Genomic DNA, 91,915 nt, shown 5'->3' with positions numbered 1-91,915 from the left:
GATCGCAGCCTCGTTGCACTCGTCAGCTCCTACATTTGCAACGCATTCCCTGTAGGAGCTGACGAGTGCAACGAGGCTGCGATCTTTTGATCTTAAAGTTCGAATCGAAGCTCGGGCCAGATCGGCGACGTACCGCGTTTCTGCGATTCGAGAATCGCCCGGCACAGCGAGCACAGGCGCTGATCCTGGAACACCCGCCGATCAACATTCGACCAGCGCGGTTGCGCCGGCAGCAGAGTGCCGCAGAGCGTGCGATCGGCCGAGCCACCGAGTTCCAGCTGCCGCGTCACCAGATGCACCCGCACTTCCTGGCAGGCGAACAGATCCAGCTGCTCGTCAGGCTCGATCAGTTGGTAGGCAAACAGGGACCAGGCAGGACGCGGCATCGGGGGCTCCAAATTAGGGGGCGCCACATTAGCCGAAAGCCTGCCTCTAGAAAAGCCTCATAACAGCGGTTTTAGCGTCGGCCAGACATTTTCCAGCAACTTGCTCTGAGCACCGGCCGCCGGGTGCAGACCGTCGGCCTGCATCAGCTCCGGATGACCACCGACACCTTCGAGAAAAAACGGCACCAACGGGATGTTTTTCTCTTCGGCGAGCTTGCCGTAAACCTCGGCGAACGAATCGGTGTAGCGCTTGCCATAATTGGGTGGCAACTGCATGCCGAGCAGCAGCACTTTCGCGCCGCTCTGCCGCGAGCTGTCGATCATCGAGGAAAGATTTCGTTGCAATTGCGCTGGCGGCATCCCGCGCAGGCCGTCGTTGCCACCCAACTCGAGGATTACCAGCTCAGGCTTATGCTCTGCAAGCAGCGCCGGCAGCCGCGCCTGGCCTCCGGCACTGGTGTCGCCACTGATCGAGGCGTTGACCACTTTATCGTCGAAACCCTCCTGTTTGAGCCGCTGCTCGAGCAGCGACACCCACCCCAGACGGGTATCCAGGCCGAAACCGGCGCTGATACTATCGCCAACGATCAGGACAGTACCCGCCGCTGCGTTCTGGGCCATGCACATCAAGGCCAGGCCAGCACTCAAAAACCATACACGCATCGGATTCTCCATGGGCGCAAGCATTCTCACCGCGAAGAACCTCAACAAAGTGGTCCCTAGCGCGGAAGGTGAACTGACTATCCTGCACGAACTCAGCCTGGAACTGAACAAGGGCGACAGCCTGGCCATCGTCGGCGCGTCCGGTTCCGGCAAATCCACCCTCCTCGGCCTGCTCGCCGGCCTCGACCTGCCGAGCAGCGGCGAAGTCACCCTCGCCGGCCAGGGCCTGAGCAATCTCGATGAAGACCAGCGCGCACGAATCCGCGCCGAGCACGTCGGGTTCGTCTTCCAGTCGTTCCAGTTGCTCGACAGCCTCAATGCGCTGGAAAACGTCATGCTGCCGCTCGAACTCGATGGCCGCAAAGATGCCCGCGAGCGCGCCACGCAATTGCTCCAGCGCGTCGGCCTCGGCCAGCGCCTGACCCACTCGCCGCGCCAGCTCTCCGGTGGTGAACAGCAGCGCGTGGCCATCGCCCGCGCCTTCGCTGCCGAACCGGACGTGCTGTTCGCCGACGAGCCGACCGGCAACCTCGACAGCCACACCGGCGAGCGCATCAGCGACTTGCTGTTCGAATTGAACAAGGAACGCGGCACCACCCTGGTGCTGGTGACCCACGACGAACGCCTGGCCCATCGCTGCCGGCGCCTGATCCGTCTTGAAGCCGGGCTGCTGGTCGCCCCTCTGGAGCCTTGATGGCACGTCTGCCGCTGTTGCGTCTGTTCAGCCTTGCCCTGCGCCAGCTCATGCGCGATGCCCGCGCCGGTGAGTTGCGCGTGTTGTTCTTTGCGCTGGTGGTGGCCGTCGCGGCGAGCACCGCGATCGGCTACTTCGGCGCCCGCCTCAACGGCGCGATGATGCTGCGCGCTACCGAGTTTCTCGGTGCCGATCTGGTCCTTGAAGGCAGCTCGCCGGCCCGCGAGGAGCAAATCCGCAGCGGCACCGAACTGCGCCTCAATCATGCGCAAGTGGTGGAGTTCTCCAGCGTCATTGCCACCGACAACGGCATTCAGTTATCCAGCATCAAAGCCGTCGACCGTGCCTATCCATTGCGTGGCGAGCTGAAGAGCGCGCCCGCACCCTTTGCCCAAGAAGAAGTCGGCGGCGAACCGCAACCCGGTGAAGCCTGGGTCGAGGCGCGTCTGCTGACCGCGCTGGATCTGAAGATCGGCGACAACATCGACGTCGGCATGAAGACCTTGAAGCTGACCCGCGTGCTGACCTACGAGCCGGATCGCGCTGGCAACTTCTACAGCCTGACGCCACGGGTGCTGATCAATCTTGACGACCTCGCCGCCACCGGCGTGGTGCAACCGGGCAGCCGGGTAAGCTATCGAGAACTGTGGCGCGGTGAACCGCAGACGCTGGAAACCTATCGTGAATTGATCAAACCAGGCCTCGCTGCCAATCAGCGAATCCAGGATGCCCGTGATGGCAACCGACAGATTGGCGGCGCGCTGGGCAAGGCCGAGCGCTACCTGAACATGGCCAGTCTGGTTGCGGTATTGCTGGCTGGCGTAGCCGTGGCGTTGTCGGCGAACCGTTTCGCCAGTCGGCGTTTCGATGCGAGTGCCTTGCTGCGCTGCCTCGGCTTGTCGCGCCGGGAAACCATGGTGCTGTTCAGTCTGCAACTGACTGTGCTCGGCCTGATTGCCGCCATCAGTGGCGCCCTGCTCGGCTGGCTGGCGCAACTGGGGCTGTTCGCGTTGCTGCATGATTTGCTGCCAAGTGACGTACCGCCGGGCGGGCTGTTTCCGGCGATGGCCGGGATTGGCACCGGGCTGGTGGCGCTGGCGGGTTTTGCCTTGCCGCCTTTGGCTGCACTGGGTCGCGTGCCGCCGCTGCGGGTATTGCGCCGCGACATGCTGCCGATCCCCTCAAGTACGTGGATGGTCTACGGCGCGGCGCTGGGTGCGCTGGGCCTGATCATGTGGCGTCTGAGCCTCGACCTGCTGCTGACCTTCGCCCTGCTCGGCGGTGGCGTGGTCGCCGCGCTGGTGCTGGGCGGCCTGCTGTTGTTGCTGCTGCAAAGCCTGCGCCGCATGCTGGCCCGCGCCTCGTTGCCATGGCGTCTGGGCCTTGGCCAGTTGTTGCGGCATCCATTGGCGGCGGCCGGGCAGTCGCTGGCGTTCGGTCTGATCCTGTTGTCGATGGCGCTGATCGCACTGCTGCGCGGCGAACTGCTCGACACCTGGCAGAACCAGCTACCGAAAAATGCGCCGAACTACTTCGCGCTGAATATCCTCCCGGCGGACAAACAGGCTTTCGCCGATCACCTGATCAAGGTGTCGGCGCAAGCGGCGCCGTTGTATCCGGTGGTGCCGGGTCGGTTGATCAGCATCAATGGCGAGGCGGTGCAGCAAATCGTCAGCAAGGAGTCCGCCGGTGACCGCGCCATTCAGCGTGACCTGAGCCTGACCTGGGCGGCGGATCTGCCGGCCGGCAACAAGCTCACCGCCGGCTCGTGGTGGAGCGGCCAGCCGTCCGACGACGTGCCGGGGGTTTCGGTGGAAGGCAAGGTTGCCGAAAGCCTGAAACTCAAACTCGGCGATCACATGGTGTTCAGCGTCGGCGGGGTCAATCGCGAAGCGAAGGTCACCAGCCTGCGCGAGATCAACTGGGACAATTTCCAGCCGAACTTCTTCATGATCTTTCAGCCCGGCACCCTGAAGGATCTGCCGGCGACCTACCTGACCAGTTTCTACCTGGCGCCAGGGCATGATCAGCAGATCGTCGAGCTGTCGCGGACCTTCCCGGCGGTGACCATCCTGCAGGTCGAAGCGTTGCTCGAACAGCTGCGCAGCATCCTCGCTCAGGTCACCCTGGCGGTGGAATATGTGTTGTTGTTTGTTCTGGCTGCGGGGATGGCGGTGCTGTTCTCCGGTCTGCAAGCGACGCTGGATGAGCGCATTCGCCAAGGGGCGCTGTTGCGCGCGCTGGGTGCCGAGCGGCAGTTGCTGATCAAGGCGCGGCGTATCGAATTCGGTTTGTTGGGTGCGGTCAGCGGTCTGCTCGCGGCGATCGGTTCGGAGGTGGTCAGTCTGGTGCTGTACCGCTTCGCCTTCGATCTGCCATGGCATCCGCATCCATGGCTGCTGGTGCTGCCGTTGATTGGCGCCGTGCTGATTGGTGGCGCCGGTGTGTTCGGCACTCGCCGGGCGCTGAACGCCAGCCCGCTGACAGTGTTGCGCGAGGGTTGATAGACTCAAGCGGTCTTAATCACAAGAAGTCGCCATGAGCCGTTATCGCCCTCCCCGCACCGCCGGCACCGCGCTGATCACCCCCGAGGGTGAAGCGCGGATGCGCGCCGAATTCCATGAGTTGTGGCATGTGCGTCGCCCGCAGGTCACCCAGGCGGTGAGTGAAGCGGCGGCGCAGGGTGATCGTTCGGAAAACGCCGAATACACTTACGGCAAGAAGATGCTGCGGGAAATCGACAGCCGCGTGCGCTTTCTCACCAAACGCCTGGAGGCGCTCAAGGTAGTCAGCGAAAAACCCAGCGACCCGAACAAGGTCTATTTCGGCGCCTGGGTAACCATCGAAGACGAAGACGGCAAGCAATCGCGCTACCGCATCGTCGGCCCCGATGAACTGGACCTCAAACTCGGCTTGATCAGTATCGACTCGCCGCTGGCCCGCGCGCTGATCGGTAAGGCACTCGACGCAGAAGTGCGGGTGCAGACGCCGACCGGCGAGCAGTTCGTGTATATCGTGGCGATTGAATATCCGTAAGACCAATCAGCGCCGAGTGATCAGGCCCTGCCGCGCTACGCGGGTCAGTTGCTTGATCATCTCCGGCGCATCTTCTGCGCTCGGCGCCTGAATCACTGCCAGATCGAAGCTGTCCGTAGCGAAACGCGCCAGCGACTCGCCGTCATCGACAAACTGGATCAGGAACGCGGCAGGACCGCCGCTGCGACGTGGCCAGCCATCGAGATAACGCAACAGCGTCGGCTGGTGTTTGCCGCCAAGAAGGATTTTCGGGTTGTGCTGGGTGACATGTGCCGTGATCGGCGCGGGACGTGCTGGAGGGCGTAGTGCGTTCATCGTGTCGTGTCTCTGCCTCAAAAGTCTGCATGGCAGGTGAGAGGCAACACCGAACCAGCGCTTTAGCGGTATTTCGAAGCCCTGTTCCGGCTTCTGACGGTAACTGTAGAAGTCACCTGGCGCCCCGCAAGTAGCTGTTTAAATCGGCGCATGGGCAACATCCTAGAGAACGTGACCGACCAGTGTCAAGAATCCCCCGCAACAAAAAAAGGCCCGCACAATGCGGGCCTTTGCCTTGAGCCAGAGCCTTCAACCGGCGATGGCGCGATCCGCCGAGAGCTTGCCGGCACCTTCGATCAGTACCGCGATGCTGCCGGCCAGCAGAGCCAGAGCAAACTCATAACCGTTGTTGGCCATGAACAGACCGTTGCCGATGTGCACCGAGAAGATCGCCACCAGCGAGAGGAACGCCAGACCGAGTGCCGCCGGGCGTGCCAGCAGGCCGATGATCAGCGCCAGACCGGCGAAGAACTCGGTACCGCCGGCCAGCGAGGCCATCAGATAGCCCGGGGTCAGGCCGATGCTTTCCATCCATTGCGCGGTGCCGGCCAGGCCGTAACCACCGAACAGACCAAAGAGTTTCTGCGAACCGTGGGCGGCGAAGATCACGCCGACAGCAATGCGCAGGACAGTCAGGCCGTAACCGGCGCGGGTGAACAGAACCTTGTTGATCAGAGAGCTCATGGTGCATTCCTTGTTGTGCAGAAGTGTTTGTGTGTTTGGGTTGGTCGCTATATTAATCAGTTTATTTCATGTTTAAAGCGCAAAAATTTCGCCATAACAATCGAATTGTTAGATTATTTCCGTGTGACCACTTTCTGCTGCCGGGGCTCGAGCGACTCACGCTCCCGGTCGAATGCCAGGTAATACTTGTTCACGCTATTAACATAGCTGACGGCGCCCATCCCCACCTGCTCCATGGCGATGCGCTCGACCTGGAAGAACCACTGGTTGGGATTGAGGCCACGGCGGCGGGCTTCCGCGCGCATACCCTGCACGCGCTCGGGGCCGATGTTGTACGCGGCGAGGGTGAAGGCCATGCGCTCACGCTCGTTGAGTTTCGGGCTGCTGAAGAACTTGCGGCGGATCATCGCCAGGTACTTGGCGCCGGCCTGCACATTCGCATCGAGATTCTGGATATTGCTCACGCCGACCCGCTGCGCGGCGGACGGGGTGATCTGCATCAGCCCGGTCGGACCGCTGCCGCTGCGAGCGTTGGGCTGCAGACGCGATTCCTTGAACGCCAGCGCCGCCAGATTGAGCCAGTCCATGTTTTGTGCGTCGGCATGCTTCTGCAGGGTCGGACGGAGTTTTTCCAGACGCTGGCGATCGGCTTTGGCCAGCGGATTGTGCACCTGATAAAGGCGCCGATAGATGCGAAGGAACGCGGCGTCTTCGTCCGACGGTTTCTTGTAACCGGTGAGGAAGCGATCGATGCTCGCGCGCAACATCGACGCATCGCGCCGGACAAACCAATGTTCTTCGCCCGGCTCGCCGAGGCTCAGTTGCCGATCGAGGCGCAGCTTCAGCAGGATCTTGCCCCAGCGTTCGGCAATCGGTTGCTCGACGATGGTCAGGTGGAAAATCCCGCCCTGAACCATCTCCAGCACATCCTCCACCGCCAGCGTCGGATCGACCCATTCGATGTTGATCGGCGCGAGTTTGTGCAGCGCCAGTTTCTGGTTGAGCTGACTGACCACCTCCCCCGCCGCACTACCGGTGGGCAGCGCCAGGGTCTTGCCGGACAGTTGCTCGACCTTGGTGTACCGGCGCTGGCCCTTGATGCCGACCAGCACCAGCGGCACGTTGCTGGCAATCGGCTCACTGCTGGCCACTGCATAGCCCGATGGCAGGTCGAGCAATTCACCGGGCGCGACCATATCGCCTTCGCCGCGCTGCAAGGCGCCGAGCAATTGATCCTTGGCTTTGGGAATGATTTTGAGGGTGACTTCCTGGCCATCACGAGCATGGCCATTGAGGTATTGCTCGAACGCGCGCAGTCGGTGGTACTCGACACCGATGGCCTGGCCCTGGACCTCGCCGGAGCTGTTGCGGCTCTGATTGACCAACACTCGCAACACGCGGCTGCTGCGAATGTCCGAGAGGTCGCGAACCTTGCTCGCCGGCACGGCTTGCAGCGGCCCGGGCAGGCGCGCGACCGCCGTCATCGGCAGCAGCAACGCAGCACACAACAGCAGCAGAACCGAGGGACGATGCATCCACTCTCCGAAAAGAATACGGGGCAATTCGTCGCAAAAAAGACGACATCACCGACGAAAACAGAGCGCTCTGAGCGCTGGTAAAGTGCGAGAGACTGGCACAGTGATGGCATTGTCGCCACCCCGGAGTCCTTCGCGGCCTCAACAGACAGCCATAAGTCTTTGTAGTTCTTGGCTTTTCTTATAAATCTACAGCTCTGATATGCTTTCCGGCCTTCGGCCCGAGGTAGCACCATGCAACTCATCGATATCGGCGTCAACCTGACCAACCCCAGTTTCGCCGACAAACACCAGGCCGTGCTCGACCGCGCCTATGCCGCTGGCGTCTGCCAATTGGTGCTGACCGGCACCAGCGTCGAGGGCAGCGAGCAGGCGCTGGAACTGTGCCAGCAACTGGATGAAAGCGGCCAACGGCTGTTCGCCACCGCCGGTATTCACCCGCATTCGGCCAGCGACTGGAACGCTGACAGCGCCCGTCGCCTGCGCAGTCTGTTGAACGAATCCAGCGTCGTCGCGGTGGGCGAATGCGGGCTGGATTTCAACCGCGACTTCTCCCCGCGCGTGCAACAGGAAAAGGTCCTGGAAGAACATCTGGCGCTGGCCGTGGAGCTGCAATTGCCGGTGTTCCTGCACGAGCGCGATGCCAGCCAGCGCCTGCTGGAGATCCTCAAGGACTTCCGCGATCAACTGCCTGCGGCGGTGGTGCACTGCTTCACTGGCGAGCAAAAGGCCTTGTTCAGCTACCTCGATCTGGATCTGCACATCGGCATCACCGGCTGGATCTGCGACGAACGCCGGGGCACGCATCTGCATCCACTGGTCAAAGAGATCAAAGCGGGACGGCTGATGCTGGAAAGCGACGCGCCATATCTGCTGCCGCGCACGTTGCGGCCGAAGCCGAAAAACGGCCGCAACGAACCGGCGTATCTGAGCGAAGTGCTGCGCGAAGTGGCGTTGCATCGCGGCGAGACCGAGGAAGCGCTGGCCGCACATACCACCGCGTGTGCCCGGGCGTTTTTTAAACTCCCCATTCTCCCCTGACTGCACACGTCCCCTGTGGGAGCGAGCCTGCTCGCGAAGGCGGTGGATCAGCTACAAATGGGCTGAATGACGCAGCGCTTTCGCGAGCAGGCTCGCTCCCACAATAGATCTCGGCATCTGTTGATTCATATCAAAACTCCCGAATCTGCATAGCGGCACAATAATGGCACCTTGCCAAAACTGTTTCCGCTATCAGAGAAGACCTCCATGGGTGCCTGGCTTAGCAACATCTCGCTGAAATATAAATTCTGGGCGGTCAACGCGGTCGCCTTTGTCACCACCCTGCTGTTGGTTTTGTACGCCGTGCATCTCGAACAACAGGCCCGTAGCCACGCCGCGCAGGTGTCCGCGCAGGCGCAGGCGCAGTTGCTCAAGGCCTGGCCGACCGGGCAACCGTTGCCCAAGTCCGCTCAGGTGCTGAGCTTCAAGCGCGGTGAAGCGCCGCGTCTCAATGATCAACCGCTGCTGGAAATCAGCGGCAGCAACGGCTGGAACGCCATCAATGAAATGCCACTGTTCGGCGACAACCCATTGATGGGCGCCGAAGTGTTCAGCCGTGCCGACGGTGAGCAAGTGGCCGTCATCGCCTATGCCCCGAGCCTGAGCCAGGTGTTTAGCGAGCGTTTCGCCAACTATGCATTGGCGGTCTTCGTCCTGATGCTGGCGATGCTCGGCGCCTCGCAACTGTTGATCCGCTTTCTGCTCAGCCAGCTCAACACGTTGAAAGACGTGATGCTGCACGTTGAAAAAACCGGCGATCTTTCTGCTCGTGTGCCGCTGGTGGGCAAGGACGAAGTGGGGCAGATGGCCAATGCCTTCAACGCCATGCAGGCCGGTTATCAACGCGTCGTGAGCACCGTTGCCAGCACCGCGCGACAATTGGACGACGGTGCAGCGCGGCTGGCATCGAGCATGAATGATGTGCGCCACGGCATGCTCGGCCAGCAAAGCGAAACCGACCAGGCTGCCACCGCGATCAACGAAATGACCGCCACCGTTTATCACATCGCGCAACACGCCGGTGCCACCCGCGATCTGTCGAAAACCGCCGATGGTCTCGCTGGAAGCGGTCAGCAGGTGGTGGCGCGGGTGCAGCAATCGATTGCCGGGTTGTCCAGCGGCGTGCAGCAGACGGCAGACATGATTCAACGCCTGGCCGAGGACAGCCAGAAGATCAACGGCGTGGTCAGCGTGATTCACAGCATTGCCGAACAGACCAATCTGCTCGCGCTGAATGCGGCGATCGAAGCGGCCCGCGCCGGGGAGATGGGGCGCGGCTTTGCCGTGGTCGCCGATGAAGTGCGCAACCTCGCCAAGCGCGTGCAGGCGTCCACCGACGAGATCACCGGCATGATCGCCGCGTTGCAGGCCGGCACCCGCGATGCGGTGGATTTCATGCAGGAGAGTTCATACAAGGCCGACGACTGCGTGCAGCAGGCGCAGGAGGCTGGCGCGGCGCTGGCGGAAATCACCGGAGCGGTGGCGCAGATGCGCGAAAGCAACACGCAGATTGCCGTGGCGGCGGAACAGCAGAGTCAGGTCGCCGAGGAGATGAACCGGGCGGTGGTGAGTATTCGTGACGTGACTGAAAATACCGTGCAGCAGACGGTGGATTCGGCGACGACCAGTAATGAGCTGGCTACATTGGCCGGGGAGTTGAACAAGGCGATAGGTCAGTTGAAATTGTGAGTCCGCTTTCGCGAGCAGGCTCGCTCCCACATGCACCATTGAATCAATGTGGGAGCGAGCCTGCTCGCGAAGGCGTCAGAGGCATCTACATCGAATCCTGCGATGACGGCTATCACTTCAATAGCCAACCTTGATTCGCCGCCCTCCGCGCCCGGGCCTATTCTTCAACCATGAAGTTCAACATGGATCGAGGAGTAGCAAACATGGGCAAACGTCACCCCAACCTTCCCGCGTGGCAATGGCGCGCCTACCCGGGCAATCATCAGCATCCGACCAATCTGGTTCTGCACCTGATTGCCGTGCCGCTGTTCATCGTGGCGTTTCTGTTGATCGTGTCGGGGGTGTTCAGCCTGAGCCTGGCCAGCGTCGCCATCGGCGTGATCGGTATCATCGCGGCGCTGGGTCTGCAGCGCCACGGTCACGGCCTGGAGGCGCAAGCCTCCGAGCCGTTCAGTGATCGCAAAGATGCCGTGTCACGTTTGCTGGTCGAGCAGTTTCTGACCTTTCCGCGGTTCTTTCTCAGCGGTGGCTGGTGGCGCGCCTGGCGTGAGCGCCACCGTCGGCATTGAGTCAGGCGAAGATCGTCACGGTCTGCCGACTCATGGCAATCAACTCCCCTTTCGCACTCCACAACTTCGCGGCAACATGACCGTAACCGTCGGCCGCGTATTCGATGTCGGCCAGGTATTGGCACCAGTCCAGCGTGCTCAAGTCGTGTAACGGCTGCACGAATTCGATGGTCCAGGTCAGCGTGCTACCCGGCGCCGGTTTCTTCAGATACGGCAACAGCGCCGGCGGCCAGGCATCCACCAGCGCCAGCAGATGCGCCTCGTTGACCGGCTCCTCTTTGACATCCCCACGCAACCGCACCCAGCCGCCCATCAAGCGTGATGGCGTGTTGGAGAACGGAATACCGCCGACGCTCCAGCGCATCGCCAGATGGCGCATGAATTCCGGGGTCACGCCTTTGATGTAGGGCAGCTCCTGGCACTCGTCCCAGTGTTTCATGGTGGGCGCCGGATAGGCTTCGACGGCGACTACCGAAGGCCGCGAGGCACCGAAGCTGCCCTGAATGATCGTCACCACTTGGCCATTTTGCATGGCGCGACCCAACACCTGGCTGACGGCTTTGCCTTCACGCAGCACATCGACTTCGAAACTCACCGGCACCTCCGGCTCGACCGGGCCGACAAAGGTAATCGCCAGCGAACGCACGGGGCGCTCCGTCGGCACCCTGGCGCGCATGGCTTCAAATTGCAGCGCAGCCACCAGCCCGCCAAAACTGGCACGGCCCTGCCCCCATTCGGCGGGGATCGTCACTTCAGGTTGTTGGCGGACAGCATCGAGCAGATCGCAAAAGCGCATGGCAACCTCGGAAAACGAGAAAGGAATGCGCGGATCTTACCCAGCCCCGGGCGGCGGCGCAGCGTCTATTCCGGTCAAATGGGCTGACAGATAGGCCTTGGCCCGATTCCTTCAAGCGACAAATCACCTTGTGGGAGCGAGCCCTGCTCGCGAAAGCGGTCGATCAGTCGACAACGATTGCGACTGACACGGCCCCTTCGCGAGCAGGCTCGCTCCCACAGGGGAACAGAGCCATCTTCAGGAGTGTTTGAAACACGTCGCGCTGAGCTTTTCCAGCACTTGATCGGCCTTCAGCTCTGCCTTGATCAACCCCGCCTGCCAGGTGGCCACGCACGGTTGCAGATCGGCTTCCTGCTCGGCGCGGGCCAGCCATTGCCAGCAATCGTGCCAATCGCCCAGTGCGCCTTGCGCCGATTTCAGGCGTTTGTAAGCCGGTTTCGGCAAGCGATCCAGCTCGGGATAGGCTTCGATGCCATAGCGTACGCGCTTGATCAGCAGGCGCAGACGATGGCGGTCATGGGCGGGATCGTGCAGCGCCGCATCGAGCTTCTGCCATTGTTTGCCCAAGCGTTTTTCAATGCGTTTATCCAGATCCTTGAGCAGACCCTGACGCTGCGACGCGCGCAAGAATCGTGGAAAGGCGTCGAGAATCATCAGCAGCGAAGCCAGTTCCGCACTCGCCGCCAGCGCCGGATACGCCTCGGCCATTTGCGCCAGACGCCGCTGCGCAGCCTCGGGTTGTTCATGCTCGAGCAGATACGCCGCCAACACTTCGCGATCACGCCACGGCGTGGTCAGATCACCCACTGCCGAAGCCGCCGCCTCCAGTTGCTCGACTCCCGGCAAGCCGCGCAACGGCCGCAACAGACTGCGCAAGCGCCGCACCGTAGTGCGCAAATCATGCAACGCCTCGGGATCAGTGCGCGCAGTCAAGCGCGCCTGACATGCCAGCAGCCGCACATCCAGGCTCAAAACATGAGCCACCAAGCGATCGATCATGGGGGTCTACTCCGTAGACAGCTGCAAGCTTCTAGCTACAAGCTTCAAGCTGAATGGGGTCGCTTTGAGCTTGCCGCTTGCAGCTTGAAACTTGCAGCTGCTTTTTTAACGTCCTGCGCGGGATTCGCGGATGTAGAAGCGGGCTTTCTCGGCTTTCTTGCTGCAGCCTTCGAAGCCTTCGAATTGTTGCTGGGTCTTGGCGGCGGTCAGCAGCGACAGCGCTTTGGAATAGCTGACGGTGCCGGCGAAGCCTTCAGCCTTGGCCAGGTCCAGTTCGTGCCAGGCCGCGTCGAGTTGGCTGCCGCAGCTGTCGCGGTACGCGGTTTTGCCGGCGCAACCGGCCAGAACCAGAGCCATCAACGGTACACAGATCCAGGCTTTCATCACTCACACCTCAAGGTAGGTCAACAGTCGTGCAGGTAAGACGGTCAAGCGGCGAAAAAGTGCCTCGCTGAGCGGTCAAACCACGTGGCGCAGAGCATAGCGCGCAAGCGTGCGCCGCGAACGAAAAACGACGTCACCGCTTCGCGCAACGACCTTGGCGATTGAGCCGCTTGGCCGATGCGTGCATTGTGCAGGCTTGTCGGGAGGAAGTTTGATGAAAAAGCGTGTCGCACTGGTGCTGGGCTCAGGTGGCGCCCGGGGCTATGCCCATATCGGCGTTATCGAAGAAATTGAAAAACGCGGCTACGACATCGCCTGCATTGCCGGTTGTTCGATGGGCGCGGTGGTCGGCGGGATCTATGCCGCCGGCAAACTGGATGAGTACCGGCGCTGGATCGAAAGCCTTGATTACCTCGACGTGCTGCGCCTGGTCGATGTGAGTTTCCGTCTCGGCGCGATTCGCGGCGAAAAGGTCTTCGGGCAGATCCGCAAGATCGTCGGCGAGATCAACATCGAAGACCTGCGCATCCCCTACACCGCCGTCGCCGCCGATCTGACCAACCAGCAGGAAATCTGGTTTCAGGAAGGCTGCCTGCATCAGGCCATGCGCGCCTCGGCGGCGATTCCCAGCCTGTTTACCCCGGTGATGCAGGGCAACCGCATGCTGGTCGACGGCGGCATTCTCAATCCGTTGCCGATCGTTCCGGTGGTATCGAGCCATTGCGACCTGATCATCGCGGTCAACCTCAACGCCACCAATCAGCGCCAGTACAAGTTGCCGGTGATCGAGCGACCGGCGGCGTTCCGTTCGCGCTTCGACAGCCTGATCAAATCCATGGGTTCGAAGTTGCCGTTCCGGCGTAAACAGGCCGAGCAATTGTTGAAGCTGGAACAGGAAGCCCTGCGCGCCGAGGCAGCGGAGATCAATCCGTGGCTCGAAGGCGTCGAACCGGAAAGCCAGCAACCGGCCGCCGCCCCGGAACGCGAAGGCGCACCGAAATCCGCCACCGGTTCGTTCATCATCGATAACGTCGGGCCGGCGTCGTTGCTGGATCTGATCAACCAGAGTTTCGAGGTGATGCAGACCTCACTGGCGCAGTACAAGATTGCCGGGTATCCGCCGGATATCCTGATCAACGTGCCGAAGCGGGTGTGCCGGTTTTTCGAGTTCTACAAGGCGCCGGAGTTGATCGCCCTGGGGCGGGAGATTGCCAGTGATACGCTGGATCGGTATGAGCAGGAGCAGGGTTGATCTGATGCGGATTTTTCGGAATATTTGATGGCCTCTTCGCGAGCAGGCTCGCTCCCACATTTGAAATGCATTCCCCTGTGGGAGCGAGCCTGCTCGCGAAAGCGTCAGCTCAGCCAGCTTCACTCAACAACCGATACCCAACCCCCGCCTCAGTCACGATAAACCGTGGCCGGGTCGGGTCATCCGCCAGTTTCTGCCGCAGATGCCCGACCACGATGCGCAGGTAATGACTGTCCTCGGTGTGCGTCGGCCCCCAGATATCCTTGAGCAATTGCTGCTGGGTGATCACCCGCCCCGGATGCCGCGCCAGTTGCGCCAGCACCGCATATTCCTTGCGGGTCAGGGCGACTTCGGCGCCATCGAGCAGCACGCGCCGATAGGCCAGATCCACGGTCAACGGGCCGAAACTCAGCGCCGCCGGCTGCGCCTCCCCCGCCGGTGCCTGGCGCAACAACGCGCGAACCCGGGCGAGGAATTCCTGGATCCCGAACGGTTTGGTCACGTAGTCGTTCGCGCCGCCATCCAGCGCTTCGACCTTCTGCCCTTCACTGGCGCGCACCGACAGCACCAGCACTGGCGTGGTCGCCCACTCGCGCAGTTCGCGCAGGACCTGCTGACCGTCCATGTCCGGCAGGCCGAGATCAAGCACCACCAGGTCCGGTTTGCTCAGCGCAGCTTGCGCCAGGCCTTCAGCGCCGGTGCCGGCTTCGAGCACTTTGTAGCCTTGTGAAGCGAGGCTGATGCGCAGGAATTTGCGAATCTGCGGTTCGTCGTCGATGACCAAAATGGTCGCGGTCTGGCTCATGAATTCACATCAACACAATAGATTGGCAAGAGAGTAGCGCAGTCGACTTCAAGCTTCACCGTCCATCCCCGGTTGTGCCTGCAACGGCAGGTGCAAGGTGATGCAGGTGCCGCGCCCGTCGATGCCGTCAGCCACGGAAATACGCCCGCCGTGCGCGCCGACCATGCCCTGACAGATCGCCAGCCCCAACCCCGTGCCCTGCCCGCCGCGATCACCGCGCGCGGCGGTGTAGAACATGTCGAAAATCTTCGCTCGGTCCTCTTCAGGGATCCCCGGGCCTTCATCGCTGACCGCAAAAAAAATCTCCTGCTCATCGGCGCCGGCGCGCAGTTGCAGGCGACCGTGGCTGGGGGAAAAGCGCGCGGCGTTCTCCAGCACGTTGACCAGCGCCTGTTCGATCAACGCCGCGTGCACATAGAGCAACGGCAACTCGGCCGGCACTTCGGTGCTGACCTGCAGCGGCGCCAGCACGGCGCGCAGGCGATTGAGCGAACTGCCGACGATATCGGCCGGCGATACCCAGTCGCGCGCCAGCTTCAAGGCGCCGTGGCCGAGCCGAGTCATGTCGAGCAGGTTCTGGATGTAGCGGTCGAGGCGTTCGGCCTCGTCGCGGGTACCTTCGAGCAGCTCGCGGCGATCCTCCAGCGGGATCGCTTCGCCGAGGGCCAACAGGCTGTCGATGCTGCCGCGCATGGCCGTCAGCGGCGTGCGCAAATCGTGGGACACCGAGGCCAGCAAAGCGCTGCGCAACTGTTCGGTTTCGCCGTGCAGACGCGCCGCTTCGAGGTCATCGGCCAATTGCGCGCGGGCCAGGGCTTGCGCCAACGGCTGGCTCAGCGCAGTGAGCAAACGTCGGCGCTGACCGCTCAAGCTCTGGCCTTCCTTGGCGCAAACACCAAGCAACGCCAGCGGCCCGTCCTCGACCGACAACGGCCACCACCACCAACGCCCCAGCGGCAAGGTACCGGTGCCCTTGCCCGCAGGTTGATCGTGTTGCCAGGCCCAATCGGCGGCGGCGCGTTCGGCCTCGGTAAATTGCAGTGGCCCGCCGGTTTCGACTTTCCAGCCGCCCTGCCCGTCGCGGTTGAGCAAGCACAATTGCACATCGCTCCAGCCTTCGAGGTGTTGCGCGGCGGCGCTGATCACGGCCTGGCGATCCGTCGCGGCGGTGAGTTTGCGCGACAGGTCGAGCAGCTCGCTGGTCTCTTCCTGGGTATCGCGCAAGGCCTGCAACTGCCGCCGCTGACGCGCCGCGAGGTTGCCGGTGAGCGCCGCCATCAACAGGAAGAACAGCAGCGTCAGCACGTCTTCTTCGCGCTGAATGCTGAAAGAGAAATTCGGCGGGATGAACAGAAAATCGTAGGTGAGAAACGACAGCGCCGCACAGGCCAGCGCCGGGCCGAGGCTGCTGCGCACCGCCACCAGCAACACCGCCGCGAGAAACACCAGCGAGATGTTCGGCAGCGGCAACACACTCGACACCGCCCAGGCCAAGGCCGTGGCTAACAACGTCGCGACCAGCGCCAGCGCGTAGTCGAACCACACCAGCGTGACTGAATTGCGCGGGCGCGGTTGGTGCTGCTCGTGATCACTGTCGAGCACGTTGATTTCCAGACCGTGAGCCTGACGCAGCAGGCGCGCCGCCAGGCCACCGCCGAACAGGCGACGGCGCAACCGTGGCCGCGACTGGCCGACCAGCAACAGACTGGCGCGGCGTTCGGCGGCGTGTTGAATCAGGGTTTTCGCCACTTCGCCAGCCCGCAACAGCACCACTTCGCCACCGAGGCGTTCGGCCAGTTGCTGGGCGCTTTGCAGGCGCAACCGTGATTGCTCATCCCGCGCACTGCCGTTGTCGACATGTACCAGACTCCACGGCAGATGCCGGCGCTGGGCGACGCGGCTGGCGTGACGCACCAGCCGCTCGGCCTGCGCATCGCCATCAATACCGACCAGCAAACGCCCGCGCACCGCCGGCGCGGCCTGGCCGAGTTGGCGATAGCCCTGGGCGAGATCGTTGTCGACCTGCGCGGCAGCGGTCTGCATTGCCAGTTCGCGCAGTGCGGTGAGATTGGTCTGGGTGAAAAACGCATCGATGGCGGCGCGGGCCTGTTCCGGCACGTAGACCTTGCCTTCGCGCAGACGCTCAAGCAATTCACGCGGCGGCAGGTCAATCAGCAGCAGCTCGAAAGCTTCCTGCAGGACCCAGTCCGGCAGGGTCTCGCGCACCTGTACGCCGGTGATACCGCGCACCTGATCGTTGAGGCTTTCCAGGTGCTGGACGTTGACCGTGGTGAACACGTCGATGCCGGCGGAGAGCAGTTCCTGAATGTCTTGCCAGCGCTTGGCGTGACGGCTGCCGGGGGCGTTGCTGTGGGCCAGTTCATCCACCAGCACAAGCTTCGGCTTGGCCGCGAGAATGCCGTCGAGGTCCATTTCCTCAAGCAGCACGCCACGGTATTCGCTGCGCACCAGTGGTTGCTGCGGCAGGCCGCCGAGCAAGGCTTCGGTTTCGGCGCGGCCATGGGTTTCGACCACGCCGGCGATGACCTTCACGCCTTGGCGCAGTTGCGTGTGCGCCGCCTGGAGCATGGCGTAGGTCTTGCCGACCCCGGGGGCTGCGCCGAGGAAAACCTTGAGCCGGCCACGGCCATCGCGGGGCAGGTCTGCTAATAATGCGTCGGCGCGGCCGGAGTCGCTCATGCTTGATGTTCTCTCTTACGAATGATCGTTCCGACGCTCTGCGTGGGAATGCAGTCCGGGACGCTCTGCGTCCCATAAAAGCAGACGCAGAGCGTCTATTGATGCATTCCCACGCAGAGCGAGGGAACGATCGGTATCAACTGAATTACAGGTTTTGCAGTGCCAGGTTCAGCTCCAGCACATTCACCACCGGCGGCCCCACCAGCGGTTGTTCGATGTGCTTATCGAGCAATTGCTGCAAGGTCGACACCGGCAGGTTGCGCGCCGCCGCGACACGCGCCAGTTGATAGGCAATTGCTGCCGGTGGCAAGTGCGGATCGAGGCCGCTGGCGGAGGTGGTCAGCAAGGCCAATGGCACCGGCCCCTGCCCAGCGACTTGTTGTTTTTGCGCGTCTTCGATTACGCGGGTCGCCAGGGCCGGATTGCTCGGCGCGAGGTTGCTGGCGCCGCTGGCGACCGTGGCAAAAGCCCCGGCGGACGGCCGTGGGTGGAACCAGTTGTCGCCGCTGAAATCCTGAGCAATCAACGACGAGCCGCGAACTTTGCCGTCGGCGTCGTGGATCAGGCTGCCGTTGGCCTGAGCCGGGAAAGCGACCTGGGCGATGCCGGTGACCGCGAGTGGATAGGCGACGCCGGTGATCAGGGTCATCAGCGCTAACAGGGTCAGGGCCGGGCGTATCATTGTGGACATTTCAAGATCCTCGAATTCGTTGGACAAACTTTTGCCGGGTGTCAGGGAGATCTTTTCCCCCTCACCCCAGCCCTCTCCCCCAAGGGGGCGAGGGAGAAAGGGAGCCGATCTTCATGCTGTTCAAGACCTGAGTTCGGCTCGGAATTTCAGGTCGGCGAACCTCGCACAAACACCTCGGTCAGTCCCCTCTCCCCCCGGGAGAGGGCTAGGGTGAGGGGCTCTTTTCAGCCTCACACCAGATGCAACGCCGTAAGCAGCATGTCGATCACCTTGATCCCCACGAACGGCACGACAATCCCGCCGACGCCATAGATCAGCAGATTGCGCCGCAGCAACGCCGCCGCACTCGCTGCCTGCACCCGCACGCCGCGCAATGCCAGTGGAATCAGCACAACGATGATCAGCGCGTTGAACACAATGGCCGAGAGAATCGCGCTCTGCGGACTGCTCAGATGCATGATGTTCAGCACGCCCAACTGCGGGTAAATCGAGGCGAACAGCGCCGGCAGAATCGCGAAATATTTGGCGATGTCGTTGGCGATGGAAAAGGTCGTCAGCGCGCCACGGGTCACCAGCAATTCCTTGCCGATCTGCACCACGTCGAGCAGCTTGGTCGGGTCGCTGTCGAGGTCGACCATGTTCGCCGCTTCGCGTGCCGCTTGCGTGCCATCGTTCATCGCCATGCCGACGTCTGCCTGGGCCAGCGCCGGGGCGTCGTTGGCGCCGTCGCCGCACATGGCGACCAGGCGACCGTCGTTCTGCTCGTGACGAATCCGCGCGAGTTTTTTCTCCGGCGTGGCTTCGGCGAGCACATCATCGACGCCCGCTTCAGCGGCGATCGCTGCTGCGGTCAGCGGGTTGTCGCCGGTGACCATCACCGTGCGAATCCCCAGTTTGCGCAACTCGGCAAAACGCTCGCGGATGCCTGGTTTGACCACGTCCTTGAGATGGATCGCACCAAGCAATTTGCCGTCAGCGCAGACCAGCAACGGCGTGCCGCCACTTTGGGCAATCTTGTCGATCTCGCGCGCCAGCGCCGGGGCCAGATCGGTGCGCTGCTGACCGAGAAACGCCAGCAGCGAATCCACCGCTCCTTTGCGATATACGCGGCCCTGATAATCGACGCCGGACAAACGGGTTTCCGCGCTGAACGGCACGGCGATTAGGGTTTCCGGGGCCGGCTCCGGTTGTGGATGCAGGCCACGAAGGAACTCGACGATCGACTTGCCTTCAGCGGTTTCGTCGGCCAGCGAAGCAAACAACGCGCCTTCGGCCAGCTCACGGCCGGTCACACCCGGCGCGGCATACACCGCGCTGCAACGACGGTTACCGAAGGTGATGGTGCCGGTCTTGTCGAGCAACAGCACGTGCACGTCACCCGCCGCTTCCACCGCGCGGCCGGATTTGGCGATCACATTCAGGCGCACCAGCCGATCCATCCCGGCGATACCGATGGCCGACAGCAGACCGCCAATGGTGGTCGGGATCAGCGTGACCAATAACGCCACGAGGAACACCAGCGGCAGGCTGCCATTGGCGAAATGCGCGAACGGTTGCAGGGTGACGACCACCAGCAGAAAGATCAGGGTCAGGCCGATCAGCAGGATATCCAGCGCGACTTCGTTCGGGGTCTTCTGACGCTTGGCGCCTTCGACCAGGGCGATCATGCGGTCGAGGGTCGATTCACCAGGGTTGGTGGTGATCTTCACCAGCAGCCAGTCGGACACCAGCCGCGTGTTGCCGGTGACGGCGGAACGGTCGCCGCCAGACTCGCGGATCACCGGCGCCGATTCACCGGTAATCGCCGCTTCGTTGACCGCCGCGATGCCTTCGATGACTTCGCCGTCACCGGGGATCATTTCCCCGGCTTCGACTCGCACCACATCGCCCTTGCGCAGATTGGCAGCCGGCACGATCTTGAAGCTGCCATCGGCTTGGCGGCAACGGGCGCTGAGGCCTTCGCTGCCGGCCTTGAGGCTGTCGGCGCGGGCCTTGCCACGACCTTCGGCCAAGGCCTCGGCGAAGTTGGCGAACAGCACGGTGAACCACAGCCACAGAGCGATTTGTGCGGCGACGAAGGTCGGCACATCAGCGTCCGGAAGGAAGCACAGCACGGTGGTGAAAATCGCCGTCAGTTCGACCACCAGCATCACTGGCGAACGCGCCAATTGCCGAGGGTCGAGCTTGACGAAGGCTTGCACCAGCGCCGGACGCCACAGGGCCGAGATCGCGGTTTTGGCTTGTTCCGGCGCTTTGACGGCGGCGGGTTTGATTGCAGGCATATTCATGATGGATTCCTTAGAAGCCCATACTTAAATGTTCGGCGACAGGACCGAGCGCCAGCGTCGGCAGGAACGTCAGGCCGCCCACCAGCAAAATGGTCACGGTCAACAGGGTCACGAACAGCGGGCCGTGAGTCGGAAAGCTGTTCTGGCCAACCGGTGCGCTTTTCTTCATCGCCAGGCTACCGGCCAGTGCCAGCACAGGCAGGATGTAGCCGAAACGGCCGATCAACATGCCCAGGCCGAGCATCAGGTTGTGGAACGGCGTGTTCGCGCCCAGGCCACCGAATGCCGAACCGTTGTTGGCGCTGGCCGAGGTGTAGGCGTAGAGCAACTGACTGAAACCGTGCGCGCCGGGGTTGCTGATGGTTGCCGCAGCGCTGGGAACCGTGGCGGCAATGGCGCCGAGCACCAGCACGCCGACGGGCATCACCAGCAGCGTCACCACCAGCAATTGCACCTCACGCGCTTGAAGCTTCTTGCCGAGATATTCCGGCGTCCGACCGATCATCAGACCGGCGAGGAACACCGCGATCAGCACGTTGAGCAACATGCCGTAGAGCCCGGCGCCGACACCGCCGAAGATCACTTCGCCGACCATCATGTTGACCAGCGCGACCATGCCGCTCAGCGGGTTGAGGCTGTCGTGCATGCCGTTGACCGAACCGTTCGAGGCCGCCGTGGTAGTCACCGACCACAGCACCGTCGCGGTAGTGCCGAAGCGCGCTTCCTTGCCTTCCAGCGGCGCAGTTTGCTCGACAGCGGCGTTGTTCAGGGTCGGATTCGGCTGATACTCGGCCCACAACGAGGTCGCGCCGCCGATCAGGAACAGCGCCAGCATGCAGGCGATGATCGCGCGGCTCTGACGCAGGTCCTTGACGTAATGGCCGAAAGTGAACACCAGCGCCACCGGGATCAGGATGATCGAAGCGACTTCGAACAGGTTGCTCCACGCAGTAGGGTTCTCGAACGGATGCGCCGAGTTGACCCCGAAGAAACCACCACCGTTGGTGCCCAGTTGCTTGATCGCAATCTGGCTGGCGGCCGGGCCGAGCGGGATCACCTGATCGACGCCTTGCAGGGTCACGGCATTTACATACTGCGCGAAGGTTTGTGGCACACCCTGCCAGACCAGATACAGCGCCAGCAGCAGGCACAGCGGCAGCAGGCCATAGAGGGTGGCGCGGGTCATGTCGACCCAGAAGTTGCCGAGGGTCTGCGCCGATTTACGGCCGATGCCACGGCACAGCGCGACCAGCACGGCGAGGCCGGTGGCGGCGCTGACGAAGTTCTGCACGGTGAGACCGACCATCTGGCTCAGATAGCTGAGGGTCGCTTCGCCACTGTAGGACTGCCAGTTGGTGTTGGTCATGAAACTGACCGCGGTATTGAACGCTTGGGTCCATTCCTGGCCCGGCAGATTTTGCGGATTCAGCGGCAGGTGATCCTGGAACAGCAGAATCGCAAACAGCAGCAGGAAACCGGCAAGGTTGAACGCCAGCAGCGCCAGCGTGTACTTCTGCCAGCTCTGCTCCGCCTGCGCATCGACCCCGGCAAGGCGATAGCAACCGCGCTCGACCGGGCCGAGAATCGGCGTCAGCCAGGTGCGCTGGCCCTCCATCACCTTGTAATAGAAGCGCCCAAGGAACGGCGCTGGCAGCAGGACCAGCGCAAAAAATCCGAGGATCAGCCAATAGTCATAACTGTGCATAGCCGCTCCTAGTTCCGGTCCGCGCGCAACAGCGCAACCAACAGATAAATGAACAGCCCCACTGCCAACAGCAGTGACACCCCGTCCAGAACGCTCATGGAAGATCTCCGTGTAACGGCGTATTGCCGTGTGTGCAGCGATTGTCGGGAAGGAGGCTGTAAAGGAACGAGAGCGAGGCGCGGCGTGGGTCATAAAGAAAGCGTAAAGAGTGGGTTTATGCGGGCTTTACGGCTGAGTTTCGTGGTGTTTGGGCTGGCGCCTTCGCGAGCAGGCTCGCTCCCACCGGGGCAACGCATTTCAAAATGTGGGAGCGAGCCTGCTCGCGAAGACGGCATCACCGACAACATCGCACCCAACTGGCGCACAAAAAGCAGCTATCCCCACCCGAACATCCCCGCTGCGACAGCTTTGAACTCATTACGACTTGTTTCAGCGTAGTGGCACGCCCACTGCACACGCCCTCCCCCGAAGCTTTCCAATCCTTCAGGGAGCAAGCGCATGAACACACAACTCAAACCCACGCTGGGCACGGTGCACCTGTGGGGCATTGCCGTGGGACTGGTGATTTCCGGGGAATATTTCGGCTGGAGTTACGGCTGGGGCGTGGCCGGTACGCTGGGTTTTCTGGTGACCTCATTCATGGTCGCGACCATGTACACCTGCTTCATCTTCAGTTTCACCGAACTGACCACCGCGATTCCCCATGCCGGCGGGCCGTTTGCCTACAGCCGCCGCGCGTTTGGCGAAAAAGGCGGATTGATCGCCGGACTGGCCACACTGATCGAATTCGTCTTCGCCCCGCCAGCGATTGCTTTGGCGATAGGCGCTTACTTGAATGTGCAATTTCCGGCACTGGACCCGAAACACGCGGCGGTCGGCGCGTACATCGTGTTCATGGGCCTGAACATCCTCGGCGTGAAACTGGCGGCGACGTTCGAGCTGATCGTCTGCGTGCTGGCGGTGGCTGAGTTGCTGGTGTTCATGGGCGTGGTCGCGCCGGCATTCAGCTTCAGCAACTTTGCCCTGAATGGCTGGGCCGGTTCCGACGTCTTCGGCGCGCCGGCAATTGCCGGGATGTTCGCGGCGATCCCGTTTGCAATCTGGTTCTTCCTCGCTATCGAAGGCGCCGCCATGGCCGCCGAAGAAGCCAAGGACCCGAAACGCACGATCCCAAAAGCTTATATCAGCGGCATCCTGACCCTGGTGTTGCTGGCCATGGGCGTGATGTTCTTCGCTGGCGGTGTCGGCGACTGGCGCACCTTATCCAACATCAACGACCCACTGCCGCAGGCGATGAAAACCGTGGTTGGTGACAACTCCGGCTGGCTGCACATGCTGGTGTGGATCGGCCTGTTCGGCCTGGTCGCCAGTTTCCACGGCATCATCCTCGGCTACTCACGACAATTCTTCGCTCTGGCCCGCGCCGGTTACCTGCCCGCCTCATTGGCAAAACTGTCGCGCTTCCAGACCCCGCACCGCGCAATCATCGCTGGCGGCCTGATCGGCATCGCGGCGATCTACAGCGACGGCCTGATCAACCTCGGCGGCATGACACTCACCGCAGCGATGATCACCATGGCCGTGTTCGGCGCGATCGTGATGTACATCATGAGCATGCTCAGCCTGTTCAAACTGCGTAAATCGGAACCGAATCTGGAACGTACTTTCCGCGCGCCGTGCTATCCGCTGGTTCCACTGATCGCGCTGGTACTGGCGGTGGTTTGCCTGGTGGCGATGGCATGGTTCAACACGTTGATCGGGCTGATTTTCCTCGGTTTCATGGCGGTGGGGTTCTGCTACTTCATGCTGACCGGGCAACTGCGCGCCGATGCGCCGGCGGATGCCATGTTGACCGGTCTGTAACACGGTTCAGATGTACCGGGCATAAGCGGCCTAGAATGGAACCACCGCGAAGTCGTTTCGCTCAAAGGTGGTATGCAGCATCGCACGGCGAAGTCCTCGCCCGTCAAGCTGCCATTAAGGAGAGCCGTTATGCCCTGGTATGCCTGGTTGATTCTGGTCGTTGCGATCGGCTCGATTGTCGGCGGATTGATGATGTTGCGCGACACCGCCAACAAGGTCGAACTGACCGATGAAGAACGCAAGCGCGTCGCACAGCGCAATGCCGAAGCGGATGCCAAGGATGCACAAGACCGCTGATACGAGCCCCGCCGCAATGGCGGGGTTTGTTTTTTCAGCACGATCGGACTTACCCGCAGGCTGTTTAGATTTTAGAAGTACAGTCACCATTTAATCTTCCGTGGTTAAGATGGCAGCATCGTCGCGGAGAGCTCCACATGCGTTACTCGCCAGATCACAAAGCCCAGACCCATCAACGCATCATCAAGGAAGCTTCCGCCCGATTTCGCAAGGACGGTATCGGCGCCACCGGCCTGCAGCCTTTGATGAAAGCCCTGGGCTTGACTCATGGCGGCTTCTACTCGCACTTCAGATCCAAGGAAGAACTGGTCGAAAAAGCCCTGCAAGAGGCCGGCGAGCAAGTCGCGGGCCTGTGCGAAGAAATCTTCGCGCAGGAAAACCCGCTGCAAGTCTTTATCGATACCTACCTGTCGGAGTGGCATCAGACCTCGCCCCACGAAGGCTGCCCGCTGCTGACCATTTCCTCGGAACTGGGCCTGCGCGGCCAGCCAAGCCCCACCAGTGACGAAGTCCTCAATGCTCGCCTTGAACAAATTCAGGCCACGCTCGATGGCGAGAACAGCGCCGATCGCAGCATTGTCATCATGGCGACCCTGGCCGGCGCTCTTCTGCTGTCACGCAGCGTCGCGGATGCCGACTTCGCCCAGCGCATCCTCGACGTCACCCGCGAGCATCTCAAGCAATCGAGCGATTAACCTTCCCAGCGCTTGAACAACACGCTCGCATTGACCCCGCCAAAACCGAAGCCGTTGGACAATGCATATTCGATCGCCATCGACCGCGCCTCGCCATGGACAATGTCCACCCCTTGGCTCGCTGGATCCGGGTTTTCAAAGTTGAGCGTTGGTGGCACCACCTGATCACGAATCGCCAGCAGCGTGAAAATCGCCTCCAGCCCACCGGCCGCACCGAGCAAATGACCGGTGGCGGATTTGGTCGAAGTCACGGCGATCTTGTTCTGCGTGCCAAACAACGCCTTGATCGCCGCCAACTCGCCCAAATCACCGACCGGTGTTGAAGTGGCATGAGCGTTGAGATGCTGCACCTGCTCCGGCGTCACACCGCCCTGAGCCAGTGCCAATTGCATCGCCCGGCGTGCGCCGCTGCCGTCTTCCGGACCGGCGGTCAGGTGATAGGCGTCGGCGGTGGTGCCGTAACCGACCAGTTCGGCCAGCGGCTTCGCACCGCGTGCAAGCGCATGCTCCAGCGACTCGATGACCAATAGACCGGCGCCCTCGCCCATCACGAAACCATCGCGCCCACTGTCGAAGGGACGCGAAGCTTTTTCAGGGGTGTCGTTATAGCCGCTGGACAGCGCCCGCGCGGCGGCGAAACCGGCCAGGCTGACGCGATCGATCGAAGCTTCAGCACCGCCACATACTGCGATGTCCGCCTCACCTGCTCGGATCAACCGCGCTGCATCGCCGATCGCCTGAACCCCGGCGGCACATGCGGTAACCGGAGCACCCAACGGCCCTTTGAGGCCATGCTGAATCGACACATGACCCGCCGCGAGATTGACCAGAAACGATGGAATGGTGAACGGCGACAACCGCCGAGGGCCACGGCTGTCGGTGGTACGCACCGCATCGGCAATCGCACCGAAACCACCGACGCCCGAGCCGATGATTGTCGCAGTGCGCTCCTGGCTTTCAGCGTCGGCTGGATGCCAGCCGGCCTGCTCCAGCGCCTGCCGCGCCGCTTCCATGGCAAACATGATGAAGCGATCCATTTTCTTCTGTTCCTTGGGCGGCGTCGCACGATCCGGATCAAATCCGGCCTCGGCATCCTCCTCCACCGTCGGCACACTGCCGCCGACCCGGGTCGGCAGATCAGCCACGACTGCATCTGGCAAGTTGCGCAATCCGGAACGACCGGCCAGCAAACGCTGCCAGACAATTTCAACATCACTGCCCAAGGGTGAAACCAGGCCCATGCCCGTGACGACGACTCGACGTTGGTTCATACCGTGGTTACCCCTTATCAATTCAATATTCGACGTGAATCGGTGTGTTGCGATTCGGCTGCTGAATCAGTCCCGATGGAAATTATTATAGGCATAATCAAGGCGTAATATGATACCCGTAATTTTCAGCGTTCAGGCATCCACCCGATCCGCACTCAATAAAAAGGCCGGTCAAAGACCGGCCTCTCGGCGTTGAACTGTCAGCTTAGTTCACTTCCAGCTTTTCACGATTGCGATCCAGAATCGCCTTGCCAATCCCCTTCACTTCCAGCAACTCATCCACCGACGCGAACGGCCCGTTTGTATCCCGATACGCAACAATCGCCTGCGCCTTCGCCTCCCCCACACCCGCCAACTCCTTTTGCAACGTCGCCGCATCAGCGCCGTTGAGATCGACCTTCGCGCTTGCCGAGGGCGCAGCTGCATCCATCAGCAACGGCGCTTTTGTTGTCTCGGTGGGCGCTACAGGCGCAGCAATCGCAGCGATCGAGGCGCTGGTGAGGAAAGCAAAGATCAGCGAGTAGAAATAACCGGTACGCATAAGTGACGCTCCATCATCGTTTTAGAAAGCAGCTTTTCCCAAGCTGCTCTCCAAACGTAGGTCATGATGGAGGGAAGTCAAAAATGCGAGCGTTACAGGATGTGAAACAATCACGGCTCGAGACGACGTTGCTGGTAGATCCAGTCAACGATCTCGCCGTCGGGGGTGTAGCCGGAGACGGTTTCGCGCAGGAGCTGGCGGACGCGGGTGTAGTCGTCGGCTTCCACGGCTTTGAGCAGTTCACTCAATCGGGCTTTCAAAACGTCCCAAGGAAGGTGATCCTCATTGGCGCTCATGATCATCGGATGCGACGTAGCTGCGACGTTGTCCCCGATCAACAATTCCTCGTACAGCTTCTCGCCTGGACGCAAACCGGTGAACTCGATGGAGATGTCGCCTTGAGGATTGCGCTCGGACCGGATGCTTAGTCCGGACAGGTGGATCATTTTTTCTGCGAGTTCGACGATCCGTACTGGCTCGCCCATATCCAGGACGAAGACGTCTCCGCCCTGCCCCATGGAACCAGCCTGGATGACCAACTGTGCGGCTTCGGGGATGGTCATGAAGTAGCGGGTGATTTTTGGATGGGTGACGGTCAACGGCCCGCCGGCTTTGATTTGGCTATGGAACAGCGGGATGACAGAGCCGGAAGAGCCGAGCACGTTGCCGAAGCGGACCATGGTGAAACGGGTTTTGTTGACTCTTGAAACGTTGGCTTTGTCGCCGAACAAGACAGGGGCGATTTCACGGCTCAGGGCCTGAAGTGTCAATTCCGCCAAGCGCTTCGTGCTTCCCATGACATTGGTGGGGCGGACCGCTTTGTCAGTGGAGATCAACACGAAGTTAGCGACGCCGCACTGCAAAGCCGCCTGAGCGGTGTTGAGGGTGCCGATCACATTGTTCAGCACACCTTCGGCAATGTTGTGTTCGACCATGGGCACATGCTTGTAGGCGGCCGCATGATAAACCGTGTCGACCTTCCAGGTTTTCATCACATCGAGCAATTTATCCTGGTGGCGTATGGACCCGAGTATGGGAAGCAATCGAACCGGAGCCGACTCTCGAGAGCTGCGTTGCTCCAGCTCTGAAAGAATGTTGTAGAGATTGAATTCACTGTGTTCGAACAACAGAAGCGCGGTTGGCTCCAACGCAAAAATCTGCCGACACAACTCCGAACCGATCGAACCGCCGGCACCTGTGACCATGACAGTCTTGCCTTTGATACAGCGCTCCAGAAGATCAGGCTGAGCTGGAACGGCATCGCGCCCCAGCAGGTCTGCAATATCGACTTCCTGAATATCTTCAACTTTGACTCGGCCACTCGCCAGATCGGAAAAATTCGGCACACTGCGAACGTGCAGTGGAAAGCCTTCAAGCAAGTTGAGAATTTCCCGGCGACGAGCACGAGTCGAGGATGGCAAAGCGAGAAGGATTTCCTGCGCCCCTGTGACGTCGATCATCTGCTGAATATGCTTGGGTTTATAAACCTGCAAGCCTGAGATCGAGCGATCGGAAATACCCGGGTCATCATCGATAAAGGCGACAGGGCGCAGAACGCGCCCCATGCGTAGTGCGGCAACGAGTTGATTGCCTGCTACGCCTGCGCCGTATATCGCAACTTTGGTCAGACCATCGTCACGGTTGGCAAAAGGAACATGCTGCGCGGCTGTAAACCAGTCCCCCATGAAGTATTGCCGCATACATAACCGCAACCCCCCAATGATGACCAGGCTCAACCACCAGTAATTGAAAATGATCGAGCGAGGCACAACCGCTTCGTGATTGCTGTACCAATAAACGACAACCGCCAGAATCAGCGAAGACAAACTGACAGCCTTGATAATTGCAATCAACGCGTCATTGCCAAAATAGCGCATGACGGCACGGTACATGCCGAAGCGAATGAACAATGGAATGGCCACAACAGGGGCGCAGACGAATAGCCAGAAGTGGACTTTGAAGGGGTTGTACATATCATCGATACCCAAGCGCACGATGAATGCCAACCACAGGGCCACCCAAACCAGAAAAATGTCTGTGCCAACCTGTATCAGTCGTTTGCGCCGCCGTGGTAGTCCAACGAGACGCTCTCTGACTTTATCCATTAACTCTTCAAGCACCTCAGTTTCCCTCTTTCAAATGCTGATCACCGTAATGAATCACCACAAGCCGGCATCATGACTCTAAACCTAGCTGACAGAATTGTTTTCTTTTCCCTCATCAGCGGTCTTTTCAAGCTCCCCAGCATGAAACCTGATCGCGAGAAAAACCAGCGGGATATAGGCTAAAAGTACACCCCATACGCCGCCCAGTTCAAACCGTATAACACCTACCGCAATCGGCAACAGCCAGCATAGATTGATCAAGCCTGTTGCCAAGGTTACGGGCAAATGCCGGCCAAATTGCCTGGAAGCAAACTGATAGGCGTGGCTTCTGTGAGCCTCATACAGTTTGTCTCCTCTGAACAGGCGCCGGAACAACGTGAAGGTGGCATCCACGATAAACACACCGAGCAGTATGAGCCAGCCCCAAAATAGTGAAGGATCATGCCACGCAGCCTGCAGAGAAAGACCGCCCAGAACAACGCCAAGAAATCCGCTACCCGCATCACCCATGAAAATTTTTGCCGGCGGAAAATTCCAGCAGAGAAAGCCCATCACCGCCGCAGCCAACATCAACGGAGCACAGATCAACGCTGCTGCATCGACAAGCCAATACAACACACACGCCCCAAGACAAACACAAACCGCCTCGACACCTGCGATGCCATCGATGCCATCCATGAAGTTGTAAAGATTAAGTAGCCATACCAGATAAAACAGTGCCAGGAAATGACCAAAGATACCCAGATCGACCTGCGCTCCGAGTACCTCAACCACGGGCATGCCGCCCATCCAGAACAACAGCCATCCCGCAGCCAGAAAATGCCCCAGCAGACGCCAGCGTGCCGCGATATGGCCGTGGTCATCCATGAAGCCAATCACTGCAACCAGACTTCCAGCGCCGGCAACAGCGAGAAAAGCGCTACCCGAAGTAACTCCGACGCCCCATAACACTACTTGCGCAAAAACAAATGCGATCACTATCGCTACGCCACCGCCACGAGGAGTAGGCACAGAGTGCGAACTGCGCGCATTCGGAATATCCATCAAACTGCGCGCCAATGCGTAACGGCGTAACGCCCAGGTGAGGGAGAAGGATAGGCACAGAACGACGGAAAGGAACCATCCATAAGTCATGATTTGCGGGTTTCCAGAAAGTGCGTTGCGGTCAAAGCAAGACCCTTATCGAGACTGATGGGCGGGGTCCAACCCAGTAACTGTCGATTTTTACCGATATCGACCTGCAGAGAGCCGAAAAGCCGCTGAGATATAGACCGCCGTCCTACCAGTGCCAACAGCCGCTTCATCACCCATACCGGAACAGGCAAGAGATAACTGGGCTTACCCAACGCTTGGCCTAGCTTGCGCAACAGGTCACTCGTGGAAACATCTTCGCCATCGCTCGCCATAAAAGTTTGATTGGCAGCACCCGGATGGCTGGCACAGGTCACGATGAGATCTACAAGATTGCCTATTGACACCAGACTACGGCTGTTACGCACTGAGCCGAATGGTAACGGGACGCCGCGCTCCAGCCATTGCATCATGGTGAGAAAATTAGCTTTCACCCCCGGACCGTAGACCAGAACCGGGCGAATAATCACCACTTCCATATCCGTAACCTGCGCCAGTCGCTTTAAGCCCTGCTCGGCTTCAAATTTGGAAATGCCATAGGCGTCAAGTGGTGCAGGCAAATCATCGGCGCAAAAAGGAGCGCCTGAAAAAGTGCTCTCTCCGTTCACTTTCACCGAACTGACGAAAATAAACCGTTTAACTCCTGACGCTGCAGCCTGACGAGCGAGATTCAAAGTCGCATCGACATTGATTTCTCGGAATGCAGCCAAGGGATCGACCGCGACTTCGTCCATGACGTGAACGCGCGCTGCCGCATGGACGACAACATCAACTTCTGTGAGGACGCGACTCCAATCGTTAGCCCCACTGAGACCTTCGAAGGGTATAACGTCCACACCTGGAGCATGCTCATGAGTTCTAGTACGCATCGGCGCTACGACAGAACAATCCGACTCCAGTATTAGCCGATCTATGAGTGCTCTCCCCAGAAAACCATTACCGCCGGTAATCAGGAATGTCTTGGATCTCATGAAAGCACCTTGAGCTAAGAAATCAATACTTGCCTGTCGACAACAGCCTCGTTGAAGCGGCAAATGGACGCGTGACTGTAGCAACCATGGAGATCACTTGGTCGAGGGATATGCGAGTGGCAGTCTATTGAATTACGCGATTCTTGGCCACTTCAAAGCAGCAGGAAAAGACAACTTGCGCCACGTCATAAAACCCTGAAACCCGCCTTCATTGAGGCAAAATTCACTGCTGCATTTTGCGCGGCTTACAGACTCTAACAAACCAAGTTCTTTGGCAAACTCACGCACACACTCTGCAACAAGCAATATTAAATGAAACAAACTTTGCTTGAGAAAAACTTGCACGCACGTAGCCAGACAATAAAACGAAAAAAATCGACTCTAATTATCCGCAAACATCCGCCAGGCAAGGCATTGTCCTGACAGCCCATTAACATGGGTTGCGAAAAGCTTTATAGCAACGAGCGATAAATATCAGCGTAGGATTGCGCCATCATACTTGAGGAAAACACCTCCTCAAACCGGCGTTCGGCGGCCAAGCCCATCCTGGCAGCTGTCGCAGGTTCGCTCCACAGCGTTGTCATAGCCTGTGCCAATGCAATGGAATCCCTGGGAGGGACGACCAATCCGGTTTCTTCGGCAATATTGATGTAGGTGGTGCCCGAGCCAATTTCACAAGAGATCATCGGTTTTCCGTACATAGCCCCTTCGAGCAGGGAAATTCCGAAAGACTCCGATCTCAAATGCGACGGAAAGACAAAAGCGTAGCAAAGCGTCAGCAGCGCAGCCTTGTCTTCGTCAGGTAACAACCCCAGAAAATGCACGTTGGGCACACCCGCTCCCGCGGCTTGAGCCTTGAGTTCTGCCTCAAGATGCCCGCCTCCAAGAATGGCCACCGGTAACCCGGTCGCCCTGGCTGCCTCAAGCAAGTAATCCAGGCCCTTGTAATAACGCAGGGCACCTACAAAAAGAAAAAATCGCTCACCCAACCGGTCTCGCCAGAATGCCAGTTTCTCTGCAGAAGGGACGGGATAAGTCGAGCGATCCAGACCGTAAGGAACAACCCGTACCTTATCTTCAAATCGTGTCAAAACCGGGCTGCTGGCCAGATAATTTGGCGACGACGCGACAATACAGTCGACACTGGACAAGAAGCGATTCATTAGTGGCTGATAAAGTTTGAGAAGCGTTTTTTGCTTGACGATATCGGAGTGATAGCTGACCACACTAGGCTTGCCGACTCGACTCGCAAAATGAACGAGATCCATGTAAGGCCAAGGAAAATGGTAATGAACAATATCCGCTTCTCGAGCCAGCTCGATGAAATCCCTGAGCGCCGAAAACGAGAATCCCGTAGAAGCAACGTGAAGATCCAGTTTTGAGCGATGGGTCAGATGATGCGCAATCGGTTCATTGCGTGCAGCCCCTCGCTCACTGAGATAGAGCACTTGGGACTCGTACCCATGCTGCAAACCACCTTCGGCAATCTGAAAGATGACTTGTTCGATGCCCCCCATTGTCTCCGGGTAATAAGTCTTGAAGAAGTGCAGAACCTTGATCATCGCCCGTCGACCACCTTCTGATAAACCTCGAACGTTTCTTTTGCGCACCGCTGCCAGGAAAACTTCGCTGTGTGCAGTAATCCCTGCTCGATGGCACTGGCGCGCCACACCTCATCTTCAAGGCCTCGGCGCAAAAGCTCAGTCAACGCCAGCGTGTCCGTTGCTTCGCACATAAGTGCCGCATTACCGGCAACCTCTGGCAGGGAAGAACTGTTGGAGCAAACGACGGGAACGCCCGAACTCATAGCCTCTAGCACCGGTAAACCGAAACCCTCGTACAACGAGGGGAAGGTAAATAGCCGGGCGCCGGCAAACAACAGAGGCAAGTCTTCGCTGGGAACAAAACCGAGATAGTAGGCCCAGCCCTCGCGACGTGCGCTTTCAAGCCGGTTATGAATATCCTCGTTTTGCCATCCATAGTAACCCGTCAACACGAGCGGCCAGCGCTTGCGCAGCTCCAGTGGCAGACGTGAATAAGCATTGAGCAAGGTATCAATATTCTTGCGCGGCTCGATGGTACCCACAAACAAGCTGTAGCCGCCCGCCTGAAGACCATGTCGCGACAGAGTCAACCAGAGGTCGTCCGCAGACCGAGGATGAAACTCGGCAGAACTGGCCAACGGCACAGTGTGAATCCGCTCAATAGGCCAGGAAAAATAGTCGGACAACTCTTTACGCGTGTATTCAGAGTCCGTTATCAAAGCATCAGCCCTGACCAACGTCGTCTTGAGCTCCTTCTGCAAATAGCGCACAAGTTGCGGCGCATGACAGTGGGACCACGTAAAGGGAGAAAGATCGTGAAAGGTAGCAACACTGCGTCCGGCAAACGGAGGCAGATAATAATTGGGGCTGTGGTAAAGAAATTCACCATGACCTTTAAGCGCTCGCTTCCTGAGCAATGGCATCAGCAAACGATAGGCCTCAACCGCCAGGACATTCTTCTGAACGGCTCGCTTCAGACCATAACCGTTACCCGACGTATCGGAAGCAGCAGGCAACGACGGTAGAAATCGCCGACCTGCAAAAAACTGCAGGTCAGTAATTTCACAATTCTGCTGCAGTCGCAGCGCCAACTCATAGGTGTAGCGACCAATGCCGGTCAGTGGAAAACGGACCGGCTCAACAGAAAGAATTAACTTCATTTATCAGCCGTCAGCATCCAGCTCAGGGTTTCGCTTAGAGGCGCCGTTGCCCATCCGGGAACCAGATCCCGCAGCTTCGAGTTATCCCCGCACAAGGTTTTCACCTCGTTGGCGCGGACAAACGCTGGATTCACGTCGACTTCGATGTCATGCCCAGTCAGCGACTTGCACAACTCGATAACCTCTCGAAGTGAGTGCGTTTGTCCCGAACTGACATTCACGATCTGCCCCAAGGGTTTCGCGTCGATCAAACCACGATAAGCCTTGACCAACGCCCGAACATCACTGAAGTCGCGCCAAACATCGAGGTTACCCAATTCAATCCTTGGCGCCTTGCGCAGGAAATGGGAGACGATTTTCGGCAACAGGAAGTTCTCGGCCTGCCCAACACCTGTGTAATTGAATGGCCGCGCGATAACTATGGGAAGACGATCCATCCAGAGCTTGGCCATGTACTCCATGGCCAGCTTGCTAACGGCGTAATCGTTGGCAGGAGCCGGCACTGTAGCTTCCGACAACATGCCTCCCGATGCATTGCCATAGACATTGGCGCTGCTGGCAATCAAAACGCAATCCGGAGCCTTCCCGCTAGCGGCAACAGCATCCAGCAAATTACGCGTGCCTATCAAGTTGACTTGATAGAACGCATCCGCCGCACCATGTCCGACAAATGCCAGAGCTGCAAGGTGCACAACGACATCCGGCTGAATCTTTGCCAGCAACGTGCGTAGACCAATACCGTCAGCCAGGTCGACTTGATGATAATTGTGATCGTCGGAGGGTTGACTGCCCATCCCGACAACTTCGTAGCCATGAGCTTGCAGCTCAGCCGCCATGTAGCGACCGGTAAATCCATGAATACCCGTAATCAGCGCACGTTTGCCAGCATTGATCATCAGAAAGAGAACCCTTGCTTGTTACGACGCAGGTCAGCCTCGACCATCATGCGGCAAAGCTCTTCAAGCGAAGTTTTCGGTTCCCAACCCAACACTTCTTTGGCCTTGGCCGGGTTGCCAATCAGCAACTCAACTTCGGTAGGACGGTAGAACTTCGGATTGATGGTAACCAGTACCTTGCCGGTAACAGCATCAGTGCCCTGTTCGGCTTCAGCAGTGCCCGACCAGGAAATAGTGATACCAGCGGCCTTGAACGCCATGGATACGAAATCACGGACGGTCTCGGTACGATTGGTCGCCAATACGAAGGTATCCGGTACATCAGCCTGCAGCATGCGCCACATCCCTTCTACGTACTCCTTGGCAAAACCCCAGTCACGTTTGGCATCGAGGTTGCCCAGCTCCACTTTATCGAGCAGACCGAGCTTGATCTTGGCCACGGAGTCAGTGATTTTGCGGGTTACGAACTCACGACCACGCAGAGGCGATTCGTGGTTGAACAAAATACCGCTGGTCGCAAAAATACCGTACGACTCACGGTAGTTGATGGTCATCCAGTGAGCGTAAAGCTTGGCGACGCCGTAGGGGCTGCGCGGATAGAAAGGCGTGCTCTCGACCTGCGGAATAGCCTGTACCTGACCAAACATTTCAGAAGTCGATGCCTGGTAGAAACGCACCTTTGGATTGACGATGCGGATCGCTTCCAGAAGGTTCACGGCACCAAGGCCAGTGATTTCGGCAGTAGTGATTGGCTGCTCGAACGACACGCCCACAAAGCTCTGCGCGGCGAGGTTATAAACCTCGGTGGCTTCAGTGGTTTGCAGCAAACGGATGCTGGCAGAGAGATCTGTCAGATCATATTCGACCAAATGCAGGTTAGGGTTCTGCTGGATACCCAGCTCTTCGATACGCCAGAAATTGACAGAACTGGTACGACGGTAGGTACCGTAAACGGTGTACCCCTTCTCCAGCAGCAGTTCCGCCAGGTAGGCGCCGTCTTGACCAGTGATGCCAGTTACGATTGCTTTCATGCGAATCCTCTAAACTCCATTTGAACGTCGTGATAACAAGAAAAAATGCAGTCTGGCAATGTGGATGAGGCCGAGACTTTGCATTTTTCTGCGGAACGGGAGAATAGTACCCCATGAACCGATATTTGCCGCCCCCCTGACGACTTTTTAGGCGTTTGGATCAACCTGCCAGGGGACCTTGTCGAAAGCCATCGGCAAGCCTACAAGCCAAATTTTTCGCAAGTTCGCGCAATTCAGGTACGGCTGTGGCTTCCCATAAATCGGCCTTGAGCATCGGACCTATATAGGAAAGCCATGTTGAAACATTCCCGTCAGCGTTTTTAACCGCCAAGCGTTCATCTACATGCAACCCCAAACCGAGTAAGTCTGGCAGGAGAAGTCCTTCATCGCGTAATTGAGTAATCAACCGATCATCGACATACCGTAAATTCGAATTGGGCCCGGTACAATTGATAACCTGCCCAACATCGATATATTCGGTCTGGTGGCTACCACGTCTCTGAAAGCTAACACGCACGCCCTTGCCTTCTGGGCTTATTTCCTTAATTCGCCCTGCCAATGAAATGATTCGTCCGCTGCCCAGCGCCTCTAGAAAGCGCTCATGAGTCTCAGGGGCAACACGATGACGATGCACATCCCAGTAAGGTTGCAGATGGCGCAAAAAACGGCGCCGCTCGATCTCTGGCAGTCGAGCCCAAAGCGCCGGCGTCGCTGGGCGCAAGGCAGCAATGAAATCCCGCCAATCACGACCTTCAACTTCACCCGTTTTAACAAGACCACGAACTTCCCGAAGATAATTGCTCGCCGTAGGCTTTACGCCAAGCAATCGTTCGGTGATTCCGGCATTCAACGCCAGCCCCTTACCGTGATGGCGATGAGCCAATGGTTGCAAGCCACGGCGCGACAACATGTAGATCGGGCGTGAATTGCACTGATCGATGTTGAGCGCTACATCCAGAGCGGTCAGCCCGGCACCGATCAGAAGGACGGGGTTGTCTGCATTGGGTAACAGACGCTCACGATCCCACGGATCCTGCTGATAGCAACCCGCGGAGATAGCAGGTCCAACGCATTGAGGATTCAGTGGCGCAAAGTGTCCGAATGCAAGCACGACGTGATCAGCACGTATTTGCTCTCCGTCTGCCAGCTCGACGATCGCACCCTTCTGATCAGACCGGAGGCTGTGCACCTCCGCCGCCAATCGATCAAGCGAAACGTTTTCTGCACGCTCCACGGCGGAGTCCAGCAAGAAGGACAGATAATCACCATAAAGCTTACGTGGCACAAAAGAGGACCCCGACACGCTCGGATCAGTTTTCTGGCAAAACTGTTGAAATGAATCGGGCTCATCCACCAAGGCTGTCATATTGCCAACCGGAACATTGAGCAAATGCTGAGCACTATTTGTTCCATACGCCAAACCTCGAGCCATACCGCCTGAGCGGTTGATCAGAATCACTCGAACACCAAGCGGGCAATGCGTCAAAAACTGAATGGCCGTTACTGTCCCACTAAAACCTGCGCCGATAATGACGAGAGTCTTCATGCCAGCACCCGCTGATTCAGACAGTCGAGAATTTTCGCCACGCAGGTTTCTAGACTCTCTTCCAGCGTATTGACACGAACATCGGGATCCAGCGGGCTCTCATAGACCGAGTCAATCCCCGTGAAATTCTTGATCACGCCGGAGCGAGCCTTGCCGTAAAGGCCCTTTGGATCTCTACGCTCACACTCCGCCAAAGGCGTGTCAATGAAGACCTCGATAAACTTTTCATCGCCAATCACGTCGCGAGCCAACGCACGATCACGTTGAAATGGGGAGATGAATGCAGTGATCACGATCAGGCCGGCATCCATGAACAATTTGGCCAGTTCTGCAATTCGGCGGATGTTTTCTTCCCGGTCAGCATCACTGAATCCTAGGTCTTTACACAGCCCCAGACGCACATTGTCGCCATCCAGTAAATAAGTATGCCGACCACGCTTGACCAATGCCAATTCCAAAGCGTTGGCGATGGTCGATTTGCCAGCGCCACTCAACCCGGTCAACCATAAGGTGATCGGCTTCTGCGACTTGACAAGCGCTCTCGTTGAGGCGTCGACAACAGACGCCTGGAAGACTAAATTTTTATTGGACACACCGGTACCTCGTATCACTGATATCTCAGATTACCATTGAAGTCGCGTACTCACGACAGCGGCCTCGAAGGCGGCCTTTCACCCCATTCCAACCCACCGCCAAGATATCAAGGGCAATAGAGAACAATCCCGTCGCACGACTGATCGATTGAAACGTGGACACCGAGCATCACTCGAGAAGATCCGGCGGACAACATATTGTAATCCGCCCGCCAAATACAGGAACTTACTTTAGCTAGCCAATCTCGAAGCGCACCAATCAATCGACAAGCAGATCTTCTCGGTTCAACTCCAGAAATGCATTCAATTCAGCCGGTGTACCTAATACATGGACGTCATTAACAGCAAGATCCGTTATTGAAATTTTCCGGCCCTCGGCAATCAGTTGTCGATAAAGTGGCGCAATGTAACGCTCGCCCCGAACGAGATTTTCGGCGTCAGCAAAGAAACGATCATAGGCTTTCTCATAGTCTTCAGCTCGCGAAAACCAGTACAGACCAATTGACGCGAAATCCGAGATACGCTGCTTTTCAGCCAAATCGGTAGCCCACTGATCATCACCCAATTTGACGAAACTCCAATGATCGCCCGGAACCTGGAAGCACGGAACCCATCCGTCAGCACCCTCACGAATAGAGGCTGGGAGCAAGGCGTGTGGATTAACATATGTATCGATATTATAAATAAGCAGAGGATCTTCTGGCCGCCAGAATTCACGTGCCAGATACGCACTCGTCGCTTGGCCATCAGTCACCTGACCAATCTCGATAACGTGGACATCACGAAGCTCCATTGCCTCGCTCTGCCTGCGAACATAATCAGCCGAATTATTTTCTTCCAGACATACAAAAATTACACGGCAATCGGCTGTAAGAAAATTCCGTAAAGAAAGCATCGACCAATCGAACAAACTTTTTCCATGCGCAGGGATTTCATACTTTGGTACCGTGTAACCGGCCTCATAGAAACGCGATCCGCGGCCCGCCATAGTGATAACAATATTCACCGACATGTCAGACTCCTACTCCTGCCCCAGCAATTTATGGATTTCTTCTTCGGTCATATTGAGAAACTCGTCCGGGCGCACAGACCGATCATCTATATAAAAGCCGCGCTTTTTCGGCCAAGGCTTGCCAAACAGAATTTCGTCGTAAGGAACCTCCCACTTGGCGAGCCACTCGAGAAGAACTGGGGCAGTATGTTTATTGATAAGCGCCAGACTACCCTTATAAGTGTTCATATTACGCGCCGTAAACAGCAAGATCCGATAGCCTTTACCCTGATATTCGCGAAGTTTAGCCAGCATTGCCTGATCGGGAGTCAGATCGGCGTACGACTGATCCGCCGTTTTAATTCCACACAGTGTGCCATCAATATCAACGACCAATACACCGTCAACGCTCTCAAACTCTTGATTCACTTTCAACCTCATTGAGTATATGGTGAGCGTTCAGCAGGAAAGCAATCACCTTGTTTGGATAATCTATATGCAGCGGCAGCATCGACAAAAAAAGTGATGCTTCGCCCAGACGCATGACGCGAACGTCGTGGCCTGCGGCCTTGACTCGCTGAACAAAGACAGATTTCAGCACGGAGTGATTGGTGTGTTTAAAACTCAGCAACAACTGATTACTGTCGGTGAAACCTACGTGGTAGAGACCATTATTAATAAAATCGTAGTCGCCCAATGCGCTGTGCGATACCTTGCACAGATCATACAAAGGGTGCGTCCACAGCCCCTCCTCCGTCAGCGCGCCTTTAGGATCGATCAGCTTTAGCAGATAGCGTTGTTGATCATAAAGTATGTTGGAGAAGCAAGGGTCACCATGCCCAACCACACGGTAATCAAATGCAAAACCTTTCTCGAAGCGTTTGTAGAGCTTCACGAAACGCTCTAACTGGCGCGAGATATCCAGTTCAGGACTAGCGCTGGCAGCCAAACGATTGATCCGCTGCCCCTCTTCCATCGCAAGGAACTGCTCAACCCGTTTTTCAAGTTTACTAACGAACAGTTCTCGCGCCGTGGCAGCCGACTGCTCCTTTGTGCAGGCCTCCCTTGAGCGCTCCGAAAGAAAGAACAGCAGTCGGTCAACAAAAGAAGTGAAGGTATCAGGTTCAAAAGCGCCGTGAACCCATTGCAAAGCAGTATCTGCCAGGTAATAACGCAACATTTTGTAAGATGCACGATCACCATCATCCTGAAAACCAAAAGGTTGTATCAGCCAAGGCCGCATGCCTTCGGGAGCGAGACTATAAAAGGAGTACTCCGCGCGCATCTTGGTCTTGTCAGTGGATCGCTTCGTGTAGTAATACGCGTCCATCTGCATTTCGTTGAAATGGCGCGTTGCTGTAGAACCGCTGGTGTAAGAAAGGAAATCGCGGATCTTTCCCAAATCCAAGGGTTCGACGGATTGCAAGCGCTGAGCGCCCTGCCACGCCCTCTCCCACGTATGAAGAGGTGCCGCCAGAAACGCCGACCATTGGTCGACCAACACATGGGCATTACGCAGAAATACCAGCATCGGTTTGTAAAGCGTATCGGTAAAGTCCTCTTCCGCATACGGCAGGCGCTCTACTAACTGGGTAAGGCGTTCAGGTTGTGAAAAACCGGCGCGCCCGGCGATCACGCAGACAGATGTATCCTCACTGCATGCTTCCAGCGTCGAGCGCAGCGCGACAAGATCAGCGTCATTCTGCAAATGAATCACTTGTGAACGACTCCACGCCGGCAGTGCGGCAAGGAAATGTTCAATCAGTGGTCGGCGTTTGAAGACGATATCACCGAATCGACGCGAGCCAACCAAGCTACGCACCTCCCCAAAGGCGAACTCACGATCATCAAGGATCAGCAATAGTTTGGTATAAGCTTCAGACATCTCGGGTCCTTAGAATTTTGGAGCGCGCCGACAGCGAAACGACGAGCAGAAATACCAATGTCAATGCCACCAGCCCCAGCGACTGGTAAAGACCGAAGGCACTCGAGACTCCACCGCCGCCGGGTAAGCTCGCCAGCAAACCGGAGGTGAACAGCGCCGCGAGATCTGGGTCTCCGATCCCAAGTTGATTGATGAATAAAGACAACGCCAGAATCTCGATAGACCAGATAAGTACGGAGAGCAGCAGAAAACCTGAAACCCGCCCCTCGACGGACTTATAGATCGCGACTTCAAGCCTGCGCAATACTTGGCTCGCGCGTAGCAGGATGAGTCCGCGCGGCGTATAACTGGTCAGTACAAGATGACGATTCAAATATACAAAGATCTTAGCGACAGCAAAAAAACCCAATAGACTCAAACCACTGGCCAATACAAACAATACAAAAACCGTGCGCATTGCGGGCACGACTTGAATATTAAAAATGTACAACCCGAGAATAAAGGCGGAGATGACCACTACATCTCCAAAGCGCTCCGCCAGCCAGACAGCCAGTGCTTTTTGCCGTTTTCCGTACACATGAAAAAAAGAAGCGAGGCGTAAAATCTCGCCCAGCTTGAATGGCAGAAAACTACTTGGAAACGCTGTCAGTGTGTGCGCAGCAACCAAAGGAAACGCTTTATCGCGATCATCCAGTGTCAACAACACCAAGCGCAGCATGCGCAATACATGTGAGCAGAGATAAAGAAGCGTAATGCCCACCAGACCAGCCCAGTGTGTCTCACGACCAAAACTGGCGATATCCGGCGCACGTAACCACAACCAACCCATCACCACGATCAGCAGTAGTCCGAAGTAGACCTTCAAGCTTTTACTCATTGGAAGCTGAGCCTTGGCTATAGCGAATTTGTCCCGTGTAAGCATCAAATGCCCGAGAGCGCAACTCTTTAGTGACGAACCTGTCGCGCCGCAGACCAAATCCCGCAAGCAACCTCAAGACTTTAAGTGCTTGACGGAACAATCTGACGTTCGATATCTGATCGTCTTCTCTCCAGCTGATGGGAAAAAAGCGCACCACTTGCTTCCGCTGATAGCTAGCCAGCAGCATCATATAATTGAACGTTAAGTCGTCAGGAAATGTTTTGTAGTAGAAGTCGCGATACGCCGCTACACGATAGAGGTTCAATCCAGATCCCAAATCATAAATCGCACGCATTGTGACCATGGAAAACAATGCATTATAAACCCGATTACCGAATGTACGAAACCAGGAATATCCTTTCAAACGGCTACCACGCATGAAACGTGCACCTAACAAACAATCAACGTCTTTATCCAATCCGGATTGCAATTGTGGCATCAAATCACGAATATCGGCCTGGTCGTCACCGTGCAGCACAATAAGGAAATCAAAGCCGTTCTCTACGGCATAGCGAAAGGCCGCTTTGTGCGATCCTCCCAAGCCATAGTTATCATCGTTACACCAAGCGATGAAATTACAACTCTTCAGGACTAATTTGCCGCGCTCGATGGCAGCCTCAAGGGTACCGTCAGGTGAGCGGTTATCAACAACCATGACGGTATCGATCCTGGCCTGTACGCTCTCATCAAACTGATCGATAACGCGAGTGATCTGCGTTTCACAGCGATAGGTAGGGACGAACACCAGGATTTTCGGATTAGCTTCAGACTTGGCCATCGGAATCAGCACTCATAAATTTCGTAAGAACAGTCATAAACAGAAAATTCGTCAATAAATTAACGGGGGTGACCATAAGCTTCGCCATAACAGCCACTGGCAGTGCAAATGCCTGATCAACCCCGAAATCTACCAGTTTTACAACGACGATGGAAATCAGCAGCGAATACCCTATGATAGACACCGCTTGATAAGCCCAGTAGATCGGTAAAAAAACATACTTGCCGTGCCCACCTCGTTTGAAAACACGATTGAGAGCAATCAACCATACGTACGTAACACCGACCATAGATGATGCGAAATTTGCAAAGGCAGGCGACACATCAAAAGCCTGGGTCAGAGCCGTATAGGAAAACAGATCAAGAATCCACCCAACCCCAGATACCAATAAAAAACCTAAAAACAACTTCATCATTGTTTTTTTCCAGCGGCTTGAAAACCGTCAAATGAATACAAACCTTGTCCTTCGCTGCCATATTCGCCGCCCGAAAGTGGAACAAAAGGAATCTTTTTCGGAGGTTTGAAATAATCATCAAACCCTTCAGGCCTGAACATTTTAACAACCCTACCGTCGTTCTGTAAGCTCATACCGAATACTGGCCACGTCCAGACCCAACGATACTTATAAGCATACTCGCGCTGCTCCGAACTCAGCCTTTCTCTCACAGAGTCAGGTTGTAAAATTGGCCCTGGTGCCTCATTAAGTTCGTGAAGAGCAGCGTTCTTGAATTCGAGCCACTGTAGGGTATTGGAGACCTGCCAGAGAGATGCGGATATCAAGCCAACTGAAAGCGCGATGATCGCAAAATAAGCACCACGCACATCAACATCGATTTTTGCACACACAAATAAAATCGAAGCGAGCATCCATCCAGGGGAGCCGATGGTCATCAGAAACCGATAATTAAACTCCCTGCGCGGGTCAGTCAGATTGAAATCCTGTATTGCTAAAACCCCGGCATGCAGCGCGACACCGGACAATGACAGAAATATTAAAAAGACCAGCACGAAAAGTAGCGCGCCGCCCTTACCTATGCTACGAGCGAACCATCCGTAAAGCACTGCCACAACAAGTAAAACAGTCGCCAAAAGACTTACTCTCGTATTGCCGACCCACATTTCCTGCGGCATTGCAAATTTGACAAGTTCTAGAAAAGCGTTGGTTTCCTGACCAACAGGATGAGTAAACTGCCAATAGAGAACAAACAGTGACTGGGCCACGCCGACAGCACCGATTACATAGAGGTGTGGGCTTTTACGAAAATCACCGCGTGCACCGCTGAACCAAACTGCAGCTAGCGCGCCAACAAAAATAACGCACCCCCAAAGAACCAGATTTTCATGCCCTCTGAACAATATCAAAGAAACAACTGCAATCACTAGCCAGTCAAACCATCGAATATTGATTTTCAACAGCAGGTAATGAATCAGCACCCACGCAAAGGCCAACGAAATAAAAGACTGATTCAGAATGAAAATATCGGACGGAATTGCGCAAGTAATCAGACTGGCTAGAGCAAAGAAAAAAACGCGAGAGTCATTTGCCCGACGACTTAAGAAGAAACAGAAAAAATAAACAAGCGCCGTGCCCAAAAAAGCTCCAGCACCAAACAGAAATCTCAGTCCGCTGACGCTTTCCATCCCTAACTTAATAGCGATAGCAACAGGAAGTTGATTTACTATATTCGCAAACAACCGTATGTGCTTCGGATCATCAGCAATCGGCCACGCCTTATTTTGGCTCAACAACTGCACAAAAAAATTCGAACCATCGGCATACAAGACTCTGTCACTTAGAATCGCGTGTCCCAGGTAAACTGCGTAAAACGCGCATGCCAATATAGCCAGGACCAACGCGAGCCACTTCAATGGCCTCACGCCAAAATCACCGTTATTCAAAACCCTGCCCCTTCAAGCCCTGAGTTTATTGCACCTCGACAATCTGTAACCGGTAAAGAACAGCTCCCTTTAAAATTCTGCAAATCTGCCAATTGAGCCTTCGACACGCCCAATGGACAAAGCCTCATACCCCCACCAATAAAGTCACAATCACTTTCGAAAACCAACTTTCAACACCGACCATTTTTTCGTTCCCGTTGATCAAGTAACATTGGACATTATAGAATCAATTTCCTTAACAATGCGAAGAACGACTTATATTCGACGTCACAGGCCGTTCCCCACGAAAACCAATAATTACCTCGACCGTTATATCAGAACCTCGTTGCAAGTGGTGATAAAGCGATCACCGATAACCGACCAGTCATACTCATGAGTAATGCGTCGGCCGTTCTCCGCCAATGTCGAGCACAATGCTGGATTTCCAATCAGTCGAGTGATTGCCTCTTCCAATCCTTCGCGGTCCGTCAATACAGCATTGACACCATCAACCGCCATATCATGAAAAGCTGCACAAGCACTGTTCGCAATTACCGGCTTACCGGCTAACCAAGCTTCCAGCAGCACTATTCCGAAGCTCTCGCTACTACTCATATTGATCAATGAAAAACATGACATGAGCGCTCCACGAACTACATTCCTGGGCTGCTTGCCCAAGTAACTCGCATGGGCGGATAGTACAGGCAGACCGTCATCGTCAGGTCCAATCAGTACTACATGTAAGTTTTTACCTTTGCCATTCAACCTCTCAATGGCTGCAATTGTGTCGTTATAGCCCTTCGCACCTGATTTTCTGCCCAATACTAAAACAAAAGGGCGATCTACCGGAAACACGGCTCGAAAAGCATCTACATCGTCTTGATGGAATATTTCACTGGTATCAATCCCGGCTGGCAGATAACTGACATTGGCGCCTCGGCGACGATAAAACTCACAAGCAGCGAGAGGAGAAGCCAATACCAGATCGGCGTCACGCGCCGCGTCATTAATATCTGGAAAGTGGTAAAAATCATCATCTAAATGCGCGTGAGGTATGATAATTACCGGCACCTTATGCCGTTTGGCACTTTCAACCGCGACAATAGCCGGGCGAAACACGTGATTATGAGTAATCACCAGATCATAATTACTTACTTGAGACTCAACATAATGCTCAAGGGCTTCGGAGAAAGGGCCACGTATATCACTTAGCTTGACACTCAAAGGATCACGAGTCCCCTTGGCAGCTTCCGCCAAAACCTCAAAAGCCGTCTCGGCATCGACAGTAGCCAAATTAACCAGCGACGGGTTGGAGATATCAAGTTGCACGGTATTGAAATACAACGCTGTCATTATAAATGACAGAGGACGAGGATCTTCATGGTGAGAGGATCCAATTGATGTAGTAATTTCCAACGCCCCAGCAGGAGAGGAAAACGCCAACACAAAGTGCCCCTGAACTTCTGAACTCAGGATTATCACTCCTTCAGCGTCCATTACCGTGATATAGGCCTTTTGGTGGACGTAGCCTTCAATGCGAACGTCTGTCTCCTCTGCAACATACAACCCACACGTCGAATACGCCCAGCGAGATGCTTTTAGAGCCTGGCCTTCCGGCAATGCCCAACCCCACGTCAAGCCACTACGGTCATATCCGGCTTTAACAGAGTCTGAGACGATACGCTCAAATGTCGGTTGCAGTTGCCATGCACGCTCCAGAACCTGCGCCGCGGATTGCGACATTGATTGCTCAATAGGAAAGCGGGCAAATCTGACGTTGTGCATATTGATGAACGCACTGTCATTCGCATTGAAATGATAGTGTTCCGCAAATCGAAATTTGCTGTGCATCGAGCTGACTTCAGGAGCGACCACATCAATTTGATAAATATTACTTCTGCCAAGAGCTCTTAATAGTTGCTCAACCATTAACTCAGCGCCGCCCATGGCAGGAGAGGTATAACGATAAGTCACAAAGAGCACACGCTTCTTAGGCGCTGAAAGACCTTTTAACGCGTGAACAAAATCCGCCGCCAGCGCCTGCATGGACAGGCAATGATTAAATATGGACTGACGTAAAAGCCTTACTTCGGGTGTAAGCAGTTCCAAATCGGAAAGCGCTGTCATTATCGCCTTTGGAAAATCCTCCAGCGTCACGACATCTATATGATCTAGAATAACGTCAGGATAACCTCGCTGTCCAAAAATCGTCGTCACCACAAATAATCCGTTGGCGAGATAGTCGGCCAACTTCACATTCGAACCGCTACCGGACATCATGGGGTTGATGGCAATAGAACATGCCTGCATAACTGCGGACTTGTCCGAATCATCCAAAACACCCCATAGATGAACATTTCGAGTCATCTTGACACTAATCGAACTACACACAGAGCCGATCAGATGAAACTCGACGTCCGGGCAGTTTGGAGCAATGTGTTCAACAATATAGTTAGCGGAGTCAACATTGGGCATATGCGCCGAGCCAAGAAAAACTGCGGATCGCGCAGAAATACCAGCCTGAATTTTACTTGCTCTCGTTGCATCTACCAATGCCGCAGGCGCAGACCCATTGCGTACAACTATTGCGGGACCTGCTGTACGTCGTTTTCTCAGAAGACTATCGGCATCGTCGTCAGAAACAGCAATCGTAAGCGCCGAAAGCTCGACAGCTTTGCGCTCAAACTCAGCCACATCACTAATTAAAGAGTCTCTGAGTGGGTGGTGTTCCAACAGACGGGTTTTCAGCGTCAATTCATTATTCTGGGAGGAATAAACAAATCTGTCAGCATATGCGACTGGCAACTCCACCATGAATGGATGTTCAATCACTACACTGTCAGCTTCCCGCCTCAGGGCCTGGTAGATTTTGATCAGAAGAGGATTATGTGCGCAATGTCGGCCGGCGACAATGTCGTCGCACGATATATGCGATTGTGCATTCACGTATCGCTGTTCTTCGAGATGCTGCGCAGTTTTTGGAACAGCAATGACTAATGTATTATCATCGTGACAATCTACCTGCAAGAAACAATCGCTGGAAAAACATAAAAATACAACCGTACTTGTCTCGGAAACTGCTGCGTATAATCCACGCGTCCGAGTGGCACCACCGCCAATTCCTGCAAAAGAATTGTAATCGTTTAATACCGTCACAATCTTCTTCGCGCCACTTTTTTTATTACGATGGTAAGCGTCTACTATTTTTTTACTGGCATTTTCAGCAATAGCATCCCATGTAAAGTTGGCATTAACAAATGACAACCCGGCCTGACCTATACACGAGAGACGCTCTGGAGAATGCGCAGCATCTCTAATGGCCTGATCAAACATCTCCAGTGAGGAGATGATAAAATGCTCATCCTCCTGACCAGAAAGTCCTCTGACACCAAACTCAGTTGAAAGAACCGGCAGCCCCCTAGCCAGATACTCCAACACCTTAATATTGGATCCACTGCCAGTGGACATAGGGTTCAATGCCAAATGGCTAGCCCCCAGCAACTCTTCTTTCAGCACATCGCTCACCCGACCATGGCGGATGACGTTAGCGGGATACTTACCTTCAGGAAGGCATGTACCCAAAATATTGAACTTGACCTCTGGCACCAGAGGCGCAATTTTATTGGCCAGTGTCAGCGCAGCGATCTGGTTAGGTAAATGGCCGCTGCCCATGAAAACAGTAGAGAAAACTGATCTCGAATTGTCTTTCGAAGACGTTGTTCGAACAGGTGTCATACCGTTAGGAACAAAAACACTCTCGAATTTTGCAGTTGGCGCCAGATCATGGAAAGCGACGAGGTCAGCGTCACCGCAGTAAAAAACCAGATCCGAAAGTTCAAGTATCTTCTTTTCCAGACCTTCTACCAAGTTCGGAATTTCGTCCGATCCTGCATCGCTATGCAAGGAACGATAGAGAACACTTTCGCAATTCTGAGAATTATAAATACGAAGTTTACTATCAAAACCGGCGAACACATCGTAGTCAATAGTAAATGGGAAGTCATGGATAACTATATCCGCCGACTCATACTCTTCAAGATAAGCGTCGTGAAAGGCGCCTGGGTACTTGGCACAAACAGCAAGGGCAGGACCTGACAGATCCCCCTTCCCGGAAACTTTGGACAGTGCGGCCCAGACTTCATCAAACGCCATATCCTTGGGAATTCTACGCTCGATGAAGTTGGCGCCATGAAAAACCCGCTCTTCATCGCTGCCTTGGTGAGTTGAGCTCAACAAGGTAACTTGATGCGTGCGACTCAGCGATCTGTAAAAATTAAAAATTCTAGATTCACCACCGTTCGAGACGGGTGTAAATGCAGGAAAAAAGCTAAACGCCAATATTTTTTTCAAAATAAATACTCAGTAGAAAAAAGATTCAAGGGGTGATTTCAAATCTTCACCGTTCCCTTTTTTCTTAAATCTGGAAAGCTGTACATACGATGTTGACGCACCTACCGTGGGGTTCAAAGGACTCACGGCGCCAACATGACTCTGTTGCATTCCCCACGCAATACGCTTAAGTCGGGCCTTCAATACCGGGCGACGCGAAAGAAAACCGACAGCCCAACTCTTAATTCTCGGATTTGCGACTGCCTTTCGCATTAAACGAGAAATGAAAGACTTTAGCTGGTGCTTGATCTTCAATAATGGAGAAGCCTTCAAATTAATACCTGGGTCCTTTATCAGTTTGTTCAAAACGCGCAGCGGTCGGGTCAGCCGCCATGAAGTACTTTTCATTAGTTCTTGAATCTGTCTTTCAAGCTCGGCCGCCAACGCTTTAGATTCCAGCTGCGCACTCTGAAACACAGCCTCCTTGGACGCAAGTTTGTCCTCGACCTCCTGACGGACCATGTTCGCTTCGGATGCTTTAGCGTCAGCCGCGCCCAAGATATCCATGAGTTCCAAACACTTGGCATCAAGCATCTGTACTTGAGCCGTCTCGGCCAACAAACGTGCTTCTATAGAATTATACCTTTCGTGCTCAACAAGTAACTGCCGCTCATGCTCAATGCGCGCAGTCACTACTCTTTTCTCAAAACCGAGAGCCAATTCGCGAGCTCTTTCAGCATCCCTAACCAGATTAGCGCTTGCCTCGGCGCTATAATCTCGATGCCAAACAAGCGGCTCGCTTACTTTACGAAGTGCTACAACCTCATCAATCAGTGTCTGTGATGTCCCGGAAAGTAGTAAAAGACCATGGGCACGCTGTTCAATGCCTTGAAAGAAAGCTCTGTCTTTCGCACCGTATGCGGCTTGAGGTACTGAGCATTCAGAAAAATCGAGTCCGTCGACGCCCATTTCCCTTAGAGCATGGGTAATGTCATTTCGGTACTCTAGACTGTCGCTGAGTCGATCAATATTGATCTGCAAATCAGAGTGCTCCAAGCCTTCTTTCAAACCCAAAAACCACAGTACATAAAAAACAAGGTAGCTGTTTTCCGGAGACAAGCGGTGCTCGTAGAACCAGGAAAACTTCTGAAAAATATTCCCCTCTTTCAAACCGTTGAAGCCGACTTCGTCGATCAAGCGACTGATGACGTTTGGATGATCGGCGCCATTGATGCAAATCTGATTTGCATCATCAAAGTAGTGATCCACTTTATAAGACCACCATTGGTCCCAGGGATTGCGCCATAGATAGATGTGAGCCCCGCCCAACTCACTCTTTATCACACCGATACGAGAGCTAGTACGACACTCTTGAATCAGTGGCCTGCCCTTGGCCGAAGATATCAGACCCGACAAATATGACACGCCCGCCTGCTCTGGAGTCGTGGCAAAATAACCATCATAGATACAGGATTCATCCAGCAGAGTTATACACTCGTCGGACACGCTATATAGCTCGGAATAATACGCCCCCTTCATATCCGGATGACGCAGCACCTTTGCCATATTGTCGTCTGCAGCAAGCATGCTTTCACGCTCGTTCCGCGCAGATAACACAAACTCGCTCATGGGTTCCTGATAACACCAGTAGCCTGCGCTGGAGCTTCTAAAAACACTGAATATGTAGGTACTTCCCGCCCGAAACAAAGAGTGAACGAATACAGGACAGGCTTTAGAATCCTTTAGAATGCTCACCCTCTTACTCCGCTGCAAGTTCGAATTTTGCTGGGACATTTATAAAGCCAGTTTTCGCAAACGTACCCTCATCTGCTCGGACGCGAAAAAGGACAACATCAATACGGCGATGTAAGAACAAAGCAACATCACCGGTATCGTCCCGTACACCGCAGTTCACGTAATAGGTTCCGGGGGCGAATGAATTACCAAATTCAAATTTTAACAGGAGCGTTTCGCCGGCACTGAAGGTTCTGCCTTTCACTTCAGGCATATCCGCAGTGTCCATTCCAAACAGTGCAATGCCATCACGCGTCTTGACCATGAAGGCAAATGCGATCTGTGTCACCTCTTCGGTAAAACGAACGCGATACTTCAGTATCAAGCTATCGTTGCTGCCGAAAACGTTGGCTGGATGCCCCTCCGAGCTTTCCATCCATATCGACTCAACAACCGCGCGACCATCGCCGTAAGAAAGCTCACAACTGCTCAGCAAGCTGGGGTCAACCACTGCCTCGACACTCTTTAGTACTGGCAAAGCCGGTTTCTTCCCACCGCCGAACAAAACTTGTTCGTAGGTATCGCATACTTCTTTCGCAGTACCAAAGGCGGCGACACTTCCATTCTGAAGGAAGAGCGCTTTATCGCAAATTTTTTTTACTGTTTCAGTATCATGAGTTACAAAAAGCAGAGTTGTGCCCTTTTCACGAAACTGTTCAATGCGTCGATAGCACTTTCGCTGAAAAGCAACATCACCAACCGACAGGGCTTCATCGACGATGAGAATCTCTGGACGCACCGCAGTTGCCACTGCAAATGCCAGCCTCACCTGCATACCGCTGGAGTACACACGCACCGGTTGATCAATGTAATCACCTATGTCGGCGAACGCCTCGATTTCCGACATATGCAGAGAGACCTCCTCCAGAGAAAGCCCAAGCAACTGACCGGCCATGTAGGCATTCTGTCTGCCCGTAAAATCAGGGTGAAACCCCATACCCAACTCGAGCAGAGCGGCGACTCGCCCATTGATGCCCACACTCCCGGTCGTAGGTTGGGTAGTGCCCGTAATCATTTTCAGCAACGTGCTTTTGCCTGCACCATTGACCCCGATTATCCCTACGGCCTCACCGGCATTCACCCTAAAGCTGATGTCTTGTAATACCCACTTGAGGGTATGTTGGGGCTTGAGTTTGGGAATGAGCCACTCAGCCAATCGCCCCCAACGCGTGCGATATTGTTTGTATGCTTTGCCCAGTCCAACAACCGAAATACTACCCATCAAAGTTCGTCCACTATTTCGCCTGCATGCTTGCGGAAAAAACGCATACCCACAAAACACAAAAACACCGCCAAGGTGGTGATCTGCCACAAAGTTCCCCATTGCGGCCATTGACCGGTAACAAGAACCCCTTGAAAGGCGGCCATGAGGCTGGTCATCGGGTTAAGGTCAATAAACACTCGCAACTCTTTGGAGAGCGCGGTAATCGGATAGATGATGGGAGTCAGCCAAAACCAAAATGTAATGAAGATCCCAAAGAACTGTCCGACATCGCGGAAAAATACATTGAGCACCCCCAATGTAATGCCGAGTCCTATTGAAAATAGGACCAAAATCAACAGCAACGGAACCAAGGCAAGAAATGCCAAACCAGGAAAATTACCGCTAATGATCAGAAAAGCAGTAAAAAGACCAAATGTGATGATGAAATTTATGCCGGCATTCGCAACAACCACGACTGGAAGACACAACCGCGGAAAACTGATTTTCTTCAACAAATTGGCGTTATCGAGAAAAACAGTCTGACTTCTCCCGACCAGTTCGGCGAATAGCCCCCAAGTAAGTATCCCAGCGCACAGGTAGATACTGTAACCAAAAGTGCCTTCGACACCCGGCAACTTAGCTCTCATCACCTCAGCGAAAATGACGGTATATACGATAATCATCGCCAGCGGATTGAGTATCGTCCACAACGCACCCAGCAAAGAATTTCTGTATTTGGACTGAAACTCTCGTTTGACACTTCCTGAGATAAACCCGCGATAGCTCCAGAGCGCTTTAAGCATAGAGCTCATTGGTTCTCTCCTAAAATCAACCCCTCAAGCAGTGCAAGCTGCGATGAAAGCGTGGTTTCACTGGCGCGCGATTCGACGTTCAGTCGCAACAGAGATTCCGTATTGGACTCTCTAAGATTGAAACGCCAAGCGCCAAAGTCCATGCTCAAACCATCAGTCATATCGATCGCTGGTTCCAGAGGAAGATAGGCTTTGCGTATTTTTTCAATAATTGTCGGCACATCATCAACGCGATAGTTGATTTCACCGCTGCATGGAAAATCGGAAATTCGTTCGTCAACTAACTGAGACAGGCTCTTTTCATTAGCCGACATCAAAGCGGCTACCAGCAACCACGGAATCATGCCACTGTCGCAGTACGCAAAATCACGGAAGTAGTGGTGAGCGCTCATTTCGCCGCCATACACTGCATCCTCTTCGCGCATACGCTCCTTGATAAATGCGTGGCCGGTTTTACTCTGCACGGCGATACCACCCGCCTGCTCAACTCGCTCGATGGTGTTCCAGGTCAGTCGCGGATCGTGGATGATCTTGCTGCCAGGGTGCTTAATGAGCAGCATCTCGGCCAGAAGGCCAACCAAGTAATAGCCCTCGATGAAACGCCCATTCGCATCGAAGAAAAAGCAGCGGTCGAAGTCACCATCCCAGGCCAGTCCGATATCGCACTGGTTTGCTAACAGTGCATCACGCGTCAGTTCGCGATTCTCCGGTAATAATGGATTAGGGACGCCGTTCGGGAAGGTGCCATCAGGCTCTTCATTGATAAACAGCAACTTCAAAGGTAGTCGCGCGGCCAGCGCCCGCAATACAGGGCCGGCGGCGCCATTACCTGGGTCTGCGAGGATTTTCAAAGGTTTCAGTGCGCTGATGTCGACATAAGTAAGCAAATGGTCGATGTAAGCACTTTTATCGAACGCCTGACGGACTGTCCCCTTTTCCGCCGCCATGTCACCCAGGTCACCCTGTTCGACGCGTTGCCGGATGGCATCAAGACCGGTGTCACCACTGATAGGACGAGACTCGGCCTTGACAAGCTTCATCCCGTTGTAGCCTTTGGGGTTATGACTGGCGGTAATCATCACTCCGCCATCGACTTTATAGTGACTAGTAGCGAAATAGACTTCCTCGGTTCCGCATAGCCCGATGTCGATTACGTCGGCACCCGCCTCAGTAATGCCACGCTTCAGCGCTGCCGCCAAAGGAGGACTTTCGAGCCTCATGTCCTGGCCGACTACAAAAGCTTTTCCCTGCAACTCAGTCACGAGTGCTCGACCTATACGGTAAGCGATATCTTCGTTGAGTTGAGCGGGAACCTGACCACGAATGTCATAGGCTTTGAAACACTGCGTCACGATAGGAGGATACATTCTACTCACATAGCTGAAATGTCCGATGCCGCCCTGAGGCGGCAACGGCAAGAATGGACCGCCAGGCTTTATGTCACTGGCGCTTGAACCCTGCAAGGCGCAGGGCTCGCATCGGGTTCAGTGTCGTTATTTGTCGACACGACCATAGTTATCTTCAAAACGCACGATGTCGTCTTCACCCAGATAATCACCACTCTGCACTTCGATCAGCACCAGATCGATGACTCCCGGGTTCATCAGGCGATGCTGGTGGCCGGCGCGAATGAACGTGGACTCATTGGTGTTCAGCATCAGCTCCTGCTGATCGTTGACCACGATTGCCATACCGCTCACAACGATCCAGTGCTCGCTTCTGTGGTGATGCATTTGCAGCGACAAAGAAGCTTTAGGCTTCACAACAATGCGCTTGATCTTGAAACGCTCGCCGTTTTCCAGCGTGGTGTAAGTACCCCACGGACGATGCACCGTACGGTGAAGCAAATGCACCGTATGACTGCAGGCCTTTAGCTGATTGACAATATGCTTCACGTCTTGAGCGTGATCCTTGTGAGCAATCATCACCGCGTCGGGAGTATCAATGACCAGCAAGTCCTCAACCCCGACAAGCGCAGTCAACCTGTCTTCACTGTTGACATAGTTATTGCGCGAATCATGGGACAGTACCTCGCCCTCAAAGCGGTTACCGTTCTCGTCGGGCTCGGTCAATTCGCTGACAGCATTCCACGAACCGATATCACTCCAACCGATGTCACAGGGAACAGTCGCAACTTTGGAAGAGCGCTCCATTAACGCGTAATCGATAGAGATGTCCGGCACCGCTGCGAATGCTTCGGCATCAAGGGCCAGGCAACGATATTTGGCGGACGAGGTCAGACGCGAGCTATCGATCGTTTTGCTAACTGCCTCGACTACATCCGGAGCATGCTGACGAAGCTCTTCCAGGACGGAGCCCACACGGAAGCAGAACATCCCGGAATTCCAGTAGTAGTTCCCCGCGCCGATGTAATTTTGAGCGGTTGCAAGGTTAGGCTTTTCGACAAAACGCGCGACTTTCAAGCCACCTTTAAGAGGGGCATCCTTCTGCGCTTCAATGTAACCGAAACCAGTCTCAGGATAGGTTGGCTGAATACCAAACGTTACCAACCAACCGTCGGCAGCCAGCGCCATGGCGCTGGAGACGGCCGCAGCGAAAGCCTTTTCGTCTTTGATCAGGTGGTCAGCAGCCAACACCAGCATCTGGGCATCGGGGCCGTGCGTGGATTCGAGTTGAAGCGCCGCTGCGGCAACGGCCGCCGCTGTATTGCGACCAAAGGGTTCAAGAATGAAAGCCTGAGCATGCTTGGCAGAATTGACTGCGCTGTACTCATCTTCAGTCTTGAACAGGAGTTCGCGGTTGGTCACCGTCAGAACTTCCACCACACCTTCCAGACGCGAAGCACGAAGGAACGTTTTCTGGATTAGATTCTGGCCATCTGGCAGCGCCATGAACGGCTTTGGATGGGTTTCTCGAGAAACAGGCCACAACCGGCTGCCCACTCCGCCAGACATAATTACGGGAATCAGTTCCATGCTCTCAATCCTTAGTCCCCTCTCCAGTGGATACTTCCAGAAACGGGTTCAGTTATATTTTCCGGTCATTTGTGCGTCCTGACTGACGCAAATACTTTGCGCCAAGCCGCCAGAAAAAACAGCCGCTCGGCCTAAATCCAAATCCATACGCAACACCCGGATCCTTGCCGATCAACGATTGGGGTGGAGCTTCTTTTATGAGGCGTACCCAATGAGGCGAAGCCGCCCGCCCACGACCGTGAGTGCAAGAACCGGTATGATTGCTGAACATTCTACAGCTTGTGCCTGGACATTAATAACTTCCTCCCGGCGGAAGGCACAAAAAACGTCCTTAAAATTGAAAGCATCCAAACAAGATCGATATCAAACCAACATCAACCCGGCTCGGCGTAACCACATCACAATCTCTACGAAAAATGACTACTGCGCCAACAATGTCAGCCCTCGCGCACTGCGGAATCCAGAAGCTTCTCCAAGTACTGTCCATAGCCGGTTTTCTTTAGGCGCTCGGCTTGAGCACGCAACTGCGCCATGTCAATCCAGCCATTACTGTAAGCAATTTCCTCAAGGCAGGCGACCTTCAAGCCCTGGCGTTTTTCGATGGTATGCACGAAGTGACTGGCCTCTAGCAGCGAATCATGCGTACCGGTATCAAGCCATGCGAAGCCTCGACCGAGCATTTCAACCTTCAGCGACTTCTGTTGAAGATAAGCGAGATTGACGTCGGTTATTTCCAGCTCGCCGCGCGCGGACGGCTTGATCCTCTTGGCAATATCGACAACCTGATTATCGTAGAAATAGAGGCCTGTCACAGCGTAGCTGGACTTGGGCACTATCGGCTTTTCCTCGATACTCAATGCTGATCCATTAGCGTCAAACTCAACCACACCAAAGCGCTCGGGATCAGAGACGTGATACCCGAAGATAGTGGCACCCTCCTCTCGCAGGCAGGCGGAACGCAAATTGTCCGAGAAGTGCTGACCGTAGAAGATGTTGTCTCCCAAGATCAGACAGCAGGGATCATCACCAATGAACTCCTCACCGATAATGAAAGCCTGAGCCAGCCCGTCCGGGCTTGGCTGTTCGGCGTAACACAGCTTGATGCCATATGGGCTACCGTCGCCCAACAGCTTTTGAAAGCACGGCAAATCTTCAGGCGTGGAAATAATCAGAATTTCGCGCATCCCCGCCAACATCAGCACGGACAAGGGATAGAAGATCATCGGCTTGTCGTAGATCGGCAGCATTTGCTTGGACACGCCAAGGGTCAGTGGGTGCAGACGAGTACCCGAACCGCCAGCGAGAATGATGCCTTTGCGCGTTGTCGTGGTCATTTATCTAGAACTTCCATAAGCATTCGGGTTACACCACTGCGCCAATCGGGCAAGTGCAAAGAAAAACTGTCCCGCAGTTTCCCGGTGTTCAACCGAGAGTTCAGCGGGCGGCGTGCAGGCGTTGGATAGGCGGAAGTCTCGATCGCATTAATGTCCTTCACACGGAGCTCTTCCCCTTGCGCTTTAGCGAAGTCAATCACAAGAGTGGCATACCCATGCCAAGAAACCTCACCAGCGGCCGCCAAGTGATAAAGACCTGACAATTCGGGACGCAGCAAAGCCTGTTGAAGGGTTAAAGCACTGACGTCCGCAATCAGGTCTGCGCCGGTTGGCGCGCCAATCTGATCAGCGATAATGCTCAGACTTTCGCGCTCCTTTGCCAGGCGCAACATCGTTTTGGCGAAATTATTGCCACGAGCGTCATACACCCAACTGGTGCGAAAGATAAGATGCTTGCAGCCGGATTCGATGATCAATCGCTCTCCCGCAAGCTTGCTGGCACCGTAGTGATTTACCGGAACCACGGCATCGCTCTCCCGCCATGGTGCAGATCCATGCCCATCGAAGACATAGTCTGTCGAGTAATGGACCAGCCACCCGCCGAGCGCTTTCACCTCTTGTGCCAATACTCCAACAGCACAGGCGTTCACAAGATCTGCCAACTCAGTCTCGGCTTCAGCCTTGTCAACTGCGGTGTAAGCGGCCGCATTGACAACGACATCTGGCCTGATTGCGCGGAGAGTTGCTCGTAACCCATCAATATTGCTCAGGTCACCGCACAGGCCATCGGCTAATTGACGATCCAGTGCCACCAACTCACCGAGCGGCGCGAGAGAGCGCTGCAACTCCCAACCGACCTGGCCGTTTTTTCCCAGAAGAAGGATTTTCATGCCTTGCCCGCACGATCTGCGTAGTTCTGATCAATCCACTGCTGATAGCTGCCGCTCTTCACATGCGCGACCCATTCAGTGTTGTTCAGGTACCACTCCACAGTCTTGCGGATACCGCTATCAAACGTTTCATCCGGCGACCAACCGAGCTCTTTCTTTATCTTGCTTGCATCAATCGCGTAGCGCTGATCATGACCGGGGCGGTCCTGCACGTAAGTGATCAGCCTCGCATGGGGGCGGTGAGGCGAAGCCGGGCGCAACTCATCAAGCAGCGCGCAGAGAGCATGCACTACTTCGATATTTCGTTTCTCGTTGTGGCCACCAATGTTGTAAGTCTCGCCGATGACGCCATCGGTGACGACTTTGTAGAGTGCACGAGCGTGATCTTCGACATACAGCCAGTCACGTACCTGGTCGCCCTTGCCGTAAACCGGTAGCGCCTTGCCTTCCAGAGCGTTGAGTATGATTAGCGGAATCAGCTTTTCCGGAAAGTGGTACGGACCATAGTTATTCGAACAATTGGTAACCAGGGTCGGCAGACCATAGGTGCGAGACCACGCGCGAACCAAGTGATCGGAGCTGGCCTTGCTGGCAGAGTAAGGCGAACTTGGCTGGTATGGCGTGGTTTCGGTAAACAGATCTTCAGGCCCTTCCAGGTCGCCATACACTTCATCAGTAGAGATATGATGAAAGCGAAAAACGGCTTTACGACCTTGCTCCAGGCCGCTCCAGTAATGACGCGCTGATTCCAGAAGCGTGTAGGTACCAATGATGTTGGTCTGGATGAATTCCGACGGACCCGATATGGAGCGGTCAACGTGCGACTCTGCCGCCAAATGCATGACGGCATCAGGCTGGTGCTCGAGGAAAACTCGATCCATTTGTTCGCGATCACAAATGTCCACGCGCTCAAAGGCATAACGCGAGCTTTGACTGACAGCAGCCAAAGACTCCAGATTGCCGGCGTAGGTCAGCTTATCGACGTTAACGACAGAATCGCCGGTGTTGGCAATGATGTGACGGATAACTGCTGAGCCGATAAACCCGGCGCCGCCGGTTACTAGAATTTTCACGCGGTACCATGCCCTTGAGCTGCTGACAGCGATTCGGAAGCGCTGTCCAATCCATGAATGCAAAAAGCTAGTCGTCGTAGCTTTATCAAATTCAATCTGAATGGGTGTGAGTGCCTCACAACCAAAAGAGGATCGCATTTTACAGCTTCATAGGCGTTTTACTATTAGATATAGCCATGCCCTGGCAGTAAGCACATGAGCCTTTTACTGCATCAAATGCTTGCGCACAGCTCTGTTTCTATCTGCAATTCTTGATGAGCGCCCCAATAACCAGCCTAACACCGGCCCGATCAGCATCCCGACAAGAAAAGCCAAAACCACGATCAACGAAATCGGCAATTGAGGCCCAGACAAACCCAGAAACAATAACGAAACCGACTGCTGATTCTCGAGGACAAACGCCAGAATCACCAAAATCAATAAAAGTATAAAAAAACCGATTAATATTCGCTTAAGGTTACGCATGAGTAACCCCTTGAAAGATAGCGACTGTCAAACCCCCTCCTCCTCTTCCTCGTTCACGCGATCACGCAATTCCTTGCCCGGTTTGAAATGCGGAACGAATTTACCGTCCAGACTTACCGACTGGCCGGTCTTTGGATTGCGGCCGACGCGCGGTGCGCGGTAGTGCAGGGAGAAGCTGCCAAATCCACGGATCTCGATACGATCACCAGTGGCGAGGCACTGAGACATTTGTTCAAGCATGGTCTTGATGGCCAGCTCCACATCCTTGGATGAGAGTAGCCCTTGATGGGTGACAATTCGTTCGATCAACTCCGACTTCGTCATATTTTTCCCTTCTTTTTCAAGCAGCTAGATCAGCGCTTGAAAGGTTTTAGCATGCCCGGAAGATTTTGAACAGCCCAGGGATTGACATATCTTTCCCGGGGTCAAAACGCCCATTTTCAGGGCACTCCAGTGGCGAGTCGGATCGCCGCTGCCCTAACGACACATCACCAGCATGGTCCGGGTCACGAAGCCCGCCGGATTGAAGCCAAACGGGTATTCGTCTTCATCTTTGGCATCGTCAGAGCGGGTGATGACCTTGTAGCCCTTGCCTTTGCATTCCTTGGCCGCACGCTTCTGACACTTCTCCCAACCGGAACCAAGCCCAGAGCAATCGACCTCGATACCACTGACGCCGCGCACCGCATGGGTTTTCGCACTGGTGGTGCACCCTGCCAGCGCCAAGACCACTGCAACAACAAGTAACTTGTTCATCCACTTCCTTATGCCAGGCAAGCCTGACGACTAATGCTCAAGATCAAGCTTAGTCGCGAATAGGCGATTGATCCGATTAAAGAAACAGACCCGCAGCCGAAGCTATTGGTTTCATGCACGGACGTACAAAGACCAAATCGCAGGCACAAAAAAGGGCGACCGAAGTCGCCCTTTTTAATGATCAACCAGAACTCAGTTCTGTTTGGCCATTGCTTGACGCAGCAGTGCCGCCATAGTGGTGTCAGCTGCTTCGCCTTCCGGAGCTGCTTTCAGGCTCTGGATGGCTTCTTTCTCTTCAGCATCGTCTTTCGACTTGATCGAGAGCTGGATTACGCGGCTCTTGCGGTCAACGCTGATGATCTTGGCTTCAACTTCCTGGCCTTCTTTCAGAACGTTGCGCGCGTCTTCAACGCGGTCACGGCTGATTTCGGAGGCTTTCAGGGTAGCTTCGATGTCGTCGGCCAGAACGATGATGGCGCCTTTGGCGTCAACTTCTTTCACGGTACCGGTCACGATAGCGCCCTTGTCGTTAACCGAGACGTACTCGGAGAACGGATCGCTTTCCAGCTGCTTGATGCCCAGGGAGATGCGCTCGCGCTCTGGGTCAACCGACAGGATGACGGTGTCCAGCTCGTCGCCCTTCTTGAAACGACGTACGGCTTCTTCGCCCACTTCGTTCCAGGAGATGTCGGACAGGTGAACCAGACCGTCGATGCCGCCGTCCAGACCGATGAAGATACCGAAATCGGTGATCGACTTGATGGTGCCGGAGATCTTGTCGCCCTTGTTGAACTGGCCAGAGAAGTCTTCCCATGGGTTCGACTTGCACTGCTTGATGCCCAGGGAGATACGACGACGCTCTTCGTCGATGTCCAGAACCATGACTTCCACTTCGTCGCCGACTTGTACGACTTTCGAAGGGTGGATGTTCTTGTTGGTCCAGTCCATTTCCGAAACGTGTACCAGACCTTCAACGCCTTCTTCCAGCTCAGCGAAGCAGCCGTAGTCGGTCAGGTTGGTCACACGAGCGGTAACGCGAGTGCCTTCTGGGTAACGGGCTTTGATAGCAACCCATGGATCTTCGCCCAGTTGCTTCAGGCCCAGGGAAACACGGTTGCGTTCGCGATCGTATTTCAGAACCTTGACGTCGATTTCGTCACCAACGTTGACGATCTCGGAAGGATGCTTGATGCGCTTCCAGGCCATGTCGGTGATGTGCAGCAGGCCATCTACGCCGCCCAGGTCAACGAACGCACCGTAGTCGGTGAGGTTCTTGACGATACCTTTGACTTGCTGGCCTTCCTGCAGGGATTCCAGCAGAGCTTCACGCTCGGCGGAGTTCTCGGCTTCGAGGACGCTGCGACGGGAAACGACAACGTTGTTGCGCTTCTGGTCCAGCTTGATGACCTTGAATTCCAGCTCTTTGCCTTCCAGGTGCGTGGTGTCGCGCACTGGACGGACGTCAACCAGGGAACCTGGCAGGAACGCACGGATGCCGTTAACGTCGACAGTGAAGCCGCCTTTAACCTTACCGTTGATAACGCCCTTGACCACTTCCTCGGCTGCGAAGGCTGCTTCCAGAACGATCCAGCATTCAGCGCGCTTGGCTTTTTCACGGGACAGCTTGGTTTCGCCAAAGCCGTCTTCAACCGAATCCAGAGCAACGTGAACTTCATCACCAACGTTGATGTTCAGTTCGCCAGCATCGTTGTAGAACTGCTCAAGCGGGATGAGTGCTTCAGACTTCAGACCAGCGTGAACGGTTACCCAGCGAGCCTGGTAATCGATATCAACGATAACACCGGTGATGATGGAGCCTGCCTGAAGGTTCAGGGTTTTCAGGCTTTCTTCAAAGAGTTCCGCAAAGCTTTCGCTCATTTTAATTCCTGTAGATGAGGGCGAAGTAAACGCCCATCTCCACACCCCAGACGGTGTGGGTTAGTTTCATTTAAAAGAAGCACCGCAGGACTATGACTGGTCCCCTGCGACCTTCTTGGTCACCCGGCGATATCGCGAATGGCGATCTCGCTCATGATGCGTTCAAGCACCTGATCGATGGAAAGCTCCGTTGAATCCAGCTGAATCGCGTCGGCCGCCGGCTTGAGCGGGGCTACTGCGCGCTGGGTGTCACGCTCATCGCGTGCACGGATCTCATCTAGCAGACTCGACAGACTAACACCCTCGACTTTGCCCTTCAACTGCAAATATCGACGGCGCGCCCGTTCCTCGGCACTGGCGGTGAGGAAAATCTTCAGTGGTGCATCCGGAAAAACCACCGTGCCCATGTCGCGGCCGTCGGCCACCAGGCCCGGCGCTTCCTGGAAAGCACGCTGGCGCTGCAGCAGCGCCTCGCGCACAGCGGGCAGCGCAGCCACTTGCGAGGCGCCGGAGCCGACGCTTTCGGTGCGAATGACATCGCTGACTTCATCGCCTTCTAGAATGATCCGCTGCAGCTGACCTTCGGTCGCGGCGATGAATTGCACATCCAGATGAGCGGCCAATGTCTTCAGCAGCTCTTCATTGGTCAGGTCGACGCCATGGTTGTGCGCAGCAAACGCGAGCAAGCGATAAAGCGCACCGGAATCCAGCAGGTTCCAGCCCAGACGCTTGGCCAGAATCCCGGCGACCGTGCCTTTGCCGGAGCCGCTTGGCCCATCGATGGTGATGACCGGTGCAATGTTTTTCACGACTGAGCCTCTTGTGCCACACGAATGCCGACTTGCCCGCACAACGCGAGGAAGTTGGGGAACGAGGTCGCGACGTTGGCGCAATCATGGATGCGGATCGGTGCGGTAGCGCGCAACGAGGCGACGCTGAAGGCCATGGCGATACGGTGGTCGCCGTGACCGTGCACTTCACCGCCGCCGATCTGGCCGCCGTCGATGATGATGCCGTCCGGGGTCGGTTCGCACTTGACGCCCAGCGCCAGCAAACCGTCCGCCATGACCTGAATCCGATCGGATTCCTTGACCCGCAGCTCTTCGGCGCCGGTCAGCACGGTACGCCCTTCGGCGCACGCAGCCGCAACGAACAGGACCGGGAATTCGTCGATCGCCAGCGGCACCAGCGCCTCCGGAATCTCGATACCTTTGAGTTTAGCTGCGCGCACGCGCAAGTCAGCAACTGGCTCGCCGCCCACTTCACGCTGGTTTTCCAGAGTGATATCGGCGCCCATCAGTCGCAGGATATCGATCACGCCAGTACGGGTCGGGTTGATGCCGACGTGCTCAAGCACCAGCTCGGAACCCTCGGCGATCGAGGCCGCGACCAGGAAGAACGCCGACGACGAGATATCGCCCGGCACTTCGATGTGAGTTGCGGTGAGCTTGCCGCCGGACTCGACCGAAGCCGTGGCGCCGTCGACGCTGACCGGGTAGCCGAAACCACGCAGCATGCGCTCGGTGTGATCGCGAGTCGGTGCCGGCTCGGTCACCGTGGTCTTGCCTTCGGCGTAGAGACCGGCAAGCAGCAGGCAGGATTTCACCTGGGCACTGGCCATCGGCATGGTGTAAGTCAGACCCTTGAGTTTGTGGCCACCGCGAATGGTCATCGGTGGACGACCTTCAGCAGCGGTCTCGATGACCGCGCCCATTTCCCGCAGCGGATTGGCCACGCGATTCATCGGACGCTTGGACAGCGAAGCGTCGCCGGTCAGGGTGCTGTCGAAGTTCTGCGCCGCCAGCAGGCCGGAGAGCAGACGCATCGAGGTGCCGGAGTTGCCGAGATAGATCGGGCCCGGCGCAGGTTTCAGGCCGTGCAGACCAACACCGTGGATAGTCACGCGGCCGTGGTGCGGGCCTTCGATGACCACGCCCATGTCGCGGAATGCCTGCAAGGTCGCCAGGGCGTCTTCGCCCTCAAGGAAGCCTTCGACTTCGGTGACGCCTTCGGCCAGCGAGCCGAGCATGATCGAACGGTGGGAAATCGATTTGTCACCCGGTACGCGAATCCGACCGGACAGGCGGCCACCAGGTTGAGCCAGGAAGATCAGATCGTTGGAATTCATAGCGTCCACATAGGCCCTGCGGGCCAGGATTTTACTGAAATGCTCGCGGGCAACCCGGGCGCGCGTGAAAACGCCCAATAATTGGTGCCCATCCCCTGCATCGACCGCGTCGCGCAAGGCGTCGAGGTCGCTGCGAAATGTATCGAGTGTGCGCAGGACAGCCTCGCGGTTGGCGAGGAAGATGTCGTGCCACATCACCGGGTCGCTTCCGGCGATTCTTGTGAAATCGCGAAAACCACCGGCAGCGTAACGGAAGATCTCCAGATTTTCATTGCGCTTGGCCAATGAATCGACCAGACCGAAGGCCAGCAGGTGCGGCAGATGGCTGGTCGCGGCAAGCACTTCATCGTGACGCTCGACCTGCATGTGCTCGACATCGGCGCCCAGTTCGCGCCAGAGACGATCGACCACCGCCAGCGCGGCAGGATCGGTCTGCTCGAGCGGCGTCAGGATCACCTTGTGCCGGCGGAACAGCTCGGCATTCGAGGCTTCCACCCCGCTCTGCTCGGAACCGGCAATCGGGTGCCCCGGGACGAAGCGCGCCGGCATGCCGCCGAACGCTTCAGTCGCGGCGCGCACCACGTTGCCTTTGGCACTACCGACATCCGTGAGAATCGCCTGCCCCAGATCCATGACAGCCAGACGCGCGAGCAGCTTTTCCATGGCCAGAATCGGCACCGCCAGCTGAATCACATCGGCACCGACGCAAGCAGCCGCCAAGTCGTCTTCACAGCGATCGACCACACCCAATTCGACCGCGAGCCTGCGCGATTGCGGGTCGAGATCGACGCCGACCACTTCACGGCACAGGCCGCTTTCACGCAAACCCTTGGCAAACGAACCACCGATCAACCCCAGACCGACCACCACAAGGCGACCGATCATAGATGCAGCAGGTTGCAGCGCAGTGACATCAACCACGAGCCATAACCTTGCGTAGCGCCTCGAGGAAACGGCTGTTTTCTGCCGGCAGACCGATGGTCACCCGCAGGTGGTTCGGCATGCCGTAATTGGCCACCGGACGCACGATCACGCCTTCGCGCAGCAAGCCCTGGAAAATTGGCGCCGCCACCTGGCCGAGATCGACGCAGATGAAGTTGCCTTTGGATTCGATCCAGCCCAGCCCCAGCTCACGGAAACCGGCCTGCAACTGCTGCATGCCGGATTCGTTGAGCTGACGGCTTTGCGCCAGATATTCCTCGTCCTTCAGCGCCGCACACGCCGCCGCCAGGGCGAGGCTGTTGACGTTGAATGGCTGACGAACGCGGTTCAGCACGTCCGCCACCACAGGCGTCGACAAGCCATAACCGACGCGCAGCGCAGCCAAGCCATAGGCCTTGGAGAAGGTGCGCGAAACCAGCAGGTTCGGGTACGCAGCGAGGAAGTCGAGACCGTCCGGCAAATCACTGCCTTCGGCGTACTCGATGTAAGCCTCGTCGAGGACTACCAGCACATGCTCGGGAACGTCCTGCAGGAATTCGTCCAGCGCTTCGGCGCCGAACCAGGTGCCGGTCGGGTTGTTCGGGTTGGCGATAAACACCACGCGGGTGTTGGCATCGATGGCTGCGAGCATGGCCGGCAGGTCATGCCCCCAGTCTTTGGCCGGAACTACTTTGGCCTGAGCGCCAACTGCTTGAGTCGCGATCGGATACACCGCGAAGGCGTGCTCACTGAACACCGCATTCAGGCCCGGCGCCAGATAGGCACGCGCAACCAGCTCAAGAATGTCGTTGGAGCCATTGCCCAGCGTGACCTGGTTCAGCTCGACACGGCACTGCTCGGCGAGCAGCGATTTCAGGGCGAAACCATTGCCGTCCGGGTAGCGGGTCAGCTCGGCCAGCTCTTCGCGAATCGCCGCCAATGCCTTCGGGCTGGCGCCCAATGGGTTTTCGTTGCTCGCCAGCTTGACGATTTTTGCCGGATCCAGATCCAGCTCGCGCGCCAGTTCGTCCACAGGCTTGCCCGGAACGTACGGCGAAAGTTGTTGCACGCCCGGCTGTGCCAGAGCGAGGAAGTTGCCACTCATTTGCTACCGCCCCTTAGAGAACTGCTTTCGGGTAGGAACCCAGCACTTTGAGTGCTACTGCTTCCTGACTGATCTTTTCCAGCACACCTTTGATCAACGGATCACGGTGGTGGCCGACGAAGTCGATGAAGAACACGTAGGTCCATTTGCCGCTGCGCGACGGACGGGTTTCGATGCGGGTCAGATCGATGCCATTGTCGTGGAACGGCACCAGCAGCTCGTGGAGCGCGCCGGGCTTGTTGCTCATCGACACGATGATCGAGGTCTTGTCGTCGCCGGTCGGCGGCACTTCCTGGTTACCGATCATCAGGAAGCGCGTCGAGTTGTCCGGGCGATCTTCGATCTTCTCGGCCAGACGCGTCAGGCCGTACAGCCCTGCCGCCATGTCGCCAGCGATCGCCGCCGAATTCCACTCACCCTTGACCCGCTTGGCCGCTTCGGCGTTGCTCGATACCGCGACGCGTTCGACATTCGGGTAATGCGCGTCCAGCCACTTGCGGCACTGGGCCAGCGACTGCGCGTGGGAATAGATGCGGCTGATGCTGTCGGTCTTGGTATTTTCGCCGACCAGCAAATGATGGTGGATGCGCAGCTCGACTTCGCCACAGATCACCATGTCGTGTTCGAGGAAGCTGTCCAGCGTGTGATTGACCGCGCCTTCGGTGGAGTTTTCCACCGGCACCACGCCGAAATTCACCGCACCGGCGGCGACTTCACGGAACACTTCGTCGATTGCCGCCATCGGCTTGCTGATCACTGCGTGGCCGAAGTGCTTCATCGCTGCCGCTTGGGTGAAGGTGCCTTCAGGGCCGAGGTACGCCACTTTCAGCGGCTGCTCCAGCGCGAGGCACGACGACATGATTTCGCGGAACAACCGCGCCATCTCTTCGTTGCCCAGCGGCCCCTGGTTGCGCTCCATCACCCGTTTGAGCACCTGAGCTTCGCGCTCAGGACGATAGAACACCGGCACTTCGCCTTCGGCCAGCGAGGCCATCTTCACGCGGGCGACTTCCTGGGCGCAACGCGCACGCTCACTGATCAACTCCAGGACTTTGGTGTCCAGAGCGTCGATGCGAACGCGCAGTGCCTTGAGTTCTTGCTCGGACATCAGCCGTGTTCCTTCTCGAATTCCGCCATGTACGCCACCAGCGCGTTAACTGCGGTGATGTCGACGGCGTTGTAGATGGAGGCGCGCATGCCGCCCACCGAACGGTGACCCTTGAGGTTGAGCAGACCGCGCTCGTCGGCACCGGCGAGGAACGGCTTGTCCAGACGATCGTCAGCGAGACGGAACGGCACGTTCATCCACGAGCGATCCGACTTGTTGATCGGGTTGCTGTAGAGACCGCTGGCGTCGATGAAGTCGTACAGGGTGCGCTGCTTGACGTCGTTGAGCTTGGCGATCGCTTCGACGCCGCCCTGCTCTTTCAGCCATTGGAACACCAGACCGGACAGGTACCAGGCCAGCGTCGGCGGGGTGTTGTACATCGAGCCGTTATCGGCCGCGACCTTGTAGTTGAGCATGGTCGGGCACAGCGAGCGGGCCTTGCCGAGCAAGTCTTCGCGAATGATGTTGACGACGATGCCGCTCGGGCCGATGTTTTTCTGCGCGCCGGCGTAGATCATGCCGAAACGCGAAATATCGACCGGGCGCGAGAGGATGTCCGAAGACATGTCCGCCACCAGTGGCACGTCACCGGTTTCAGGGATCCACTGGAATTCCAGACCGCCGATGGTTTCGTTCGGCGCGTAGTGAACGTAAGCGGCGTCTTTCGACAGGTTCCACTCGTTCTGCCCGGGAATGGCGAAATAGTCGTAAGGCTTGGCAGTGGCAGCAACGTTGACGTGGCCATAGCGCGAGGCTTCTTCGATGGCTTTCTGCGACCAGATACCGGTGTCGATGTAGTCGGCCGAGCCGCCTTCAGGCAACAGGTTCAACGGGATCTGTGCGAACTGCTGGCTGGCGCCGCCCTGCAGAAACAGCACTTTGTAGTTCGACGGGATATTCAGCAGGTCACGCAGATCCTGCTCGGCCTGGGTGGCAATGGACACGAACTCATCGCTGCGATGGCTCATTTCCATGACCGACAGACCCTTGCCGTGCCAATCAAGGAGTTCACCCTGGGCGCGCTGCAGGACAGCTTCAGGCAGCGCCGCCGGACCGGCGCAGAAGTTATAGGCTCGCTTGCTCACATCCAATCTCGCTCTGATTTGGTGGTATCACGCAATAAATCACACTACCGATCAACATGGTCCTGTGGGAGCGAGCCTGCTCGCGAATGCATCACCGCGGTGCTTCAGAGGTACCGCAGCGCCTGCTTTCGCGAGCAGGCTCGCTCCCACAGGGGATCTCCATGATGTCGAAAATTCATACCGGACAAATAACAAGGGGGCGAATTCTCATCCGCCCCCTCGTTTATCCGCTTATTCCTGCGGCTCTTCGTCTGCTGCGGCGTCGAGTTGCTGGTCTTCACCCGCTTCGTCGATACCGACGCTGCCTGCGATTTCCTCGCCCTCTTCACCTTCGAGTTCTTCGCCTTCGATTTCCGAGGGCTCCTGAACCCGCTCCAGGCCGACCAGGGTTTCATCCTTGGCCAGCTTGATTAGCGTCACGCCCTGAGTGTTACGACCCAGGCTCGACACTTCGTCGACACGGGTACGCACCAGAGTGCCCTGATCGGAGATCAGCATGATTTCTTCGCCGTCGAGCACCTGCACTGCGCCGACCAGACGGCCGTTACGCTCGTTGCTGACCATGGCGATCACGCCCTGGCCGCCACGCTTGTACTCAGGGAACTCGGTGATCGCGGTGCGCTTGCCATAACCACGCTCGGAAGCGGTGAGGATCTGGCTGCCTTCTTCCGGGATCAGCATGGAAATAAGCTTCTGCCCTTCCGGCAGACGCATGCCGCGCACGCCGCGAGCGGTACGGCCCATGGCACGCACGTCGGACTCCTTGAAGCGGGTGACCTTGCCGCCGTCGGAGAACAGCATCACTTCGCGCTCGCCATCGGTGATGGCCGCAGAGATCAGCACGTCGCCTTCGTCCAGTTCCAGCGCGATCAGACCGACGCTGCGCTGACGGCTGAAGGATTCCAGCGGGGTCTTCTTCACGGTGCCGTTGGCGGTGGCCATGAAGATGTAGTGACCTTCGGTGTATTCCTCGACCGGCAGCATGGTGGTGATGTATTCACCGTCATCCAGCGGCAGCAGATTGACCAGCGGACGACCACGGGCCGCGCGGGATGCTTCCGGAATCTCGTAGGTCTTGAGCCAGTACACCTTGCCCTTGCTGGAGAATAGCAGCAGCGTGGTGTGGCTGTTGGCGACCAGCAGGTGAGCGATGTAGTCCTCGTCCTTGACGCCGGTGGCCGATTTGCCTTTGCCGCCACGACGCTGAGCCTGGTAAGCAGCCAGCGGCTGGGTCTTGGCGTAGCCACCGTGGGAGATGGTCACGACGCGTTCTTCTTCCGGGATCATGTCACCCAGGGTCAGGTCGAGACGGGCATCGAGAATTTCGGTGCGGCGCACATCGCCGTATTCGGCGCGGATCACTTCCAGCTCTTCGCGGATCACTTCCATCAGGCGCACGGCACTGTTGAGGATGCGGATCAGCTCGCCGATCTGGTTGAGGATCTCTTGATACTCGGCCAGCAGCTTCTCATGCTCCAGACCGGTCAGACGGTGCAGGCGCAGTTCGAGAATGGCTTGTGCCTGTTCTGGCGAGAGGAAGTACTTGCCTTCACGCAGACCGTATTGCGGATCGAGGTTTTCCGGACGGCACGAATCGGCACCGGCACGCTCAACCATCGCCACCACAGCCGAAGATTCCCAAGGCGTGCTGATCAGCGCTTCCTTGGCTTCCGACGGTGTTGGCGAAGCCTTGATCAGGGCGATTACCGGATCGATGTTCGACAGCGCAACAGCCTGACCTTCGAGAATGTGCCCACGCTCGCGCGCCTTGCGCAGTTCGAACACGGTACGACGGGTGACCACTTCGCGACGGTGACGGACGAAGGCTTCAAGCAGATCCTTGAGGTTGAGGATGCGCGGGCGGCCGTCGATCAGCGCGACGATGTTGATGCCGAATACCGATTGCAGCTGGGTCTGGGCGTAGAGGTTGTTGAGGATCACCTCAGGCACTTCGCCGCGACGCAGCTCGATGACGACGCGCATACCGTCCTTGTCGGACTCGTCGCGCAGCTCGGTGATGCCTTCGAGCTTCTTCTCTTTGACCAGCTCGGCGATCTTCTCGATCAGACGCGCCTTGTTCAGCTGGTAAGGCAGTTCGGTGATGACGATCTGCTGACGGCCACCCACCTTGTCGATGTCTTCGATGATCGAGCGGGCACGCATGTAAATGCGCCCGCGACCGGTGCGGTAGGCTTCGATGATGCCGGCGCGACCGTTGATGATCGCAGCCGTCGGGAAGTCCGGACCGGGAATGTATTGCATCAGCTCATCGACGGTCAGCTCGGGATTGTCGATGAGGGCCAGGCAACCGTCGATGACTTCACCGAGGTTGTGCGGCGGAATGTTGGTCGCCATGCCCACGGCGATACCGCTGGAACCGTTGACCAGCAGGTTCGGTACGCGGGTCGGCATGACTGCCGGGATCAGTTCGGTGCCGTCGTAGTTCGGCACCCAGTCCACGGTTTCCTTGTGCAGGTCAGCCAGCAGCTCGTGCGCCAGCTTGGTCATGCGCACTTCGGTGTATCGCATGGCCGCAGCGTTGTCGCCGTCGACCGAACCGAAGTTGCCCTGGCCGTCGACCAGCAGGTAGCGCAGGGAGAAAGGCTGGGCCATACGAACGATGGTGTCGTACACGGCAGTGTCACCGTGCGGGTGATACTTACCGATCACGTCGCCGACGACACGGGCAGATTTCTTGTACGGCTTGTTGTAGTCGTTGCCCAGCTCGCTCATCGCGAACAGTACGCGACGGTGCACGGGCTTGAGGCCATCGCGCGCATCCGGCAGTGCACGGCCGACGATCACGCTCATTGCGTAGTCGAGGTAGGACTGTTTCAGCTCGTCTTCGATATTGACCGGGAGGATTTCTTTGGCCAGTTCGCCCATGAGAAGCCTGATTCCTTTTTCTGGTGAAACTTCGTCATATCCATGTGGGAGCAACGAAGCTCGTCGGGGCCGGCCGAGTGCCATGCGCCGACTTACGACAAATCAACATTGGATCGCGGATTTGCGCAGTAAAGACAGCTCCGTGGAGCCGCCTCGGAAAACGCCGGATGTTATCACAAAGGCCGCCACGCACCTATCCCCCAGATGCGCATGGAGCATAGTTAGTTGACCGATGACAGGCTTGAGGGGGACGACAGAAGCTCTGAGCTTCTTTGAATGTGAAATCTGGGGCAGATTTACAGTTGTTTATTGACATTCAGGCCCTCATCGCTGGCAAGCCAGCTCCCACAGGTTCAATGCCGGGCACAAAACCTGTGGGAGCTGGCTTGCCAGAGATGGGGCCCGCTCACACGCTAAAGACCTTCAATGCAGGCGCTTGCGGCACATCAGCTGGACCATTTTCGCGGTGTCCGGGCGTTCGACGATGCCTTTCTCGGTGACGATCGCATCGATCAGATCCGCCGGGGTGACATCAAACACCGGGTTGAACGCTTCAACATCGGCACCGACGCGTTTACCGCCAACTTCGAGCAGTTCGGCGCCATCACGCTCTTCGATCGGGATGTCATCGCCGCTGGCGAGGTTCATGTCGATGGTCGAACTCGGCGCCACCACCATGAAGCGCACGCCGTGGTGCATGGCGTTGACCGCCAGTTGATAGGTGCCGATCTTGTTCGCCACGTCGCCATTGGCGGTGATGCGGTCGGCGCCGACGATCACCCAGGTCACGCCTTTGGTTTTCATGATGTGCGCGGCGGCGGAGTCGGCATTCAGGGTCACCGGGATGCCTTCGTTGGCCAGCTCCCACGCGGTCAGCCGCGAGCCCTGCAACCATGGCCGGGTTTCGTCGGCGTAAACGCGCTCGACCATGCCTTCTATATAAGCAGCGCGGATCACCCCCAGCGCAGTACCGAACCCGCCGGTGGCCAGCGCGCCGGTATTGCAATGGGTCAGGATGGCCTGAGCGTTGCCCTGATGCTTGCGAATCAGATCGACACCAAGCTGCGCCATGGTCAGGTTGGCCTCGCGGTCGCTTTCATGAATGGCGATAGCTTCGGCTTCCAGCGCCGCCAGCGGATCGGCGTTGCTTTTCAGCCGATCCAGGCGATCGTGCATGCGCCCCAGCGCCCAGAACAGATTGACCGCGGTCGGCCGCGAATCGGCCAACAGCGCGAAATCCTCTTCCAGTGCCGCGTACCAGTCGCCGCCCTCGGCAATCCGCGCCCGCGCCGCGAGGACGATGCCATAGGCCGCACTGATGCCAATAGCCGGCGCGCCACGCACGACCATCGAGCGAATCGCTTCGGCCACGCCGGCGGCGCTGGTGTAGGCGATCCAGTTTTCCTCGAACGGCAAAATACGCTGATCCAGCAGGTGCAGCGCGCCATCACGCCAATCGATGGCCTTTACTTTCTCCGCAGCCAACAGTCGATCGCGCATCCCACACCCCGCACTCATGAACAAAAGCCGCCGATTATAGCGATCCCCCCGCGAAGACGCTCGGGTATACTTCGCCATCCTTTACAAAAGCACTGGAACCGACCCTCGATGCCGAAACCTGCCATTGCGCTCGACCTGTTATTGCTGCCGACCTGGCTGGTCCCTGTCGAACCTGCAGGCGTGGTGCTCAAGGAGCACGGCCTGGGCATCCGTGACGGTTGCATTGTGTTTATCGGCCCGCGCGCCGAAGCGTTGAAGTGTAACGCGACAGAAATCCGTGAACTGCCGGATGTTCTGTTGGCGCCGGGACTGATCAATGCCCACGGCCACGCGGCGATGACGCTGTTCCGTGGCCTGGCTGACGATCTGCCGCTGATGACCTGGCTGGAAAACCACATCTGGCCGGCCGAAGGCAAATGGGTCGATGAGGATTTCGTCCGCGACGGCACCGATCTGGCCATCGCCGAGCAGATCAAGGGCGGCATCACCTGCTTCTCTGACATGTACTTTTTCCCGAAAGTCGCCAGCGAGCGCGTACACAACAGCGGCATCCGTGCGCAGATCGCCATTCCGATCCTCGATTTCCCGATCCCCGGCGCCAGCAGTGCCGACGAAGCCATTCGTCAGGGCGTCGAATTGTTCGGGGATCTCAAGCATCACGAACGCATCAAGATTACTTTCGGCCCTCACGCCCCCTACACCGTCGGTGATGAGAACCTGGAGAAAATCAGGGTGATCGCCGAGGAGCTTGACGCCTCGATCCACATGCATGTGCATGAAACCGCATTCGAAGTGCAACAGGCTGTCGAGCAAACCGGCGAACGGCCACTGGCGCGCCTGGGTCGCCTTGGCCTGCTCGGCCCGCGCTTCCAGGCGGTGCACATGACCCAGATCAGCGATGACGACCTCGCGCTGCTGGTAGAAAGCAACAGCAGCGTGATCCACTGCCCGGAATCCAATCTGAAACTGGCCAGCGGCTTCTGCCCGGTCGAACGTTTGTGGCAGGCTGGGGTGAACGTTGCCGTCGGCACCGATGGCGCGGCGAGCAACAATGATCTCGACCTGCTCGGCGAAACCCGCACCGCCGCCCTGCTGGCCAAAGCCGTCGCCGGCTCTGCCACTGCGCTGGACGCCCATCGCGCCTTGCGCATGGCCACCCTCAATGGTGCGCGTGCACTGGGGATCGAGGCGCAGGTCGGCTCGCTGGAGATTGGCAAAGCCGCGGACATCGTCGCTTTCGACCTGTCCGGTCTGGCGCAGCAACCGGTGTATGACCCGGTGTCGCAGCTGATTTATGCCACCGGGCGTGATTGCGTGAAACACCTGTGGGTCGCCGGCAAGCAACTGCTTGACGACCGGCGTCTGACCCGCATGGACGAACAACAGCTGGGCGCGACCGCCCGCCACTGGGGCCAGCGCATCAGCGGCCACACCGAATCGTAAACACCGCGGCGCTATATCCGCGGCTACAGCCCTTTTCAGGTTTTTCGAGGAATTGAACATGAGCAACGTCGACCACGCCGAAATCGCCAAATTCGAGGCCCTGGCCCATCGCTGGTGGGACCGTGAAAGCGAATTCAAGCCGCTGCACGACATCAACCCGCTGCGGGTCAACTGGATCGACGAGCGGGTCAATCTGGCCGGCAAGAAAGTCCTCGACGTCGGTTGCGGCGGCGGCATCCTCAGCGAAGCCATGGCCCAGCGCGGCGCCACCGTGATGGGCATCGACATGGGCGAAGCGCCACTGGCGGTCGCACAACTGCATCAGCTGGAATCCGGGGTCAGCGTCGAATACCGGCAGATCACCGCCGAAGCCCTCGCCGACGAAATGCCCGAGCAGTTCGACGTGGTCACCTGCCTGGAAATGCTCGAGCACGTGCCGGATCCATCCTCGGTAATCCGTGCCTGCTTCCGCATGGTCAAGCCGGGCGGCCAGGTATTCTTCTCGACCATCAACCGCAACCCGAAGGCGTATCTGTTCGCGATCATCGGCGCCGAATACATCATGAAGCTGCTGCCGCGCGGCACCCACGACTTCAAGAAATTCATCCGCCCATCCGAGCTCGGTGCGTGGAGCCGCATGGCTGGCCTGACCGTCAAGGACATCATCGGCCTGACCTACAACCCGCTGACCAAGCACTACAAGCTGGCCAACGACGTTGACGTCAATTACATGATCCAGACCCTGCGCGAGGAATAAGCCGATGGCCATCAGAGCGGTACTTTTCGACATGGACGGCACCCTGCTCGACACCGCGCCGGACTTCATCGCCATCTGCCAGGCGATGCGCGCCGATCGCGGTCTGCCGCCGATCAACGACAAGCACATCCGCGACGAGATTTCCGGCGGGGCCAAGGCCATGGTCGCGGTGACGTTCTCGATGGATCCGGAATCGCCGGGCTTCGAAGAACTGCGTCTGGAGTTTCTCGAGCGCTATCTGGTCGGTTGCGCGGTGCACAGCAAACTGTTCGACGGCATGGGCGAACTGCTCGCCGATATCGAAAAGGCCAACCTGATCTGGGGCGTGGTCACCAACAAACCGGTGCGCTTCGCCGAGCCGATCATGCAGCGTCTGGGGCTGGCCGAGCGTTCGGCGCTGCTGATCTGCCCGGATCATGTGAAGAACAGCAAGCCGGATCCGGAGCCGCTGATCCTCGCCTGCAAGATGCTTGATCTGGATCCGTCGACCGTGCTGTTTATCGGCGATGATCTGCGCGATATCGAATCGGGCCGCGATGCCGGGACCAAGACCGCTGCGGTGACTTACGGCTACATCCACCCGGACGACAACCCGCGGCACTGGGGCGCAGACGTGGTGGTGGACCATCCGCTGGAATTGCGCAAGGTGCTCGACAGCGCGCTGTGCAGCTGCTGACCTGACTGTTGCAAGCTCCCTGTGTGGCGAGGGGATTTATCCCCGCTGGGTTGTGCAGCTGCCGACCTGAATGTTGCAAGCTCCCTGTGTGGCGAGGGGATTTATCCCCGCTGGGCTGCGAAGCGGCCCCCGCTTTCATCCAGGCAATGTGACACACAGGTTTTGCGACGGCTTCGCCGCCGAACGGGGATAAATCCCCTCGCCACAGGGGTGAAGCAGATCTTCATGAAATGGATTGTGAGGTTTTTATGTTTGATTACACCGCTCGCCCTGAATTGCTCAAGGATCGGGTCATTCTGGTCACCGGTGCCGGGCGCGGCATCGGCGCGGCTGCGGCGAAAACCTATGCCGCCCACGGTGCCACCGTGCTGCTGCTGGGCAAGACCGAAGCCAATCTGACCGAGGTCTACGACGAAATCGAAGCAGCGGGCCACCCGCAACCGGCGGTGATCCCGTTCAACCTCGAGACCGCCCTGCCCCATCAATATGATGAGCTGGCCGCGATGATCGAAACCGAGTTCGGCCATCTCGACGGCCTGCTGCACAACGCTTCGATCATCGGCCCGCGCACGCCGATCGAACAACTGTCCGGCGAAAACTTCATGCGTGTCATGCAGGTCAACGTCAACGCGATGTTCATGCTGACCAGCACACTGCTGCCGCTGCTCAAGCTGTCCCAGGATGCCTCGGTGGTGTTCACCTCCAGCAGCGTCGGGCGCAAGGGTCGCGCGTACTGGGGCGCTTACGGCGTGTCGAAATTCGCCACCGAAGGCCTGATGCAAACCCTGGCCGATGAAGTGGAGGGCGTTGCGCCGGTACGCTCCAACAGCATCAACCCGGGCGGTACGCGCACCAGCATGCGCGCGCAGGCTTATCCGGGGGAAAATCCGCTGAACAACCCGACACCGGAAGAGATCATGCCGGTGTATCTGTACCTGATGGGCCCGGACAGCGCGGGCGTCAATGGCCAGGCTTTCAACGCCCAATAACGCCATACGTCGCATTTGTTGCCGCGGCAGAATGCTGTCGCGGCAAGCCATTGCCGCTCATAACCGTCACAAAGCCGCCAATAACCCAGCGCGGCCGCCCGGCATCCATCAGCAAGTCTTTGATTCGAAAAGCTTTAAATTAAATCGAACCGAATGGCACGGGTTTCGCTCTAAATTCCCTCAAAACATGCCGTGTGATGGCCATGGGGCAACGCCGATTTCGATAGCTGACTGATCGTCTTGCGGCAGACTAAACTTACGCCAAACGTCCTACGGGACTGATGGATCAGTACGACGCGCAGCCCATAGCCGCTCTCACCCAGCCTGTAAGACAGACTTACTGCTTAGGGGCTCACGCCATATGAAATCTCCTTCCCAGACCCATGCAATTGACTTTGACAGTGCCAAATTGCAGCGCCTGGGCTTCGGTCAACTACCGGCGCTGATCGAGCGCCCGACCAGCCTGGCGCAATTGCGTCAGCAAATGAGCCTGCAACTGCAAACCAGCCTGGAGCCACAGCGCATCCTTGGCCTGTTCTTTCGCGAAATCCAACGCCTGGTGCCGCTGGACGCCCTGAGCTATGTGCATCAGGCCAGCGACTTGCGCCTGGAGTTCGGCGCGCGCGGTCACCATTCGGTCAGCTACACCCTGAGCCACGAAGGCGAGCACATGGGCGAGCTGGTCTTCCGCCGCAATCAGCGTTTCAACGACAAGGAACAGGGCGACCTCGAGTCGCTGCTGTCCTGCCTGCTGTACCCGATGCGCAACGCCCTGCTCTACCGTGCTGCGACGCAAAGTGCCTTGCGCGACCCGTTGACCGGTGCCGGCAACCGGGTAGCCATGGAGCAGACCTTGCAGCGCGAGATCGACATGTCGCGCCGCCATGCGCAACCGCTGTCGGTGCTGATGCTCGACATCGACCACTTCAAACGGGTCAACGATGACCACGGGCATGGCGCCGGTGATGAAGTGCTCAGAGCCATTGCCGCGTCGATCAAGGCGCAACTGCGCAACGTCGACATGGTGTTCCGTTATGGCGGCGAAGAGTTTCTGATCCTGCTGTCCAACACCGGTCGCGAGGCGGCGGCGATGGTCGGCGAGCGTTTGCGCCAGGCGACGCAGTCGGAGGAATACTTTGCCGATGGCCAGTTGATCGAGATCACCGTGAGTCTGGGATGCTCGACGTTACTGCCGGGGGAGTCGGCGGACAGCTTGCTGCGCCGGGCCGACAGTGCGCTCTATGTCGCAAAGCGCGAGGGGCGGAACCGGCTGGCGATGGCCGGCTAAAAATCATTGTGGGAGCGAGCCTGCTCGCGAAGAGGGGTGTCAGACAACGATTCGTTGCATGACCCACCGCTTTCGCGAGCAGGCTCGCTCCCACAGTTCGATCAGCTTTCGGTTACGGTCCGGCGCTCTCGGTTGACCAACAAGCGCTCCGAAGTCTCCAACTGCATGCACCGCTCCAGAAACAGGTACATGTAGTCATAACTCTTGCAGATCGCCTGCCGCAGCTCGGCCTGCAACGCCTTGCTCGGGTTCAGGCCGGCCAGGGTGCAGATGATTTCCAGCGCTTCCCACGGATGGGCATCGTCGTACTGGGCATGCATCTTCAACCACTTCATCGCGCGTTTGCGATCTTCTTCCGGGAACGCCGCGGCGTAGACCCCGTTCGAGCAGACCACCGCTGACCACTCCCCGGTCGCCCCCTCGATCGCATAGTTGGTCGCGGCAATCGCCACGATCAGCGAATCCGCCGAGCTGGTGTGCCAGCACCAATGACTCAGAGCATGCAGCTCCGGCGGCACTTGCTGGGCCTGGAGATCTTCGAGGCTGACGCCATGGGCGCGGCTCCAGTGCATCCAGTAGTCGGCATGGTTGAGTTCGACGCGAATGTTGCGCATCAGCCAGCGCCGCGCCATGTCCTCGCCGGGGTGGCGGGCGAAGCGGGTCTTGGTGAGGTTCTGCGCCATGTACAAGGCAAACTGCTCGACCACCGGCCAGCCGCCGATGAGGTACTGGCGCATGGTTTTCGCGCTGAGTCTGTTGTCGCGCATGCGCTGATAAAGTTCATGTTCGACAACCCGGCGCTTGCTCTCGCTGCAATCCTTGATGAGCTGTTGCGCCCAGGCAGGGTAACTTGCAGCTTCCATGAGGGGTCCGGTTCGGTTGAATGTGTCGATCACTGTTCGGCTCCTTTTGAGTTGTGATGGCAAGGATCGGCGAGAGACTTCAACGGAACGTGCCAGGCGCTTTGAACAACAACGGCTGCGGTCTGGCAGGGCGACTTTGCAAACTGTCACAGGTAAATAACTGCGGGCGCTCGATGACATACCCCTGAGCGTAATCCACACCTATTTCAAGCAATGCCTGTTCGATCTGGTTAGTTTCAACAAACTCGGCAATTGTCTGCTTACCCATAACATGGCCGATGTGATTGATCACTTCGACCATTGCCCGATTAATCGGGTCGTCCAGCATATCCTTAACGAAACTCCCGTCGATCTTCAGGAAGTCTACAGGCAAATGTTTCAAGTAAGCGAATGAAGACATTCCGGCACAAAAGTCATCCAGAGAAAAGTGACAGCCTAAGCCTTTGAGTTCATTGATAAAACGAATTGCACTGCCAAGATTAGCGATTGCACTGGTTTCAGTAATTTCAAAACAAATCATTTCAGGCGGTATAGCGTAGTTAACAAACTGTTCCCGCAGGAAGTGCAAAAACGCGTCATCTCCTATAGTAATGCCTGACAGATTAATCGCACACATCGCCAAAGGAAGTTCATGTTCCTGTTCAATACACTGGGCAATAACCTTGAAAACATTTTCAACTACCCAGCGATCTAACTGGGTCATCAAACCATATCGCTCCGCTGCCGGAATAAAGCTGTCAGGCAAAATCATCCGCCCGGATTCATCATGCAAACGCAGGAGGATTTCGATGTGTCCGGCCTGGCCGGGTTGCGGCTTGAGCGGCGCGATCTGTTGGGCGTAAAGGCAAAAGCGGTTTTCTTCCAGCGCCATATGCAGGCGCTGTACCCAGGCCATTTCACCGAAGCGCATGGACAGTTCGGAATCATCGGCATGGTAGACCTGCACGCGGTTGCGGCCCTTTTCCTTGGCCATGTAGCAAGCCATGTCCGCCGCACGCAACGAGGCCTCAAGGCTGGTGGGATTCTGCGCGATATGCACCAGGCCGATACTGACGGTGGTCAGGAACGGCCGCCCCTTCCAGACAAAATGCAGGTTCTGCACGGTCTGGCGCAGGCTTTCGGCAATCTTCTCGGCGATGTCCGGCGGGCAGTTCTCGAGCAAAATCCCGAATTCATCGCCGCCCAGTCGCGCCAGGGTATCGCCCTCGCGCAAGTCTGATTGCAGCAGCGTGCAGATGTGCCGCAGCAACTCATCGCCCGCCGCGTGCCCGCAGGTGTCGTTGACCAGTTTGAACTGGTCCAGATCGAGGAACATCAGCGCGTGCCGCCCGGGCTGGCGCGTCAGCTTGTGCAAGGCCTGTTCGAGGCGATATTCGAATTCGCGGCGGTTGGCCAGCCCGGTCAGCGCATCGTGGGTCGCCTGCCAGGACAGATTGGCGATGTATTGCCGCTCCTGGGTCATGTCGTGCAGCACCAGCACCGTGCCGCTGACATTCCCGGCATTGCGGATCGGCGCGCCGACCAGGGTCACCGACAGGGTGCTGCCGTCCAGCCGCTGAATCAGCTTGGAATGTTCGCTGCCGCCGCTGAGCTGGCCGCTGAGAATGTGCTCGATCAACGTCAGCCCTTCGGTCTGGGCGTTATCGTCGAGCAGGTTGAACAGCGCCGACAACGGCAGCCCTGCCGCCTGCTCGGCCTTCCAGTGCGTCATGGCCTCGGCGGCCGGGTTCATGTAATCGATCGCGCCGTTGACGTCGGTGGTGATCACGCCATCACCAATCGACTGCAGCGTGATATGCGCGCGATCCTTTTCCAGTTGCAGCGCCTGGGCAAACTCATGGCGCTGCTTGAGCAGTTTGTGCGTGCGCCACAGCGCCAGCGCGATCAGACCCAGCGCGGTGGCCAGGTTGGTGAACAGCAGCAGGCGCATGATCACCCGCGAGCCTTCGCCCAAGGCATCGCTGAAGGCTCTGGCGGCTGGAGTGACCGCATCGTTGATCGCGAAGATCTGTGCTTTCCAGCGCCGCACATCGCCCGGGCTGGCCTGGTTCTGCGCAATGCCTTGGTGCATCTCCTGCGCGACTTCGTGCAGTCGGTCGAGATACGCATCGCCAATCGTCCAGCGATCGATCGCGGTTTCCAGATAACTGTAGTGGCGGAAATTGAGGTATAGCCAGATCAGGCTGGAGACATCGTCGGGGTGATTGCCACCCTTGAGAATGCCTTCGCGCGCCGCTTGCAGATCCGGCGGCTGACGATCCAGCGCCAGACGCAATTGGTGCCCGCCCTGGGGCACGGCGATCGCCGTCAGGTATTTGCGATAGATCGCCTCGTCACGGCTGTCGGCGTACAGGTTGAGGTAATAGATGGCGTCTTTCTGGCCCTTGGACCACAGGCTTTCGCCAGCGACGTAGCCACGCACGGCCGAAAGCACGTAAAGGCTCACGCCCCCCAGTAATGCCTGGAACACCACGACAGCAATAAAGGGCCAGACGATACCCAACAACCGTGGTGTTCCCAGAGTCTGCTTTTGCTTCATGAGAGTCCTTGCATGAGCACTGCCCGCTCGCCTTCCGGGCGAATTCGCTATGACGAGACTAGGTGGGGTTCTCGTTCAAGGCAAGGCGCGGCGTTACACCGCGCGCAGAACCTCTGACAGGCCGGCAAGGGTTTCGATCAGTGCTGTTGCAAGTTGCCGTAGAGCTTGGCGTACAGACCGCCGTCGGCGATCAGCTGGCGATGGTCGCCATCCTCGGCGATCTGCCCGCCGTCGAACACCAGCACGCGGTCCGCCTGTTTCACCGCCGACAGGCGATGGGCAATGATCAGCGTGGTGCGGCCATGGAGAAATTTCGCCATCGCCTGGTGCAGGTTGTACTCGGTGGCGGCGTCGAGGGCCGAGGTGGCTTCGTCGAGAATCACCACTTTCGGCTCGGCGAGAATCATCCGCGCAATCGCCAGACGCTGGCGCTGGCCGCCGGACAAACGCACGCCGGAGCGACCAACGATGCTGTCGAGGCCAGCGGGCAGCGCACGGATGGTCGCGGCCATTTGCGCAATTTCCAGCGCCTGCCAACAGGCTTCGTCGCTGCGCATGCGGCCCATGGTCAGGTTGGCGCGCACGCTGTCGTTGAACAGCGCCGGATGCTGCAGCACCACCGCGACGTTCTCGCGCACGGTCTCCAGACCGATCTCCTGCTGGGTCGATCCGCCGAAGCGAATGGTCCCGGCCGCTGGCGTGTACAGACCCAGCAGCAACTGCACCAAGGTACTTTTGCCGCCGCCGCTGGCGCCGACGATCGCGACTTTTTCGCCGGGCAGGATCGACAGGTTCATCTGGTCCAGCACCAACTCGTCGCCGTAACCGAAACTCAGGCCTTGTACCTCGATGCCGACGGTGTCGCGCCCCTTGAACGGATCGATGCCGCCGGAATACTGCGGCTCGTCGGCGCGCGCCAGCAGTTCATTGATCCGCGTCAGCGCACCGCCCGCTGCGTAGTAGGCGTATTGCAGATTGAGCAGCTGTTCGACCGGGCCGATCATGAACCACAGGTAACTGAACACCGCGAGCATCTGCCCGATCGACAGGTCGGAAAACAGCACGGTGAGCATCGCCGCCGCGCGGAAGATGTCGATGCCGAACTGGAACAACAAGCCACTGGCGCGGTTCGAGGCGTCGGTTTTCCACTGCGAGTTGACTGCGTAGTTGCGTACCTCCTGCGCGCGCAAACCGAGGCGCCCGAGGAAATAGCCCTGACGATTGCCCGCGCGCACTTCCTGAATCGCATCGAGAGTTTCGCTCAGCGCCTGAGTGAAGCGCGAGGTGCTGTCGTTCTCCAGCTTCTTCAGATGCTTGACGCGCTTGCCCAACTGCACGGTGGCGTAGATCACCAACGGGTTGAACAGCAGGATCAGCAGCGCCAGCTTCCAGTGCATCCACATGAGGATGCTGGCGGTGCCGACCAGGGTCAGCATCGCGACGAGGAAGCGGCTGAGGGTTTCGCCGACGAATTTGTCGAGGGTATCCAGATCTGTGACCAGGTGCGTGGTCACCGTGCCGCTGCCGAGGCTTTCGTATTCGCCGAGGGAAATGCGCTTGAGCCGCTCGATCAGGCGTACGCGAATGCGGTAGACGATGTCCTTGGCCAAGCGCGCGAACAGCCGCGACTGCAACACGCCAAAACACAGGGCGCTGCAACGCAAAGTCAGGGTCACCACCAGCATCAGGCCGATATAACCCGCCGCCTGCTGCCACATGCTCGGCAGAAAATGGTTCATGACTTTCAGCGCGGCATCGCCGTGGCCGAGCAGCACTTCGTCGACCAGCAACGGCAGCAGCAACGGGATCGGCACGCTGCACAGCGTCGCCAGCACGGCCACGCCGTTGGCGATCCACAGGGATTTCTTGTGATGCAGTGCCAGACGCCGGACTTCAGCCCAGCTCAGCCGGTCGACACGCTCTACGGCTGGCGTGTCATCGGCACGGTCAGACACAGGCCGCGCGCTCCAGCCAGCGGCCGAGCAACGGCGAAAGCTCGCTGAGCGGTTGATAGCCGTTGGTCAGCAGCGCCAGTTGCCCGTTGCGCTCGGCCAGCAGGGTCGGAAAACCGGCGATGCCCAGATCCTGGACCCAGGTGAAATCGGCCTGGGTCGCCTTGTGCTGATCGGCATGATCGAACAACGCGGCGAATTCGATACGCGGCACACCGGCCTGCTCTGCCAGTTCGACCAGCACGCTGGCCTGAGTGACATCGCGACCTTCGGCGTAAAACGCCTGCTGGATCAACCCGACCAGTGTCCACGCGCAATCCGGCGCCAGACTGCGCGCGGTGACAATCGCGCGACAGGCAGGCTCGGTGTCGTAGACAAAACCGTCGGGCAGCGCGCCGTCGAACTTGAACGGCTGGCCGGTGGCCTCGGTGACCGCTTGCCAGTGCTCGAGAATGTAGCGCCGCGTGGTCGGCTCCAGCGCCGAGCCACTGCCGGTGCGCAAACCGCCGACCACCAGATGCAGTTCGACCCCGGCTGCCTGCGCCTGCTCGACCAGTGCCTTGGCCACCGGAGCAAAACCCCAGCACCATGAACACATCGGATCCATCACATAGAGCAGGCGCGCAGACATGGTTAAGCCTCGGTGGATGCTTGCTTATAGTTGTAGCCGATCGGGTGCGGCTGATTGCGTGCCTTGGCCAGTTCGATCTGCTTTTGCCGATCGATGGCGCTGCGCCGGGTTTTCTCGCTGAGCTTGTCCCAGCAGTGCGGGCAACTGATGCCGGCGACGTAGTGCTCGGAGGCGCGATCTTCAACGCTGACCGGCGTGCGGCAGGCATGACATTGATCGTAGTCGCCTTCCGTCAGGTCGTGACGCACGGTCACGCGGTTGTCGAAGACGAAGCAGTCGCCGCGCCACTTGGTTTCTTCCTGCGGCACCTCTTCGAGGTACTTCAGGATGCCGCCCTTGAGGTGGTAAACCTCTTCGAAACCTTCGCCGAGCATATAGCTCGAGGCTTTCTCGCAGCGAATGCCGCCGGTGCAGAACATCGCGACCTTCTTGTGCACGGCCGGGTCGAAGTGTTCTTTGATGTAATCGGGAAACTCGCGAAAACTGGTGGTTTTCGGATCGATGGCGCCTTCGAAGGTGCCGATCGACACTTCGTAATCGTTGCGCGTGTCGATCAGCAGCACTTCCGGGTCGCTGATCAGCGCGTTCCAGTCCTGCGGCTCGACGTAAGTGCCGACCTTCTTGTTCGGGTCAACGCCTTCAACGCCGAGGGTGACGATCTCTTTCTTCAGCTTGACCTTGGTGCGATAGAACGGCTGCTCATCGCAGTACGATTCCTTGTGATCGATGTCGACCATGCGTGGATCGTTCTTGAGCCAGGCGAGCAGGCCGTCGATACCTTCGCGGCTGCCGGAAACCGTGCCGTTGATGCCTTCTTCGGCGATCAGCAGAGTGCCTTTGATGCCGTTGTCGACCATCGCTTGCAGCAGTGGCTCGCGCAGGTCTACGTAATCTTCGAGGGTGACGAACTTGTACAGTGCCGCCACGACAATCGGTTGTGTCATGGGTATTTCTCCAGGTGGCTACCCTCGCAAAGGGTGAACCGGATTCAAAAAAAAACGCGCCGGCTAAGCGGCGCGTCGGGATTCTAGCAAAAAAGCAGCTTCAAGCTTCAAGCTTCAAGCTTCAAGCTTCAAGCTTCAAGCGGCAAGATGATCCGCTTTTAACTTGCAGCTTGAAGCTTGCAGCTTACAGCTTGCTTCCTCCCGCACAGGTCGGCGACGCCGGGGCGCCGTCGATCTCTGCCCATTCCTGCGGGGTGTAGGTGTGCAGCGCCAACGCATGGAACTCGCCCATCAGCTCGCCGAGCGTGCCGTAGACTTTCTGGTGGCGCTTGACCCGGTTCAGGCCTTCGAACTGCGCGCTGACCACCACCGCTTTGTAGTGGGTCTGTGACCCGCGACTGTGCATGTGGCTTTCGTCCAGCACTTGCAGGTGCTCAGGCTGCAACAGGGCCAGCGTCGATTCGATGCGTTGTTGCATGGTCATCACGAACTCCGCTTACTTCTTCTTGGCTGGCGCCGCGGCCGGGGTCAGCTCTTTGGTCATGTCGTCGAGCAGCTTGTTGACCACTGGCACCGCGCTTTCCAGTTTGCCCTGGGTCATCTGCGCCGATTGCTGGGTCAGCTGCGGCATTTTTTCCAGGACTTTCTTGCCCAGTGGCGACTGGTAGAAGGCAACCAGATCTTTAAGCTCGGATTCGCTGAAGTTGCTGGTGTAGAGCTTGACCATGTCGGGCTTGAGCTTGTTCCAGCCGATGGCCTGGTCCAGCGCGGCGTTGGCCTTGGCCTGGTAGGTTTCGAGCACGGCTTTCTTCGACTCAGGGGCTTTGGTCTGTTCAAAGCGCTGGGCGAACATTTGCTGCACTTGCATGTACACCGGGGTACCCAGCTTGTCAGCGTGAGCCAGCGTCAGGAAAGCTTCGGCACTGGCGTTGTGGCTGGCGGTATCGGCAAGCACCTGGCCGCTGGCGCAAACCAGTGCAACCGCGGTACAGATGGCGCGAAGACGAGTCATCGAGTTTCCTTTAAGCAAAGCGAGGTCGAACCCCAAGGGCGACCATTCTGCGCCTAACAATCGCTGTGGCTCAACCCCCGGCCCTTGCCGCGCTTGATTGGCGGGGTTTTGCGGTCAACAATCGAGCCGATGGAACCACCCGGGCCGACGCCGGCCTAAATTGCGCCAACAGACCAACAGGAGTGTGCACGATGAGCCGTATCGAAACCGACAGCCTGGGCCAGATCGAGGTCCCGGACGACGCTTACTGGGGTGCTCAGACGCAACGCTCGCTGATCAACTTCGCCATCGGTCAGGAACGCATGCCGCTACCGGTGCTGCACGCCCTGGCCCTGATCAAGAAAGCCGCCGCACGGGTCAACGACCGCAACGGTGACCTGCCTGCCGACATCGCCCGCCTGATCGAACAGGCCGCCGATGAAGTGCTCGCCGGCGAGCATGACGAGCAGTTCCCGCTGGTGGTCTGGCAGACCGGCAGCGGTACCCAGAGCAACATGAACGTCAACGAAGTGATCGCCGGTCGCGCCAACGAACTGGCCGGCAACCCGCGCGGCGGCAAGTCGCCGGTGCACCCGAACGATCACGTCAACCGCTCGCAAAGTTCCAACGACTGCTTCCCCACTGCCATGAGCATCGCCACCGCCAAAGCGGTGCAGGAACAACTGCTGCCGGCGATTGCCGAGCTGTCCGGCGGCCTTGCCGAACTGGCGGCGCGGCACATGAAACTGGTGAAGACCGGGCGCACGCACATGATGGACGCGACGCCGATCACCTTCGGTCAGGAACTGTCCGGTTTCATCGCGCAACTGGATTACGCCGAGCGCGCGATTCGTGCCGCGCTGCCGGCAGTCTGCGAACTGGCTCAGGGCGGCACCGCCGTTGGTACCGGTTTGAATTCACCACACGGTTTCGGTGAGGCGATTGCCGCCGAACTCGCAGCACTGTCCGGTTTGCCGTTCGTCACCGCGCCGAACAAGTTCGCCGCGCTGGCCGGTCATGAACCGTTGGTAACGCTGTCGGGTGCACTGAAAACCCTCGCCGTGGCCTTGATGAAGATCGCCAACGACCTGCGTCTGCTGGGCTCAGGTCCTCGCGCAGGTTTCGCTGAAGTGAAGCTGCCGGCCAACGAACCGGGCAGCTCGATCATGCCCGGCAAGGTCAACCCGACCCAGTGCGAAGCGCTGTCGATGCTCGCCTGCCAAGTGCTCGGCAATGACGTGGCGATCGGTTTTGCCGCCAGTCAGGGGCACTTGCAGCTGAACGTGTTCAAACCGGTGATCATCCACAACCTGCTGCAATCGATCCGTCTGCTTGGTGATGGCTGCAGCAACTTCCAGCAGCACTGCATCGCCGGCCTCGAACCGGATGCCGAGGTCATGGCCAAGCATCTGGAACGTGGATTGATGCTGGTGACCGCGCTGAACCCGCACATCGGTTATGACAAGTCGGCGGAGATCGCCAAGAAGGCCTACAGCGAAGGGCTGACTTTGCGTGAGGCGGCGTTGCAGCTGGGTTATCTGACGGATGAAGAGTTCGACGCTTGGGTGCGGCCGGAAAACATGATCGAGGCTGGCGCCAAGGGCTGAGTCATTTAGCGCCTGAAAATCCGTCTTCGCGAGCAGGCTCGCTCCCACAGGAAAATTGCATTGCAAAGTGGGAGCGAGCCTGCTCGCGAATTCAGGCCCCGCCGATCTTCAGCCAGGCACAACCCTGGCCCGCCGCGCCTTGAGGCCGGCAATCAACGACGGCCCCAACGCCACCAGCGCCGAACCCAGCACCACCAGCACCGCCCCGCCATAGCCCAGCGCATTGATCTGCTCGGCATGCACATAGTCCGGCCAGATCCGCGCCGCAATCGCCACCGCCACAAACGTCACCAGCGGCGTGATTGCCAATGTTGCGCTGACCCGCGATGCTTCCCAGTGCGCCAGTGCTTCGGCGAATGCGCCGTAGGCGATCAAGGTGTTCATGCAGCACGCCAATAGCAGCCAGCCCTGCAACGGGCTCAGGTTGAGCGCTTCCAGCGGATGCACCCACGGCGTCAGCAATAGCCCGCAGAACAGATAGATCACCATCATCACCTGCAACGAATTCCACACCGTGAGCAATTGCTTCTGGCCCAGCGCATAGAAGGTCCAGACCGTCGACGCCAGCAGCACCAAGAGCACGCCGGCTGTGTAATCAGACAGCGAGGTCAGCAGCTCGGCCAGGCGCTGATTGAAGAACAGACCAAAGCCGACCAGCAACACCAGCAGGCCGATGCCCTGGCCGATGCTGAAGCGCTCCTTGAACACGAACAGGCTGGCGATCAGCAGCATGATCGGCCCCATTTGCACCACCAATTGCGCGGTGCCGGGGCTGAGCAGGTTGAGGCCCATCAGGTACAGCACGTAATTGCCGACCAGCCCCAGTACCGCCATCAGCACCAGCCAACCACCCTTGGGCCCGAGCACCTTGCGCCTTGGCAGGCGCTTGACCGACGCCAGATAGATGAACAGGCAGCCACCGGACACCATCAGGCGAAACCAGGTCACCGTGACCGGGTCCATCACCTGCAATACCTGTTTGAGCTTGATCGGTAGGATGCCCCACAGAAACGCGGTCAGCAGCGCCAGGAACAGTCCGTACACCCAGCGCCCTGATGAAATGTGCATGCGAACCCCAAAAGCCTGCTGACAAGAACACTCATTCTAGGCGTCCGGCTGCGCACAACACAGGGACAGTTACCGGCAGGCCGCGAATGAAACTGTGCAGGTCGCAGCAGTAAACCGGCGCGCCGCCGTTGATCGGCCGGGCAGGCGCGCCAAGTGCTTCAGGCATAAGCTGATTGCAGACTTTTCAACGCATTGATCAGGGAGACCGACATGTACGCCATGCGCGCCGAGGACAGCGCCCCCGCCACCCGTTTTCGCAGCGACCGCGTGTGTCGGGTCAATGGCGAGCTGTATTTCAGCACCCGGGAAAATACCCTCGAAGGGCCGTATGACAGTCAGGTGATCGAGCGGGAGATTCAGGCTTATATAGCGCGGATGCAGCGGCAGGGTTCCAGCCGCTGAACCGTGGCGCTGCCTTCGCGAGCAGGCTCGCTCCCACAGGATTTTGGTGAACATTGAAATTATGTACACCCTGAACCTGTGGGAGCGAGCCTGCTCGCGAAGGGGCCTGAACAGGCAACCAATCCTTTAGCGCACCGCCTCAAACAACCCACTCGCCCCCATCCCGCCACCCACGCACATGGTGACGATGCCGTAGCGCAAATTGCGTCGCTGCAATTCCCGGATCAGATGCCCGACCTGACGCGAGCCGGTCATACCGAACGGGTGGCCGATGGAAATCGAGCCGCCGTTGACGTTGTATTTGTCGTTGTCGATCTCCAGCCGGTCGCGGCTGTACAGGCACTGCGAAGCGAACGCCTCGTTCAATTCCCACAGATCGATATCCGCCACCTGCAGGCCCTTGGCCTTGAGCAGTTTCGGCACCGAGAACACCGGGCCGATGCCCATTTCGTCCGGCTCGCAGCCGGCGACGGTGAAGCCACGGAAAAACGCTTTCGGCTTGAGCCCCAGTTCCAAGGCTTTGTCCAGGCTCATCACCAGTGTCATCGAGGCACCGTCGGACAGCTGCGAGGAATTGCCCGCCGTCACCGAACCGTCGTCGGCGAACACCGGTTTCAAACCGGCAAGGCTTTCGTAGGTGGTGTCCGGGCGGTTGCAGTCGTCGCGCTCGACGACGCCGTCGACAATCTGCACTTCGCCGCTGTTCTTATCCTCGACCCGGTATTTCACCGCCATCGGCACGATTTCATCATCGAACAAACCCGCAGCCTGGGCCTGGGCCGTGCGGATCTGGCTTTGCAGCGCATAGCGATCCTGGGCCTCGCGGCTGACGCCGTAACGGCGCGCCACCACTTCGGCGGTCTGGCCCATGGTGTAGTAGATGCCGGGAGTCTGTTGCTTGAGCAGCGGGTTGATCAGGTGATCGGTGTTGACGCTTTTCAGGGTCAGGCTGATCGACTCGACGCCGCCAGCAACGATGATGTCGCTGCAACCGGAGGCGATCTGGTTGGCGGCAATCGCAATCGCCTGCAAGCCCGAGGAACAGAAACGGTTGAGGGTCATGCCGGCGGTGCCGGTGCCCAGGCGCGAAAGCACCGCGACGTTGCGCCCGATGTTGTAGCCCTGCGCGCCCTCGTTGGAGCCGGCGCCGACGATGCAGTCCTCGACGCTGGCCGGGTCGATATCGTTGCGGGTCAGCAGCGCATTGACGCAGTGGGCCGCCATGTCATCGGGGCGGGTCTGGTTGAACTTGCCGCGAAAGGATTTGGCCAGGCCGGTCCGCACGCTGTCGACGATCACCACTTCACGCATGGCATACCTCATTGTTGTTGTCGGTTGAGAGTGGACCTGAGCATAAGTCCACCTTCTTGCCGACCGCGAGGATCATTCACCCGGCGTATGCGCGGCCATCGCCTCAGTCCTTGTGCTTTTTGGCCTTCTTGTCGGATTTCTCGAACGCGTCTTCCAGCGCGCGGTTGATGGTGCGCAACACTTTCACCCGCGCCCAGCGTTTGTCATTGGCCTCGACCAGCGTCCACGGCGCGATCTCGGTGCTGGTGCGATCGACCATGTCGCCGACCGCCCGGCGATAGTCGTCCCACTTTTCCCGGTTGCGCCAGTCGTCCTCGGTAATCTTGAAGCGCTTGAAGGAAATCTCTTCGCGCTCCTGAAAGCGCTCCATCTGCGTGTCCTTGTCGATCGCCAGCCAGAACTTGACGACGATGACGCCGGCATCGGCCAGTTGCTCTTCGAAGTCGTTGATTTCGCCGTAGGCGCGCAGCCAGTCGGCCGGGGTGCAGAAGCCTTCGATCCGCTCGACCAGCACCCGCCCGTACCAGGAGCGGTCGAACACGGTGAATTTGCCCCGCGCTGGAATGTGCCGCCAGAACCGCCACAAATACGGTTGCGCGCGCTCTTCTTCGGTGGGCGCGGCGATCGGGACGATGCTGTACTGACGCGGATCGAGCGCGGCTGCCACGCGGCGAATCGCCCCGCCCTTGCCCGCCGCGTCGTTACCCTCGAACACCGCGACCAGCGCATGGCGGCGCATGCGTTTGTCGCGCATCAGCCCGGATAGACGCGCCTGTTCGGTGATCAGTTGTTCTTCATAGTCTTTCTTGTCCAGACGCTGGGTCAGGTCGAGGCTGTCGAGCAGGTTCAACTGATCGACCGGCGTGCCCAGCGGCGCGGCACTGACTTCGTGGGGATTGACGTCGGCACGCTTGAGCGCACTTTGCAGGCCTTCGAGGAGAATCTTGCCCACCGCCAGGCTGCGGTAATTGGCATCGACGCCTTCGATGACATGCCACGGCGCGTAATCGCGGCTGGTGCGGCGCAACACCCGCTCGCCGTATTTGACGAACTTGTCGTAGGTCTGCGACTGCTGCCAGTCCAACGGGCTGATGCGCCAACTGTGCAGCGGGTCGTCGGCCAGCGATTTTAGCCGCGCTTTCATCTGCTTCTTGGACAGGTGAAACCAGAACTTGAAGATCAGCGCGCCTTCATCGCAGAGCATTTTTTCCAGACGCTCGGCGCCAGCGATGGCCTGATCCAGACGCGGATCCTTGAACAGTCCGTGCACCCGGCCCTGGAGCATCTGGCTGTACCAGTTGCCGAAGAACACGCCCATCCGCCCCTTGGCCGGCAGCATGCGCCAGTAGCGCCAGGCGGGTGGCCGCGCCAGTTCTTCATCGGTTTGCTGGTCGAAGGTGCGCACTTCGATCAGGCGCGGATCCATCCATTCATTGAGCAGCTTGACCGTCTCGCCCTTGCCCGCCCCTTCGATGCCGTTGATCAGGATGATCACCGGAAAGCGTTTCTGCTGCTGCAACTCGAACTGCGCTTCCAGCAAGGCTTCACGCAGCGCAGGGACCGCCGCCTCATAAGTGTCTTTGTCGATGGCGTGACCGATTTCAGCGGATTCAAACATTGGACGGCTCCTTCCAGGGTTCAGCAAGACTAGCGGATTGGGCACGGGCGCAGGGCAGAAATTCCCATGAACTCAGGACGGAATGAGAACTTTGTGGTGAGGGGATTTAGCGTTGACTGGCTGTGCAGTAGTCGTAGATCCGGGAAGTGTGGTTTGGATCGGGAAACCGGGGTGGATGGTTTTGGGACTGCTTCGCAGTCCAGCGGGGATGAATCCCCTCGCCACAGGGTTCTTTTCACTGCGAGTCTTGTGGTTTTGGGACTGCTTCGCAGTCCAGCGGGGATGAATCCCCTCGCCACAGGGTT

At 57.6% G+C, this 91,915-nt stretch carries 79 protein-coding genes; 17 read left to right on the top strand and 62 right to left on the bottom strand.

All coding sequences use genetic code 11. The features are described from left to right. Positions 1–92 precede the first annotated feature (92 nt). Both D8U71_RS20060 and D8U71_RS20055 read right to left on the bottom strand, forming a co-directional pair. On the bottom strand, positions 93–386 hold the full coding sequence (locus D8U71_RS20060; protein ID WP_016770881.1) for a hypothetical protein: 294 nt from the start codon (positions 384–386) through the stop codon (positions 93–95). Between the two features lie 57 nt (positions 387–443). Further along, entirely contained in the window at positions 444–1,049 is a 606-nt protein-coding gene (locus D8U71_RS20055; protein WP_177434126.1) for an arylesterase, read from the bottom strand. Between the two features lie 10 nt (positions 1,050–1,059). Between D8U71_RS20055 and D8U71_RS20050 the strand changes: the two genes are divergently transcribed. Genes D8U71_RS20050 through greB form a run of 3 tightly spaced genes read left to right on the top strand, consistent with a single transcriptional unit; the run spans position 1,060 to position 4,779 of the window. Next, positions 1,060–1,743, top strand: coding sequence for an ABC transporter ATP-binding protein (locus tag D8U71_RS20050; protein WP_130888508.1), 684 nt, complete (start codon positions 1,060–1,062; stop codon positions 1,741–1,743). Beyond that, positions 1,743–4,247, top strand: coding sequence for an ABC transporter permease (locus D8U71_RS20045; protein WP_125926350.1), 2,505 nt, complete (start codon positions 1,743–1,745; stop codon positions 4,245–4,247). The genes D8U71_RS20050 and D8U71_RS20045 overlap by 1 nt, the downstream gene beginning before the upstream one ends. A gap of 34 nt (positions 4,248–4,281) precedes the next feature. Continuing rightward, on the top strand, positions 4,282–4,779 hold the full coding sequence (gene greB / locus D8U71_RS20040; RefSeq protein WP_016770885.1) for a transcription elongation factor GreB: 498 nt from the start codon (positions 4,282–4,284) through the stop codon (positions 4,777–4,779). Positions 4,780–4,785: 6 nt separating this feature from the next. On the opposite strand, the gene D8U71_RS20035 is transcribed toward greB, so the two are convergent. The 3 genes from D8U71_RS20035 to D8U71_RS20025 form a co-directional block, all read right to left on the bottom strand. Then, positions 4,786–5,094 (bottom strand): class I SAM-dependent methyltransferase, encoded by a 309-nt coding sequence (locus tag D8U71_RS20035; protein ID WP_123443538.1) that lies wholly within the window; start codon positions 5,092–5,094, stop codon positions 4,786–4,788. A gap of 249 nt (positions 5,095–5,343) precedes the next feature. Then, positions 5,344–5,778 (bottom strand): DoxX family protein, encoded by a 435-nt coding sequence (locus D8U71_RS20030; protein WP_016770887.1) that lies wholly within the window; start codon positions 5,776–5,778, stop codon positions 5,344–5,346. Positions 5,779–5,891: 113 nt separating this feature from the next. After that, complete coding sequence (locus tag D8U71_RS20025) at positions 5,892–7,313, bottom strand: transglycosylase SLT domain-containing protein (RefSeq protein WP_130888507.1); 1,422 nt, start codon at positions 7,311–7,313, stop codon at positions 5,892–5,894. A gap of 234 nt (positions 7,314–7,547) precedes the next feature. On the opposite strand from D8U71_RS20025, the gene D8U71_RS20020 reads away from it, so the two are divergent. The 3 genes from D8U71_RS20020 (at position 7,548) to D8U71_RS20010 (ending at position 10,612) form a co-directional block, all read left to right on the top strand. Further along, the gene (locus D8U71_RS20020; RefSeq protein ID WP_130888506.1) at positions 7,548–8,354 is read left to right on the top strand and encodes a TatD family hydrolase; all 807 of its coding nucleotides are present in this window, start codon (positions 7,548–7,550) and stop codon (positions 8,352–8,354) included. 207 nt (positions 8,355–8,561) lie between these two features. Then, complete coding sequence (locus D8U71_RS20015; RefSeq protein ID WP_130888505.1) at positions 8,562–10,043, top strand: methyl-accepting chemotaxis protein; 1,482 nt, start codon at positions 8,562–8,564, stop codon at positions 10,041–10,043. 203 nt (positions 10,044–10,246) lie between these two features. Further along, on the top strand, positions 10,247–10,612 hold the full coding sequence (locus D8U71_RS20010) for an Mpo1-like protein (protein ID WP_016770891.1): 366 nt from the start codon (positions 10,247–10,249) through the stop codon (positions 10,610–10,612). A 1-nt stretch (position 10,613) separates the two neighbouring features. Here D8U71_RS20010 and D8U71_RS20005 read toward each other — a convergent pair whose 3' ends face one another. From D8U71_RS20005 to D8U71_RS19995, 3 genes are all read right to left on the bottom strand, one after another. Further along, positions 10,614–11,408 carry an acyl-CoA thioesterase domain-containing protein gene (locus D8U71_RS20005; protein ID WP_130888504.1) on the bottom strand — a complete coding sequence of 265 codons (795 nt, stop codon included), beginning with the start codon at positions 11,406–11,408 and terminating at the stop codon, positions 10,614–10,616. A 237-nt stretch (positions 11,409–11,645) separates the two neighbouring features. Next, positions 11,646–12,407: a CHAD domain-containing protein gene (locus tag D8U71_RS20000; protein ID WP_130888503.1), complete on the bottom strand. Its 762-nt coding sequence runs from the start codon at positions 12,405–12,407 to the stop codon at positions 11,646–11,648. 105 nt (positions 12,408–12,512) lie between these two features. Next, entirely contained in the window at positions 12,513–12,791 is a 279-nt protein-coding gene (locus tag D8U71_RS19995) for a hypothetical protein (protein WP_016770894.1), read from the bottom strand. A gap of 214 nt (positions 12,792–13,005) precedes the next feature. Between D8U71_RS19995 and D8U71_RS19990 the strand changes: the two genes are divergently transcribed. Further along, positions 13,006–14,043 (top strand): patatin-like phospholipase family protein, encoded by a 1,038-nt coding sequence (locus D8U71_RS19990; RefSeq protein ID WP_039759961.1) that lies wholly within the window; start codon positions 13,006–13,008, stop codon positions 14,041–14,043. 109 nt (positions 14,044–14,152) lie between these two features. Here D8U71_RS19990 and D8U71_RS19985 read toward each other — a convergent pair whose 3' ends face one another. The 6 genes from D8U71_RS19985 to kdpF form a co-directional block, all read right to left on the bottom strand. Next, positions 14,153–14,848, bottom strand: coding sequence for a response regulator (locus D8U71_RS19985; protein WP_016770895.1), 696 nt, complete (start codon positions 14,846–14,848; stop codon positions 14,153–14,155). Between the two features lie 48 nt (positions 14,849–14,896). Next, positions 14,897–17,548, bottom strand: coding sequence for a sensor histidine kinase KdpD (locus D8U71_RS19980; RefSeq protein ID WP_130888502.1), 2,652 nt, complete (start codon positions 17,546–17,548; stop codon positions 14,897–14,899). Positions 17,549–17,693: 145 nt separating this feature from the next. Further along, positions 17,694–18,239 carry a potassium-transporting ATPase subunit KdpC gene (gene kdpC, locus D8U71_RS19975; protein ID WP_122603618.1) on the bottom strand — a complete coding sequence of 182 codons (546 nt, stop codon included), beginning with the start codon at positions 18,237–18,239 and terminating at the stop codon, positions 17,694–17,696. 230 nt (positions 18,240–18,469) lie between these two features. Next, entirely contained in the window at positions 18,470–20,527 is a 2,058-nt protein-coding gene (gene kdpB / locus D8U71_RS19970) for a potassium-transporting ATPase subunit KdpB (protein ID WP_130888501.1), read from the bottom strand. A 10-nt stretch (positions 20,528–20,537) separates the two neighbouring features. Next, a complete protein-coding gene (gene kdpA / locus D8U71_RS19965; RefSeq protein ID WP_024013853.1) occupies positions 20,538–22,232 on the bottom strand; it encodes a potassium-transporting ATPase subunit KdpA in 1,695 nt (564 codons plus the stop codon). Between the two features lie 8 nt (positions 22,233–22,240). Beyond that, a complete protein-coding gene (gene kdpF / locus D8U71_RS19960) occupies positions 22,241–22,330 on the bottom strand; it encodes a K(+)-transporting ATPase subunit F (protein WP_007899818.1) in 90 nt (29 codons plus the stop codon). Positions 22,331–22,730: 400 nt separating this feature from the next. Between kdpF and eat the strand changes: the two genes are divergently transcribed. From eat to D8U71_RS19945, 3 genes are all read left to right on the top strand, one after another. Next, complete coding sequence (eat, locus tag D8U71_RS19955) at positions 22,731–24,095, top strand: ethanolamine permease (protein WP_130888500.1); 1,365 nt, start codon at positions 22,731–22,733, stop codon at positions 24,093–24,095. 129 nt (positions 24,096–24,224) lie between these two features. Next, positions 24,225–24,392 carry a DUF2897 family protein gene (locus tag D8U71_RS19950; protein ID WP_016770901.1) on the top strand — a complete coding sequence of 56 codons (168 nt, stop codon included), beginning with the start codon at positions 24,225–24,227 and terminating at the stop codon, positions 24,390–24,392. A 137-nt stretch (positions 24,393–24,529) separates the two neighbouring features. After that, entirely contained in the window at positions 24,530–25,087 is a 558-nt protein-coding gene (locus D8U71_RS19945; RefSeq protein WP_024013854.1) for a TetR/AcrR family transcriptional regulator, read from the top strand. Here the strand turns inward: D8U71_RS19945 and fabF are convergent. The 38 genes from fabF to mtnA all read right to left on the bottom strand — a co-directional run bounded on the left by fabF (position 25,084) and on the right by mtnA (position 72,531). After that, positions 25,084–26,358, bottom strand: a complete 1,275-nt coding sequence (gene fabF, locus D8U71_RS19940; protein ID WP_038860441.1) for a beta-ketoacyl-ACP synthase II — start codon at positions 26,356–26,358, stop codon at positions 25,084–25,086. The two genes, D8U71_RS19945 and fabF, sit on opposite strands and share 4 nt — an antisense overlap. 205 nt (positions 26,359–26,563) lie before the next feature. Then, positions 26,564–26,899, bottom strand: a complete 336-nt coding sequence (locus tag D8U71_RS19935) for a helix-hairpin-helix domain-containing protein (RefSeq protein WP_056788395.1) — start codon at positions 26,897–26,899, stop codon at positions 26,564–26,566. Between the two features lie 110 nt (positions 26,900–27,009). Beyond that, entirely contained in the window at positions 27,010–29,004 is a 1,995-nt protein-coding gene (locus D8U71_RS19930; RefSeq protein WP_130888515.1) for a nucleoside-diphosphate sugar epimerase/dehydratase, read from the bottom strand. Between the two features lie 84 nt (positions 29,005–29,088). Then, the gene (locus D8U71_RS19925; protein ID WP_130888499.1) at positions 29,089–30,138 is read right to left on the bottom strand and encodes a glycosyltransferase family 4 protein; all 1,050 of its coding nucleotides are present in this window, start codon (positions 30,136–30,138) and stop codon (positions 29,089–29,091) included. After that, complete coding sequence (locus tag D8U71_RS19920) at positions 30,135–31,106, bottom strand: SDR family oxidoreductase (protein ID WP_130888498.1); 972 nt, start codon at positions 31,104–31,106, stop codon at positions 30,135–30,137. The genes D8U71_RS19925 and D8U71_RS19920 overlap by 4 nt, the downstream gene beginning before the upstream one ends. A gap of 452 nt (positions 31,107–31,558) precedes the next feature. Then, complete coding sequence (locus D8U71_RS19915) at positions 31,559–32,668, bottom strand: glycosyltransferase family 4 protein (RefSeq protein WP_130888497.1); 1,110 nt, start codon at positions 32,666–32,668, stop codon at positions 31,559–31,561. After that, positions 32,665–33,810 carry a glycosyltransferase family 1 protein gene (locus D8U71_RS19910; protein WP_130888496.1) on the bottom strand — a complete coding sequence of 382 codons (1,146 nt, stop codon included), beginning with the start codon at positions 33,808–33,810 and terminating at the stop codon, positions 32,665–32,667. The genes D8U71_RS19915 and D8U71_RS19910 overlap by 4 nt, the downstream gene beginning before the upstream one ends. Further along, complete coding sequence (locus D8U71_RS19905) at positions 33,807–34,706, bottom strand: GDP-mannose 4,6-dehydratase (RefSeq protein WP_095048545.1); 900 nt, start codon at positions 34,704–34,706, stop codon at positions 33,807–33,809. Before D8U71_RS19905 ends, D8U71_RS19910 begins: the two co-directional genes overlap by 4 nt. Beyond that, the gene (gene gmd / locus D8U71_RS19900) at positions 34,706–35,737 is read right to left on the bottom strand and encodes a GDP-mannose 4,6-dehydratase (protein WP_130888495.1); all 1,032 of its coding nucleotides are present in this window, start codon (positions 35,735–35,737) and stop codon (positions 34,706–34,708) included. Before gmd ends, D8U71_RS19905 begins: the two co-directional genes overlap by 1 nt. A 160-nt stretch (positions 35,738–35,897) precedes the next feature. Continuing rightward, entirely contained in the window at positions 35,898–37,283 is a 1,386-nt protein-coding gene (locus tag D8U71_RS19895) for an FAD/NAD(P)-binding protein (protein ID WP_130888494.1), read from the bottom strand. Next, positions 37,280–37,876 carry an adenylyl-sulfate kinase gene (gene cysC, locus D8U71_RS19890; RefSeq protein WP_130888493.1) on the bottom strand — a complete coding sequence of 199 codons (597 nt, stop codon included), beginning with the start codon at positions 37,874–37,876 and terminating at the stop codon, positions 37,280–37,282. The genes D8U71_RS19895 and cysC overlap by 4 nt, the downstream gene beginning before the upstream one ends. A gap of 259 nt (positions 37,877–38,135) precedes the next feature. Then, positions 38,136–38,888, bottom strand: a complete 753-nt coding sequence (locus D8U71_RS19885) for a glycosyltransferase family 2 protein (protein ID WP_130888492.1) — start codon at positions 38,886–38,888, stop codon at positions 38,136–38,138. Between the two features lie 9 nt (positions 38,889–38,897). Continuing rightward, positions 38,898–39,296 carry a capsular biosynthesis protein gene (locus tag D8U71_RS19880; RefSeq protein WP_241664244.1) on the bottom strand — a complete coding sequence of 133 codons (399 nt, stop codon included), beginning with the start codon at positions 39,294–39,296 and terminating at the stop codon, positions 38,898–38,900. Continuing rightward, positions 39,280–40,752 carry a hypothetical protein gene (locus D8U71_RS19875; protein ID WP_130888490.1) on the bottom strand — a complete coding sequence of 491 codons (1,473 nt, stop codon included), beginning with the start codon at positions 40,750–40,752 and terminating at the stop codon, positions 39,280–39,282. Before D8U71_RS19875 ends, D8U71_RS19880 begins: the two co-directional genes overlap by 17 nt. Next, the gene (locus tag D8U71_RS19870; RefSeq protein ID WP_130888489.1) at positions 40,745–41,617 is read right to left on the bottom strand and encodes a lysylphosphatidylglycerol synthase domain-containing protein; all 873 of its coding nucleotides are present in this window, start codon (positions 41,615–41,617) and stop codon (positions 40,745–40,747) included. The genes D8U71_RS19875 and D8U71_RS19870 overlap by 8 nt, the downstream gene beginning before the upstream one ends. Positions 41,618–41,621: 4 nt before the next feature. Further along, on the bottom strand, positions 41,622–42,449 hold the full coding sequence (locus D8U71_RS19865) for a glycosyltransferase family 2 protein (RefSeq protein ID WP_177434928.1): 828 nt from the start codon (positions 42,447–42,449) through the stop codon (positions 41,622–41,624). Then, a complete protein-coding gene (locus D8U71_RS19860; RefSeq protein WP_130888488.1) occupies positions 42,436–42,864 on the bottom strand; it encodes a GtrA family protein in 429 nt (142 codons plus the stop codon). The genes D8U71_RS19865 and D8U71_RS19860 overlap by 14 nt, the downstream gene beginning before the upstream one ends. Further along, entirely contained in the window at positions 42,861–44,348 is a 1,488-nt protein-coding gene (locus D8U71_RS19855; protein ID WP_130888487.1) for a hypothetical protein, read from the bottom strand. Before D8U71_RS19855 ends, D8U71_RS19860 begins: the two co-directional genes overlap by 4 nt. Positions 44,349–44,657: 309 nt before the next feature. Further along, complete coding sequence (locus tag D8U71_RS19850) at positions 44,658–48,677, bottom strand: glycosyltransferase (protein ID WP_130888486.1); 4,020 nt, start codon at positions 48,675–48,677, stop codon at positions 44,658–44,660. A gap of 9 nt (positions 48,678–48,686) precedes the next feature. After that, positions 48,687–50,285 (bottom strand): hypothetical protein, encoded by a 1,599-nt coding sequence (locus tag D8U71_RS19845; RefSeq protein WP_130888485.1) that lies wholly within the window; start codon positions 50,283–50,285, stop codon positions 48,687–48,689. Between the two features lie 130 nt (positions 50,286–50,415). Further along, positions 50,416–51,672 (bottom strand): ABC transporter ATP-binding protein, encoded by a 1,257-nt coding sequence (locus tag D8U71_RS28770; RefSeq protein WP_130888484.1) that lies wholly within the window; start codon positions 51,670–51,672, stop codon positions 50,416–50,418. Beyond that, positions 51,672–52,466, bottom strand: coding sequence for an ABC transporter permease (locus D8U71_RS19835; protein WP_177434927.1), 795 nt, complete (start codon positions 52,464–52,466; stop codon positions 51,672–51,674). The genes D8U71_RS28770 and D8U71_RS19835 overlap by 1 nt, the downstream gene beginning before the upstream one ends. Beyond that, positions 52,463–53,833 (bottom strand): phosphomannomutase, encoded by a 1,371-nt coding sequence (locus D8U71_RS19830; RefSeq protein ID WP_130888512.1) that lies wholly within the window; start codon positions 53,831–53,833, stop codon positions 52,463–52,465. Before D8U71_RS19830 ends, D8U71_RS19835 begins: the two co-directional genes overlap by 4 nt. A 126-nt stretch (positions 53,834–53,959) precedes the next feature. Then, positions 53,960–55,402, bottom strand: a complete 1,443-nt coding sequence (locus tag D8U71_RS19825; RefSeq protein ID WP_130888483.1) for a mannose-1-phosphate guanylyltransferase/mannose-6-phosphate isomerase — start codon at positions 55,400–55,402, stop codon at positions 53,960–53,962. 437 nt (positions 55,403–55,839) lie between these two features. After that, complete coding sequence (gene rfbA, locus D8U71_RS19820) at positions 55,840–56,736, bottom strand: glucose-1-phosphate thymidylyltransferase RfbA (protein WP_130888482.1); 897 nt, start codon at positions 56,734–56,736, stop codon at positions 55,840–55,842. Then, positions 56,733–57,626, bottom strand: coding sequence for a dTDP-4-dehydrorhamnose reductase (gene rfbD / locus D8U71_RS19815; RefSeq protein WP_130888481.1), 894 nt, complete (start codon positions 57,624–57,626; stop codon positions 56,733–56,735). Before rfbD ends, rfbA begins: the two co-directional genes overlap by 4 nt. Next, positions 57,623–58,699, bottom strand: coding sequence for a dTDP-glucose 4,6-dehydratase (gene rfbB / locus D8U71_RS19810; protein WP_130888480.1), 1,077 nt, complete (start codon positions 58,697–58,699; stop codon positions 57,623–57,625). The genes rfbD and rfbB overlap by 4 nt, the downstream gene beginning before the upstream one ends. 204 nt (positions 58,700–58,903) lie before the next feature. Continuing rightward, positions 58,904–59,164: a lipopolysaccharide assembly protein LapA domain-containing protein gene (locus D8U71_RS19805; protein WP_122707344.1), complete on the bottom strand. Its 261-nt coding sequence runs from the start codon at positions 59,162–59,164 to the stop codon at positions 58,904–58,906. A gap of 27 nt (positions 59,165–59,191) precedes the next feature. Beyond that, on the bottom strand, positions 59,192–59,488 hold the full coding sequence (ihfB, locus tag D8U71_RS19800; RefSeq protein ID WP_003189779.1) for an integration host factor subunit beta: 297 nt from the start codon (positions 59,486–59,488) through the stop codon (positions 59,192–59,194). A gap of 153 nt (positions 59,489–59,641) precedes the next feature. Further along, positions 59,642–59,920: a hypothetical protein gene (locus D8U71_RS19795; RefSeq protein WP_110646032.1), complete on the bottom strand. Its 279-nt coding sequence runs from the start codon at positions 59,918–59,920 to the stop codon at positions 59,642–59,644. Positions 59,921–60,112: 192 nt separating this feature from the next. Beyond that, complete coding sequence (rpsA, locus tag D8U71_RS19790; RefSeq protein WP_016770920.1) at positions 60,113–61,798, bottom strand: 30S ribosomal protein S1; 1,686 nt, start codon at positions 61,796–61,798, stop codon at positions 60,113–60,115. A 119-nt stretch (positions 61,799–61,917) separates the two neighbouring features. Further along, positions 61,918–62,607 (bottom strand): (d)CMP kinase, encoded by a 690-nt coding sequence (gene cmk, locus D8U71_RS19785; RefSeq protein ID WP_024013869.1) that lies wholly within the window; start codon positions 62,605–62,607, stop codon positions 61,918–61,920. Then, the gene (locus tag D8U71_RS19780; RefSeq protein WP_236248962.1) at positions 62,604–64,811 is read right to left on the bottom strand and encodes a bifunctional prephenate dehydrogenase/3-phosphoshikimate 1-carboxyvinyltransferase; all 2,208 of its coding nucleotides are present in this window, start codon (positions 64,809–64,811) and stop codon (positions 62,604–62,606) included. Before D8U71_RS19780 ends, cmk begins: the two co-directional genes overlap by 4 nt. Positions 64,812–64,839: 28 nt before the next feature. Next, positions 64,840–65,952 (bottom strand): histidinol-phosphate transaminase, encoded by a 1,113-nt coding sequence (hisC, locus tag D8U71_RS19775; protein ID WP_130888478.1) that lies wholly within the window; start codon positions 65,950–65,952, stop codon positions 64,840–64,842. A 13-nt stretch (positions 65,953–65,965) separates the two neighbouring features. Continuing rightward, the gene (pheA, locus tag D8U71_RS19770; RefSeq protein WP_016770924.1) at positions 65,966–67,060 is read right to left on the bottom strand and encodes a prephenate dehydratase; all 1,095 of its coding nucleotides are present in this window, start codon (positions 67,058–67,060) and stop codon (positions 65,966–65,968) included. Continuing rightward, positions 67,060–68,145 carry a 3-phosphoserine/phosphohydroxythreonine transaminase gene (serC, locus tag D8U71_RS19765; RefSeq protein ID WP_130888477.1) on the bottom strand — a complete coding sequence of 362 codons (1,086 nt, stop codon included), beginning with the start codon at positions 68,143–68,145 and terminating at the stop codon, positions 67,060–67,062. Before serC ends, pheA begins: the two co-directional genes overlap by 1 nt. Positions 68,146–68,376: 231 nt before the next feature. Further along, positions 68,377–71,031, bottom strand: a complete 2,655-nt coding sequence (gene gyrA / locus D8U71_RS19760; protein WP_016770926.1) for a DNA gyrase subunit A — start codon at positions 71,029–71,031, stop codon at positions 68,377–68,379. 423 nt (positions 71,032–71,454) lie between these two features. Then, positions 71,455–72,531 carry an S-methyl-5-thioribose-1-phosphate isomerase gene (gene mtnA, locus D8U71_RS19755; protein WP_130888476.1) on the bottom strand — a complete coding sequence of 359 codons (1,077 nt, stop codon included), beginning with the start codon at positions 72,529–72,531 and terminating at the stop codon, positions 71,455–71,457. Between the two features lie 108 nt (positions 72,532–72,639). Here mtnA and D8U71_RS19750 point away from each other — a divergent pair, with 108 nt between their 5' ends. The 5 genes from D8U71_RS19750 to D8U71_RS19730 all read left to right on the top strand — a co-directional run bounded on the left by D8U71_RS19750 (position 72,640) and on the right by D8U71_RS19730 (position 77,684). Then, positions 72,640–73,974 (top strand): TRZ/ATZ family hydrolase, encoded by a 1,335-nt coding sequence (locus tag D8U71_RS19750; RefSeq protein WP_071173171.1) that lies wholly within the window; start codon positions 72,640–72,642, stop codon positions 73,972–73,974. A 58-nt stretch (positions 73,975–74,032) separates the two neighbouring features. After that, the gene (gene ubiG, locus D8U71_RS19745) at positions 74,033–74,731 is read left to right on the top strand and encodes a bifunctional 2-polyprenyl-6-hydroxyphenol methylase/3-demethylubiquinol 3-O-methyltransferase UbiG (protein WP_024013875.1); all 699 of its coding nucleotides are present in this window, start codon (positions 74,033–74,035) and stop codon (positions 74,729–74,731) included. Between the two features lie 4 nt (positions 74,732–74,735). Next, positions 74,736–75,407, top strand: a complete 672-nt coding sequence (gene mupP, locus D8U71_RS19740; protein WP_016770929.1) for an N-acetylmuramic acid 6-phosphate phosphatase MupP — start codon at positions 74,736–74,738, stop codon at positions 75,405–75,407. A 248-nt stretch (positions 75,408–75,655) separates the two neighbouring features. Beyond that, on the top strand, positions 75,656–76,396 hold the full coding sequence (locus tag D8U71_RS19735; protein WP_024013876.1) for a YciK family oxidoreductase: 741 nt from the start codon (positions 75,656–75,658) through the stop codon (positions 76,394–76,396). Positions 76,397–76,757: 361 nt separating this feature from the next. Next, complete coding sequence (locus D8U71_RS19730; RefSeq protein WP_024013877.1) at positions 76,758–77,684, top strand: GGDEF domain-containing protein; 927 nt, start codon at positions 76,758–76,760, stop codon at positions 77,682–77,684. A gap of 101 nt (positions 77,685–77,785) precedes the next feature. On the opposite strand, the gene D8U71_RS19725 is transcribed toward D8U71_RS19730, so the two are convergent. From D8U71_RS19725 to D8U71_RS19695, 7 genes are all read right to left on the bottom strand, one after another. Next, a complete protein-coding gene (locus D8U71_RS19725; RefSeq protein WP_130888475.1) occupies positions 77,786–78,580 on the bottom strand; it encodes an iron-containing redox enzyme family protein in 795 nt (264 codons plus the stop codon). 46 nt (positions 78,581–78,626) lie between these two features. Further along, complete coding sequence (locus D8U71_RS19720; protein WP_130888474.1) at positions 78,627–81,086, bottom strand: EAL domain-containing protein; 2,460 nt, start codon at positions 81,084–81,086, stop codon at positions 78,627–78,629. Positions 81,087–81,223: 137 nt separating this feature from the next. Beyond that, positions 81,224–83,041: an ABC transporter ATP-binding protein gene (locus D8U71_RS19715; RefSeq protein ID WP_125926379.1), complete on the bottom strand. Its 1,818-nt coding sequence runs from the start codon at positions 83,039–83,041 to the stop codon at positions 81,224–81,226. Next, complete coding sequence (locus D8U71_RS19710) at positions 83,034–83,636, bottom strand: DsbA family protein (protein ID WP_177180902.1); 603 nt, start codon at positions 83,634–83,636, stop codon at positions 83,034–83,036. Before D8U71_RS19710 ends, D8U71_RS19715 begins: the two co-directional genes overlap by 8 nt. Positions 83,637–83,671: 35 nt before the next feature. Further along, positions 83,672–84,613, bottom strand: a complete 942-nt coding sequence (locus D8U71_RS19705) for a rhodanese-related sulfurtransferase (RefSeq protein WP_016770934.1) — start codon at positions 84,611–84,613, stop codon at positions 83,672–83,674. A 184-nt stretch (positions 84,614–84,797) separates the two neighbouring features. Further along, positions 84,798–85,097 carry a BolA family protein gene (locus tag D8U71_RS19700; RefSeq protein ID WP_122880394.1) on the bottom strand — a complete coding sequence of 100 codons (300 nt, stop codon included), beginning with the start codon at positions 85,095–85,097 and terminating at the stop codon, positions 84,798–84,800. 12 nt (positions 85,098–85,109) lie between these two features. Next, positions 85,110–85,625, bottom strand: a complete 516-nt coding sequence (locus D8U71_RS19695; protein WP_016770936.1) for a DUF2059 domain-containing protein — start codon at positions 85,623–85,625, stop codon at positions 85,110–85,112. A 191-nt stretch (positions 85,626–85,816) separates the two neighbouring features. Here D8U71_RS19695 and D8U71_RS19690 point away from each other — a divergent pair, with 191 nt between their 5' ends. Continuing rightward, positions 85,817–87,211: a class II fumarate hydratase gene (locus D8U71_RS19690; protein WP_016770937.1), complete on the top strand. Its 1,395-nt coding sequence runs from the start codon at positions 85,817–85,819 to the stop codon at positions 87,209–87,211. 108 nt (positions 87,212–87,319) lie between these two features. Here D8U71_RS19690 and D8U71_RS19685 read toward each other — a convergent pair whose 3' ends face one another. Then, on the bottom strand, positions 87,320–88,279 hold the full coding sequence (locus tag D8U71_RS19685; protein WP_130888473.1) for a DMT family transporter: 960 nt from the start codon (positions 88,277–88,279) through the stop codon (positions 87,320–87,322). Between the two features lie 210 nt (positions 88,280–88,489). Here D8U71_RS19685 and D8U71_RS19680 point away from each other — a divergent pair, with 210 nt between their 5' ends. Further along, positions 88,490–88,681 carry a DUF6316 family protein gene (locus tag D8U71_RS19680; RefSeq protein ID WP_122603652.1) on the top strand — a complete coding sequence of 64 codons (192 nt, stop codon included), beginning with the start codon at positions 88,490–88,492 and terminating at the stop codon, positions 88,679–88,681. A gap of 126 nt (positions 88,682–88,807) precedes the next feature. Here D8U71_RS19680 and D8U71_RS19675 read toward each other — a convergent pair whose 3' ends face one another. Together D8U71_RS19675 and pap are read right to left on the bottom strand one after the other, a co-directional pair. Next, on the bottom strand, positions 88,808–89,992 hold the full coding sequence (locus tag D8U71_RS19675; protein WP_016770940.1) for a thiolase family protein: 1,185 nt from the start codon (positions 89,990–89,992) through the stop codon (positions 88,808–88,810). 103 nt (positions 89,993–90,095) lie between these two features. Next, complete coding sequence (pap, locus tag D8U71_RS19670; RefSeq protein WP_122611468.1) at positions 90,096–91,610, bottom strand: polyphosphate:AMP phosphotransferase; 1,515 nt, start codon at positions 91,608–91,610, stop codon at positions 90,096–90,098. Positions 91,611–91,915: the final 305 nt, after the last annotated feature.

This window comes from Pseudomonas sp. Sample_21, assembly GCF_004307525.1.
Classification (GTDB): domain Bacteria; phylum Pseudomonadota; class Gammaproteobacteria; order Pseudomonadales; family Pseudomonadaceae; genus Aquipseudomonas; species Aquipseudomonas atacamensis.
Note: the sequence above shows the minus strand (reverse complement) of the source record. Positions and strands in the feature narration are given on the sequence as shown.

Excerpts from the sequence above, each read along its gene's own strand:
- D8U71_RS20060 (WP_016770881.1), bottom strand. The coding sequence starts at position 386 with ATGCCGCGTCCTGCCTGGTCCCTGTTTGCCTACCAACTGATCGAGCCT.
- D8U71_RS20055 (WP_177434126.1), bottom strand. The coding sequence starts at position 1,049 with ATGCGTGTATGGTTTTTGAGTGCTGGCCTGGCCTTGATGTGCATGGCC.
- D8U71_RS20050 (WP_130888508.1), top strand. The coding sequence starts at position 1,060 with ATGGGCGCAAGCATTCTCACCGCGAAGAACCTCAACAAAGTGGTCCCT.
- D8U71_RS20045 (WP_125926350.1), top strand. The coding sequence starts at position 1,743 with ATGGCACGTCTGCCGCTGTTGCGTCTGTTCAGCCTTGCCCTGCGCCAG.
- greB (WP_016770885.1), top strand. The coding sequence starts at position 4,282 with ATGAGCCGTTATCGCCCTCCCCGCACCGCCGGCACCGCGCTGATCACC.
- D8U71_RS20035 (WP_123443538.1), bottom strand. The coding sequence starts at position 5,094 with ATGAACGCACTACGCCCTCCAGCACGTCCCGCGCCGATCACGGCACAT.
- D8U71_RS20030 (WP_016770887.1), bottom strand. The coding sequence starts at position 5,778 with ATGAGCTCTCTGATCAACAAGGTTCTGTTCACCCGCGCCGGTTACGGC.
- D8U71_RS20025 (WP_130888507.1), bottom strand. The coding sequence starts at position 7,313 with ATGCATCGTCCCTCGGTTCTGCTGCTGTTGTGTGCTGCGTTGCTGCTG.
- D8U71_RS20020 (WP_130888506.1), top strand. The coding sequence starts at position 7,548 with ATGCAACTCATCGATATCGGCGTCAACCTGACCAACCCCAGTTTCGCC.
- D8U71_RS20015 (WP_130888505.1), top strand. The coding sequence starts at position 8,562 with ATGGGTGCCTGGCTTAGCAACATCTCGCTGAAATATAAATTCTGGGCG.
- D8U71_RS20010 (WP_016770891.1), top strand. The coding sequence starts at position 10,247 with ATGGGCAAACGTCACCCCAACCTTCCCGCGTGGCAATGGCGCGCCTAC.
- D8U71_RS20005 (WP_130888504.1), bottom strand. The coding sequence starts at position 11,408 with ATGCGCTTTTGCGATCTGCTCGATGCTGTCCGCCAACAACCTGAAGTG.
- D8U71_RS20000 (WP_130888503.1), bottom strand. The coding sequence starts at position 12,407 with ATGATCGATCGCTTGGTGGCTCATGTTTTGAGCCTGGATGTGCGGCTG.
- D8U71_RS19995 (WP_016770894.1), bottom strand. The coding sequence starts at position 12,791 with ATGAAAGCCTGGATCTGTGTACCGTTGATGGCTCTGGTTCTGGCCGGT.
- D8U71_RS19990 (WP_039759961.1), top strand. The coding sequence starts at position 13,006 with ATGAAAAAGCGTGTCGCACTGGTGCTGGGCTCAGGTGGCGCCCGGGGC.
- D8U71_RS19985 (WP_016770895.1), bottom strand. The coding sequence starts at position 14,848 with ATGAGCCAGACCGCGACCATTTTGGTCATCGACGACGAACCGCAGATT.
- D8U71_RS19980 (WP_130888502.1), bottom strand. The coding sequence starts at position 17,548 with ATGAGCGACTCCGGCCGCGCCGACGCATTATTAGCAGACCTGCCCCGC.
- kdpC (WP_122603618.1), bottom strand. The coding sequence starts at position 18,239 with ATGTCCACAATGATACGCCCGGCCCTGACCCTGTTAGCGCTGATGACC.
- kdpB (WP_130888501.1), bottom strand. The coding sequence starts at position 20,527 with ATGAATATGCCTGCAATCAAACCCGCCGCCGTCAAAGCGCCGGAACAA.
- kdpA (WP_024013853.1), bottom strand. The coding sequence starts at position 22,232 with ATGCACAGTTATGACTATTGGCTGATCCTCGGATTTTTTGCGCTGGTC.
- kdpF (WP_007899818.1), bottom strand. The coding sequence starts at position 22,330 with ATGAGCGTTCTGGACGGGGTGTCACTGCTGTTGGCAGTGGGGCTGTTC.
- eat (WP_130888500.1), top strand. The coding sequence starts at position 22,731 with ATGAACACACAACTCAAACCCACGCTGGGCACGGTGCACCTGTGGGGC.
- D8U71_RS19950 (WP_016770901.1), top strand. The coding sequence starts at position 24,225 with ATGCCCTGGTATGCCTGGTTGATTCTGGTCGTTGCGATCGGCTCGATT.
- D8U71_RS19945 (WP_024013854.1), top strand. The coding sequence starts at position 24,530 with ATGCGTTACTCGCCAGATCACAAAGCCCAGACCCATCAACGCATCATC.
- fabF (WP_038860441.1), bottom strand. The coding sequence starts at position 26,358 with ATGAACCAACGTCGAGTCGTCGTCACGGGCATGGGCCTGGTTTCACCC.
- D8U71_RS19935 (WP_056788395.1), bottom strand. The coding sequence starts at position 26,899 with ATGCGTACCGGTTATTTCTACTCGCTGATCTTTGCTTTCCTCACCAGC.
- D8U71_RS19930 (WP_130888515.1), bottom strand. The coding sequence starts at position 29,004 with ATGGATAAAGTCAGAGAGCGTCTCGTTGGACTACCACGGCGGCGCAAA.
- D8U71_RS19925 (WP_130888499.1), bottom strand. The coding sequence starts at position 30,138 with ATGACTTATGGATGGTTCCTTTCCGTCGTTCTGTGCCTATCCTTCTCC.
- D8U71_RS19920 (WP_130888498.1), bottom strand. The coding sequence starts at position 31,106 with ATGAGATCCAAGACATTCCTGATTACCGGCGGTAATGGTTTTCTGGGG.
- D8U71_RS19915 (WP_130888497.1), bottom strand. The coding sequence starts at position 32,668 with ATGATCAAGGTTCTGCACTTCTTCAAGACTTATTACCCGGAGACAATG.
- D8U71_RS19910 (WP_130888496.1), bottom strand. The coding sequence starts at position 33,810 with ATGAAGTTAATTCTTTCTGTTGAGCCGGTCCGTTTTCCACTGACCGGC.
- D8U71_RS19905 (WP_095048545.1), bottom strand. The coding sequence starts at position 34,706 with ATGATCAATGCTGGCAAACGTGCGCTGATTACGGGTATTCATGGATTT.
- gmd (WP_130888495.1), bottom strand. The coding sequence starts at position 35,737 with ATGAAAGCAATCGTAACTGGCATCACTGGTCAAGACGGCGCCTACCTG.
- D8U71_RS19895 (WP_130888494.1), bottom strand. The coding sequence starts at position 37,283 with ATGAAGACTCTCGTCATTATCGGCGCAGGTTTTAGTGGGACAGTAACG.
- D8U71_RS19885 (WP_130888492.1), bottom strand. The coding sequence starts at position 38,888 with ATGTCGGTGAATATTGTTATCACTATGGCGGGCCGCGGATCGCGTTTC.
- D8U71_RS19875 (WP_130888490.1), bottom strand. The coding sequence starts at position 40,752 with ATGTCTGAAGCTTATACCAAACTATTGCTGATCCTTGATGATCGTGAG.
- D8U71_RS19865 (WP_177434928.1), bottom strand. The coding sequence starts at position 42,449 with ATGGCCAAGTCTGAAGCTAATCCGAAAATCCTGGTGTTCGTCCCTACC.
- D8U71_RS19860 (WP_130888488.1), bottom strand. The coding sequence starts at position 42,864 with ATGATGAAGTTGTTTTTAGGTTTTTTATTGGTATCTGGGGTTGGGTGG.
- D8U71_RS19845 (WP_130888485.1), bottom strand. The coding sequence starts at position 50,285 with ATGAGCGAGTTTGTGTTATCTGCGCGGAACGAGCGTGAAAGCATGCTT.
- D8U71_RS28770 (WP_130888484.1), bottom strand. The coding sequence starts at position 51,672 with ATGGGTAGTATTTCGGTTGTTGGACTGGGCAAAGCATACAAACAATAT.
- D8U71_RS19835 (WP_177434927.1), bottom strand. The coding sequence starts at position 52,466 with ATGAGCTCTATGCTTAAAGCGCTCTGGAGCTATCGCGGGTTTATCTCA.
- D8U71_RS19830 (WP_130888512.1), bottom strand. The coding sequence starts at position 53,833 with ATGTATCCTCCTATCGTGACGCAGTGTTTCAAAGCCTATGACATTCGT.
- D8U71_RS19825 (WP_130888483.1), bottom strand. The coding sequence starts at position 55,402 with ATGGAACTGATTCCCGTAATTATGTCTGGCGGAGTGGGCAGCCGGTTG.
- rfbA (WP_130888482.1), bottom strand. The coding sequence starts at position 56,736 with ATGACCACGACAACGCGCAAAGGCATCATTCTCGCTGGCGGTTCGGGT.
- rfbD (WP_130888481.1), bottom strand. The coding sequence starts at position 57,626 with ATGAAAATCCTTCTTCTGGGAAAAAACGGCCAGGTCGGTTGGGAGTTG.
- D8U71_RS19805 (WP_122707344.1), bottom strand. The coding sequence starts at position 59,164 with ATGCGTAACCTTAAGCGAATATTAATCGGTTTTTTTATACTTTTATTG.
- ihfB (WP_003189779.1), bottom strand. The coding sequence starts at position 59,488 with ATGACGAAGTCGGAGTTGATCGAACGAATTGTCACCCATCAAGGGCTA.
- D8U71_RS19795 (WP_110646032.1), bottom strand. The coding sequence starts at position 59,920 with ATGAACAAGTTACTTGTTGTTGCAGTGGTCTTGGCGCTGGCAGGGTGC.
- rpsA (WP_016770920.1), bottom strand. The coding sequence starts at position 61,798 with ATGAGCGAAAGCTTTGCGGAACTCTTTGAAGAAAGCCTGAAAACCCTG.
- D8U71_RS19780 (WP_236248962.1), bottom strand. The coding sequence starts at position 64,811 with ATGATCGGTCGCCTTGTGGTGGTCGGTCTGGGGTTGATCGGTGGTTCG.
- hisC (WP_130888478.1), bottom strand. The coding sequence starts at position 65,952 with ATGAGTGGCAACTTCCTCGCTCTGGCACAGCCGGGCGTGCAACAACTT.
- pheA (WP_016770924.1), bottom strand. The coding sequence starts at position 67,060 with ATGTCCGAGCAAGAACTCAAGGCACTGCGCGTTCGCATCGACGCTCTG.
- gyrA (WP_016770926.1), bottom strand. The coding sequence starts at position 71,031 with ATGGGCGAACTGGCCAAAGAAATCCTCCCGGTCAATATCGAAGACGAG.
- mtnA (WP_130888476.1), bottom strand. The coding sequence starts at position 72,531 with ATGCGCGATCGACTGTTGGCTGCGGAGAAAGTAAAGGCCATCGATTGG.
- D8U71_RS19750 (WP_071173171.1), top strand. The coding sequence starts at position 72,640 with ATGCCGAAACCTGCCATTGCGCTCGACCTGTTATTGCTGCCGACCTGG.
- ubiG (WP_024013875.1), top strand. The coding sequence starts at position 74,033 with ATGAGCAACGTCGACCACGCCGAAATCGCCAAATTCGAGGCCCTGGCC.
- mupP (WP_016770929.1), top strand. The coding sequence starts at position 74,736 with ATGGCCATCAGAGCGGTACTTTTCGACATGGACGGCACCCTGCTCGAC.
- D8U71_RS19735 (WP_024013876.1), top strand. The coding sequence starts at position 75,656 with ATGTTTGATTACACCGCTCGCCCTGAATTGCTCAAGGATCGGGTCATT.
- D8U71_RS19730 (WP_024013877.1), top strand. The coding sequence starts at position 76,758 with ATGAAATCTCCTTCCCAGACCCATGCAATTGACTTTGACAGTGCCAAA.
- D8U71_RS19720 (WP_130888474.1), bottom strand. The coding sequence starts at position 81,086 with ATGAAGCAAAAGCAGACTCTGGGAACACCACGGTTGTTGGGTATCGTC.
- D8U71_RS19710 (WP_177180902.1), bottom strand. The coding sequence starts at position 83,636 with ATGTGTTCATGGTGCTGGGGTTTTGCTCCGGTGGCCAAGGCACTGGTC.
- D8U71_RS19705 (WP_016770934.1), bottom strand. The coding sequence starts at position 84,613 with ATGACACAACCGATTGTCGTGGCGGCACTGTACAAGTTCGTCACCCTC.
- D8U71_RS19700 (WP_122880394.1), bottom strand. The coding sequence starts at position 85,097 with ATGACCATGCAACAACGCATCGAATCGACGCTGGCCCTGTTGCAGCCT.
- D8U71_RS19695 (WP_016770936.1), bottom strand. The coding sequence starts at position 85,625 with ATGACTCGTCTTCGCGCCATCTGTACCGCGGTTGCACTGGTTTGCGCC.
- D8U71_RS19690 (WP_016770937.1), top strand. The coding sequence starts at position 85,817 with ATGAGCCGTATCGAAACCGACAGCCTGGGCCAGATCGAGGTCCCGGAC.
- D8U71_RS19685 (WP_130888473.1), bottom strand. The coding sequence starts at position 88,279 with ATGCACATTTCATCAGGGCGCTGGGTGTACGGACTGTTCCTGGCGCTG.
- D8U71_RS19680 (WP_122603652.1), top strand. The coding sequence starts at position 88,490 with ATGTACGCCATGCGCGCCGAGGACAGCGCCCCCGCCACCCGTTTTCGC.
- D8U71_RS19675 (WP_016770940.1), bottom strand. The coding sequence starts at position 89,992 with ATGCGTGAAGTGGTGATCGTCGACAGCGTGCGGACCGGCCTGGCCAAA.
- pap (WP_122611468.1), bottom strand. The coding sequence starts at position 91,610 with ATGTTTGAATCCGCTGAAATCGGTCACGCCATCGACAAAGACACTTAT.